The 112,721-nt window shown below is 73.1% G+C and carries 103 protein-coding genes and 7 pseudogenes (1 of these 110 only partly in view); 50 read left to right on the plus strand and 60 right to left on the minus strand.

The genetic code is table 11. The annotated features are described in order from the left end of the window. The first annotated feature begins 351 nt into the window (after positions 1–351). The gene (locus tag ACIPK4_RS14510; RefSeq protein ID WP_402312550.1) at positions 352–1,569 is read left to right on the plus strand and encodes a GDSL-type esterase/lipase family protein; all 1,218 of its coding nucleotides are present in this window, start codon (positions 352–354) and stop codon (positions 1,567–1,569) included. 110 nt (positions 1,570–1,679) lie between these two features. Here ACIPK4_RS14510 and ACIPK4_RS14515 read toward each other — a convergent pair whose 3' ends face one another. The 4 genes and pseudogenes from ACIPK4_RS14515 to ACIPK4_RS14530 form a co-directional block, all read right to left on the minus strand. Beyond that, a complete protein-coding gene (locus ACIPK4_RS14515) occupies positions 1,680–2,168 on the minus strand; it encodes a hypothetical protein (protein WP_402312964.1) in 489 nt (162 codons plus the stop codon). Positions 2,169–2,216: 48 nt separating this feature from the next. Next, a pseudogene (locus ACIPK4_RS14520) lies at positions 2,217–3,974 on the minus strand (immune inhibitor A domain-containing protein); the annotation flags it as partial. 171 nt (positions 3,975–4,145) lie between these two features. Further along, positions 4,146–6,008: a M1 family aminopeptidase gene (locus tag ACIPK4_RS14525; RefSeq protein WP_402312552.1), complete on the minus strand. Its 1,863-nt coding sequence runs from the start codon at positions 6,006–6,008 to the stop codon at positions 4,146–4,148. Between the two features lie 224 nt (positions 6,009–6,232). Beyond that, on the minus strand, positions 6,233–8,269 hold the full coding sequence (locus tag ACIPK4_RS14530; protein WP_402312555.1) for an NAD-binding lipoprotein: 2,037 nt from the start codon (positions 8,267–8,269) through the stop codon (positions 6,233–6,235). Between the two features lie 253 nt (positions 8,270–8,522). Between ACIPK4_RS14530 and ACIPK4_RS14535 the strand changes: the two genes are divergently transcribed. From ACIPK4_RS14535 to ACIPK4_RS14550, 4 genes are all read left to right on the plus strand, one after another. Then, entirely contained in the window at positions 8,523–9,092 is a 570-nt protein-coding gene (locus tag ACIPK4_RS14535; protein WP_402312557.1) for a PadR family transcriptional regulator, read from the plus strand. A 70-nt stretch (positions 9,093–9,162) separates the two neighbouring features. Continuing rightward, the gene (locus ACIPK4_RS14540; RefSeq protein WP_402312560.1) at positions 9,163–10,884 is read left to right on the plus strand and encodes an acyl-CoA dehydrogenase family protein; all 1,722 of its coding nucleotides are present in this window, start codon (positions 9,163–9,165) and stop codon (positions 10,882–10,884) included. Positions 10,885–11,041: 157 nt separating this feature from the next. Then, positions 11,042–11,218 carry a hypothetical protein gene (locus tag ACIPK4_RS14545; protein WP_159044085.1) on the plus strand — a complete coding sequence of 59 codons (177 nt, stop codon included), beginning with the start codon at positions 11,042–11,044 and terminating at the stop codon, positions 11,216–11,218. A 9-nt stretch (positions 11,219–11,227) separates the two neighbouring features. After that, positions 11,228–12,187, plus strand: a complete 960-nt coding sequence (locus ACIPK4_RS14550; RefSeq protein ID WP_402312563.1) for an aldo/keto reductase family oxidoreductase — start codon at positions 11,228–11,230, stop codon at positions 12,185–12,187. Between the two features lie 33 nt (positions 12,188–12,220). On the opposite strand, the gene ACIPK4_RS14555 is transcribed toward ACIPK4_RS14550, so the two are convergent. Together ACIPK4_RS14555 and ACIPK4_RS14560 are read right to left on the minus strand one after the other, a co-directional pair. Further along, the gene (locus ACIPK4_RS14555; RefSeq protein ID WP_402312566.1) at positions 12,221–12,568 is read right to left on the minus strand and encodes a hypothetical protein; all 348 of its coding nucleotides are present in this window, start codon (positions 12,566–12,568) and stop codon (positions 12,221–12,223) included. Beyond that, positions 12,565–12,741, minus strand: a complete 177-nt coding sequence (locus ACIPK4_RS14560) for a hypothetical protein (protein WP_376204094.1) — start codon at positions 12,739–12,741, stop codon at positions 12,565–12,567. The genes ACIPK4_RS14555 and ACIPK4_RS14560 overlap by 4 nt, the downstream gene beginning before the upstream one ends. A 94-nt stretch (positions 12,742–12,835) precedes the next feature. On the opposite strand from ACIPK4_RS14560, the gene ACIPK4_RS14565 reads away from it, so the two are divergent. Then, positions 12,836–13,474 carry a TetR family transcriptional regulator gene (locus tag ACIPK4_RS14565; RefSeq protein ID WP_376204097.1) on the plus strand — a complete coding sequence of 213 codons (639 nt, stop codon included), beginning with the start codon at positions 12,836–12,838 and terminating at the stop codon, positions 13,472–13,474. Between the two features lie 102 nt (positions 13,475–13,576). Then, positions 13,577–15,439 carry a protein kinase gene (locus ACIPK4_RS14570; protein WP_402312568.1) on the plus strand — a complete coding sequence of 621 codons (1,863 nt, stop codon included), beginning with the start codon at positions 13,577–13,579 and terminating at the stop codon, positions 15,437–15,439. 73 nt (positions 15,440–15,512) lie between these two features. Here ACIPK4_RS14570 and ACIPK4_RS14575 read toward each other — a convergent pair whose 3' ends face one another. From ACIPK4_RS14575 to ACIPK4_RS14585, 3 genes are all read right to left on the minus strand, one after another. Further along, the gene (locus ACIPK4_RS14575; protein ID WP_054223558.1) at positions 15,513–16,340 is read right to left on the minus strand and encodes a tyrosinase family protein; all 828 of its coding nucleotides are present in this window, start codon (positions 16,338–16,340) and stop codon (positions 15,513–15,515) included. Next, positions 16,337–16,765: a tyrosinase family oxidase copper chaperone gene (locus ACIPK4_RS14580; RefSeq protein WP_402312572.1), complete on the minus strand. Its 429-nt coding sequence runs from the start codon at positions 16,763–16,765 to the stop codon at positions 16,337–16,339. The genes ACIPK4_RS14575 and ACIPK4_RS14580 overlap by 4 nt, the downstream gene beginning before the upstream one ends. Before the next feature lie 128 nt (positions 16,766–16,893). Continuing rightward, on the minus strand, positions 16,894–17,487 hold the full coding sequence (locus ACIPK4_RS14585; protein WP_376193204.1) for a hypothetical protein: 594 nt from the start codon (positions 17,485–17,487) through the stop codon (positions 16,894–16,896). A gap of 374 nt (positions 17,488–17,861) precedes the next feature. On the opposite strand from ACIPK4_RS14585, the gene ACIPK4_RS14590 reads away from it, so the two are divergent. The 6 genes from ACIPK4_RS14590 (at position 17,862) to ACIPK4_RS14615 (ending at position 23,803) form a co-directional block, all read left to right on the plus strand. Next, complete coding sequence (locus ACIPK4_RS14590) at positions 17,862–19,169, plus strand: FAD-dependent monooxygenase (protein WP_402312574.1); 1,308 nt, start codon at positions 17,862–17,864, stop codon at positions 19,167–19,169. Next, positions 19,166–20,146 carry a hypothetical protein gene (locus tag ACIPK4_RS14595; RefSeq protein ID WP_402312576.1) on the plus strand — a complete coding sequence of 327 codons (981 nt, stop codon included), beginning with the start codon at positions 19,166–19,168 and terminating at the stop codon, positions 20,144–20,146. Before ACIPK4_RS14590 ends, ACIPK4_RS14595 begins: the two co-directional genes overlap by 4 nt. Positions 20,147–20,242: 96 nt before the next feature. Next, positions 20,243–21,259 carry a zinc-binding alcohol dehydrogenase family protein gene (locus ACIPK4_RS14600; protein WP_402312579.1) on the plus strand — a complete coding sequence of 339 codons (1,017 nt, stop codon included), beginning with the start codon at positions 20,243–20,245 and terminating at the stop codon, positions 21,257–21,259. A gap of 825 nt (positions 21,260–22,084) precedes the next feature. Next, a complete protein-coding gene (locus tag ACIPK4_RS14605; protein ID WP_402312581.1) occupies positions 22,085–22,609 on the plus strand; it encodes a DUF4232 domain-containing protein in 525 nt (174 codons plus the stop codon). Positions 22,610–22,711: 102 nt separating this feature from the next. Next, positions 22,712–23,272, plus strand: a complete 561-nt coding sequence (locus ACIPK4_RS14610) for a hypothetical protein (protein ID WP_402312584.1) — start codon at positions 22,712–22,714, stop codon at positions 23,270–23,272. A 258-nt stretch (positions 23,273–23,530) separates the two neighbouring features. Further along, positions 23,531–23,803, plus strand: coding sequence for a hypothetical protein (locus ACIPK4_RS14615; protein WP_402312586.1), 273 nt, complete (start codon positions 23,531–23,533; stop codon positions 23,801–23,803). An 80-nt stretch (positions 23,804–23,883) separates the two neighbouring features. Here the strand turns inward: ACIPK4_RS14615 and ACIPK4_RS14620 are convergent, their stop codons facing one another. The 3 genes from ACIPK4_RS14620 to ACIPK4_RS14630 all read right to left on the minus strand — a co-directional run bounded on the left by ACIPK4_RS14620 (position 23,884) and on the right by ACIPK4_RS14630 (position 26,286). Further along, entirely contained in the window at positions 23,884–24,366 is a 483-nt protein-coding gene (locus ACIPK4_RS14620; protein WP_402312588.1) for a hypothetical protein, read from the minus strand. A gap of 117 nt (positions 24,367–24,483) precedes the next feature. Next, a complete protein-coding gene (locus ACIPK4_RS14625) occupies positions 24,484–25,191 on the minus strand; it encodes a hypothetical protein (RefSeq protein WP_402312591.1) in 708 nt (235 codons plus the stop codon). Positions 25,192–25,293: 102 nt separating this feature from the next. Then, on the minus strand, positions 25,294–26,286 hold the full coding sequence (locus ACIPK4_RS14630) for a serine hydrolase domain-containing protein (RefSeq protein ID WP_402312593.1): 993 nt from the start codon (positions 26,284–26,286) through the stop codon (positions 25,294–25,296). Here ACIPK4_RS14630 and ACIPK4_RS14635 point away from each other — a divergent pair. Beyond that, positions 26,204–26,500: pseudogene (locus tag ACIPK4_RS14635) on the plus strand (barstar family protein); the annotation flags it as partial. The gene ACIPK4_RS14630 and the pseudogene ACIPK4_RS14635 overlap by 83 nt on opposite strands. Before the next feature lie 58 nt (positions 26,501–26,558). Here the strand turns inward: ACIPK4_RS14635 and nadE are convergent. Further along, positions 26,559–27,395: an ammonia-dependent NAD(+) synthetase gene (gene nadE / locus ACIPK4_RS14640; RefSeq protein WP_402312595.1), complete on the minus strand. Its 837-nt coding sequence runs from the start codon at positions 27,393–27,395 to the stop codon at positions 26,559–26,561. Positions 27,396–27,589: 194 nt separating this feature from the next. Between nadE and ACIPK4_RS14645 the strand changes: the two genes are divergently transcribed. After that, positions 27,590–28,081, plus strand: a complete 492-nt coding sequence (locus tag ACIPK4_RS14645) for a hypothetical protein (protein WP_402312598.1) — start codon at positions 27,590–27,592, stop codon at positions 28,079–28,081. 41 nt (positions 28,082–28,122) lie between these two features. Here the strand turns inward: ACIPK4_RS14645 and ACIPK4_RS14650 are convergent, their stop codons facing one another. Continuing rightward, positions 28,123–28,992: an alpha/beta hydrolase family protein gene (locus ACIPK4_RS14650; RefSeq protein ID WP_402312601.1), complete on the minus strand. Its 870-nt coding sequence runs from the start codon at positions 28,990–28,992 to the stop codon at positions 28,123–28,125. Positions 28,993–29,079: 87 nt separating this feature from the next. Continuing rightward, a complete protein-coding gene (locus ACIPK4_RS14655; protein ID WP_402312604.1) occupies positions 29,080–29,706 on the minus strand; it encodes a TetR/AcrR family transcriptional regulator in 627 nt (208 codons plus the stop codon). Positions 29,707–29,815: 109 nt separating this feature from the next. Here ACIPK4_RS14655 and ACIPK4_RS14660 point away from each other — a divergent pair, with 109 nt between their 5' ends. Together ACIPK4_RS14660 and ACIPK4_RS14665 are read left to right on the plus strand one after the other, a co-directional pair. Next, a complete protein-coding gene (locus ACIPK4_RS14660) occupies positions 29,816–32,032 on the plus strand; it encodes an MMPL family transporter (RefSeq protein WP_402312608.1) in 2,217 nt (738 codons plus the stop codon). Continuing rightward, positions 32,029–32,766, plus strand: coding sequence for a DUF2993 domain-containing protein (locus ACIPK4_RS14665; RefSeq protein ID WP_402312610.1), 738 nt, complete (start codon positions 32,029–32,031; stop codon positions 32,764–32,766). Before ACIPK4_RS14660 ends, ACIPK4_RS14665 begins: the two co-directional genes overlap by 4 nt. Before the next feature lie 41 nt (positions 32,767–32,807). Here ACIPK4_RS14665 and ACIPK4_RS14670 read toward each other — a convergent pair whose 3' ends face one another. Next, positions 32,808–33,599 carry an SDR family NAD(P)-dependent oxidoreductase gene (locus tag ACIPK4_RS14670; RefSeq protein ID WP_402312613.1) on the minus strand — a complete coding sequence of 264 codons (792 nt, stop codon included), beginning with the start codon at positions 33,597–33,599 and terminating at the stop codon, positions 32,808–32,810. A 100-nt stretch (positions 33,600–33,699) separates the two neighbouring features. Between ACIPK4_RS14670 and ACIPK4_RS14675 the strand changes: the two genes are divergently transcribed. From ACIPK4_RS14675 to ACIPK4_RS14695, 5 genes and pseudogenes are all read left to right on the plus strand, one after another. Next, on the plus strand, positions 33,700–34,263 hold the full coding sequence (locus ACIPK4_RS14675) for a TetR family transcriptional regulator (RefSeq protein WP_054221139.1): 564 nt from the start codon (positions 33,700–33,702) through the stop codon (positions 34,261–34,263). An 84-nt stretch (positions 34,264–34,347) separates the two neighbouring features. Then, positions 34,348–35,289, plus strand: coding sequence for an NAD-dependent epimerase/dehydratase family protein (locus ACIPK4_RS14680; protein ID WP_402312616.1), 942 nt, complete (start codon positions 34,348–34,350; stop codon positions 35,287–35,289). Further along, positions 35,259–35,513 (plus strand): hypothetical protein, encoded by a 255-nt coding sequence (locus tag ACIPK4_RS14685; protein ID WP_402312619.1) that lies wholly within the window; start codon positions 35,259–35,261, stop codon positions 35,511–35,513. Before ACIPK4_RS14680 ends, ACIPK4_RS14685 begins: the two co-directional genes overlap by 31 nt. 77 nt (positions 35,514–35,590) lie before the next feature. Then, positions 35,591–35,734: pseudogene (locus ACIPK4_RS14690) on the plus strand (hypothetical protein); the annotation flags it as partial. A gap of 82 nt (positions 35,735–35,816) precedes the next feature. Then, positions 35,817–36,197, plus strand: a complete 381-nt coding sequence (locus tag ACIPK4_RS14695; RefSeq protein WP_402312622.1) for a hypothetical protein — start codon at positions 35,817–35,819, stop codon at positions 36,195–36,197. 50 nt (positions 36,198–36,247) lie between these two features. Here the strand turns inward: ACIPK4_RS14695 and ACIPK4_RS14700 are convergent. The 5 genes and pseudogenes from ACIPK4_RS14700 to ACIPK4_RS14720 all read right to left on the minus strand — a co-directional run. Beyond that, positions 36,248–36,633 (minus strand): annotated as a pseudogene (locus ACIPK4_RS14700) (toxin); the annotation flags it as partial. Positions 36,634–36,635: 2 nt separating this feature from the next. Then, positions 36,636–37,094 (minus strand): helix-turn-helix domain-containing protein, encoded by a 459-nt coding sequence (locus ACIPK4_RS14705; protein WP_402312625.1) that lies wholly within the window; start codon positions 37,092–37,094, stop codon positions 36,636–36,638. Positions 37,095–37,305: 211 nt separating this feature from the next. Further along, a complete protein-coding gene (locus ACIPK4_RS14710) occupies positions 37,306–37,530 on the minus strand; it encodes a hypothetical protein (protein ID WP_402312628.1) in 225 nt (74 codons plus the stop codon). Positions 37,531–37,786: 256 nt separating this feature from the next. Beyond that, a complete protein-coding gene (locus ACIPK4_RS14715) occupies positions 37,787–38,002 on the minus strand; it encodes a hypothetical protein (RefSeq protein WP_402312630.1) in 216 nt (71 codons plus the stop codon). Further along, on the minus strand, positions 37,999–38,733 hold the full coding sequence (locus ACIPK4_RS14720) for a TetR-like C-terminal domain-containing protein (protein ID WP_402312633.1): 735 nt from the start codon (positions 38,731–38,733) through the stop codon (positions 37,999–38,001). The genes ACIPK4_RS14715 and ACIPK4_RS14720 overlap by 4 nt, the downstream gene beginning before the upstream one ends. Before the next feature lie 183 nt (positions 38,734–38,916). Here ACIPK4_RS14720 and argG point away from each other — a divergent pair, with 183 nt between their 5' ends. Both argG and ACIPK4_RS14730 read left to right on the plus strand, forming a co-directional pair. Continuing rightward, on the plus strand, positions 38,917–40,365 hold the full coding sequence (argG, locus tag ACIPK4_RS14725; protein WP_376193246.1) for an argininosuccinate synthase: 1,449 nt from the start codon (positions 38,917–38,919) through the stop codon (positions 40,363–40,365). A 317-nt stretch (positions 40,366–40,682) separates the two neighbouring features. Then, the gene (locus ACIPK4_RS14730; RefSeq protein WP_402312636.1) at positions 40,683–41,849 is read left to right on the plus strand and encodes an epoxide hydrolase family protein; all 1,167 of its coding nucleotides are present in this window, start codon (positions 40,683–40,685) and stop codon (positions 41,847–41,849) included. Between the two features lie 105 nt (positions 41,850–41,954). On the opposite strand, the gene ACIPK4_RS14735 is transcribed toward ACIPK4_RS14730, so the two are convergent. The 5 genes and pseudogenes from ACIPK4_RS14735 to ACIPK4_RS14755 all read right to left on the minus strand — a co-directional run bounded on the left by ACIPK4_RS14735 (position 41,955) and on the right by ACIPK4_RS14755 (position 51,616). After that, on the minus strand, positions 41,955–43,358 hold the full coding sequence (locus ACIPK4_RS14735) for a M1 family metallopeptidase (RefSeq protein WP_402312639.1): 1,404 nt from the start codon (positions 43,356–43,358) through the stop codon (positions 41,955–41,957). 39 nt (positions 43,359–43,397) lie between these two features. Beyond that, the gene (locus ACIPK4_RS14740) at positions 43,398–47,306 is read right to left on the minus strand and encodes a Pls/PosA family non-ribosomal peptide synthetase (protein ID WP_402312642.1); all 3,909 of its coding nucleotides are present in this window, start codon (positions 47,304–47,306) and stop codon (positions 43,398–43,400) included. 193 nt (positions 47,307–47,499) lie between these two features. Next, positions 47,500–48,930, minus strand: coding sequence for an FAD-dependent monooxygenase (locus tag ACIPK4_RS14745; protein WP_402312645.1), 1,431 nt, complete (start codon positions 48,928–48,930; stop codon positions 47,500–47,502). A gap of 97 nt (positions 48,931–49,027) precedes the next feature. Next, positions 49,028–49,114 (minus strand): annotated as a pseudogene (locus ACIPK4_RS14750) (hypothetical protein); the annotation flags it as partial. A 48-nt stretch (positions 49,115–49,162) separates the two neighbouring features. Then, positions 49,163–51,616: a helix-turn-helix domain-containing protein gene (locus ACIPK4_RS14755; protein ID WP_402312648.1), complete on the minus strand. Its 2,454-nt coding sequence runs from the start codon at positions 51,614–51,616 to the stop codon at positions 49,163–49,165. A gap of 197 nt (positions 51,617–51,813) precedes the next feature. On the opposite strand from ACIPK4_RS14755, the gene ACIPK4_RS14760 reads away from it, so the two are divergent. Further along, entirely contained in the window at positions 51,814–52,587 is a 774-nt protein-coding gene (locus tag ACIPK4_RS14760) for a PE-PPE domain-containing protein (RefSeq protein ID WP_402312651.1), read from the plus strand. A 238-nt stretch (positions 52,588–52,825) separates the two neighbouring features. Here ACIPK4_RS14760 and ACIPK4_RS14765 read toward each other — a convergent pair whose 3' ends face one another. Then, a complete protein-coding gene (locus ACIPK4_RS14765) occupies positions 52,826–53,275 on the minus strand; it encodes a C40 family peptidase (protein ID WP_402312966.1) in 450 nt (149 codons plus the stop codon). Between the two features lie 345 nt (positions 53,276–53,620). Beyond that, positions 53,621–54,229, minus strand: a complete 609-nt coding sequence (thpR, locus tag ACIPK4_RS14770) for an RNA 2',3'-cyclic phosphodiesterase (RefSeq protein ID WP_402312654.1) — start codon at positions 54,227–54,229, stop codon at positions 53,621–53,623. A 75-nt stretch (positions 54,230–54,304) separates the two neighbouring features. Between thpR and ACIPK4_RS14775 the strand changes: the two are divergent. From ACIPK4_RS14775 to ACIPK4_RS14795, 5 genes and pseudogenes are all read left to right on the plus strand, one after another. Then, positions 54,305–54,592, plus strand: a pseudogene (locus ACIPK4_RS14775) (SAM-dependent methyltransferase); the annotation flags it as partial. A gap of 160 nt (positions 54,593–54,752) precedes the next feature. Further along, a complete protein-coding gene (locus ACIPK4_RS14780; protein ID WP_402312657.1) occupies positions 54,753–55,088 on the plus strand; it encodes a hypothetical protein in 336 nt (111 codons plus the stop codon). 71 nt (positions 55,089–55,159) lie between these two features. Then, entirely contained in the window at positions 55,160–55,903 is a 744-nt protein-coding gene (locus ACIPK4_RS14785) for an SAM-dependent methyltransferase (protein ID WP_402312660.1), read from the plus strand. 100 nt (positions 55,904–56,003) lie between these two features. Beyond that, entirely contained in the window at positions 56,004–57,257 is a 1,254-nt protein-coding gene (locus ACIPK4_RS14790; RefSeq protein WP_402312663.1) for an FAD-dependent oxidoreductase, read from the plus strand. Continuing rightward, the gene (locus ACIPK4_RS14795) at positions 57,250–58,470 is read left to right on the plus strand and encodes a cytochrome P450 (protein WP_402312666.1); all 1,221 of its coding nucleotides are present in this window, start codon (positions 57,250–57,252) and stop codon (positions 58,468–58,470) included. The genes ACIPK4_RS14790 and ACIPK4_RS14795 overlap by 8 nt, the downstream gene beginning before the upstream one ends. 109 nt (positions 58,471–58,579) lie before the next feature. Here ACIPK4_RS14795 and ACIPK4_RS14800 read toward each other — a convergent pair whose 3' ends face one another. The 4 genes from ACIPK4_RS14800 to ACIPK4_RS14815 form a co-directional block, all read right to left on the minus strand. Next, a complete protein-coding gene (locus ACIPK4_RS14800) occupies positions 58,580–59,377 on the minus strand; it encodes a hypothetical protein (RefSeq protein ID WP_402312669.1) in 798 nt (265 codons plus the stop codon). 170 nt (positions 59,378–59,547) lie between these two features. Further along, the gene (locus ACIPK4_RS14805; protein WP_402312672.1) at positions 59,548–60,240 is read right to left on the minus strand and encodes a class F sortase; all 693 of its coding nucleotides are present in this window, start codon (positions 60,238–60,240) and stop codon (positions 59,548–59,550) included. Continuing rightward, the gene (locus ACIPK4_RS14810; RefSeq protein ID WP_402312675.1) at positions 60,237–61,076 is read right to left on the minus strand and encodes a hypothetical protein; all 840 of its coding nucleotides are present in this window, start codon (positions 61,074–61,076) and stop codon (positions 60,237–60,239) included. The genes ACIPK4_RS14805 and ACIPK4_RS14810 overlap by 4 nt, the downstream gene beginning before the upstream one ends. Before the next feature lie 122 nt (positions 61,077–61,198). Beyond that, the gene (locus ACIPK4_RS14815) at positions 61,199–61,813 is read right to left on the minus strand and encodes a hypothetical protein (RefSeq protein WP_402312678.1); all 615 of its coding nucleotides are present in this window, start codon (positions 61,811–61,813) and stop codon (positions 61,199–61,201) included. A gap of 235 nt (positions 61,814–62,048) precedes the next feature. On the opposite strand from ACIPK4_RS14815, the gene ACIPK4_RS14820 reads away from it, so the two are divergent. Further along, entirely contained in the window at positions 62,049–64,604 is a 2,556-nt protein-coding gene (locus tag ACIPK4_RS14820; RefSeq protein WP_402312681.1) for a discoidin domain-containing protein, read from the plus strand. A gap of 178 nt (positions 64,605–64,782) precedes the next feature. Next, positions 64,783–66,369 (plus strand): serine/threonine-protein kinase, encoded by a 1,587-nt coding sequence (locus tag ACIPK4_RS14825; RefSeq protein ID WP_402312684.1) that lies wholly within the window; start codon positions 64,783–64,785, stop codon positions 66,367–66,369. A 16-nt stretch (positions 66,370–66,385) separates the two neighbouring features. Here ACIPK4_RS14825 and ACIPK4_RS14830 read toward each other — a convergent pair whose 3' ends face one another. Genes ACIPK4_RS14830 through ACIPK4_RS14840 form a run of 3 tightly spaced genes read right to left on the minus strand, consistent with a single transcriptional unit; the run spans position 66,386 to position 68,922 of the window. Next, positions 66,386–67,261 carry an alpha/beta fold hydrolase gene (locus ACIPK4_RS14830; RefSeq protein ID WP_402312687.1) on the minus strand — a complete coding sequence of 292 codons (876 nt, stop codon included), beginning with the start codon at positions 67,259–67,261 and terminating at the stop codon, positions 66,386–66,388. Continuing rightward, the gene (locus ACIPK4_RS14835; protein WP_402312690.1) at positions 67,258–67,995 is read right to left on the minus strand and encodes a TetR/AcrR family transcriptional regulator; all 738 of its coding nucleotides are present in this window, start codon (positions 67,993–67,995) and stop codon (positions 67,258–67,260) included. Before ACIPK4_RS14835 ends, ACIPK4_RS14830 begins: the two co-directional genes overlap by 4 nt. Before the next feature lie 12 nt (positions 67,996–68,007). After that, the gene (locus ACIPK4_RS14840; protein WP_402312693.1) at positions 68,008–68,922 is read right to left on the minus strand and encodes a class II aldolase/adducin family protein; all 915 of its coding nucleotides are present in this window, start codon (positions 68,920–68,922) and stop codon (positions 68,008–68,010) included. A gap of 126 nt (positions 68,923–69,048) precedes the next feature. On the opposite strand from ACIPK4_RS14840, the gene ACIPK4_RS14845 reads away from it, so the two are divergent. Further along, the gene (locus ACIPK4_RS14845) at positions 69,049–69,666 is read left to right on the plus strand and encodes a GNAT family N-acetyltransferase (RefSeq protein ID WP_402312695.1); all 618 of its coding nucleotides are present in this window, start codon (positions 69,049–69,051) and stop codon (positions 69,664–69,666) included. 37 nt (positions 69,667–69,703) lie between these two features. On the opposite strand, the gene ACIPK4_RS14850 is transcribed toward ACIPK4_RS14845, so the two are convergent. Beyond that, complete coding sequence (locus ACIPK4_RS14850) at positions 69,704–70,585, minus strand: DASS family sodium-coupled anion symporter (RefSeq protein WP_402312968.1); 882 nt, start codon at positions 70,583–70,585, stop codon at positions 69,704–69,706. Continuing rightward, positions 70,574–70,864 (minus strand): annotated as a pseudogene (locus ACIPK4_RS14855) (SLC13 family permease); the annotation flags it as partial. The pseudogene ACIPK4_RS14855 and the gene ACIPK4_RS14850, both read right to left, overlap by 12 nt. Positions 70,865–71,361: 497 nt before the next feature. On the opposite strand from ACIPK4_RS14855, the gene ACIPK4_RS14860 reads away from it, so the two are divergent. Then, on the plus strand, positions 71,362–72,465 hold the full coding sequence (locus ACIPK4_RS14860; RefSeq protein WP_402312698.1) for a substrate-binding domain-containing protein: 1,104 nt from the start codon (positions 71,362–71,364) through the stop codon (positions 72,463–72,465). 78 nt (positions 72,466–72,543) lie between these two features. Here the strand turns inward: ACIPK4_RS14860 and ACIPK4_RS14865 are convergent, their stop codons facing one another. From ACIPK4_RS14865 to ACIPK4_RS14890, 6 genes are all read right to left on the minus strand, one after another. After that, a complete protein-coding gene (locus ACIPK4_RS14865) occupies positions 72,544–74,055 on the minus strand; it encodes a sensor histidine kinase (protein WP_402312700.1) in 1,512 nt (503 codons plus the stop codon). Position 74,056: 1 nt separating this feature from the next. Continuing rightward, complete coding sequence (locus ACIPK4_RS14870; protein WP_402312702.1) at positions 74,057–74,794, minus strand: response regulator transcription factor; 738 nt, start codon at positions 74,792–74,794, stop codon at positions 74,057–74,059. Positions 74,795–74,817: 23 nt separating this feature from the next. After that, the gene (locus ACIPK4_RS14875; protein WP_402312705.1) at positions 74,818–75,684 is read right to left on the minus strand and encodes a hypothetical protein; all 867 of its coding nucleotides are present in this window, start codon (positions 75,682–75,684) and stop codon (positions 74,818–74,820) included. A 32-nt stretch (positions 75,685–75,716) separates the two neighbouring features. Next, a complete protein-coding gene (locus tag ACIPK4_RS14880) occupies positions 75,717–76,934 on the minus strand; it encodes an ABC transporter permease (RefSeq protein WP_402312708.1) in 1,218 nt (405 codons plus the stop codon). Then, on the minus strand, positions 76,931–77,719 hold the full coding sequence (locus tag ACIPK4_RS14885; RefSeq protein ID WP_402312711.1) for an ABC transporter ATP-binding protein: 789 nt from the start codon (positions 77,717–77,719) through the stop codon (positions 76,931–76,933). Before ACIPK4_RS14885 ends, ACIPK4_RS14880 begins: the two co-directional genes overlap by 4 nt. A gap of 101 nt (positions 77,720–77,820) precedes the next feature. Next, a complete protein-coding gene (locus ACIPK4_RS14890) occupies positions 77,821–79,185 on the minus strand; it encodes an efflux RND transporter periplasmic adaptor subunit (protein ID WP_402312714.1) in 1,365 nt (454 codons plus the stop codon). 266 nt (positions 79,186–79,451) lie between these two features. Between ACIPK4_RS14890 and ACIPK4_RS14895 the strand changes: the two genes are divergently transcribed. Both ACIPK4_RS14895 and ACIPK4_RS14900 read left to right on the plus strand, forming a co-directional pair. Next, on the plus strand, positions 79,452–80,087 hold the full coding sequence (locus tag ACIPK4_RS14895) for a hypothetical protein (RefSeq protein ID WP_402312717.1): 636 nt from the start codon (positions 79,452–79,454) through the stop codon (positions 80,085–80,087). Positions 80,088–80,180: 93 nt separating this feature from the next. Next, entirely contained in the window at positions 80,181–81,065 is an 885-nt protein-coding gene (locus ACIPK4_RS14900) for a nuclease (RefSeq protein ID WP_402312719.1), read from the plus strand. Between the two features lie 162 nt (positions 81,066–81,227). Here the strand turns inward: ACIPK4_RS14900 and ACIPK4_RS14905 are convergent, their stop codons facing one another. Continuing rightward, positions 81,228–81,710: a lamin tail domain-containing protein gene (locus ACIPK4_RS14905; RefSeq protein ID WP_402312722.1), complete on the minus strand. Its 483-nt coding sequence runs from the start codon at positions 81,708–81,710 to the stop codon at positions 81,228–81,230. A 511-nt stretch (positions 81,711–82,221) separates the two neighbouring features. On the opposite strand from ACIPK4_RS14905, the gene ACIPK4_RS14910 reads away from it, so the two are divergent. The 3 genes from ACIPK4_RS14910 to ACIPK4_RS14920 all read left to right on the plus strand — a co-directional run bounded on the left by ACIPK4_RS14910 (position 82,222) and on the right by ACIPK4_RS14920 (position 84,553). After that, positions 82,222–82,521: a hypothetical protein gene (locus ACIPK4_RS14910; RefSeq protein WP_402312724.1), complete on the plus strand. Its 300-nt coding sequence runs from the start codon at positions 82,222–82,224 to the stop codon at positions 82,519–82,521. 326 nt (positions 82,522–82,847) lie between these two features. Beyond that, positions 82,848–83,645, plus strand: coding sequence for an ATP-grasp domain-containing protein (locus ACIPK4_RS14915; RefSeq protein ID WP_402312727.1), 798 nt, complete (start codon positions 82,848–82,850; stop codon positions 83,643–83,645). Next, positions 83,645–84,553 (plus strand): ADP-ribosylglycohydrolase family protein, encoded by a 909-nt coding sequence (locus ACIPK4_RS14920; protein ID WP_402312970.1) that lies wholly within the window; start codon positions 83,645–83,647, stop codon positions 84,551–84,553. Before ACIPK4_RS14915 ends, ACIPK4_RS14920 begins: the two co-directional genes overlap by 1 nt. Positions 84,554–84,581: 28 nt before the next feature. Here the strand turns inward: ACIPK4_RS14920 and ACIPK4_RS14925 are convergent, their stop codons facing one another. Continuing rightward, positions 84,582–85,736 (minus strand): hypothetical protein, encoded by a 1,155-nt coding sequence (locus ACIPK4_RS14925; protein WP_402312730.1) that lies wholly within the window; start codon positions 85,734–85,736, stop codon positions 84,582–84,584. A gap of 135 nt (positions 85,737–85,871) precedes the next feature. Here ACIPK4_RS14925 and ACIPK4_RS14930 point away from each other — a divergent pair, with 135 nt between their 5' ends. After that, a complete protein-coding gene (locus ACIPK4_RS14930; protein WP_402312733.1) occupies positions 85,872–86,408 on the plus strand; it encodes a putative immunity protein in 537 nt (178 codons plus the stop codon). Here ACIPK4_RS14930 and helR read toward each other — a convergent pair. The 8 genes from helR to ACIPK4_RS14970 form a co-directional block, all read right to left on the minus strand. Further along, the gene (gene helR / locus ACIPK4_RS14935; RefSeq protein WP_402312736.1) at positions 86,374–88,572 is read right to left on the minus strand and encodes an RNA polymerase recycling motor ATPase HelR; all 2,199 of its coding nucleotides are present in this window, start codon (positions 88,570–88,572) and stop codon (positions 86,374–86,376) included. The genes ACIPK4_RS14930 and helR overlap by 35 nt on opposite strands. A gap of 197 nt (positions 88,573–88,769) precedes the next feature. Then, entirely contained in the window at positions 88,770–90,119 is a 1,350-nt protein-coding gene (locus ACIPK4_RS14940; RefSeq protein ID WP_402312739.1) for a ricin-type beta-trefoil lectin domain protein, read from the minus strand. 190 nt (positions 90,120–90,309) lie between these two features. Then, positions 90,310–91,527 carry a serine hydrolase domain-containing protein gene (locus tag ACIPK4_RS14945; RefSeq protein ID WP_402312742.1) on the minus strand — a complete coding sequence of 406 codons (1,218 nt, stop codon included), beginning with the start codon at positions 91,525–91,527 and terminating at the stop codon, positions 90,310–90,312. A 172-nt stretch (positions 91,528–91,699) separates the two neighbouring features. Then, positions 91,700–92,563, minus strand: a complete 864-nt coding sequence (locus tag ACIPK4_RS14950; protein ID WP_376193324.1) for a carbohydrate ABC transporter permease — start codon at positions 92,561–92,563, stop codon at positions 91,700–91,702. Continuing rightward, positions 92,560–93,948, minus strand: coding sequence for an ABC transporter permease subunit (locus ACIPK4_RS14955; protein WP_402312746.1), 1,389 nt, complete (start codon positions 93,946–93,948; stop codon positions 92,560–92,562). The genes ACIPK4_RS14950 and ACIPK4_RS14955 overlap by 4 nt, the downstream gene beginning before the upstream one ends. Positions 93,949–93,959: 11 nt before the next feature. Continuing rightward, positions 93,960–95,309 (minus strand): ABC transporter substrate-binding protein, encoded by a 1,350-nt coding sequence (locus tag ACIPK4_RS14960; RefSeq protein ID WP_402312749.1) that lies wholly within the window; start codon positions 95,307–95,309, stop codon positions 93,960–93,962. A 77-nt stretch (positions 95,310–95,386) separates the two neighbouring features. Then, positions 95,387–97,069, minus strand: coding sequence for a glycoside hydrolase family 13 protein (locus ACIPK4_RS14965; protein ID WP_402312752.1), 1,683 nt, complete (start codon positions 97,067–97,069; stop codon positions 95,387–95,389). Positions 97,070–97,295: 226 nt separating this feature from the next. Beyond that, on the minus strand, positions 97,296–98,570 hold the full coding sequence (locus ACIPK4_RS14970; RefSeq protein ID WP_402312755.1) for an ABC transporter substrate-binding protein: 1,275 nt from the start codon (positions 98,568–98,570) through the stop codon (positions 97,296–97,298). Positions 98,571–98,750: 180 nt separating this feature from the next. Here ACIPK4_RS14970 and ACIPK4_RS14975 point away from each other — a divergent pair, with 180 nt between their 5' ends. From ACIPK4_RS14975 to ACIPK4_RS14995, 5 genes are all read left to right on the plus strand, one after another. After that, positions 98,751–99,257, plus strand: a complete 507-nt coding sequence (locus ACIPK4_RS14975; RefSeq protein ID WP_054224623.1) for a PadR family transcriptional regulator — start codon at positions 98,751–98,753, stop codon at positions 99,255–99,257. Further along, positions 99,254–100,048: an ABC transporter ATP-binding protein gene (locus ACIPK4_RS14980; protein WP_402312758.1), complete on the plus strand. Its 795-nt coding sequence runs from the start codon at positions 99,254–99,256 to the stop codon at positions 100,046–100,048. The genes ACIPK4_RS14975 and ACIPK4_RS14980 overlap by 4 nt, the downstream gene beginning before the upstream one ends. Before the next feature lie 2 nt (positions 100,049–100,050). Next, complete coding sequence (locus ACIPK4_RS14985) at positions 100,051–102,405, plus strand: FtsX-like permease family protein (RefSeq protein ID WP_402312761.1); 2,355 nt, start codon at positions 100,051–100,053, stop codon at positions 102,403–102,405. A 152-nt stretch (positions 102,406–102,557) separates the two neighbouring features. Further along, the gene (locus tag ACIPK4_RS14990) at positions 102,558–103,112 is read left to right on the plus strand and encodes an MBL fold metallo-hydrolase (RefSeq protein WP_402312763.1); all 555 of its coding nucleotides are present in this window, start codon (positions 102,558–102,560) and stop codon (positions 103,110–103,112) included. 30 nt (positions 103,113–103,142) lie between these two features. Beyond that, positions 103,143–103,529: a hypothetical protein gene (locus tag ACIPK4_RS14995; RefSeq protein ID WP_402312766.1), complete on the plus strand. Its 387-nt coding sequence runs from the start codon at positions 103,143–103,145 to the stop codon at positions 103,527–103,529. Between the two features lie 9 nt (positions 103,530–103,538). Here ACIPK4_RS14995 and ACIPK4_RS15000 read toward each other — a convergent pair whose 3' ends face one another. The 4 genes from ACIPK4_RS15000 to ACIPK4_RS15015 all read right to left on the minus strand — a co-directional run bounded on the left by ACIPK4_RS15000 (position 103,539) and on the right by ACIPK4_RS15015 (position 108,087). Then, positions 103,539–103,775, minus strand: coding sequence for a hypothetical protein (locus ACIPK4_RS15000; RefSeq protein ID WP_402312769.1), 237 nt, complete (start codon positions 103,773–103,775; stop codon positions 103,539–103,541). Between the two features lie 16 nt (positions 103,776–103,791). Continuing rightward, positions 103,792–105,096: a ferric reductase-like transmembrane domain-containing protein gene (locus ACIPK4_RS15005; protein ID WP_402312771.1), complete on the minus strand. Its 1,305-nt coding sequence runs from the start codon at positions 105,094–105,096 to the stop codon at positions 103,792–103,794. 260 nt (positions 105,097–105,356) lie between these two features. Next, positions 105,357–106,577: a hypothetical protein gene (locus tag ACIPK4_RS15010; protein ID WP_402312774.1), complete on the minus strand. Its 1,221-nt coding sequence runs from the start codon at positions 106,575–106,577 to the stop codon at positions 105,357–105,359. Between the two features lie 145 nt (positions 106,578–106,722). Then, positions 106,723–108,087 carry a pyridoxal phosphate-dependent decarboxylase family protein gene (locus ACIPK4_RS15015; protein ID WP_402312777.1) on the minus strand — a complete coding sequence of 455 codons (1,365 nt, stop codon included), beginning with the start codon at positions 108,085–108,087 and terminating at the stop codon, positions 106,723–106,725. A 456-nt stretch (positions 108,088–108,543) separates the two neighbouring features. On the opposite strand from ACIPK4_RS15015, the gene ACIPK4_RS15020 reads away from it, so the two are divergent. The 4 genes from ACIPK4_RS15020 (at position 108,544) to ACIPK4_RS15035 (ending at position 110,876) form a co-directional block, all read left to right on the plus strand. Beyond that, positions 108,544–108,780 (plus strand): hypothetical protein, encoded by a 237-nt coding sequence (locus ACIPK4_RS15020; RefSeq protein ID WP_402312780.1) that lies wholly within the window; start codon positions 108,544–108,546, stop codon positions 108,778–108,780. 184 nt (positions 108,781–108,964) lie between these two features. Then, entirely contained in the window at positions 108,965–109,666 is a 702-nt protein-coding gene (locus ACIPK4_RS15025; protein ID WP_054226236.1) for a ribonuclease H, read from the plus strand. A 112-nt stretch (positions 109,667–109,778) separates the two neighbouring features. Then, entirely contained in the window at positions 109,779–110,153 is a 375-nt protein-coding gene (locus tag ACIPK4_RS15030; RefSeq protein ID WP_402312783.1) for a PRC-barrel domain-containing protein, read from the plus strand. 426 nt (positions 110,154–110,579) lie between these two features. After that, positions 110,580–110,876 (plus strand): DUF5133 domain-containing protein, encoded by a 297-nt coding sequence (locus ACIPK4_RS15035; protein ID WP_402312786.1) that lies wholly within the window; start codon positions 110,580–110,582, stop codon positions 110,874–110,876. 138 nt (positions 110,877–111,014) lie between these two features. Here ACIPK4_RS15035 and ACIPK4_RS15040 read toward each other — a convergent pair whose 3' ends face one another. The 3 genes from ACIPK4_RS15040 to ACIPK4_RS15050 form a co-directional block, all read right to left on the minus strand. Then, entirely contained in the window at positions 111,015–111,281 is a 267-nt protein-coding gene (locus ACIPK4_RS15040) for a protealysin inhibitor emfourin (RefSeq protein WP_376193350.1), read from the minus strand. A 201-nt stretch (positions 111,282–111,482) separates the two neighbouring features. Continuing rightward, a complete protein-coding gene (locus tag ACIPK4_RS15045) occupies positions 111,483–111,884 on the minus strand; it encodes a TraR/DksA family transcriptional regulator (RefSeq protein ID WP_402312790.1) in 402 nt (133 codons plus the stop codon). 9 nt (positions 111,885–111,893) lie between these two features. Next, a complete protein-coding gene (locus ACIPK4_RS15050; RefSeq protein ID WP_376193354.1) occupies positions 111,894–112,133 on the minus strand; it encodes a DUF6213 family protein in 240 nt (79 codons plus the stop codon). A 230-nt stretch (positions 112,134–112,363) separates the two neighbouring features. Between ACIPK4_RS15050 and ACIPK4_RS15055 the strand changes: the two genes are divergently transcribed. Further along, positions 112,364–112,721: the start of a glutamate--cysteine ligase gene (locus ACIPK4_RS15055; RefSeq protein WP_402312794.1), read on the plus strand. It continues 791 nt past the right edge of the window; only the first 358 of its 1,149 coding nucleotides appear in the window; its start codon is at positions 112,364–112,366; its stop codon lies beyond the right edge, outside the window.

The following is a 112,721-nucleotide window of genomic DNA, read 5'->3' on the forward strand; positions in this document are numbered from 1 at the left end:
CCCATCCCCCGGTGTTAACAACTTCCCCCCCCCCTGGTTGTGGCCCCGCCGGCCCGGGGGGCCCCCCGGGGGGGGGGGGGCCCCCCCAACCCCCGGGGCGGGGGCCCCCCCCACCCGAGGGTGACGCCCGCGACGTGAGTCGCATTTCTTTTGTCATATGCCTGTCGCGCCCCTCGTATCCGTGCATATGGTGTTGCTCCGGACCATCCCGGGCGCACGGCCCTCCCGCACTCCCCACGGGAGGGCCGTAGCGCGCCACGCCGCCGGGGTGGGGGGCGCCGCCGACCGAAGGCGCGGGTCCCGCCCGTAAACCGGTGGGCGGATCCGGCGTGCGGTTGACAGGCTGGGAGCATGAACGACCCGCATGCATCCACACCCGGCCCGGCCGGCCCCGGCGCCGCAACCGTCACCACGCCCCTCACCGCGGACCTCCTGCGCGGCGCGCTCGACCTGGAGCGCACCGAGCACGGTGTGCTCCCGCACCGGCTGCCGGCGTGGGCCCGCGCGCAGAACACCGACGGGCAGCTGGCCATGGCGCAGTCCCAGCCCTCCGGCGTACGGCTGGCGTTGCGGACCCGGGCCACCGTCATCGAGCTCGACACGCTCCGCACGAAGATGGCGTACGTGGGCGCCCCGCCCCGACCCGACGGCGTGTACGACCTGATCGTCGACGGACGCCTCGCCGGCCAGGCCTCGGTGACCGGGGGCAACGTCCGCGAGGTCGACATGACCACCGGGTCCGTGGAGAACCGGCCCGGCCCGATCGGCACCGTACGGTTCGCGGGCCTGCCCGACCGCCCCAAGGACGTCGAGATCTGGCTGCCGCACAACGAGATCACCGAGCTCGTCGCCCTGCGCACCGACGCCCCCGCCGAACCCGCACCGCGGGGCGGCCGCCGGGTGTGGCTGCACCACGGCAGCTCCGTCAGCCACGGCTCCGACGCCGCCAGTCCCTCCACGACCTGGCCGGCGCTCGCCGCCTCCCTCGGCGGCGTGGACCTGGTCAACATGGGCTTCGGGGGCAGCGCCCTGCTCGACCCGTTCACCGCCCGGGCCATGCGCGACACCCCGGCCGACCTCGTCAGCGTCAAGATCGGCATCAACCTGGTCAACACCGACCTGATGCGGCTGCGCGCCTTCACCCCGGCCGTGCACGGCTTCCTCGACACCCTCCGCGAGGGGCACCCCACCACGCCCCTGCTCGTGGTGTCGTCCGTGCTGTGCCCCATCCACGAGGACACCCCCGGACCCAGCGCCCCGGACTTCAGCACCCTCAGCGCCGGGAAGCTCCAGTTCCGCGCCGCGGGCGACCCGGCGGAGCGCGCCGCCGGGAAGCTGACGCTGAACGTCATCCGGGACGAACTGTCCCGCATCGTGAAGCAGCGTGCGGCCGAGGACCCCCACCTGTACTACCTCGACGGCCGTGAACTCTACGGCGAGGCGGACTTCGCCGAACTGCCGCTCCCCGACCAGCTCCACCCGGACGCCGCCACCCACCGCCGCATCGCCGACCGCTTCGCCGCACTGGCCTTCGGCGCGAGCGGCCCCTTCGCGCCCGTCACTGCCTGAGGCCGTCCCGCAACCCCCGGCGTCGCGTGCCCGCCGGGGATCACGGGACGGCCCTTGGCCGCCCGGTCCTCCCGGCGCCGGGGCGGGCGCCGGGAGAACGGAGGCGGCGGTCAGGTGGACGGGCTGACCTGGACCGTGGTCAGGGCGCCACCGGAGGCCTCCTTCACCACCGTGATCCGGGTCCCGGTGTCCGGGACCTTCACGCCCACCTGCGGCAGGTCCGCGTTCCAGTACCCGCCCTTGTGGTCGTCGAAGACCGGGACGCCCGGCCGGGCCGGGACCAGCACCGGCACGCCGGCCCTGTGCAGCACGATCTCGTCGCTCGGACGCGTGGAGAACGTCGCGTCGAAGGTCTGCGCCCGGGCGTTGAGCGGGGAGCCGTCCGCGTACCGCAACGGCTCGGGCCGTGCGTCGACGGGCAGCAGCAGGCCCGCGCCCGGGTGCGCCTTGGTGGTGTTGTCGCTGTACGCCGTGTCCCAGAGCCAGATGAGCACGCCCTGCTGGTACGGGTAGAACTCCACCGTGTCGTTGCCCGCGCCGAAGTTGTACGGACCGGTCTTGAGGTAGGACCCGTAGCCGGTGTAACGCCGGTTCTCCACCAGGTAGGCCCGGGGGTGCTGGGCGCTCCCGGTCCGTCCGTCCGTCCGCGACCAGCGCTGCGCCGTCCAGCCGTGGTCGCCCTGCTCGGCGCCGTCGTGCAGCAGCTCGCGCCCGTCCGCCGTGATCCGGATGTCGTCGAACGTGACGCCCCTGCCGTGCGTGTTGCCGTCCGAGGTCACCCGCAGCCGCAGCTGGATCCCGCGCCCCGCGAACCCGTCCAGCGGCACGGAGAGTTCGGCCCAGCCGCCGGACGAGCCCGAGATCCCCCTCGCCGGGACGGCGACGCCGCCGACCGTGCCCGGCAGGGCCGACCAGGTGGTGCCGCCGTCCGTGGAGGCCTCCACGGTCAGGAAGTCGAAGTCCTTCTCGATGTCGTACCAGACGCGGGCGTCCAGCCGGGCCGCGGGCGCCCCGGTCAGATCGACCGCCCGCGTCAGGGTGTTGTCCATCAGGTCGCCGGTGCCGCTCCACCACTGGCTGCCGCCCTCGTACGGGTCGGTCAGGTCGGTACGGGTCACCGACGGCGGCAGGTGGACCAACAGGGCTTGTGGATCATCGGTGTTGTAGCCGGACACCCCCAGCACGGCGCGCGTCCTGCGCCCCGCGTCGGCCTCCGTGTACTCCAGCCAGCCCAGTTGCAGCTTGCTCCACGGATCGAGGTCGCCGGGGAAGTCACCGGTGGTGTTGCGCCCCTTGCCCAGGTAGGAGGCCGTGGACATCAGCGACCAGAAGTTGACGGCGTTGTCCCCGTCCGAGCTGTACAGGTCGGGCAGCCCCAGGTCGTGGCCGAACTCGTGGGCGAACAGCCCGACTCCGCTGTTCTCGCCGCCGGTCAGGTAGTCGCCGGCCCAGATGCCGGAATCGCCCACCGGTGTGCCGCCCGCCTTGTTGTCCCCGGGGCCGGCGCTGCCCGCCTGGTCCCAGTACGCGAACCAGCGGTGCGCCCACACGGCGTCCTTGCCCTGGTCGCCGCCGCCCCAGGTCTGGTCCTTGCCCGCGTGGACGATGACGAGGTGGTCCAGATAGCCGTCCGGCTCGTCGAAGTTGCCGTCGTGGTCGGCGTCGTACCGGTCCCACACGTCGTACTCGGCCAGCTGGGCCCTGATCTCCTCCGGGGTCCGGCCCTTGGCGCGCTCGGAGTGGTATCAGGCGTTGGTCGCGTCGCGCACGAGGTCCCAGTTGGTGCGGCACTGGCCGGCCTCGGAGCAGTTGTCCGTCCCGTAGCGGGCCTCGTTCCACGGCAGCCGCACCCAGTCGCTGACCTGGCCGTCCATGTCGTAGCGGCCGGAGGACTGCAGCCGGTAGTAGTTGCGCAGCGTGACGGCGCCGGGGTCGGTGCCGAAGAACTGCCGCTGGTAGTAGGCCTGGTCGAAGTCCTTGCGCCACAGGGTGTGGTTGTCGGTCCTGGCGGGCTTGGCGATGGTGTCGTGGCGGGGGCCCGGCGTGCCGCCGAAGCGGGGCTTGCCCTCGTACTCGGTGGTGGTGTCCACCTGGTCGCCGAACTCGGCCAGGATCACGAAGACCTTGTCCTTGCGCTCCTGCGCCAGTTCGACGTACCGCTTGCCGACCGTGGCCCGGCGCGGGAGCGTGCCGTCCGCCTCGGGCTGCGTGGTGCCCGCGGCGACGCCTTCGAGGGCCTGCCGGCGCAGGCTCTGGCGCTGGAGCTCCAGCGGCGCGGCCGGCGGCGCGGGGGAGAGCTCGGGGGCCTGCTGCGCCGCCGAGGGCGGCGGTGCGGGCGCGGCGAGCGCGGGGGTGGCGAGGAGGGCGAGCGATATCGCCGCTACCGCCGCGGAGAGTCTGCGCAACGTGACGCACCTTTCGGGGAGTTGGGTCGAAGCGCAGGTAATATTTCACATGTCACAGGTGACGGCTAGGGTGCGGAAGGCGGGGTGCGACTCGGGCCCGGACACGAGTTCGCCGCGGTGGACGCGGGGAGGCGTCCACCGCGGCGAAGCGGTGCCGGGTGGGAGCGGGGGTCAGCCGTCGATGCGGTGCTGCGTCCAGAACGAGCTCAGGTCCGTGGTCGTGGCGGCCTGGGCCGCCGCCTTGAACTCGGCCGTGGTGGAGACGCCGTACCAGTGCGAAGCGGCGTAGTCCTTCAGGAGTTTGGCCATGGCCGTGTCACCGAGAACGCGCCGCAGGTCGTGCAGGGCGCATTTGCCGTAGCCGTAGACGACGGTGGAATACCGGGACGAGTGGGCGTCCCAGTAGCCCATCGAGTTGGTGATCTTCTCGGCGGACGAGGACCACGAGACGCTGTTCCAGCAGTTCGCACCGGTCTTGTTCAGGGCCAGGTCGGTGGCGTAGTCGGTGAACGCCTCGTCGAGCCAGGGGCTCGCGTACTCGTCGTCGCCGACGATGCCGTACCACCACTGGTGGCCGATCTCGTGGGTGAGGGCGGTGGTGCTGACCAGGTCCAGGACGAACCCGGGGTACTCCATCCCGCCGAACCAGTAGTTGTTGTCGATCACGGCGTCGAGTTCGCCGTACGGGTAGGCGCCGAACCGGCCCGAGTGGGCGTCCACGGCGGACTTGGCGGTGGTGAGCATCGACTGCGCGTCCGCCGCACTGATGCCGGAGACGGAGTAGATGTTGATCGGGGTGCCGGCCGCGGAGGTGCCGGAGATCTTGCTGAACGGCCCCGCCGCCCAGGCGAAGTCCCGGACCGCGATGGCGGTGGCCGTGGTCACCGTACGCCCGCTGCTGCCGGGGGTGTCCACCGAGGCGCCGGTGGCCGGGACGAGCAGGCTGCTCGGGTGGTCGAGGGTCACGCGGAAGTCGGAGGCCAGCGAGTAGAAGGACTCCCCGTTGTTGGTGTACGGGTCCAGGTGCCAGCCCGCCCCGTCCCGGACCGCGAGGACCGGCAGGGCGTTGCCGAGCATGCTGAAGGCCCCGTCGTAGCCGAAGCGGTCGGCGCCGCTGGGAACGGTGATCCCGAGGTCGAAGCCGATCGTGGCGCTCTGGCCCTGGGACAGCGGCGTCGGGAGGTCGATCTTCAGGGCGGTGCAGCCGACGGACAGGGCGCCCGCGGTGCCGCCGGTGACGTTGGAAACCGTGATCGGCATGGCGGAGCAGGTGCCGTGGTAGTTGTCCCACAGCCGCAGGTACACCTCGGTGAGGGCGGTGGGCGAGGCGTTGGTGAAGGTCGCGCTCTCGTGGCCGGTCCAGCCCGTGCCGCTCGTGTTGCTGCTGAGGCTCACGGCGTACGAGGGTGCGGCCGGGGTGCGGGTGGAGTCCCCGGGCGGCGTGGTGCCGCCGGCGGTGTCGAGCGCGACGTCGTCGATGACGAAGCTCGTCTGGAGGCTGGAGTCCTCGGTCCCGGTGAACGCGACGGCGACCGTCTGGCCGGCGAAGGCCGACACGTCGAAGGACTTCTGGACGTAGCCGGTGTTCTTGTCGAGGTTCGAGTACGTGGCGAGCGTCGTGCTGCCGATCTTCGCCGTGAGCTTGTCGTACTTGGTCGACGAGGTCGTCTCGGCGGTGTCGACGTGCAGCCAGAAGGTGAGGGTGGCGCTGGAGCAGCCGGACGGGACCGTGACGCTCTGGGAGAGCGTGTCGGTGTGCGTACGGCCCACACCGTTCAGCCAGGCGAAGGCGGTGCCGCCGTGGGCGGCCTGGCCCGCGCGGCTGGTGATGAGTCCGCTCTGCGACTGGGTCCAGGGAGAAGTGCCGCTTTCGAAGCCGCCGTTGGCGACCACCTGGGCCGGGGTGCAGACGGCGGCCGGCGAGGACGCCCGGTGCGGGGTGGCCGCGGCCGGGGTGACGGACAGGGCGGCGGCGGCCAGCGCGGCGAGGGTGAATGTGCTTGCGGCGCGGACCTTGTGGGGGGTCGGTCTCACACGGAACTCCTTTGAGATGGCCGGGATTCCGGCCTGCTCGGTGGCCGCCCGGTCGGCTCGGGTGCGCCGGAGGGCAGCCGCGGGCTGTGCGCGCCGTCTGCACGGTGCGCAGGGTGAGATCTGCTGTGCCGCGTCCCCCTGGGGTCAGGGCGACGACTGCCGGAAGAGCCTGGCAGATTTGACCTGGGCATGCCATCAGCGGCGGGTAAAGTGTTCGTACTCCCTCACGGGGCTCCGGTCGTCTTCGAGTCACCGCCGGCCCTGCTGCCGGGTGGCGGCTCGGGCAGGGCCGCCGGCAGGGCCTCCGACAGGGAGGGGGCTGCGGAGGCAGCCCGGACCACAGGTTCGCGCGCGAGCACGATCACCGAGTCCTGCGCGCCGAACCGCACGCGTTCCCGCTTGTCCGGGTTGATGTGCACCCCGTACGCGGGGCCGTGCCGGGCGTCCCCGTACAGCCGGTACCCGAGGACGCTGTGGCCCTGCCGGCGGCCGGACTCCACGACGGTGGCGAAGGTGACCTCCCGCCCCGGCAGCACGTAGTGGGTCGCGGGCTTCAGGTGGAGCGAGTCGCCCTCGGCCGAGAACAGGGCGTCGAAGACGTCGGCGAGGTGGCGGTTCTCCGCGATCTGCGTCATCAGCAGGCTGATGAGCCGTCCGCCGACGACGAAGTCGCCGCCCTCCCGGGCCGGTGCGAGCAACCGGTTGCGGTCGTCCGCCATTTCGGTGACCACGGCCAGTTCCCGGCCCGAGGCCTCCTCCAGGGCGCGCAGGTGGAGCAGGGTCACCAGGGTCCGGTCGTCACCGGTCAGCGCGCCGGGGGCGGTGCGGTCCGCGTCGTCGTAGCCGAGGACGACGGCCCGGTCGAACGACGGCACGTCGAGGGCGTCGAGATCCCGCGGATCGGTGATGTCCCCGTCGTGCAGCGTGATCCGCATCCGGCCCGTACGCGACCTCGCGCACCGTCCGGCGTCCCGCAGCGCCTCCTCGCCGCTCGCCATGACCACGAGCTCCGACCCTTCGGGGACGCACGGTTCCAGCTGGTCGATGATCAGCGGAGCGCGGCGGTTCCAGCCGAGTACGAGGAAACGCTCGGCGGGCGGCGCGGACCCGCCCGGGGCCGTGATCGCCTCCTCGTCCACGGGCAGCGGCCCGTCCGCGAGCACCGCGGTGTCGTCGTCCCCGGTCACGAGGAGGATCCGGTCGTCGGCCCCCAGGATCCGGTCCTGCGCCGGGTTGAGCTCGACGCCGCCTCCCGCGGGCACGATGCCGACGACGGACGACGTGGCGTACGCGAGGAGCAGCCGGCCGAAGGCGCGGCCGGTCAGGGCGGGCTCGCGGACCGTGTAGAACTCGTCCCCCTCGAAGTCCAGCAGTTCCTGGTGGACGAGGGACAGGCCGGGCTGGCGCGAAGTCTGGGCGATGAGGCGGGCGGTGACGTCCTCGACGTTCAGCACCCGGCCCCGCGGACCGGCGGCGAGTTGCGCCGCCCGGTGGTGGCGCCCGTCGCGGACCGCGGCGACGACCTCGGGGCGGCCCCTCCGGCGGACCGCGGCCTCCAGGGCGAGCAGGGTCTTCACCACCTGCGCGTCACCGTCCTCGCCCCCGTGGGTGAGAACCAGGACCGCGCGCGCCGTCTCGGGACCGACGAGCGCGACCACGGCCGGGTCCGTCGTCACACCGCTGCGGCAGATCAGCCGGGTGCGGCCCAGCGGGCCGACGGCGAGGGCGATCTCGTCCTCCATCTCCGCCTTGTCCTTCGGGCCGAGGACGGCGACGACCGCCCTGCGCCGGTTGGAGTTGGCGACGACCAGCTCGGACACGATCGGGAAGACCTGCTCGGACCAGCCCAGCAGGACGGTGTGCCGCTCCTCCAGAACGGTGGACCGGCCGCGCCGCAGGGCCAGGACCTTGTCGTTGAGCCCACTGGTGATCAGGCCGACGAGGGTGGAGACGAACAGCAGCGCCACGAGGGCCAGCAGCACCGAGATCAGGATGTACAGCGGGCTGCCGACCGCGCCGCCGATCTTCAGGGTCTGCCCGACGGTGGCCCAGACGGCCGCGAGCCGCCCCGACCAGGTGCGCGGCACCCGGCGGTCGGCCCACACCAGCGCCATGCTGGCCGGCACCACCACGGCCAGGCAGACCAGGGTGAGCCAGCCGATCAGCACCGGGGTCCCGCGGGCGATGACGCTGTCGAACCAGTAGCGCGTGCGCGGCAGGGCGCGTCTGGGCGGTCCGTCCGTCGTCCTGCGACCTGTCAACCGTGGTTCCTCGGGCAGCTGTCGGGCCCGGCGGCGGGGCGGTGGCGTCCGCCCGGCACCGGCGGGTCGGTGTACGGGCCACGCTAGAGCGTGGGGGCCGGGCGGAGGGTGGTAGATCCCCTCGAGTCCGCTCATCGCGTGACAACTCGGACCCGCTTTCGGATGACCGCGTCTTCGCCGGGCCGGGGTGAGCCGCGTCTCAACCGGGCGCTGCGGCTTGTCTATGCAACGAGTTGCATAGAAAGATCGGGGTATGGCGCTCGAACACGCGATCCTCGTCTCGCTGCTGGAGCAGCCGGGTTCAGGCTATGAGCTCGCCCGGCGCTTCGACCGGTCCATCGGTTATTTCTGGACCGCCACCCATCAGCAGATCTACCGCGTCCTCAAGCGCATGGAGAGCGAGGGCATGCTCGCCGTCCGCGAGGTGGCACAGCAGGGCCGGCCGGACAAGAAGGAGTACTCCGTCGCCGACCCGGGCCGCGCCGCGCTCTCCCGGTGGCTGCACGAGCCGATCGAACCCGAGAGCCTGCGCCACGACCTCGCCGTCAAGATCCGCGGCGCGGCCTTCGACGACCCGGCCGCGCTGGTCCGCGAGGTCGAGCGGCACCGCCGGGTGCACAGCGACCGGCTCGCGCACTACCTCGCCGGTGAGCTGCGCGACTTCACCGGGCCCGGGGCCCCCGCACCGCTCGACGCCGGCCAGGAGTTGCAGCACGTCGTGCTCCGCGGCGGCATCGCGTACGAGCGGATGACCATCGCCTGGCTCGACGACGTCCTCGCCACCGTCCACCGACTCGGCGCGCCGCCCCGCCCGGCCGGCTGAGCCGCTCCCCCCACCCGCAGCAGCACCAGCGCTTCACCCCCCGACCCCCGACCCCGGAAGGCGAACCCCGATGGCCGACTCCCTCCTGTTCAACCCGCGCACCTACGACCCGCAGCACTTCGACCCCGAGACCCGCAGGCTGCTGCGCGCCACCGTCGACTGGTTCGAGGAGCGCGGCAAGCGCCGGCTGATCGAGGACTACCGCAGCCGCGCCTGGCTGGGCGACTTCCTCGCCTTCGCCGCCAAGGAAGGCCTGTTCGCCACCTTCCTCACCCCGGCCACGGCCGCCGACGGGCAGCCGGACAAGCGGTGGGACACCGCCCGGATCGCCGCCCTCAACGAGATCTTCGGGTTCTACGGCCTCGACTACTGGTACGCGTGGCAGGTGACCATCCTCGGACTCGGACCGGTCTGGCAGAGCGACAACGCCGCCGCCCGCGCCCGCGCGGCCGAACTCCTCTCCCAGGGCGAGGTGTTCGCGTTCGGCCTGTCCGAGAAGACGCACGGCGCCGACATCTACTCCACCGACATGCTGCTGGAGCCCGACGGCAACGGCGGCTTCCGGGCCACCGGCTCCAAGTACTACATCGGCAACGGCAACGCGGCCGGCCTCGTCTCCGTGTTCGGCCGCCGTACCGACATGGAGGGCCCGGACGCGTACGTGTTCTTCGCCGCCGACAGCCGCCACCCGGCGTACCACCTGGTGAAGAACGTCGTCGACTCCTCGAAGTACGTCAGCGAGTTCCGCCTGGAGGACTACCCGGTCGGTGCCGAGGACGTCCTGCACACCGGCCGCGCCGCCTTCGACGCCGCCCTGAACACCGTCAACGTCGGCAAGTTCAACCTCTGCACCGCCTCCATCGGCATCTGCGAGCACGCGATGTACGAGGCCGTCACCCACGCGCAGAACCGCATCCTCTACGGCCGCCCCGTCACCGCCTTCCCGCACGTGCGCCGCGAGCTGGCCGACGCGTACGTACGCCTCGTCGGCATGAAGCTGTTCAGCGACCGCGCCGTCGACTACTTCCGCACCGCCGGCCCCGACGACCGCCGCTACCTGCTCTTCAACCCGATGACGAAGATGAAGGTGACCACCGAGGGCGAGAAGGTCATCGACCTGATGTGGGACGTCATCGCGGCCAAGGGATTCGAGAAGGACAACTACTTCGCCCAGGCCGCCGTCGAGATCCGCGGGCTGCCCAAGCTGGAGGGCACCGTCCACGTCAACCTCGCCCTGATCCTCAAGTTCATGCGCAACCACCTGCTGGACCCGGTGGAGTACCCCGCCGTCCCGACCCGCCTCGACGCGGCCGACGACGACTTCCTCTTCCGGCAGGGCCCGGCCCGCGGCCTGGGCTCCGTCCGCTTCCACGACTGGCGCCCCGCCTTCGACACGTACGCGGCCGTGCCCAACGTCGCCCGGTTCCGCGAACAGGCCGACGCACTCTGCGAGTTCGTCACCACCGCCGCCCCCGACGAGGAGCAGAGCCGCGACCTCGACCTGCTGCTCGCCGTCGGCCAGCTCTTCGCGCTCGTCGTCCACGGCCAGCTCATCCTGGAGCAGGCGCGGCTGACCGGCCTCGACGAGGACGTGCTGGACGAGCTGTTCGCCGTCCTCGTACGGGACTTCTCCGCGCACGCCGTCGAGCTGCACGGAAAGGACTCCGCCACCGAGGAGCAGCAGGTCTGGGCGCTCGGCGCGGTCCGCCGTCCGGTCGTCGACGAAGCCCGCTCGGCCCGGGTCTGGGACCGTGTCGAGGCGCTGTCCGGAACGTACGAGATGGCGCCGTAACGACCGCGCGCGGCATCGCCCCCGGCCCACCACCGCCGCGCCGCCCGCGCGGTGGCGGTGGGTTCCCGCACTCCCGCGGCGGACGACGGACCCTGAGGGCGGACCCGGCGGGGCGGACCGGGGCCCCGGAGCGGCCCCGTACCCGTAGCGTGGTCGCATGACGACGATGCCGACCCGTGCGAGCGGACCGAAGGTGCCGCCCTCCTACCCGCCGAGGACGCCCCCGCCGCAGAAGAAGCCCGTGGAGGCTCCGCGCCCCCGGCCCGCCACGAAGCCGGCGGCCCGGACACCCCTGTCCGGAGCCCTGGTACGGGGGCGCGCCACGGCCTCGTAGGGTGGCCGCATGGCGATCACACCACCGGAGAAGGACGGCCCCCGGCTGCTGTACGGCTGCATGGCACTCGGCGGCAGCTGGGACACCGATGCGTACGGCCCCGCCGACATCGACGCGGCCGAGGCGGCGATCATGGCGGCGCTGGAGAGCGGCATCGACACCTTCGACCATGCCGACATCTACCGCCGCGGCAAGGCGGAGGCCGTCTTCGGGGAGGTCCTGGCCCGTACCCCGGGCCTGCGCGAGCGGATCGTGGTCCAGACGAAGTGCGGGATCCGGCTGCCCGACGGCGACCGGCCCGGCATCTACGACCTGCGGGGCACCACCATCGTGCGGCGGGTCGAGGAGAGCCTCGGCCGCCTGCGCACCGACGCCGTCGACGTCCTGCTCCTGCACCGGCCCGATCCGCTGGCCGACCCGCAGGACATCGCGGCGGCGCTGACCGCGCTGCGCGAGCAGGGGCTGGTCCGCCGGTTCGGCGTGTCGAACATGAACGCCGCCCAGATCACCCGTCTCCAGCGCCACCTCGACTTCCCGCTGGTCGCCAACCAGCTGGAGATGAGCCTGGACCGGCGGGACTGGCTGGAAGACGGCGTGCTCGTGAACACGGCCGCCGCGGCGGCGGGCGGTTTCCCGTCCGGGACCGTCGAGTACTGCCTGGACAACGGCGTCCGCCTCCAGGCCTGGGGCGCGCTGGCGCAGGGCCGTTTCACCGGGGCGCAGGAGAGTCCCGCCGAGCACGCTACGGCGCGCCTCGTCCGGGAACTGGCCGAGGCGAAGGGCACGACGCCCGAGACGGTCCTGCTGTGGTGGCTGCAGCGCCATCCGGCCCGGATCGACCCCGTCGTCGGGAGCGGGCGCCCCGAGCGCATCCGGGCCTGCCGCGACGCCGCGCTGCGCGAACCCGAGCTGACCCACGAGGAGTGGTACGACCTGTGGCTCACCGCCCGCGGAGCCCCGCTGCCGTAGCGGGGCGGGCGGGCGGGCCGGCGGGTCCGGCGGTCAGCCGATGCTCCACGACCAGGTCTGGTCCGCGCTGACCAGCCAGGCGAGGACGACGAGGTCCGCGACGCCCAGGGCGAGACCGAGCCGGGCGCGGCCGGGTCGCGTGGTACCGCGACGCAGTGCGAGGGAGGCGAGGACGATCGACGCCGGGCCGAGGAGCAGGTTCAGCGCGAGGAGGCCCACCAGGCCGAACACGAAGGAGGCCACCGCCATCCCGTCGGCCTGACGGACGGCGGGCGTGGATCGGAGCTTGCCGCCGGGCGCGGTCGGGGGCTCGGCCTCGGGCTTCGCCGCGGCCCTGGCCGCGCGGGCGCCGAGCGTGGTGTCGGGGGCGTTCACGGTCATCCCTCCCGTCGGCCGGCCGGCCGGTGGTGGCGGGCGCCGCGCTCGCGGACCGCGAAGACCAGCAGCCAGCAGGCGATCGCGGCGGTGGCGGCGATGGACACGGAGACGGGGACGTGGGCCACCGTTCCGAGGGCGATCCCCATCAGCATGAGGGCCGCTATCAGGAAGAGCATCGTGCTTCCTCCAAAACAGGAGACAGTTGTGCACTGACTGCTCAGTCTAAATGTAAGCGAGCGAATAAGGGGAATCGGGGGTTGACTTTTCGTCATGAGTGAGACCATCGGGGCACGCCAGGCCCAACGTCACAAAACCCGCAGGGCCTTGCTGGACGCAGCCCTGTCACTGCTGGAGGAGCAGAACCTGGGCAGCCTCGGACTGCGCGAGGTGACCCGGGTCGCCGGAGTCACCCCCACCGCCTTCTACCGGCACTTCCGCGACACCCAGGAACTGGGGATCGCGCTGGTCGACGAGGCGCTGCAGAGCCTGCACGCCGCCGTCCGCTCCACCCTCGCCGCCTCCGGCGAGGCGGCGCAGCGCATCGACACGACGGTGGACCTGATGGCCGAACTCGTACGGGACTACCCCGCGCACATCCGCTTCATCGTCCGCGAGCGGCACGGCGGCGTACGCAGGGTGCGCGAGGCGGTGGCGGGCCAGCTGGACGCGTTCGCCGTCGAGGTGGCCGAGCGCCTCGGCGCCGATCCGCTGAGCGCGGGCTGGAGCGAGGACGACCTGCTCATGCTGGCGCGGCTGTACGTCGACCACATGGTGATGACCGTGTCCGCGTACCTGGCCGCCGGTGCGGACGACGCGGAGCGGGCGGCGGTCACGCGCACCGCGCGCCGCCAGCTCAGGCTGATCCATGCGGGCCGGCTGAACTGGGCTGCCGCGCAGGACCGCCTCTAGACGCGCACCACGAGGGCCCCGAGGCAGGCCGGGGGTCCCCAAGTATCCTCTGCCAGACGGAATTTGGCTGACCACCGATATACCGGACGGCGAGGGGCAGTTATGTGGGGGCGGGGGACGGTCCTCGGGGACCGGTACGCACTGGCCGAGCGGATCGGCGGTGGCGGCATGGGCGAGGTCTGGCGGGCGGACGACGACGTGCTGCGGCGACAGGTCGCGGTGAAGGTGCTGCTGCCCGCGCTGCTCGACGACCTGTCGTTCGCGGCGCGGTTCCGCCGCGAGGCCACGGTCCTCGCCTCGCTCAGCCACCCGGGCATCGTCGACGTGCACGACTACGGCGAGAGCCGGATCGACTCCGGTGAGCAGGTCGCGTACATCGTCATGGAGCTCGTCGAGGGGCGGACGCTGAGCGAGGTCCGGGCGCAGAACGGCCCCCTCCCCGTCGAGCAGGCCCTCGACATCGCCGGGCAGGCCCTGGACGCGCTGCACGCCGCGCACCTCCAGGGGGTCACGCACCGCGACATCAAGCCGTCGAACCTGATGCTCGGCGACGACGGCCGGGTCACCGTCACCGATTTCGGCATCGCCCGCTCCAGCGCGGCCAGCACCGGCATCACCGACTCGCACGCCGTCCTGGGCACGGCGCTCTACATGGCCCCCGAGCAGGCGGAGGGGCTCGGCGCCGTCGCCGGGTCCGACCTGTACTCGATGGGGGTGGTCTGCTACGAACTGCTCACCGGAGAGCCGCCGTTCACCGGCGAATCGGTGGTGGAGATCGCCCTCAAGCACATCCGGGAGCCCGTGCCGGACCTCCCCGCCGAGTTCCCGGAACCGGTGCGCGCCTTCGTCGCCAGGGCGCTGGCCAAGCGGCCCGAGGAACGGTACGCCGACGCCTCGGTGATGGCCGCGGCGGCGCGGCGCGCGGCGGCCGGCCGGCCGCTCGGCGAGCTCGACGCGCCGGCCGGCCCGGTCCTCGCCCCGACCGGCCCGGATCCGGAGGCGGGCGCCGAGCTGCGGCGGACCTGGCGGGACCGGCTGCGCATCCCCGCACGGATCTCCGCGCCGCTCGCGATCGGCGTCACCGTCACGATCACGGTCTCGGTGGCGGTCACCGTCTTCGCCATCGACCCCGGAGCCCGGCGGACCGATGCGGGCGGCCCGGTCCGGCCGTCCGCCTCCGTGTCCACCCCGGTGTCCGGCGGCGCGGTCCAGAGCCCCGGGGCGGGTCCCCCGGCGAGCGCGGGGGCCGGGACGCCCGGTGCCGGGCCCCAGCAGCCCGGCGGGGATCCGGCCGCACAGGGAGGCGGGGCCGCGGGCGGCGGCGTCGGCGGCGCGGCACCGGTGCCGGACCCCGCGGCGGCCGCCGGGGGCGCCGGCAACGGCGGGACTCAGCCCGGTACGGGTCCGAGCGGCGGCGCCGGCGGTGTGACCAAGCCCGGAGGCGGGGGCTCGACCCCGGGGGGCGCGGGCAACGGCGGCTCGGGCAACGGTGGTTCGGGCAACGCGGGCTCGGGCAACGGCGGCTCGGGCAATGACGGCTCCACCCCGCCGAAGGGCTGCGGCGGAGCCGGCTGGGGCGCCATCACCAACGTCGGCGACGGGCTCAGGATCGGCCTGGGCAGCGCGGCCCCGCAGGGCGGCGCCAAGGTGGTCATGGGCGGCACCACGGCGTTCGGGTGGCTGCACGAGAAGAGCAGCTACGACAGCTTCAGGACCTGCGGTCCCTCCGGTATCGCGATGTCGCGGGCGCTGACGCAGTTCGGGGACACGGTGCGCGTCGAACTCGCCGGCCAGTTCGCCGGTGACGTGTGGTGGAACCTGGAGCCGGCCCCCTCGTCGGGCGCCTACTACATCAAGGACATCTCGTTCCAGGGCGGTTGCCTGACGGACAACGGCGTGGGGAACCAGCTGACGGTGGTCACCTGCGTCTCGGGGAGCAGGGCCCAGCAGTGGCGGCTCGGCTGAGGGCCGCCCCCTGGGGCTCCTGCCGCGGCGCGGCGCGGCGTGCCGGCCCTGACCGGCCGGCACGCCGCCGTGGTCAGCGCTCGGTGTCGAACGTGTAGAACCGGCGGTGGTCCAGCAGGTCGGCCGGCGTCACGTTGTTCCACGGCCGCATCGGCTTGTGCAGGTCGACGACGTCCCGCGTGGCCGCGGTGGGCAGGTAGCCGGACTTCGGGTTCCGGCGCTGCCACTCGGCCCACAGCAGGTCGATGAAGGCGTGGTGCATCCAGAACACCGGGTCGTTCGGCGAGGCCGCGCTGGCCATCTGGCCGCCGATCCACACGTGGACCCGGTTGTGCAGGTTGGCGCCGCGCCAGCCCTCCAGATGGTTGCGGAAGCCGTCCGAGGCGCTGTTCCAGGGAGCCGCGTCGTACACGGGCATGGCGAGCACGGCGTTCACCTCGGCCTTGGTCGGCAGCTGGGTGCCGCCCGCGCCCAGGGCGCGCCGCAGGTAGGTGCGCCTGTCCACTCCCACGGTGACGGCCCACTTGCCGCCCCCGTAGGCGAACGGGCCGTCGACGACCTGTCCGTCGCGCTCCCGGCCGGTACCGCCCATGAAGTCGGCGGCCCACAGCGAGGAGGCCGCGGTGCGGTCCTCGGTCCAGTCCCAGTACGGGAGCGAGACCCTCGGGTCCACCTTCTGCAGCTCGGCCTCGAAGTCCAGCAGGAAACGGCGGTGCCAGGGCAGGAAGGAGGGGGAGCGGTGGCCGACGCGGTCGCCGAAGTCGCTGTCGCCCATCAGGAAGGTGTTGTGGACGGCCGCGAAGCGGTCGTAGGTGCCGTTGCGCTTCAGTTCGAGCAGCGCACCCGTGAAGGCGCGCTTCTCGTCCGGGGTCAGCTTGGCCTGGTTCTTGCGGACGGTCACGACGTGCCTCCCGTGGGGCCGAACGGAGCGAGTGCGGCGCCCTGGAGGTCACGTACGGCGGCGCGGACGACCGCGACCGGGTCAGGGAACGTCTGGTAGTGGTTGACGACGCTGACCCAGCTGCCGTCTGCGTTGCGCATCACGTGCAGCTCGTTGCCGTCGATGCGGACGGTCGGCAGCCCGGGGGAGTGGTGGCCGCCCTGGTGCTCGCCGCCGCCGAACGAGATCTGGATGCGGCGGCCCTCGTAGACCTCGTCGATCGTACCGGTGGGTATGGGGCCGGGCGGCGAGGCCGTCGCCGCCCCCTTGGGGTCCCCGCCCGGCGAGGACGAGCCGGAGACCTTGATGACGGCCGCGGCCACTCCGGCCGCGGTGAGCGCGCCGGCAGCAGTACCCAAGGCCTGTCGGCGGGTGATCTTCTTCATGGCCTGAAGAGGTATCAGAGCGGCCGGAACGCGTGATCAGTGCCCCACCCATCCACTTCGCGCGAGGACTCCCCGCCGCGCCCGGAGACCGGGAGCGGGCGGGGAGTCCGGGTGCGGACCGCCGGTGGTCAGCCCTCGTGCACCGCCACCGGAACGGGCCGGCGGGCGGGCTGCACCGGGCCGCCGCCGTCCACGTGGTTCGCCTTGAGCGCCGCGTACGCGTTGTACAGGGCCTGCCTGCGGACCTGCCGCCGGTCGGCGCAGGCCGTCAGATCGCCCGCGCACTGGAGCTCCCACCGGGGGAAGCGCCGGCGGGACGTGGCCACCGCGGCACTGGGGGCGAAGTACAGCATCGTGGTGTTCTCGTGCGGGTTGTGCGCCGAGCCCTCGTAGACCATCCGGCCGCTGGTCTCCAGCCGGTCCGCCAGGCGCGTCAGGGCCCGCTCGTCGGGGCGGTCCATGAACAGCCCGACGTGGTTCTCGAAACCGTGGACGCGCTCCTGCGCACCCACGTCGTCCGTGTACCCGGGGCTGCACCGCGGGAAGAGGAAGACCTCGACCTCCGGCGCGAGACCGGAGGTGACCCGCAGCCGCGTCACCCGTATGTCCGCATCCTCCGGAAGCCAGTGACGCTCCACCAGACGGCGCTTGACCAGCACGCTCGGTATGGTGGCCGACGCGGGCCAGTCGTTTTCCTCGAAGTAGTCGAGAGCGGATTCCACTGTTTCCGGGAACAGTAGCGTTGCACAATGCGATACAACGCAGCCGCTCTTGATTTCCCGTTTGAGATCCCCCGGTATCCACGGTGGCAGGAGTGCGTCCAGTGGCTTTTTCGAGGCGTGGAGGGCGTAGTCAACAGCATGCTGGAGGCGCTGGACGTCGCAGGGTTCGAACGTCACTTGATGCATGTCGCAGCCTTTCTGTTGCCGACACCTGATTAAAGCCATGTCACCCATCAGGCGGCACTCGGCCATGGTCTGATCGAGTGAACGAACATGGCTGACCTGGGCATCTTGACCACAGGTGGCCGTGGTTGTACTCATCGGTGAAGTACCGCACGTTCAACGGAAGACGTCTTTCCCAGGAGGTAGAAGGCATGTCTCCGTACGGCCGGAAGAATGCTCCGCGCATCGTCATAGCCGGTGCCGGAATCGGCGGATTGACCACGGCCTTGAGTCTTCACGCGGCAGGGCTGGACGATGTGCTCATCGTGGAGGCGTGCCCCAATATGCGCGCAGTCGGTGCGGGCATCAATCTCCAGCCCGCCGCAGTGCGGGAGCTGACCGAACTCGGATTGGCGCAGGCCCTCGACGACGTCGCGGTGGCCACCGCCCGGCTGGAGTACCACCACCGCTACGGCGGTCTGATCTGGTCGGAACCGCGCGGCCGCGCCGCCGGCTACAACTGGCCGCAGTACTCCGTGCACCGGGCCGACCTCCAGGACATCCTCCTGTCGGCCGTACGGGACCGGCTCGGCCCGGAGGCGCTCGTCACCGGAGGCCGCCTCATACGCTACGAGCAGGACCGGGAACGTGACCGGGACCAGGGCCGGCCCACCGTCCGGGCGTACGTGGCGGACCGGCCGGGCCCCCTCTCCTGCGACCTGCTCATCGGCGCGGACGGCATCAACTCGGCCGTGCGCGCGACCATGTATCCGGACGAAGGCCCGCCGCTCGGCAACGGGATATGCATGTGGCGCGGGGTGACCGAGGGCCCTCCCTTCCTCGACGGACGCACGATGGTCATCATCGGCTGCAACGCCCGGGTGAAGGCCGTGGCCTATCCGGTCTCCCGGCCCGGCAAGGGCGGCCGCTGCCTGCTCAACTGGGTGGTCGAGAGCCGCACCGCCGACGGACTGGGCGAGGACGACGCGCGGACCGCCGACTGGGACCGCGCGGTCCCCCCGGAAGAGGTCCTCGCCCACCTCCACGGCTGGCGCAGCGAGTTCCTCGACCTCCACGGCATCATCGCCGCAGCGCCCCGCATCGGCCGGTACCCGATGATCGACCGTGATCCGCTGCCGGCCTGGACGGACGGCCGGGTCGTTCTCCTCGGCGACGCCGCGCACCCCTTGTACCCGACCGGGTCCAACGGCGCCTCGCAGGCCGTCGTGGACGCCCGCGTCCTGGCGTACGAACTGGCCCACCACGGCATCGACGAGGCGCTGGCCCGGTACGAGGCGGACCGCCGGCCGCAGACCACCCGGCTCCTGGACGCACACCGCCGCCTGGAGCCCGACCCGGTGCTCCGCCAGGTGGAAGCCCTGGCCCCGGACGGCTTCCTCGACATCCGCCACGTCCTGCCGGAGGACCGGCTGGACGGCATCAAGTCCTGTACGCGCCAGGTCACCGGCGTGGACGCCACCGCGCTCAATGCGCGTTCCTCCTGGAGCGTCGCCGTATGAACAGATCCCGCACCCGCTCCACCGCCTTCGCCGCGCTCGGCTCCGCCGCGTTGCTGGCGGCCCTCCTGTCCGCCTTCGGGCAGCCCGCGGCCCCGCCCCCGCCCTCCGGTCCCGCCGCGCGCACCCCCGCCTGCGGCACCCACACCGGCGGCGCGGCCTGCGCCGCCTACGGCCGGGCCGCGAAACTCGGCGGCGGCACCATCCGGACGTACAGCGAGTACCGGGGCGGGATCCCCAGGGCGCTGGGCATAGCCCTCACCGCCGCCGCCGTCACCGGGCTGCCCACGGCCGCCGCCACCGACGGAAAGCACTGCTACGACGCGGACGGCGACGGGCACCTCGACGGCGGCCACGAATGCGTCGGCGGCCACAGCATCGAACTCGCCCTCCCCGCGACACCCGCCGCCGCGGCCGCCCTGCCCTTCCAGTGGGCCCTGTTCAACTGGAACCCGCACGGCCACAACCCGCACGGCCGCTACGACGTCGCCCACTTCGACGTGCACTTCTACCTCGCGCCCCGCAAGGTCAGGGAAGCGATCAGGACCGGCGGCTGCGCCCTGCTCATCGCCTGCGACCAGCTGGCCGAAGCCGGCCGTCCCGTCCCGGCCGCGTACCTGCCGGCCGGCTATCCCGCGAGCAGCCCGCAGACCGCGGAAGGCGCCATGGGCGCCCACCTCGACAGCCGGCCCCCGTCCACGGGCACGCTCAGCGGCCAGACCTTCATCTACGGGGCGTACGGCGGCGACCTGATCTTCATGGAGCCCATGCTCACCAGGGACTTCCTCCTACGGCACCGCACCGCGCCCGCCCACCGCACCTGCGAGGCCATCCCCCAGCCGGCCGCCTGGCGGATCCCCGGCTGGTACCCCACGCAGTACTGCACCGCGTACCGCCCCGACCAGGGCGACTACACGGTCTCGCTGACGGAGTTCGTGCACTCCGGCGGCGCGCGCCGCCTGGCCACGGCGGTGCGCTGAAGCCGCGCCGCGTGGCGCAGCCGGCGTGCCCGCCGGGGAGCCGTCACAATCGGACTGCCCGTCATGTCGCCCATTCACCCATTTGGGGGCCAGTTCATGTACGCAGCCGTGGTCCACGCCCTGGGGCAGCCGCCTCGGTACGAGTCCGTACCCGAGCCCGTCCCCAGGTCCGGTGAGGTCGTCGTCGAGGTACTGGCGGCCGCGCTGTACCCGCTGGTGCGCTCGTTCGCCTCGGGCGGCCACTACACGGGCGGGGACGCGCTGCCGCTGGTCCCCGGCTTCGACGGGGTCGGCCGGACCACGGCCGGTGACCTGGTCTACATCCCGGGACTGGAGCCCCCGCACGGGACGATGGCCGAGCGCGTCGCCGTACCGGCCTCCGCCCTCATGCCCGTTCCGCGCGGGCTCGACCCGGTCGCCGTCGCCGCCGTCATGAACCCCGCCTCCTCGGCGTGGATCGCGCTGCGGGAGCGGGGCCGGCTGCGCGAAGGCGAGTCGGTCCTCGTCCTGGGCGCCACCGGCAATGCCGGGCGGGCCGCCGTCCACCTGGCCCTCGACCAGGGCGCGGGTGCGGTCGTGGCGGCCGGTCGCGACCCGCAGGCGCTGCGGGCCGCGACAGCGCTGGGCGCCCACCGCACGGTGGCGCTCACGGGCTCGGACGAGGAGATCGCGGCGGCGTTCGGCGCGGCCGCCGCGGACGTGGACGTCGTGCTCGACTACCTGTGGGACCGCCCCGCTGAACTCGCGCTCGACGGGATCCTCCGCCACCGCGCCGACCTCACCCGGACCCTGCGGTGGGTGCAGGTCGGTTCCGCCGCGGGGCCCGACATGACCGTGCCGTCCGCCTGGTTCCGCAAGGCGGACGTGAGCGTCTGCGGGAGCGGACTCGGCTCGATCTCGGGCGCGCGGCGCGCCGCCGCCCTGCGTGAACTGCTCGCCCGGCTCCCCTCACTGGCGCCGACCACCGAGGCGGTCGCCGTGCCGATGGCCGACGTCGAGTCCGTCTGGGAGTCCCCGGCGTCCTCCGGTTCCCGCTTCGTGTTCGTCCCCGCCGGCGGCGGTGAACGGGCCACCGGGGCCCGGGAGGCCGTCCAGGACCGGGAAACCGTCTGACCGGAGCCACCCCGGACGGCCCCCACCGTCCGGTGGCGGGCAGGCCCGGCCGAGCACCTGGTGCGCGGCGCTGACCTCACCACCGGCGCCGCCGGGCAGGACCGTCCCTGCGGCCACGGCGCGGCCGGGCCGTGACGGAACCGACGGCCGGTGTGCGGGGCGTCGGCCGTCCGGGCCGTCGCCCGCCCGCCGCCCGCCCCAGGACGGCGCCGCCACCGGCCGCACCGCCCCTCGGCGTTCGCACACCCCCGGCCGCCGTGCCGGCCGGCCGCTTCGCCCGGCCCGTCGTCCTCAGGGCGACCGGCCGGGCCGGCGGACATCGCGGCCCGGCACCGGCCGCCGCCCCGACGAAGGCCGACGTCCTGGCGCAGCTGCCCCACTGCGCGATCGCACATTTCGCCTGCCACGGCACCAGCGATCCCGCGGACCCCTCATGGAGCCGGCTGCTGCTGCACGACCACGCGGAGGACCCGCTCACCGTGCAGAGCCTCCACCGCCGATCCGGTCGACGAGGCCGTCCCCCTCGCCTCCCCGCTCCAGCTCGCCGGCTTCCCCCCACGTCGTGGGCACCTGTGGGAGACCGACGACCGGACCGCCGTCCGCATCGCCCGGTCGGGGCGTGAGTGCCCGGCCGCGCCGGGCCGATCGTGCGGGTTGGTGGGACGCTGGGAGGAGGCAGGCCCGAGCGCCGAGGTGTCGCCCCCCTCGTGACGCTCCCAGGGCAGCGCTCCGGCGCTCGCGCACGGCCGCGCACCGCGGGCCGCGCGGATCCGCGCCGCACACCGTGGAGGACAACCCATGACATGCGCAAGGCGAAGTGGCGCCATGAAGGCCTCGTCCGCACTGCTCGTGGCGGGTTTCGTGGCCGCGAGCCTGGCGGCGGGCGCCGGTTCCGGGGCCGCGGCCACCGGGGACGCCCTGCGGGCCCCCGCCCCCGCGTGCACGAGTAGACACGTCGCCGCCACCGATGTCCGGACGACCGGGTCCGGGGCGGTGGTCACAGTGATCAACAGCGGCCCGAGGGCCTGCGTACTGAACGGCTTCCCCAGCGTGGCGCTCGCGGGCCAGGGCTCGCCGGACAAGAACAAGCCCCTGCGCGTGCTCCGTCAGGGGCGGTCGGCGCCGGTGAAGCTGGCTCCCGGCGCCCGGGCCTCGGCACAGCTCTCCTTCGTGCCCGTGCTGGGCGAGGGGGAGGGCTACTGTGCCGCCGGCGGGGAACCCTTCGTCGCGCCGACGATGGTGGTGGGTGTCGCGGGCGGCCGCTACCAGCTGGCGCCCACGGACGGCAGCGAGTTCGCGCTCTGCGGCAACACGGTCCGCAGCACCGCCTTCCGCGCGGCCGGCTCCTGACACCGGCCCGGCCGGTACCGGCGATGCGGCCGGTGACGGTGGGTTGATATAGCGTGCGCACGTCAAACACCTCATTGCACACGCTCACGGGGGAATTCCCGCATGACCTATCCGCCACAGCCAGGCCCCGGCGGCCCCGGCCCGTACGGCCAGCCCGGCCCGTACGCCCAGCAGCCGCCGCAGGGATACCCGCCCCAGCCGGGATACGGGTACCCGCAGCAGCCGGGCCCCGGCCCCCAGCCCCAGCCCGGATACGGGCAGCCGCAGCAGCAGTACCCCTTCCCGCAGCAGCAGTTCGCGCCGCCCCCGCCGCCCGCCCGGAGCGGGGGCCTGGGCGTCATGAAGATCCTGAAGATCATCGCCGGCGTGGTCGCCGTCATCGTCTGTGTGGTGGGCTACTTCGCGAGCCAGGACGATGCCGACAAGGCTGAGGTCGGGGACTGCCTGACCAACCAGGGCACCACCGTGAGCCCCGACCTCCAGGTGGTGAAGTGCGGTGCCACCAACGCGACGTACAAGGTGGTCAAGGTGATCCCCGACACCCTCGACACGAGCAAGTGCCAGGGCACGTCGGACATCGGTTACCAGGAGCAGATGAGGGGCTCCCGGCGCAGCTCGGGCAAGCGGTTCGTGCTCTGCATCGACGAGCTCAAGAAGAGCTGAGCAGGCCGGTTCGCCCCGCGCCCGCGGCCGCGCGAGGCCGCGGCCCGGGGCGGGCGGCGCTGCGTCGGCAGCCGGGGGGCGAAACAGGGCTGGGGGATGCGCAGTTCGGTGACGGTGCACGCGGCGATCAGCGCGATGCAGCCCCGCCGGGTCGAGTCGGCGGACCTGCGGGCGGCGGACCGAGCTCCCGACCGGCCGTCCGATGAGCCGGCCGGGGGAGGGGGAGTCACGGTGCGGACGGCCCGTCGTTTCCCGGATATGACTGATCTCATGGTCCGGATCCCGGCGGACTGGCTGGTCCGGGTGTTCCTCTCGCTCCGCCGCGGTTCGTCGCAGGACGCCCAGGTTTCGGCGGCTGAGCTGCAGCCCTTCACCGAGAAGCCCGGCCAGCGGATCCCCGTGCCGCGGGCGACCGTTCTGCGCACCGAGCTGGCATTGCGGGGAGAGGTCGAACGGGCCCGGGAGGACGAGCGGCGGGCACGGCTGCTGGAGGAGGCCGACTACCTCATCCGGGCCCGCCTCGGCGGCTAGGCCCTGTCGTCAAACTGCCGCCGCCCTCCGGGCGACGACGGGAGTTTGACGACAGGGCCTAGCGCCGAGTCGGCTCCCGTTCAGTAGACGAGCTTGTACGTCACGTCCTTGGGGATCGGGTGCGGTGACGTGTCGGTGTAGAGGAGCCGGACCCTGGTGTACTGCTGGACGTCGGGGTGGTCCGGCCACGGCCGCGGGTGGCTGAGCGTCACCGTGACCGGGTACGGGCGGAACCGGCCCGCCGCACAGTACGGGGTGCAGTCGTTCACCATGTCGGTGCCGGTGGCCGTCGCGGTCCGCTGCCCCCAGGTGTCCCAGCGCAGCCCCACGAGGCGGTTGTTGCCGTCACCGCAGGCCAGCAGGTACTCCTCGGGCCGTACGCGGGCCTGGGAGAAGCAGTCGACGACCACGACCGGAGCCGGGTCCATGGGGGCGGTGCGGCTCTGTGCGGAGGCCGGTACGACACCTGCCACCAGGGCGGCGGCCGCGCACAGCAGGGTGGCCGTGCGCATCCTGGCTCTTCTGGGTGCGGGCGCGAGCCCGCCCTCTCCTGAAGCGTCCACGAAGCCCTCCTCGCGGCTCGGGTCCCGCCCTCATGGCTCCAGGCCCAGCTTCCCCCATCCGGGCGCACCCCGCACCCGCAGCGCCGGGGCCGGGGCAGTGGCCCCGGCGGAACCGGTTCAGGAGACGGCGTACCACTGGCTGGCCCAGCCGGTGTTGATGGTGCTGGTGGACTGCTCGGCGAGGTTCACGGTGGCGGGCAGGGACGTCTGGCCGGTCAGCACCGTGCTGTAGCGGAGGTTCGGCGGGGTCAGGCCCGCGTTGACCGAGATCCCGGCGCCCGTGGCCTTGAGGGTGAGCCCGTTGGTGGCCCAGGTGCCGTTGAGGAGGAGGGCGACGAAGTAGGTGCCGGGGGCTGCGGTGAAGGGCTTGGTGAGCGGCAGCGGCTTGGCGATCGCGTCGGTCATCAGCTGGGGCGAGATGTCCGCGGTGGACGCGCGCAGGGTGCCGCTCGCGTCGTAGACACCGAGGTAGCACTGCGAGAGCTGGGCGTTGGGGTCGATGCCGGCCAGCCCGATCCAGATGTTGGACCAGGTGATCTGCTCGCGCAGCACGATCCGCACCAGCGTGACGCGTCCCCCGACCCCGGCCGCGGACTGGGCGGTGACGTGGCCCGCGTCGCCCGGGTCGCCGGTCCAGGCGAGGAGGTTCTGGTCCTGCGGCCGGGGGCCGTCGTACCCGGAGCCGCCGCCCGGCGCGGCCGGAGCCGGGGCAGCCGCGCTGCCGCCGCCCCTCTCCTGCGGGCTGCCACCGGACGAGGTGCAGCCGGTCAGCACGAGCAGCGCGGCGGCGAGTACGGCGGAGAGGGCGGTGGTACGGGTGCGCATGGTCCCCCCATGAGGTGCGGATGTGCCGGAGGGGCCATGGTCACACGGGCCGTGTCCCCTTCTCGCGTGCGGCCCCCGCGATCGGAGGGGGCCGCCCGGCGACTACTTCGGCGGGGCGGCCACCGGCGCGGGCCTGAGGTGGTCGGGGGTCACGACGGAGGTGACCGCGTTCCCGATGAGACCGGACAGGTTCTTGCCCTCGTGGTCCACGTCGCTGTTGACGGACACGACCATGGTGGCCCTCTCGGCGGGGAGCTGGGCGGTGATGGTCTCGTAGCCCGGCAGCTCGCCGTTGTGCCCGAGCCAGCCGTTGAAGTCGAGGATCCCGAGCCCGTACGAGGCCCCCGGGACGACCCCGATCGGGAGCGTACGGAGCCGCTCCGCCTGCGTCTTCGCGGACAGCAGCCGTCCGTCCGCGAGCGCCGGGGCCCAGGCGTGCATGTCGTCCAGGTCGGAGACGATCCCACCGGCGGCCCAGGCCCAGGAGGGGTTCCACCCGGTGGCGTCGGCGACGGTGCCCTTCGGGGTGAAGTCCGTGTAGCCGTGGGCGTGCGGTTCGGGCATGGCGCTGTCGGAGGGCAGCGAGGTGTCGCCCAGCTTCAGCGGTGTGAACACGTGGTCGCGGAGGTAGTCGCCCAGGGGCCGGCCGCTGACCTTCTCGACCAGCATCCCGAGCAGGACCGTGTTGGTGTTGCTGTACTGCCATTTGGCGCCGGGATTGAAGTTGGGGGGATGGCGGAAGGCGACGTCGAGGAGCCGGCGCGGGGTGTAGGTGCGGTGCGGATCGGCGCGCAGCGCCGCCAGCCATCGCTGGTCCGTCGTGTAGTCGAAGAGGCCGCTGCGCATCTCGGCCAGCTGGCGCAGCGTGACGGCGTCGCCGCCAGGGACGCCGGAGACGTACCGGGAGATGGGGTCGTCGAGCCCGACCTTGCCCTGGTCGACCAGCTGGAGGACGCCGGTGACGGTGAAGGTCTTGGTGACGCTGCCGATGCGGGTGGCGAGGTCGGCCTTCATGGGCGCGCCGGTCTGCTGGTCCGCGACGCCGAAGGACTTCTCGTACGTGCCGCGGCCCGGCATCCAGAGGCCGACGTTCACGCCGGGGGAAAGCCACACCCTTCCGCCGCGACCCCCCCCGACGGCGCCGCCGGTGACCGCCGCGAACCCGCCGACCGCGCAGGCACACCGCTGTTCCCCTGACGGCCCGCCGGCGGTCGACGCCATCTTCCGGCAGTTCCGCGACGGCCTGCGGCTGCCCGACCACCCCGGCTGGAACCAGGACGCCCTCCACGACTGCCTGCGCGATCTCGACCCGCTGTCAGCGGACCAGGTCCTGCCCGCCCTGAGTCCTTCCAGGCCGGCCCCCGGGGTCAGTGGCCCGGGGCGATGGGGAGCTGACGCTTGTGTTCCGTCAGGCGGTAGCGGCGGACGATCGTGTCGAAGGCGCGCTCGTCGACCGGCTTGCCCTCCAGGAAGTCGTCGATGTCGTCGTACGTGACGCCCAGCGCGTCCTCGTCGGCCTTGCCCGGGGCCAGGGTCTCCAGGTCCGCCGTGGGAGTCTTCCAGACCAGCTCGGCGGGGGCGCCCAGGGCGTCGGCCACGGCGCGGACCCTGCGCTTGGTCAGGCCGGTCAGCGGGACCAGGTCCGCCGCGCCGTCGCCGAACTTGGTGAAGAAGCCGGAGACAGCCTCCGCCGCGTGGTCCGTGCCGACGACCAGGCCGTCGTGGGCGCCGGCCACCGCGTACTGGGCGATCATGCGCTGGCGGGCCTTGATGTTGCCCTGCACGAAGTCCTGGTGGTGGGCGTCCCGGAAGACGGTTCCGCCCGCGAGGGCGGCCTCCAGCGCGGCGTCGCTGGCCGGCCTGACGTCCACCGTCAGCACCCGGTCGGCCTGGATGAAGCCGAGCGCGAGCTGGGCGTCCTTCTCGTCGGCCTGGACGCCGTACGGCAGCCGCATCGCGTAGAACGTCGCCTCGTGCCCGGCCGTGCGGGCCCGCTCCACGGCGAGCTGGCAGAGCCGGCCGGCCGTGGTGGAGTCCACTCCGCCGCTGATGCCGAGCACCAGGGAGCGCAGGCCCGTCGAGGTGAGCGCCTCCGCGAGGAAGGCCACCCGGCGCTCGATCTCCCGGTGCGCGTCGAAGGACTCCGACACCTGGAGTTCCCGGGCGATCTCCTGCTGCACAACGGTGGACGCCGGCCGGCTCACGGCTGCTCCTCGTGGTCGATGGTGGTTCGTGGTCGCTGCGCTGCTGACCCTAGTCGAAGCCCGCTCCCGCCCCGAAAGCGGGCGCCCGAGGTCGGGGGACTTGACAGACGGCGGCCAACGTTATGACACTCGAAGTGCAAGATGTTGGATGCCGCATGTCCGTGCCGCATGTCCCAGGGGGTCAGGAGGCAGTCATGGCGGAGCGCCGAACCTACGCCCTCGCGGGAATCGCCATGGGCGCGGTCTGGATCATGGGCTCGGACACCAGCCCCCGGGACCACGCCCTGCGGCTCCTCGCCCTGGTCGCGTGCGCCGGAGCGGCGATGGCCCTGCTCCACCGGCGCCGGGCCCGCCTCGGACGGCCCGTGGACCGGCGGCTGCACTCGGGCCTGCTGCTGGGCAAGGTGCTGCTCGTCTTCGTGGCCCTGGCCCTCGACGGCCTGCTCGGCCTGAGGGTCTCCGAGCCGAGCCTGATCACGGCGGCCCTGCTGTGCCTGATCATCGCGTTCGGCGGCCCCTCCCTGCACCGGTGGCTCGCGCGCGACGGGGAGGGCCGTCACGAGGGCCGGCGACCCGCTCCGCCGGTGGGCGTCCGGCGTCCGCCCGAGGCCGAGGCCGAGATCGAGATCGGGGTCGGAGCCAGGGTCGACGCCGGCCGCGCCCTGGACCGGACGGGCTCCGCTTAGCTCGGGCAGAACCGGGGTCCCGGCGTGTGCACCGCGCGGGGTCAGCCAAGGTGCTGCAGGAAGAAGGCGGCCGCCTCCCTGCCCACCCGGATCCGGACGGTGGGGTCAGCAGGTTCCGGCGCGAAGAAGTCGTCGTGGCGAACGTCGGGGCCGGCCGATCGGCCACTCGCCGTGGGAATGTGCTCCAGGTACGGCCGGGTGTCGACTTCGTACGGGTTGACCGTGTCCGCCCCTCCCCAACGGATCTCCACCGGCACCTGCACGGTTGCCAGACTCTCCGGAGTCACGAAGCCGCCGGCTCCTGGGGCCACCTGGAAGACCGCTCGCACCCGCGAATCCAAGAGGTCTGCTCCAGCGCTGTCCAGCACCAGCAGCAACGACTCGTCTTCCGGATATTTCTTCCGCAGCGCTTCCAGCACGCCCGGGAATTCCGGGATGTCGGGCAAGGGCACCGCCCCCGTCAGCACGGCCCACACGATCTGCGGATCGATGCGAGCCCCGGCAAGCGCCGCCGCCGTATAGCCGCCGAGGGAGAAGCCTGCCACGCCGACCGGACCGAGGGGCTGTTCCCGAGCCAGCGCGTCGAGGGCGAAGGAGACGTCCCGGGGCCGTTCCCATACGTGGAGGAAGCCCTCGGGCTCGTAACCGTCGACGAAGTTGTTGCCGTGGTGGTCAAGGGCCATCACCCGGAATCCCGCCTCGTGCAGCGGACGCGTCAGCCACTCCATGTCGCCGCCCGAACCCCCGGTGCCATGCGAGATGACGACCAGCGGGGCGGGTGCCGCCGGCGGATGGTCCGGCTCCCACAGGTAGAGACGGACGGGACGCGGATGAGCCGGCTCCCGCAGGTCAGGGCGGGATTCGTCGTACAGAACACGTATCAGCGGCTGTTCCCGCCCAGAGATCGTCATGGCGGCATCGTAGAGAGAGGGCCAGCCCTGATACCGCTGGCCCACCCGGCCCCTGGTCTCGTTCACGTCCGCATATGAAGAACAAGCTCAGGGGCTGTTCGTGTCCGTGGCGGCGAGGAGGGCGTGCACGGCTGTTCCCATGGTGCGGGTGGCTGCTTCGGTGGTGAGGCCGCTGTTGCGCCAGTGGTACCAGGCGCCCCAGGTGGTGACGGCGTCGAGTCCGTGGAGTACTTCGGTCCTGCGTTCGGCGGGCAGTCGGCCGAGCTCCTCGGCGAAGATGTCGGCGAGCCGTGCGCGGGCGAAGTCGAGGACCTGGCGGGTGACCTCGCTGATCCGGTCGCCGGGCTTTTCGATGCGCAGGAGGGCCAGCTGTGCGGGTGTGATCCATTCCAGGATCCGGGAGCGCTGTTCGGTGAGGGCTGCGACGCGGACCTCCCTGGGGCCGTCCGTCGGCAGCGGTTTGATCTGTTCGATCAGCTGCTCCAGGCGCCGGGTGATGGCGGTTTCCACGAGCTGGGACATGTCGGCGTAGTGGTGGAAGACCAGGCGGCGGGAGACTCCGGCGCGTTCGGCGACGCGGTCCGCGGGGAAGTGGGACTCGCCTTCGTCGAGCAGGGACAGCACGGCGTCCGCGATCTTCACCCGGGACTGGCGGCTGCGCTCGGCGCGGCCGTCCGCGAGTCGTTCCTCTGGCTGCTGAGCCGACTGCTGCACGTTGACCCCTCCCGGCCTCACTCTCCGCCATTGTCGCAAACCGGGGCGCGGCGCCCGCCCGGCATCACCGGCGTTGAATAAATTGCATCGTGAGTGCAATGATGCGCGCATGTTTGTCACCCTGGGGCGCTGGTGCGCCCGCCGGCCGAAGCGGGTCGCCGCCGCCTGGCTCCTGTTGCTGGTCGGCCTGGCCGCCGCTGTGGGGGTTCTCGGCAGCGCCACCACCGAGACGGTCTCCATACCCGGCAGCGACAGCCAGGCCGCCCAGGACGCCGCCCGCGTCTTCGCCGACCCCGCCTCGGGCCGCCAGCCCCTCGTCCTGCACACGGCCGCGGACGCCGCGCCCCTCACCTCGGCCGGCGCCCGCGACGCCGTCGAAGCGGCGGCCCGCGCCCTCACGGCGCGCGACCACGTGGTCGCCGTGACCACCCCGTACGAACCGGCCGGCGCCGCGGCCCTCGCCCCCGACGGGCACACCGCCTACCTCTCCGTCGAACTGGACGTGGCGGGCCGCGACATCACCGCGGACATCGCCCATGACCTCGTGGACGCCGCCGAACCGGCCCATGCGGCCGGGATCGAGGTCACGCCCGGCGGGAACCTGGCCTCCGCGGCCGACAAGAAGTCCACCAAGCGAAGCGAGGCCATCGGGCTCGTCGCCGCTTTCGCCGTCCTCTTCCTCGGCTTCCGCAGGCCGATCGCCGCCGCCGTACCGCTGGCCGTCGCCGTCGTGGGCCTCGGCATCTCGCTCGCGGTGATCGGCCTGACCGGCCACCTGATGGACATGCCGTCCTCCGGCGCCACCATCGCGGCGATGATCGGGCTCGGCGTGGGCATCGACTACAGCCTCTTCTGTCTGACCCGGTTCCGTGAGCTGCTCGCCGGCGGGGCGGAGATCGAGGACGCCGCCGCCCTGACGACCGGCGCCTCGGGCAAGGCCGTGGCCTTCGCCGGCACCGCGGTCATCGCGGCACTCGCCAGCCTGGCCCTCGGCGGCCTGCCCCTGCTCCAGGCACTGGCCCTCGCGCCCGGCATCGCCGTCCTGGTCGCCATGGCGGCCACCCTCACCCTGCTCCCCGCGCTGCTCGCCCTGCTGGGACGGCGCGTGGCCCCCGCCCCCGCCCCCGACGCCGGCCCCGCTCCGGTCGCCCCCGACGCCGATGACCTGCCGGAAGCCGCCCGGGCGCCCGAGCGCGGCTGGGCGCGCATCGCCCGGCACGTCGCCGACCGGCCGTGGCGGTACCTGCTGGCGGGCCTGGCCTTCTTCGTCCTGCCGGCGCTCGCCGCGGCCCAGCTGTCCTTCGGCCAGCTCGACGGCGGCGACAAGTCCGCGGGTACGGCCGGACGTACGGCCTACGACCGGCTCGAAGCCGCGTTCGGCCCCGGCGTCAACGGCCCGCTCCAGGTCACCGACACGTTGCCGAAGCCGGCGTCCGGACCCGCGGACCCCGCCGTCACCGGCGTCGGCCGGGCGCTGAGGGACACCAGCGGCGTCGCCGCCGTCGGACCGGCGCAACTGAGCCGCGACGGCAGGACCGTTCGCTGGCAGGTCACGCCCACCACCGCGCCCGGCGATCCGGGCACCGCCGGTCTCGTCCGCCGCCTGCGCGAGCGCACCCTCCCGGCGGCCACGGCCGGCACCGGCCACGAAGCCCACGTCGGCGGCATCCCCGCGACCCAGCTGGACCTCAACGACCGGCTCGCGCAGCGCCTGCCCGCCGTCATCGGGGTCGTCCTCGCCATCGCCGCGCTGCTCCTGCTGCTGGCCTTCCGCTCACCGCTCGTCGCCGCCAAGGCGGCCGTGCTGAACCTCCTCTCGGTGGCCGCCGCCTACGGCGTGCTCACCGCGCTGTTCCAGTGGGGCTGGGGAGCGGCGCCGCTCGGCCTTCCGGGGCCCGTCCCGGTCCCCGGATACGTACCGCTGCTGATGTTCGCGGTCCTGTTCGGCCTCTCCATGGACTACGAGGTCTTCCTGCTCAGCGCCGTCCGCGAGGCATGGCTGGCCACCGGCGACAACCGGGGCTCGGTGATCGCGGGCCTCGGCAGGACGGGCAGGATCATCACCTCCGCCGCGCTCATCATGGTGTGCGTCTTCCTCGCCTACCTCCTGTGGGACGACCCCGTCGTCAAGATGTTCGGAGTCGGCCTCGCCACCGCGGTCGCGATCGACGCCACCGTCGTCCGCGGGCTCCTCGTCCCCACCACGATGGTCCTGCTCGGCAAGGCCAACTGGTGGATCCCCCGTCGGCTCGACCGCCTGCTGCCGCAGATGCACATCGAAGGCGGCCCGGAGACCTCCGTACCCGAACCCGTGAGGAACGCATGAACCACACCGCTCCGTCCGAAGCGCCCGCGCGCGCCGTCGGACACGGCACCGGCGCGAGGCGTCCCCGACGCACCCGGCGCCTGGTCCTGGCCGGCGCGTGCGCGCTGGTCGCCGGACTCGTACTGACCGACCGCGTCGCCGCCGGTGTCACCGAGGGCCGCATGGCCGACCGGATGGCCGCCCGGCAGAGCGCCCTTGTGGCGGCGCCGGACGTCTCCATCGACGGATTCCCGTTCCTGTGGCACGCCGCGGCCGGCCGCTACCCGCAGGTGGAGGTCGAGGGCCGGGCCGAGACACAGGACGGGCTGCCCGTCACCGCCGCCTTCGACCTGCAGGACGTGTCCAGGAAGCGGGGCGGGTACTCGGCCGCCGCGGCGCGGGCCGCGTTCAGCGTTCCGCTGGACGCGCTCGCGGCCAAGCGCGGCTCCGACGTCCGGCTGACCGGGCGCGACGGGAAGATGGAGATCACCCGGACCGTCATGGGGATGCCGCTCGTCGTGACCGCCGCACTCAAGCTCACCGGTGACACCGTCACACTCGAACCGACCGCGGCGTCCCTGGCCGGCCGCGCCCTCGACCCGGCCAACCCGCGGATCGTGGCCGCGCTCAATGCGGTGGAACGCAAGATTCCGGAGCTGCCGCTCGGCCTGTCCCCGTCGTCGGTCTCCGTCGACGGCAACGCCGTGACCGTGCACAGCGAGGCGAAGGACCTGGCCCTGCCCGCCCGGACGTGACCGCGCGGTGCCGGGCGGGGCGGCCGGGCCCCGCCCGGCGGTCACCGGCTCCTGCGCTGGGCCTCGACGATGCTGCGTACCGTACCGTCCACCCCGGCGCGGCTCTGCACCCGCTCCGAAAAGGCGGGGAACTGCCCGGCGATCGCCACCAGCGCCTTCAACTCGGCCGGTGCGACGTTGACTTCGCACAGGTTCCGCTCGACGGCGCGGACCACGCCGCGTGCCACCTGCCCGGGCGACACCGTCCGCGCGCCGGCGGGGGTCTTCGCACCGGTCGCGGCGAACATGCCGGCGTCCCGGACGTATCCGGGCTGGACGAGCGAGACCCCCACGCCCGTGCCGTGCAGGTCCTGACGGAACGCCAGCGCGAAGCCGCGCAGCCCGAACTTCGTCGCGTTGTACAGGGAGGACGACTTGGTGGCGGCCTTGCCGGAGATCGAGCCGATCAGCGCGATGTGCCCCTGGCCCGCGTCGACCATCCGGGGTGCCAGCAGGCGTGCCAGCATGATCGGCGCACGAAGGTTCACGGCGAGGGACCGGTCGATCTGCTCGGGGGTGTAGTCGAGCACGTCGCCGCTCGACGGGAGCGCGGCGTTGGCGATCAGGATGTCCGTCTCGGGGCACTCCTCGGCCAGCCGGGCGACATCGGACGCGTCCGCGAGGTCGGCGAGGACGGCCCGCGCCCCGAGCTCGTCGGCCACGGCCTTCAGGGCGTCCTCGCGGCGTCCGGTGACCACCAGTTCGGCGCCCTTGGCGGCGAGCGTGCGGGCCAGCGTGAGGCCGATGCCCCCGGTGACACCGGTGAGGAGAACGGTTGATCCGGTGATGCGCATCCCAGTACCCTCCCTGTTGTTCGTTCGAACGAACAGTAGTCACGGGTGAGTGTCGTGTCCATGCCCAGTGCTCGGCCGGGCGGATGTGAGAATGGCGGGCATGGAGAAGGCCGCCGACACCCGCCAGAGCATCATCGACGCCGTGCTGCGCATCATCGGGCAGGACGGGATCGCCGCGGTGAGCAACCGGCGGATCGCGAGGGAGGCCCGGGTCTCCCTGGGTTCGGTCACCTACCACTTCGCCACCCAGCACGAACTGCTGCGCGAGAGCCTGCTGTACTTCGTGGGCGAGGAGACCAGGCGCTTCACCGAGATGGCCGATGCCTGCACGGGCGACCGCCTCGACCTCCAGGGCGCCGCGGACGCCGTGGGGCTGGTGGCCGGCGGAACCGAGTTCGACAGCCGGCGCATCGCCCCCTTCGAGCTGTACATCCAGGCGGGCCGCGACGAACGCCTGCGGGCGGCGGCCGCCGAGTGCTTCGCGGCGTACGACCGGCTCGCCACCCGCATCCTCCGCGGGCTCGGCCTGCCCGACGCCGAACGGCTGGCGAGCACCGCGGTCGCCCTCGTCTTCGGGCAGCAGCTGCGCCGGCTCGCCACGGGATCGCCGGCGGAAGACCTGGTCGACACCCTGCTCGTCCTGACGCAGCCCGCACCCCGCTGAGCCGCGCCCGGGGGAGTCCCTTGGTACCGGACCGGCGGGACCGAAGCCCCCTGGGGGGACGGCCGCTCGCGCTAGTGTTCGCCCGTGAGCCTTCATGTCGTCATCGGATTCGGGCCCGCAGGGGCCGCCACCGCCCGGCTTCTGGCCGAACAGGGCCATACCGTACGGGTGGTGACCAGATCGGGACGCAGCGCCGAGCCCGGTGTCGAGCACCTCGCGCTCGACGCCACCGACGGCAGACGGCTCGCCGAGGCCGCCCGGGGGGCCACCGCCATCCACCAGTGCGCCGCCCCGCCCTACCACCGCTGGGCGGACGAGTGGCCGCCGCTGGTCTCGTCCGTCTGCGCGGCGGCGGAGGAGACGGGGGCCGTCCTGGTGCTCCTGGGCAACCTCTACGCGTACGGACCCGTCGAGGGCCCCCTCACCGAGGCGATGCCCCTGGCGGCGACCGGGACCAAGGGACGCGTCCGCGCCGCAGGCTGGGAGACGGCGCGCAGGCTGCACCGCGAGGGCCGCATCAAGGCCGTCGAGGTACGGGCCTCGGACTTCTTCGGACCCGGCGTGACCGACGGCGGACACCTGGCCGGGCGGGTCGTCCCGCCACTGCTGCGCGGCAAGCCGGTCTCCACCCTCGGGGACCCCGACGCCCCGCACAGCTGGACCTACCTCCCCGACGTGGCCAGGGCCCTGGCCGAGGTCGCGGGCGAGGAGCGGGCCTGGGGCCGGGCCTGGCACGTTCCGACCGGACCCGCGCTGTCCGTACGGGAGATGGCGGGCCTCCTCGCCGCGCAGGCGGGAACGGCGCCGGCCACGGTCCGCAGGCTGCCGCCCGCGCTGCTCGGCGCGGCCTCGCTCTTCTCCCCGCTGCTCCGTGAACTGAAGGAGGTCCGCTACCAGTTCGACCGTCCCTTTGTCGTCGATTCGAGCGCGTACGAGGCCGAGTTCGCCGTCCGCGCCACCCCCGTCGACGAACAGGTCAAGGCGACGGTGGACTGGTGGCGCGAACGACTGGCCACACCCCGGTGACGCCCCGGGCGGAGGACGGTGACACGGAGGACCCGGCCGCCGGAGCACGCCGCGACGACATCGCGATCGTGGGCATGGCCTGCCGGTTCCCGGGGGCGCCCGACCTCAACCGGTACCGGCTGATCGACCTCGCGCGGGAGGCCGTCCGGGACGCGGGCTGGGAGACCCGGGGCTTCGACCGCGAGGAGACCTCGGCGATCACCTCGCTCACCGTGAGCGGCTAACGCGAACTGAGCACCATGCGGATACGCATGCGCCAGTCGGCCGGCGGCGAGTTCGGGGCGCGGGCGGACGACCCCCGGTGGGCGGAGACGGTCCGCGCCGTGGACGGGCTGCACGGCACGTCCGTGGCCGGGCTCCTCCTCAACATGGGCCCAACAGCATCAGTTCGGTCTTCGACCTGCACGGCGAGGGCTACGCACTGGACTCGGCGTGTTCCGGCGGGCTCATCGCGGTGGCCAACGCCGTGTTGCCGGCTCGGCTCGGCGCGGACGGTGCGGTGGCTGCGGCACACGCTGCCCGGCTTCGTGTACAGCGTTGGCCCGACCCCCGCCAACGCGGCCGCGGCGCTGGCCGCCGCCGAGCTGATCGCCGCGGAACCGCAACGGGTGCGTACGCTCCGGCGGAACGCGGACCTGTTCCTCGGGCGGGCCGCCTCGGCCGGTCTGGCGACGGGCTCCAGTACCCGTACGCCGATCGTGCCGTGCCTGCTGGGGGGCTCCGCGCGGACCCTGCGCGTCGCGGACCGGCTGTTCGACCGTGGGATCATCGCCGGTCCGATCTTCCACCCCGCGGTGCAGGAGGGCCTCGCGCGGCTGCGGTTCTTCCTCATGAGCGAGCACACCGAGCGCGACGTCCGCCGCGCCGTGGCGGTCCTGGCCGAGGAGGTGGCGGCCACCGAGGGGTGACTCAGAACGGTTGACTCAGAACAGGGTGCGCTCTATGCAGTCGAGCGTGGCATGTCGCGTACGAGGTCGGGGTCGAGGTTGGGGAAGAGGATGCGGAGCTTGCCTCGTCCAGGAGGCCGGCCCCGCGGTGGCAGCAGGTGATGTGTCCCAGCTCGTGCAAGATGATGTGCTCCTCATGCGCGCTGGTGGTGTTGGCGTCGAAGAAGATCATGTCCTCGTCGCGTGCGGCGACCCACATGCCGCACGGCTGTGACGCGGGCATCGGCATGGGAACCAGCGTGATCGGCCGGTCGCGGACCTCGCCGAGGTAGCGGCAGAGCCGGCCATCGGCTCCCTCCGGCAGGTCCAGGGCGGCGAGCCGCCGCGCGCCGTCCTTGCGGAGCTTCTTGAGCCGGCTGCGGCGGTCCCGGCCGGCCGGCCGTCCCAGGCCGGGGATCCTCACTCCGGGGCCGAGGGGTCCACGGGGTCTGCCGGGTCCGTGACGGGAGGAAGGCCCTGCAGCTGCCGGTACTGGTCCATGATGGCCATGATGGCCTGGAGGTTCTCCTTCTTCATGCCGGCCGCGCGCATCGCCACCGAGCGGACGCCCGCCTGCCGCAGGGCCTCGATGGCGGCGACCTCGCCGAGCACCGACTCGGCGACCTTGTCGTCGAAGAAGTAGGCGACCGACACGCCGAAGAAACGGGCGAGGGCGGCCAGCAGGTCCGGTGAGGGGTTGGAGCGCTTGCCGGTCCGCAGCTGCGACAGGTACACGCCGCCGACCTTGAGGTCGGGGTTGGCCCGCTTGAGCTCCTCGGCCACCTCGGCGTTGGTCCAGTGCCTGCCCTTGGGGCGGACCGTCTTGAAGAGGTTGTCCAGACGCACTGCCAGCACGGGCCGGTCGTCACTCTCGGACACTGCGCATCTCCCTCCCGTCACCTCCTCGGAATTGCTCTCAGCTATTTTCCAGTTTTGCAGATTAGCGGTCAGTTGACAATCCGCCGTGAGTCCGCCACCGTGGAGCTCGTCGATAGCTGACAGCTAACTTTGCTCACGGGGGTAGCCAAGTGGGGCGTCAGTCGTGTCGGCGGCGCGGGCCGGCCCTCGGGGGATGGGGGCCGGCCCCCGCTCAACCGGTCTTCCGGTGGACGGAAGCGACCTGGGTGAGCCAGGCGTGCCGGTACTCGCTGCTCGTCCCGGGTACCTCGGTCCCGGGAGCGGGAGCGGGAGCGGCGGAGCGGTCGACGTACGGGCGCAGGTCCCGCCAGCCGACCGACAGCAGGCGCAGGGCCTGCCGCAGCGAGGCCTTGTCCGTCGTCCGGGCGTAGGGGCCGCACTGCCGGAAGATCGTCACGCACGGAACCGCCTGGGACACGATGAAGACCAGGAGGTACGTGAGGACCAGGGGCCGGCCGCTGCCCGTGTTGAAGTCCGACGCCGGCCGGCCCGGCCCGTCCCGGCGATGAAGGACAGCGCGATCAGGAGCACGCCGAGGACCACACCCGTCACCAGCCATGAGTGGACCCTGCGTACCGCTTCCTCGGTGTCCGTCGCCCAGCGCAGCAGGATGATCTGCGCGCTGACGCAGAACGCGACCGCCGACACGTGCATCACCAGGATTGCGAGGTTCCCGACGCCCAGGAGGCTCCCGCCCCCATGGCGACGGCGCCCATGGTGAAGGCGAGGCACTGGAGCAACAGGGTGACGACGAGGGCGCGGCAGGCGCTGTCCCGCCAGCTGCGCCCCACCTGGCAGAGCCGGTAGGCGAATGCGGCGTACGACGAGAGCGCCGCGATGGCGAAGCAGAGGGTTCTGGTGAGGATCACGGCTCGTTGCGGGGCTTCTCGTCCAGCGGAACCGTCAGTCCGATGCCCTCGGCCGCCACCGCGATGGCGAAGTCGAAGTAGGCGGACTCGTCCCGGACGCTGTCGTGGGTCCGGCTGAAGACCTGGAACACCAGCAGGCCGATCAGGCTGCTCCACAACGCGATGCCGCGCTCGATGAGGTCCGAGAACGGGGCTTCGGGCATACCGCCGAAGAGCGCCACCGCCTCCGGCAGGAGCAGCGGCGGTCCGGGCACCGCCCGCCGGGGCGGCGTGAGTTCGCCGTCCGCCAGTGCGGAGCGCACGATGCCGGCCAGCACCGCGGGTGTGCGGGCGGCGGCCGGGACCGTGTCCTGCGGGGCGTGGTAACCGGGCACGGGGGAGCCGTAGATCAGCGTGAACTCGGGGGAGTTGGCGAAGGACCACTCCCGCAGGGCGCGCGTCACCGCGAGGAGCCGCTCCCCGGCCGACGCGCCGGCGGCGCCGGCGGCCTGATCGGCGCGCTCCATCGCGGCGGCGGAGTCGTCGTAGGCGTCGATGACGAGCGCGGTCAACAGGTCGTCGCGGTGCGGGAAGACGCCCTCCACGTCGGCGACGGCGAGAGCGCCGGCTTCGGCGACGGCTTCCAGGGACAGCCCCGCGGCGCCGAGTTCCCCGAGCAGTCGGCGGGCGGTCGCCTTGACGGCTGCCGCTCGTGCGGCGTTCTCATCGGCGGCCCTTGCAGAAACATCCATGGCCAAACCGTACCGGTCCGTCACCGCGGCTCAGGGGCATTCACCGGACCAGCGCGGGGACCCGCCGTGATCCGGCCATGGACCGACTGGTTCCGGATCGCTGGCGGTGTGATCGCCCGCGTCACGAGCTGATCATTCGCGCCCGCGTTTGCATAGCCATGCGTTTAAGTGCATACTCTTCCCATGTCTAAGGTTCTCACCTCCCTTCCCGCCGGCGAGCGCGTCGGCATCGCCTTCTCGGGCGGCCTCGACACCTCTGTCGCGGTCGCGTGGATGCGCGACAAGGGTGCCGTCCCCTGCACCTACACCGCCGACATCGGCCAGTACGACGAGCCCGACATCGCGTCGGTGCCCGGCCGTGCCCAGACCTACGGTGCCGAGATCGCGCGCCTGGTCGACTGCCGGGCGGCGCTGGTCGAGGAGGGCCTGGCCGCACTCGCCTGCGGCGCGTTCCACATCCGCTCGGGCGGCCGTGCGTACTTCAACACCACCCCGCTCGGCCGCGCCGTCACCGGCACCCTGCTGGTCCGGGCGATGCTGGAGGACGACGTACAGATCTGGGGCGACGGCTCGACCTTCAAGGGCAACGACATCGAGCGGTTCTACCGCTACGGCCTGCTCGCCAACCCCCACCTGCGCATCTACAAGCCGTGGCTCGACGCCGACTTCGTCACCGAGCTGGGCGGGCGCAAGGAGATGTCCGAGTGGCTGGTCGCCCACGGCCTGCCCTACCGGGACAGCACCGAGAAGGCGTACTCCACCGACGCCAACATCTGGGGCGCCACCCACGAGGCCAAGACGCTGGAGCACCTCGACACCGGCGTGGAGACCGTGGAGCCGATCATGGGCGTGCGGTTCTGGGACCCGTCCGTCGAGATCGCCACCGAGGACGTCACGATCGGCTTCGACCAGGGCCGCCCCGTGACGATCAACGGCAAGGAGTTCCACTCCGCCGTCGACCTCGTGATGGAGGCGAACGCCATCGGCGGCCGCCACGGCATGGGCATGTCCGACCAGATCGAGAACCGCATCATCGAGGCGAAGAGCCGCGGCATCTACGAGGCGCCCGGCATGGCGCTGCTGCACGCCGCGTACGAGCGCCTCGTCAACGCGATCCACAACGAGGACACCCTCGCGCACTACCACAACGAGGGACGGCGCCTCGGCCGGCTGATGTACGAGGGCCGCTGGCTGGACCCGCAGGCCCTGATGGTCCGCGAGTCGCTCCAGCGCTGGGTCGGCTCGGCGGTCACCGGCGAGGTCACCCTGCGGCTGCGGCGCGGCGAGGACTACTCGATCCTCAACACCACCGGCCCGGCCTTCAGCTACCACCCGGACAAGCTGTCGATGGAGCGCACCGAGGACTCCGCGTTCGGCCCGGTCGACCGGATCGGCCAGCTCACCATGCGCAACCTCGACATCGCCGACTCGCGCGCCCGCCTCGAGCAGTACGCGGGCCTCGGCATCGTCGGCACCGCCCACCCCGAGCTGATCGGCGCCGCCCAGGCGGCGGCGACCGGCCTGATCGGCGCGATGCCGGAGGGCGGCGCCGAGGCCATCGCCTCCCGCGGCGAGGTCTCCGGCGACGACGAGCTGCTGGACCGCGCCGCGATGGAGTTCGGCACCGACTGACCGGTGGGCCACGGCCCCGGGCGGTTGGTTCGACACGACGACGGCGTGCGGACCTCCCGGGGTCGTTGTGCGCCCCCGGCCGTCCGGGGTCCGGCGGTCCGCCGACCGCGGGCCGGGCCCCGGGCTCTCCGGGAGGGGCCGCGGGCGCATCGTCGTCGCGGCGGCGGTGGCTGCCGGCGAAGCCGGACAAGGACGGTGGCAAGGCCGGCACGTCGCCCGGGCCCAAGCCGGCCCGGAGCGGTAGCCAAGGGCTGTCCCGTCCTCCCCGGCGTCGCGTGCCCGCCGGGGGTGACGGGCCAGCCCTTAGGATGCGTCCCATGCCGGACGCCTCTCCCCGCCCCGAGCCGTTCACCCCGCAGACCGCCCCCGCGGCCCTCGACGACCTGCGCACGAGGCTGCGGGCGACGCGGTGGCCGGACGCTCCCGAGGACGCCGGCTGGTCGCTCGGGACCGACCTCGGCTACCTGCGCGAGCTCGTCGCCTACTGGGCGGACGGGTTCGACTGGCCGGCGCAGGAGGCGGCGCTCGCCCGGCTGCCGCACTTCCGGGTGCCGCTCGGCGGCCTCGGCATCCACTTCGTGCACGCCCGCGCCGTCGCGCCGGCCGGGCCCGTCCTGCCCCTGGTCCTCAGCCACGGCTGGCCGGACTCGTTCTGGCGGTACGCGAAGGTCATCCCGCTGCTCACCGACCCCGGCGCGCACGGCGCCGATCCCGCCGACGCGTTCGACGTGGTCGTCCCCGACATGCCGGGCTACGGGTACTCCGACCACCCCACCGGTCCGCCCCTCGACGCCGTCGCCGTCGCCGGGCTGTGGGCCGAGCTCATGGGCGTCCTCGGCTACGAGCGGTTCGGCGCGGCGGGCGGGGACGTCGGCAGCCACGTCAGCCGCTACCTCGCGCTCGACCACCCCGACCGGGTCGTCGCCGTCCACCGCACCGACGCCGGCCTGCCCCGGTTCGCCGGCGACCCCGCGGACCTCGCCCCGGAGGAGCGCGCCTGGCTCGACGCAGCCGCCGCGTGGGGCGCGGCGGAGGGCGCCTACGCCGCCGTGCAGAGCACGAAGCCCCAGACGGCCGCCTTCGGCCTCACCGATTCGCCCGCGGGGCTCGCCGCGTGGATCGTCGAGAAGCTCCGGGCGTGGAGCGACTGCGACGGAGACGTCGAACGGCGGTTCACGAAGGACGAGATCCTCACGAACGTCACGCTGTACTGGCTCACGGCGACGATCGGCTCGTCGATGCGCATGTACCGGGCGAACGCCGCGATCCCGCCCGCCCAGCACGCCCGCCGCGTCGAGGTGCCGTCCGGCTTCTCCCTCTTCCGCGGAGACGTCGTCCGCCCGCCGCGCGCCTGGCTCGAACGCACGGCGAACGTCGTGCGCGTCAGCGAGCCCCCGCGCGGCGGCCACTTCGCGCCGTTCGAGGAGCCCGAGCTGTACGCGCAGGAGCTCCGTGCGTTCTTCCGCCCCTTCCGGCAGCTGTAGCGCGGGAGTGTCGTCAGAGCAGCGTCGGCCGCCCGAAGGGCGGGGCGGGCCCCGTCGGCCGGACGGGACTTCGACGACACGACCCGAGGCCCCGTCGGCCGGCCTTCAGGCGGAGGTGCGGCCGGCCGGGCGGCCGTTGGCCGGCGGGTATCCGGGCATCGCCGGCGCCGACGGCCGCGCGGGGGGCGCCGGGGGCAGCGGAGGCAGGGCCGGCTCGTACAGCCAGGCCGAGAACAGCTCGTCGACCGGTTCGGCCGCGTAGCGGGCCACGTGGGTGGTGAAGGCGGCGGTGGACACCACCCCGTGGCGGTGCACGGTGGCCCAGTCGCGCAGCATGCGGAAGAAGGCCTCCTCGCCCAGCGCGCAGCGCACCGCGTGCACGGCGAGTCCGCCGCGCTGGTACAGGCGGTCGTCGAACATCAGCTTGCGGCCCGGGTCGACCAGCCGCAGGTCCTGGGGCTGCGAGGCCAGCAGCCGGTGCGCCGCGGCGGCCTGCTCGTGCGCCGTGCGGCCGCCGGAGCGCTCGGACCACAGCCATTCGGCGTACTTCGCGAAGCCCTCGTTCAGCCAGATGTGCCGCCAGTCGGCGATGGTCACGCTGTTGCCGAACCACTGGTGGGCGAGCTCGTGCGCGATGAGGCGCTCCGAGCCGCGCGCGCCGTCGACGTGGTTGGCGCCGAACAGGGACAGGCCCTGGGCCTCCACCGGGACGTCGAGTTCCTCCTCGGTGACGACCACCGCGTACTCGCCGAACGGATAGGGCCCGAACAGTTCCTCGAACAGGCGCATCATGGCGGGCTGCCGGGCGAAGTCGCGGGAGAACCGCGCCAGCAGGTGCGCCGGCACGGAGGCGCTCTGCGGGACGCCGCCGAGCCCGGGGTCGCCGAGCAGCACCGTCTGGTACACGCCGATGGACAGGCCGACCAGGTAGCTGGACGTGGGCGCGGGCTGCTCGTACACCCACGTGGTCGTGCTGGCCTTGGTCGTGCGCGTCAGCAGCCGGCCGCCGGCCGCCACTGTGTAGGCGGACGGGGTGTTGACCGAGATCTGGTACGAGGCCTTGTCGGCGGGCCGGTCGTTGCACGGGTACCAGGAGGGCGCGCCGACCGGCTGGCTGGCCACCAGCGCGCCGTCGGCCAGCTCCTCCCAGCCGAGGCCGCCCCAGGGGCTGCGGACCGGCTTGGGATTGCCCGCCCAGTGCACCTCCACCGTGAAGGCGGCGCCGGCGGGCAGCGGCTTGGCCGGCCGGATGCGGAGCTTGCCGCCCCGGTGGGTGTAGTGCGGGGCGCGGCCGTTCACCATGACGCGGCCTATCTTGAACTCGGCCAGGTTCAGGTGGAACTCGGTGAGCGGAGCCCGGCCGGCGATGGCGCTCAGCCGGGCGGTGCCGGCCAGCCGGTTGGGGCCGGGCCGGTACTCCAGGGCGAGTTCGTACCGGTGCACGCGGTAACGGGAGTCGCCGTTGGCCGGAAAGTACGGGTCCGATACCGCTGTCTTCTGGCCGTTCATAGTGCCGCTTCCGCTCCCTGCGCTGGTGCTCGGGCCCTGTCAGGTCCGCCATGCCTCGATCGGGTTGCCCAGCCAACGGGTGTCGGCGGGGACGGATTCCCCGGCCATCACGAGAGAGGCGGGCCCCAGCGTGCTGTGGGATCCGACCGTACTCCCGGGCAGGACGATGCCGCCCGGGCCCAGGGTGGCGCCCTCGCGGAGAACCACAGTATCCGTCCTCAAGATCCGGTCGTGGAAGAGGTGTGTCTGCAACACGCAGCCGCGGTTCACGCTGACCGCGTCGCCCAGCACCACCAGGTCCGTCTCGGGCAGCCAGTAACTCTCGCACCACACGCCCCGGCCGATCCTGGCCCCGAGCCCGCGCAGCCACCACGTCAGCAGCGGCGTACCGGGTACGGATCCGGCCAGCCACGGCACGGCCAGGACCTCGACGAACGTGTCGGCCAGCTCGTTGCGCCACACGAAGCCGCTCCACAGCGGGTGCTCTCCCGCCCGGTGCCGGCCGACCAACAGCCACTTCGCGGCCACCGAGACCAGGCACGCGGCCGCGCCGGCGGCGAGCAGCACCGCGCCGGACAGCAGCGCCGTGCCCCAGAGCCCCGGACCGCCGCTGCTCGTGGCCAGCGCGCAGAGCGCCGCCACGGTCAGGACGGCCAGCGCGGCCGAGGAGAACACCGGGACGAGCCGGCACAGCTCCACCAGGCCCCGGGCCCACAGCAGCCGCGCGGGCGGGTCGTAGGTCCGGCTCTGGTCGGCGGACTCCGCTGACCTGGGCAGTCTCACTGGCGGCAGGCCCAGGTACGAGCTGCCCTTCTTGGCCTTCTTCGGGGTCGCCGAGAGCACGCCGACCAGCCCGCCGTCCGGCACCGTACGGCCCGGTGCGGTCATCCCGGAATTGCCGAGGAACGCCCGGCGGCCGATCTCGGAGTGGCCGATCCGCATCCAGCCGCCGCCCAGTTCGTAGGGCGCGGTCAGGGTGTCGTCGGCGAGGAACGCGCCTTCGCCCACCGTCGTGAGACTGGGCAGGGCGAGCACGGTGGACACCTCCGCACCGCGGCCGATCTTCATGCCGAGCAGCCGCAGCCACACCGGCGTGATCAGCCCTGCGTACAGCGGGAACAGCGTTTCCCGCGACAGGTCCATCAGCTGGGTGACCGTCCAGGCCTGCCAGCCGGTCCGGCTGTGCGTCGGATGGGTGCCGGTGCGCAGCCCGAGGCTGAGCAGGCGTACGGAGACCAGCAGCAGCAGCGCGTACGTGAACCCGTACGCGAGCGCCCCGGGCACCACGGCGAACAGGGCTCCGCGCAGCGCCTGCGCCAGTCCCGCGCCGGCGGGCACGAACCGGCTCACCACCAGCAGGGCGGGCAGCGTGGAGAGCACGGGCAGCGCCGTGAGGCCGAAGCCGGCCGCCCCGTAGGCGGCCCGCCAGGGAAGTCCGCGCGGCGGGCGTTCCCTGGGCCAGTTGTGCTTGGCCCTGCCGAGTTTGACGGCGGGCGCCCCGGCCCAGCGCTGGCCGGTCGGGACCTGCCCGGCCACGGCGGAGCCCGGGGCCACCTCGGCCCGCTTGCCGACCCGGGCCCCGGGGAAGAGCATGCTGCGCGTGCCGACGACCGCGCCCGCGCCGACCTTGACCAGGCCGATGACGAGCCGGTCGCCGTCCAGCCAGTGCCCGCACAGGTCGACTTCGGACTCCACGGCGCAGCCGCGGCCGAGCTTGAGCATGCCCGTCACCGGGGGCAGCGAGTGCAGGTCGACGTCGGGGCCGACCTTGGCGCCCAGGGCCCGGGCGTACCGCTCCAGCCAGGAACCGGTGAGCGAGGTCGCGCCGACGCACTCGGCCAGCCGTTCGGCGGTCCACAGCCGCAGGTGCACGCTTCCGCCGCGCGGGTGGCGGCCCGCCTTCACCCCGCGCAGCAGCAGGCGGGCACCGCCGGCCGCGATCGCGAGGCGCCCCGGCGGGCTGAAGAGCAGCACGGCGCCCGCGGCGACGGCCCACCACGAGGCGGTCGGAGCCCACGGGTAGGCCCCGAACCACTGCAGGGCGTTGCCCAGGGCCAGCAGCGCCACCGTCCACCGCAGTCCGACCAGGGTGAACAGCGGGAGCAGGAGGAGCAGCTGTGCCACCTTGGCCCGCCGCGGCACGGGCGCGACGGTCCGGGCCTCGTCGTCGTCCCGTACGGACTTCTCCAGGCGCCTGGCCAGCTTGCGCAGGGTGGGCTGCTGGTAGATGTCGAGGACGGCCGCCCTCGGGTAGCGGGTGCGCAGGCGCGTGGTGAGCTGCGCCGCGGCGAGGCTGTTGCCGCCGATCGCGAAGAAATCGTCGGCGGCGCTGGTCACGGCCACGCCGAGGGTCTCGCTCCACTGTTCGGCGAGCCAGGCCTCGGTGCCGTACAGCTGTTCGGTGGGGCCGGTGGTCTCCAGTTCGGGCAGCGGCCACGGCAGCGCGTCGCGGTCGACCTTGCCGGAGGTGCGGGTCGGCAGCTCGCCGACCGGCGCGAGCAGGGGCACCAGGGCCGCGGGGAGCTCGGCGCGCAGCCGTTCGACGGCCGACGCGTGGTCCCAGCCCTCCTGGGTGACCAGGTAGCCGACGAGCAGCTGGTTGCCGCTGCGCGCCGTGCGGACGGCCGCGGCCGCCCCGGCCACGCCGGGCAGCGCCTGGAGCGCCGCGTCGACTTCGCCCAGCTCGATCCGGCGGCCGCCGAGCTTGATCTGCTCGTCGCCGCGGCCGAGGAACACCAGCCCCTCGGGTTCCGCGCGGACGAGGTCGCCGCTGCGGTACGCGCGCTCCCAGCCGAGCGACTCCAGCGGGGCGTACTTCTCGGCGTCCTTCTCGGGGTCGAGGTAGCGGGCCAGACCGACGCCGCCGATCACGAGCTGGCCGCTGCCGCCCATCGGCACCGGCTCACCGGACTCGTCGACCACGGCCAGCTCCCAGCCGTTCAGCGGCAGGCCGATCCGGATCGGCTCCTCGCCGGTCAGCAGGGAGGCGCAGGCGACGACGGTGGCCTCGGTGGGGCCGTACGTGTTCCAGACCTCGCGGCCCTCGGTGACCAGGCGCTGGGTCAGCTCGGGCGGGCAGGCCTCGCCGCCGAAGATCAGCAGCCGGACCTCGTCGAGGGTCTCCGGCTCCCAGAGCGCGGCCAGCGTCGGAACCGTGGAGACCACGGTGATCTCCTGCTCCACCAGCCAGGGACCGAGATCGGCGCCGCTGCGCACCTGCGAGCGGGGGACGGGCACCAGGCAGGCGCCGTACCGCCAGGCCAGCCACATCTCCTCGCAGGAGGCGTCGAAGGCGACGGACAGCCCGGCCATCACCCGGTCGCCGGGGCCGATCGGCTCCTCGGCCAGGAACAGCGCGGCCTCGGCGTCGACGAACGCGGCGGCGCTGCGGTGACTGACGGCGACGCCCTTGGGCTTCCCCGTGGAGCCGGAGGTGAAGATGATCCACGCGTCGTGCTCGGGGCCGGGCCGCACGGCGGGCACCGGCACGTCCGCCGGGGCGGTGACGTCGATGCGCTGTCCGCCTCCCAGCACAGCCCGTACGCCCGCCTCGCCGAAGACCAGCTCGGCCCGCTCGTCGGGGTCCTCGGCGTCGACGGGCACGTAGGCCGCACCCGCGGCGAGTACGGCGAGGATGGCCACGTACAGCTCGTTGGTGCCGGACGGCACGCGGACGCCGACCCGGTCGCCGAGGCCCACCCCGGCGGCCTCCAGGGCGCGCCTGCGGCGTTCGACCTCGGCGGCCAGGGCGCGGTAGGTCAGCCGGGCGGCGCCGTCGTCCAGGGCGAGCTCGTCGGGGAACAGTCGCACGGACGTCTCGAAGACGTCGACGAGGGTCCGTGTCGGGGCCGCGGGCCCCGCGGAGAACCGGGCGGACTTCCCGGATTCCTCGCGGCCGTCCTCGTCGTCGAGCAGGGTGAGGTCACCGCCCTCAGGTGTGGCTGTCATCTGCCCTCGCGTCTCGCTCCCGGGATACGGCCGCGTCGCCGGGGGAGCCCGGGTCCGCCCGGGTCGTTCCGGTCCAGCGTCGAACAACCTGCCAGTCTAGTGCGGCATCAAGAATTTTCGTGCTGAAGCCTTCCCCCGTGGCGCATAAGCACCGGTGGCGGCCGGATCCGCCGAACCCGGACGCGCCCCGTGATCATGAGGGTTCCGCGCCGGTGGTGACGGTGACGGCGTGGTGCAGGGCGGTGCCACCGGGTGACCGGTCGGGCCAGCGGGCGCCGACGTATCCGTCGGGCCGGACCAGGAGTGCTCCGCGGGGGCCGAGGCCGCAGAACCCGGCGTGCTCCCCGGGCAGGGGCTCGGTGCGCACGGGCCACGACGCGGCGCTCTGCCGTGCCCAGTGGGCGGGGTCCGGGGTGAGCAGGGTGAACCATTCGCCGAACGCGTCGAGCGTGGAACGGCCGTCGGCCAGCCGCAGGTGCGGCATGCGATGACCCGGCTCCGCGGTGGGCACGTACTCCGTGCCCCCCTCGGACGGTTCCAATGCCTCGGGCGGTTCGGGCGGTTCGGGCTGGGAGCCGTCCGCGCAGAGGACGGCGGCGGAGCGGTAGGCGACGCCGAGCACGAGACCGAGTTGCGCGAAGTACCGCTCCGACCAGGGAAGTTCGACCCGGGACCGGGTCAGCGCGCCGGTCCGGAGCTGGTCGCGGCGCCGCTCCAGCACCTCGGCCATGAGCCGCGCGTTGGCGACCGCCTGGCGCAGGGTCCGGTGCGCGACGGGTTCCCGTTCCGTCGCGTACGTCTCCAGCAGGACCGGTGCGGCCCACCCGCGCAGGACGCCCGCCAGCTTCCAGCAGAGGTTGTGCACGTCGGCGATGCCCGTGTTCATGCCCAGGCCGCCGATCGGGGGGACCGCGTGCGCGGCGTCGCCGGCCAGCAGCACCCGGCCGTGCCGGAAGCGCTCGGCGACGAAGGCGCTCATCGCCCAGTGCTGCACCCGCACGACGTCGGCCCGTACGTCGCCTGCGGGGCCGAGGGCGCGCGAGACCAGGCCGGACCAGTCGGCGCGCGCGGCGTCCCCCGGCGTGGGACCGAACCAGAGCCAGCCGCCTTCCGGATGGACCGGGCCGAACGATCCGTGCGCGGTGAAGTAGACGCCGGCGGGCTGCTCCGCGCTCCAGCGCCGCAGGTCCGCGTCGAACACGACGGTCGTGAAATCGCCCATCGAGCCCGGACCGGTGGTGGCGATGCCCAGCCGCCGCCGGACGGTGGAATGCGCCCCGTCGGCGGCGACCACGTAGCGGGCCCGGACGCGGGTGCGCCCACCGCTGCGGCGGTCGACGACCTCGGCCATGACGCTCTCGGGCTCCTCGGCCAGCGCGACGAGCTCGGCCCCGAACCGCACGGGTGCGTCCGCAGCGGCGAGCAGGACGGGCTCCAGCCGGTCCTGCGAGGTGACCACGCCGCGCACGGGGCTTTCCGGCACCGGCGCGTGGACCCCGACCATCGCAGCCGTCGCGAAGTCGTCGTCGTACAGGGTGTCGCGGAAGCGGACCCGGCCGTACTCGGGTGCGAACGCGGCGGCCGAGATCTCGCCGGCCGTCCCCAACTGGCGGAAGATCTCCATCGAGCGCACGTTGACCAGCCGGGACCGGGGGAACGGCGACAGCCCGCCGCCCGCGGTGCTTCTCGACCAGCAGCGTCGGCACGCCCCAGCGTTCCAGCAGGGCGCGGGCGGTGAGCCCGACCGGCCCACCGCCGACGATCAGCACCGCGACCTCGTTGTCCGCCACGCGATCAATCTTCCCCACCCGGTGACCCGTCGCAATCCCCGGCCGTCGGCGTACCGCCGAACGGGGTCAGCCCGCGAGCCGGCCGCGCAGATGGCGCTGGAGCCGGGCGTGGCGGAACTGGTAGACGGCCCCCACCTGGCGCAGGACGCCCCGCCGGTAGGCGTCGTCGAGGAAGGCGGCCGTCGCCCAGGGCAGGCGGCCCGTCAGCGGCAGCCAGATCCGGCTGAGCAGCACCCACTGGCCCCAGGCGGTGAACGCCAGGGCGTACGAGAACGCTCCGGCCAGACCGCCGACGGCGCCGACCGCGAGCCCGTCGGCCATCGGCCAGACGAGAGGGCCGACGACCCCCTGGAGGAGTCCGGTGACCAGCCGGCCGCCGAAGGCGATCACCAGGGTCAGCACGGGTACGAGGAACAGGGCCTGGCGCACCACGATGCTGCGGTTGATCGCCAGCAGGTCCGTCGGGGTGGCCGCGGAGCCCACGTCGAGCGGCGTCTCCAGCGCGGCGGCCAGCCCGAGCACCAGGCCTCCGGCAAGGGCGAACGTCAGCCCGTAGGCCAGCGAGTTGGCGAGTGTCACCTTGATGACCAGCGCGTTCAGCGCCGTCCTGCCACCCGTCAGCTGCCGTCCCGCGGTGAAGGCGAGCCCGCAGCCGACCCCCGTCACGAACCCGCCCAGCAGCCCGGCCGAGCACAGGGCGGCGCACCTGCGGGCGGACCGGCCCACGGCCCGCCGACCGCGCCCCGCCAGCCGCATCCTGACGCGGGACGGTTCGAACACCCCGATCCGGAACACCGACACGAGCCCGTGGACCAGTCCGAAGGCGAGCCCGACCGCCGGGCCGAACAGCAGCGCGTCGAGCAGGCCCGTACCGAGCGCGAAGGTGGCGCTGCGCCCGGCGGCCAGGTTCCTGGCCGGGAAGACCAGCCAGTCGGCGAGGGCGGTGACCAGGGAACAGGCGAGGACGACGGCCAGGACGCGCGCGGACAGCGGCAGGGAGTCGCGCAGCTGCCACCACGCCAGGTCCTGGCGCCCGCACCGGCCGGGCCGGTCCAAGTGCCGGGCGAGGTGGCCCAGATAGCGCCGGGCGCGGTGCGGATCCCAGGAACGGCCCGGCCGGAGCCGCCTGCGGGCACCGGCCGCGGCCGGGGGGCGGCGCCGGTAGACGGTCGGCACGAAGCCGGCGAGCAGGTGCTCCTCGATGGACTCCGCGGTGGGGAAGCGCACGGCGTCCAGCAGCTGCGCCGGGTCCTGTGCCGGGGAGTCGCTGTAGACCGTACGGGCGAGCAGGACCATCAGCGGGGTGCTGAGCACGGCGGCGAGGCGGGCGGCTGCCGGGCAGTCGGGGTCGGTGCGCAGCCGGTCCAGCACCGGATCCCAGGCGGTGGTGGCCCGCCCGTCGGGGTCGGCGGGAGCGGTGGGGCGGGCGGTGCGGGGCAGGTAGTGGACCAGGTCCTCGGTGCTGAGGTCCACGAGTTCTATGCCGGCCGTCCTGCGGAGCACCTCGGAGGCGACGGCGTCGGCGAACTGCTCGGTCCGGCTGGTCAGCAGGAGCGGCAGGGAGCTCGCGTTGAGTTCCCGCAGGGCGAGGCCGAGGAGACCGGTGGCGATCTCGTCGAACCCGTCGAGCACCGGCAGGATCCACCCGGAGTCCACCAGGGCGGCGGCCAGGGACGAGCCGCCGGGTGCGGGGGCGCCGAGGTTCGGGTGGTCGCGCAGCAGGCGGCCGATCAGCCAGTCGCGCAGCGCGGTGGCGGTCGGGTCCCACGAGCCGATGCTGAAGACCACCGGCACGGGCTCGCCGTCGGCGCGCTTGCCGAGGAAGTCCACGACGAACCGCAGGATGAGTACGGTCTTGCCGGAGCCGGCCCGGCCGAGCACGACCAGGCGCCCGGACCGGATGCGCCGGTAGACGTCCGCGATGTCGGCGAGGGCGCCGTCCAGGGACAGCGGGTCGCAGACGGACCCCGGGGGAGTGCCGCGGACGTCGTCCCGGTGGTCCAGCAGGTCCTCGGGAGCCGGACGCCACCGCACGGGCAGCGGGAACGGATCGTGGATCCGGCGCTGTTCCTCCTCGCGGATGCAGCGGCTGTACACGTCGAGGGCCAGCGACTCGGCGACCTCGGTCAGGGCTCCACGGGCGGGTGGCAGCCTGCCGGACGGCTCGGGCGGCTCGGACAGCTCGGGCGGCCCGGACAGCTCGGGCGGCCCGGGCAGGCCGATGCGCTCGGGCCGTCCGGGTAAGGGTGCACGCTCCGCGGGGGGTTCCCCGCCGCCGGTGCCGGTGCCGCGGTGGGCCGCGAGCAGCTCCGCCCAGACCTCGTCGCGGTCGCGCCGCAACGCGTCGGCCAGGGCGTGCGCGACCTGTTTCACGGTTCCCATGCGGGCGTCGGTGGGTTTGCCGGTCTCCATCCGGTGAATGGTCCGCACTCCCAGCCGGGCCCGCTCGGCCAACTGCTCCTGCGTCATCCCCGCTTCGAGCCGTAACCCGCGCAGCAACGCGCCGAACTGGTTGGTCACTTGGACGCCCTTCGCCCCGGCCGCGGTCCTGCCGTCTGCGTCACGGTTCCTGTCGTTTCCCCGTACAAGCACTGTACCCGGGCGACCGGCCACATATGGCCGGTCCCTGGCATGGTGCGCTGACCTGCGCGAACCAGACGATGAGTGCCGGCCGCCGCACTGGCGCGGCGCTCATCCGACCAAGGGAGTTGACCGGTATGTCCACCAGGAAGCCCGGCAGGTTCGCCCGTCGTCTCAAGTCCGTCCTCGCGTCCACGGCCTTGGTGTTCGCCGGCGCGGCCGTCGTGCCGCCGGCCGCGCACGCCGACCCGGTGAACCACTACTACATCGAGATCGGCGGCACCGGAGCCGCGGCGGAAGCGCCCGACTGCACCACGAGCTTTGCGGCCGTGAACCGGCATCTGAAGGGCGGCATCGCCGTTCCGGTCTGTTACGCGGCCAGCGGCGGTCCGTTCGTCGGGAGCCACAACGAGATGCCGGCCCCGTTCGCGCCGAGCTTCGGTGACAGCGTGAACCAGGGCTACTGGAACGCCAAGGCGGCGCTGGAGAGCACGTACCGGGCCGACCCGACGGCCCACTTCACGATCACCGGGTACTCCCAGGGGGCCTGGGTCGGCGACCTGTTGCTCCGCACGATCGCCGACAACGGTACCGAGGTGCCCCGTTCGCAGGTCGACGGGATGCTCTACTCCGACCCGATGCAGCCCGGCACCGGCTTCTGGCACCTGGTTCCGCAGGGGGTCCTCGTCCCGTTCGTGGCCTATTCCCCCGGCACCGGGCCGGAGGAGTTCCCCGGCGTCCCGGTCAGGCGTTTCTGCATCCGGACCGATGGAGTCTGTGACGCGACGTCCCTGGACTCCTTCCCCGGTTTCCTGCAGCAGCACCCCCGCTACTTCCAGGAGGGCAACATCATCGACACCACCCTCACCGACCACGGCGGCTCCGGCACGGTCTGGTACCCGGCCGCCTGAGGGTGACCGGAGTCGGGCCCCGCCACGAGACGGCGGGGCCCGACGGCCGTTCACCCGGGGCGCGTCACCTTCCGGTGGCGCCGTCGATGCGTTCGTGGAGGGGGTCGGCGTGACCGTTGTGCCGGGCGTACCCCGCGCGGCCCTGCGGGGACGACGCCGCCGGCGTCACGGCATGTTCGGAGGATCGGCGTACCGGCCTCGACGGCGCCGGCCGGAGTGATCCGGCGGCGGGCTGAGGTCAAGTCGCCCGGGTGTAGCGCACGTTTCCGCTCCAGATGCGCTCCAGCCGTACGCGCGTGCCGGGCCGTGGGGCGTGCCAGATCTTGTCGTGACCGGCGTAGATTCCCACGTGCGCCATCGTCGAGCCGGCGGGAAAGAAGACCAGATCTCCCGGTACCCGCTGCACGCGCCGGATGTGGCGGGTGTGTTCGTACTGCTCGTCGGCGGTGCGGGGAAGTATCCGGCCCGCCTCTCGGAACGCGTAGAGCGTGAGGCCCGAACAGTCGAATTCCCGAGGCCCCGTCGCTCCGTACACGTATGGAGCACCCCGTTTGGATGCGGCGATTCTGACGGCCTTGGCGCCGTACGGGGAGGCCAGCGCCTCGGCCTGGACGGCTGGTCCGGTCAGGCCGGCGAGGGAGATTATCAGGGAGAACGTGAGAATGGTGGCGACACGGCGGCTCGCCAGGTGGTCGGTTGAACGTTTTCGGGTGTCCGATGTGTTGACGATCAATCGTGATACCTCCGCATTGCGTTGCTGAAACAGTACCGAATGAGGTTCTGCGTCCGTGACATTGCGTAATGGCTCTCGACGGCGGCAAGTTTTTCACTGACCGGCCCGATATTTCGGCCATCGGACACGACTTGAATCATCTCGGTTGAGTAAAATCGCCCGAGTTCATATGCATGGAATATCTTCCGCAACAATGGAAGCCCGATTACGCCGTTCGGCGGCCGGAAGTCGCGGGGGGAGTTGGGGGCGGGAACGACAATTCAACGAAAAGACAAGGCGGTTGGTGCGACGGTGGCGCCGTCAGTCGCGGCCGGTGAACTCCCAGGAACGGATGTCCCGGTAGTGGATCGGGCCGGGGCCGCGGCCTATGTTGCTGCCGACGAGGTGGAGGCGCCGGGCCTGCCAGGTGCGGCCCGAGAAGCCGGTGAGCGTATCGGCGATCTCCACCGCGCTGGAGGGGTCGCTGCGGCGGGAACGGGCCAGCGTCAGGTGGGGCCGCAGCGGCCGGTCCTCGAAGGCGATGCCGCAGCCCTTGACGGCGGCGCGCACGCGGGAGGTGAGCAGGTGCAGCCCGTGGACCTCCCCGCCGATCCCGCTCCAGAGCACCCGGTGGTCGAAGTGCCCGCTGCCGTGCAGGGCCAGCTCCAGGGGCCGGTGTGCCGCTGCGAGGGCGGCGAGCGGCGGTTGCAGGAGCGGAACCGCGGCCACGGGCAGTTCGCCGAGGAAGGCCAGCGTGATGTGCCAGTCCTCGATGCGGTTCCAGCGCATGCCCGGGTGGGCGCGGTAGGCGGGCCGCAGCTCCCGTGCCAGTTCCTCCTTGGCGTCGTCGGGCGGGGCGAGGGCGATGAAGACGCGGACGGTTCCGGACGCGGAGGTGGGAGCGGCTGCGGGCTGGATCTGATCGTTCACGAGGGACTTCGTACCGTACCCGCGCCCATCCGGTCACCTCCGGACCGCCCGCGTGCGGTGGCGGGCACGATGGGGACCATGCCCGATCCCGAGGCCGCGCTGCGCGCCTGGGTCGCCCGGCTCCGGCCCGGGGGCCGGCTGGTGCTCGTCGAGGGCCGGTGGCGGGAGGTCGGCCGGAGCGGCGCGCCGTACGTCGCCGACGCCGGGGCGCTGCCCTGGAACGGCGGCATCACCGTCGACGCGCTGGCCGCCGCCGTGCGTCCGCTCGCCGCCGGCCTGCACGTCGAACCGCTCGACGGCGAGCCGGCGCTGTGGGGCGGACCCGTCACCGACGAGAGGTACGCGCTGATCGCCCGCATTTGAGGCCCGGCCGACCGCGTCGACCGGCAGCTCCACCGCGGGTTCCGCCATCGGCTCGACGCCCCCGCGCTGCCCCAACCGATCATGCCCCTAGGCTGTGTCCGACCGGAGCGGAGCGGGCGCCGGACCCGTTCCTCACGCAGGAAGCGAAGGAGTGTCAGTCATGCGTGTGAGCAAGCTGCTTGGTGCGGCCGTGGTGTCCGCCGCCCTCGTCGGGACGACGCTGATCGCAGGGAGCCCCGCCATCGCCCAGACGAACGCCGCCGCGGCGGGCTGTACGGCCCTGGCCCTGGAGACCGTGGTGATACGTGACCGGACGAGCCTGAGCGGCACGGCGCTCGCCCAGCTCAACAAGGGGGAGACCGCCTCGTCCCCCTGCCAGATGTACTACGGCGGTTCCTACACCAAGTGCGGCATCACCAGCACCCGTTGGGTCAAGGTGACGAAGCACGGCGTCACCGGCTACGTGGTCGGCACCTGCGTGAAGCAGCCCGCCTGACCGGCGGGGCGGCCGGCGGGCGGAGCGGGAATTGAGGTGCTCCCTTCATACGGTGTTGACATGCTGCTCGGATGCACCGTGAACTCATTTCCGAGATCGCCCACACCGGGCATCCGATCAAGGCCCCGCTCGACGACGACTCCGTACGCAGGTTGCTGGAACGAGGGCTCCCGCGCGGCGACGAGCGCGTACTCGATCTCGGGTGCGGCAGCGGCGAGTGGCTGCTGCGCGCGCTGGCCGCACGCCCGCGGGTCCACGCCGAGGGCGTGGACATCTCGCAGGAGGCCCTGGAACAGGCCCGGCTGGCGGCGGACGACCGTGGCGTCGGGGAGCGGCTGACCCTCCACAGGACGGGTGCAGCGGACTTCGCCTCGCCGCACGCCTTCGACCTGGTGCTCAGCGTGGGAGCCACGCACGCCTTCGGGGGGCTGCTCCCCACCCTCGCGGCGGCGCGCGAGCACCTGGCCCCCGGCGGCCGCGTCGTCATCGGGGAAGGGTTCTGGGATCGCACGCCGTCCCCGCAAGCCGTCGAGATGCTCGGTGAGTACACCGACCTGGCGACCACCGTGGACCGGGTCGTCGCCGACGGCTGGACCCCCGTCGACGGGCACGTCAGCACGCGCCGCGAACTGGACGACTACGAATGGTCCTGCTGGGGGTCACTGGCCTCGTGGGCCCTGGACCACCCCGCCGATCCGGACAGCCCGTACGCCCTCGCCACGGCCGCCGCGCGCCGCTCCGAATGGCTGCACACCTACCGGGACTCCTTCGGCTTCGTCTCCCTCGTCCTGCGGCGGACCCCCGGCCCGGCCTGACCGTCCGGACAGGCCCCCGCGCCGCGTCACCGGCCCCCGGCGGCGCGGGTGGGGTATACGTCCTGTCTGGCCCCCGCTGCCGATGAAGGGAAGGGTCGCCGTGGAGCGAACGGACTGCTGTGTGGTCGGGGGAGGTCCCGCCGGCATGGTGCTCGCACTGCTGCTGGCCCGGGCCGGCGTGGAGGTCACCGTGCTGGAGAAACACGGCGACTTCCTGCGCGACTTCCGCGGCGACACCGTCCACCCGTCCACCCTGTCGCTGCTGGACGACATCGGCCTCGCCGAGCGGTTCGCCCGGCTGCCGCAGCGGCGCGTGACCTCCGTACAGCTGCCCATCGGACCGGACCGCTCCCTCGTCACCGTGGGGAACATCGGGGCGCTGCACGGCAAGTACAACTACATCGCGATGGTCCCGCAGTGGGACCTGCTCGACCTGCTCGCCGACGAGGCGAGCCGGGAGCCCTCCTTCCGCCTGCGCATGAACACCGGGGCGACGTCCTTCCTGATCGAACGCGGACGCGTCAACGGCGTGCGGTACCGCACCGCGGACGGCGGCACCGGCGAGCTCAGGGCCTCCCTGACGGTGGCGTGCGACGGCCGGGGCTCGCTGGCCAGGGCGCTGCCCGAACTCGGGCTGGAGGAGTTCCCGTGCCCCATGGACGCCTGGTGGTTCCGGCTGCCGCGCCACGAGGACGACCCCAGCGGGCTCGTCGGAGGGCTGGGGGAGAGGTTCTTCAGCGCGCTCATCGACCGCGGCGACTACTGGCAGTGCGCGGGACTCATCCCCAAGGGCACCGACGCCCAGCGCCGCGCCGAGGGCCTGGACCGCTTCATGGCCCAGTTCACCGAGGCCGTCCCCTGGCTGGCCGACCGGGCCCACACCGTCACCTCCTGGGACGAGGTCAGACTCCTCGACGTGCGGCTCGACCGGCTGCGCCGCTGGCACCGCCCCGGGCTGCTCTGCATCGGCGACGCCGCCCACGCCATGTCACCCGTCTTCGGCATCGGCATCAACCTCGCCGTGCAGGACGCGGTGGCCGCGGCCCGCCACCTGGTGCGCCCGCTGCGGGAGGGCACGGTGGGACTGCGCGACGTACGCCGCGTGCAGCGCCGCCGCATGCCCACCACCGTGGCGACCCAGGGCCTCCAGCGCCTGGCCCACGCCCAGGTCATCGAGCCGCTGCTGGCCGGCCGCGTCGCGTTCGGCGATCCCGGGCGGGCGAAACGGCTGACCGAGCTGGTCACCGACTCGCGGTGGCTGAACCGGGTGCCGGCCTATTTCATCGGTTACGGGGCCCTGCGCGAGCGGCCCCCGAAGGAATCGCTGTACGACACCGGGAGGCGTCATGGCTGAGGTGCCCGTCCTGCTGCCGTACGCCGATCCGTCCTTCGTCGCGGACCCCTTCCCGCTGTACCGGCAACTGCGCGAGGACGGCCCCGTGCGCCGCGCCGTCATCGCGGGCGGCCTCGAAGCCTGGATCGTCACCCGCTACGAGGACGGCCTCGCCGCCCTGTCCGACGCCCGTCTCAGCAGCGACGTGCGCGACGCCTCGGACACCCGGCTCCTGCAACAGCTGCCCGAGACGGAACGCGAGTCGATGCTGAGCAACATGCTCCGCAGCGACCCGCCCGACCACACCCGCCTGCGCCGTCTGGTCTCCCAGGCGTTCACCGCCCGGCGGGTCGCCGGGATGCGGCCGCGGATCCAGGCCGTCGCCGACCGGCTCCTCGACGCGGTCGTCCCGGCGGGCCGGGCCGACCTCGTCGCGGACTTCGCGCTGCCGCTTCCCGTCACGGTGATCAGCGAACTGCTCGGCGTACCGGTGGACGACCGACACGACTTCCAGCACTGGACCGACCGGATGATCAGGCGGGGTGCGGAGCCGCCCGACCCCGCCGTGGTGAACGAGGCCTGGCGGCACATGCGCGCCTACGTGACCGAGCTCATCCGGGACAAGCGCGCACGGCCCGGAGACGACCTGCTCAGCGGCCTCATCACCGCCCGCGACGAGGAACAGCGCCTGACCGAGGACGAACTGGTCGCCATGGTGTTCCTGCTGCTGGTCGCCGGCTACATCACCACGGTCAACCTCATCGGCGGCGGCATCGCCGCACTGCTCGCCCACCCCGGACAGCTCGACCTGCTGCGCTCCGACCCCGGACTGCTGCCCAGCGCGATCGAGGAGTTCCTGCGCTACGACGGCCCGGTCAACCCCGGCATCGCCCGGTTCGCCCGCGAGGACGCCGAGATCGCGGGGGTGCGCATTCCGCGCGGCGCGACCGTGCTGATCGGCTCCGCCCTCGCCGACCGCGACCCGGCGCGCTTCCCGGACCCCGACCGTCTGGACATCACCCGGCAGGACAACGCCCACCTCGCGTTCGGGCACGGCATCCACTACTGCCTGGGTGCGCCGCTGGCCCGGCTGGAGGGGCAGATCGCCATCGGTACCGCCCTGCGCCGGCTCCCCGGGCTCGCCCTCGCCGTCGCGCCGGACGCGATCCCCCGCCGTCCGGGCGGACTCCGCGGGCCCGCCGGCCTGCCGGTGACGTTCACCCCGGGCGGCTGAGCCGCGCGGGGCCGTCATCGGCCCGTACGGCCCTCCGGCCGGACCCTCCCCGACCGTACGGACCCCCGGCGGACCGGCCCCCGGCCGTTCGGCCCCCGGCCGGGGGCGGTCAGGCGTGTGCGGTCAAGGTCTTGGTGAGGAGGCTTCCGCCCACGATCAGCGCCACGCCCAGCCACCACACGTTGTCGTCGAAGATCAGGACGGCGATCCCGATCGGCACCAGCAGCCCGGCCAGGGGCAGGAACATCCCCGCGAGGTGCGGGGGCTCCGGTCCGGGCAGCCCGGCCCTGCGCAGCGCCCGGGCGCGCGCGACGTCGGGGTACCAGGCGGTGAAGCGCAGGGCGGCCACGATGGCCAGGATCTGGATGATCCATCCGGTCCAGATGTTGTTCGGATTGTGCAGCACCAGGTCGCCGTACGCCCCCGCGAGGGCGGCGACCAGGAACGCCAGGCCCCACACTCCGGTGATGAGGTAGTTCGTGCGCAGGAACGTGGGAGTGTTCCAGATCGCCGGATCGACCTGCTCGCGCGCGTACTGGAGGGTGAAGGGCCTGCGGATCGCCATGGACCCGAAGGCGATCACGACGAGGGCGATGTTGGAGACCTCCCCGGCGTACGTCTCCAGCCAACGGCGGGTGCTGTCGCTCGCGAGGAGGCCGACGACGGCGAGGGCCGCGAAGAAGAACAGGTCGGCGAGTTCCAGCAGCTTCCACGAGCTGCCCCGGTGGACGATCCGCCCGGCCGCGACCAGTACGACCGTCGACGCCAGGGCGAGCACGACGGCGATCTCGAACCTGCCCGGTCCGACCAGCAGCGAGAAGATGATCCACGGCGCCATGCCGACGACCGGGTTCTCCAGGAAACCGGCGACGGCACCGCGGGCCGTGGTGGGCGCCTCGGTCTTCACCCCTCCAGGGTGCGCGCGGCCGTCCCGTCGGGCCATTCGGAGGACCCCGCCGGGCGGCTCGCGGCATCGGGATGACCCGGGGCCTGCCGTCCTTCGCGACGTAGGCCAGGCGGGTCATGTCGCGGGCCGGATCCCCGGTACCGCCCCAGCCCGGGAGAGAGGGGACGCCCTCACGCGGCGCCCGTCATCTTGGCGAACACCACCACGTTGCTGTCGTAGTAGTGCTTCTGCGGGTCGAAGTCGCCGCCGCAGGTGACCAGGCGCAGACCCGCGTAGTCGAGGTTCTTGTAGACCTCCAGCGTGGGGAACTCGGCCTTCGGGTACTCGGCGACCCGCTCCACCGTGAACGTGGCGGTCTTGTTGTCCTTCCGGGTCACCTGGATGGTGTCCCCGGCCTTCATCGTCTTGAGCTTCTGGAACACCGCCGCCGCGCCGTTCCAGGTGACATGACCGGCGATCACCGCCGGTCCCTGGGAGCCGGGGGTCGGCCCCGGCTCGTACCAGCCCGCCAGAGCGGGGTCCTTCGGCGTCTGCATGGTCCCGTCGGCGTTCTGCCGCAGGGTCTCCAGGGAACTGGAGAGGCCGAGCGAGGCGATGGTGATCTTCTGCGGTTCCGAACGGGCGAGGACGGGCCCGCTGGGGGCCGCGCCGGGCTTGGGCGAGGCGTGGTGGCCGCCGGCGGGCGCCGATCCGGACGGCGCGGCCTCGGCGCCCGCGTTCGCGGGGGACTCCGACTGTCCCTGGCCCGAACACCCGGCGAGGAGGAGGGTGGCGAACGTGAGGGAGGCGGCCAGGAGGCCGGTGGTCCGGCGGCGGGGCCGGGCGGCCGAGCGGGCCGGTGCGCAGACGCGTACGGGGTTCACGCGGCGCCCCCGGTGGTCTGCGCGGCCTGGGTGCGGGTGGCGGCGGAGACGGCCCGCCTGCGCGCGAACACCACGGCCCCGGCCGTCACCGCGGCGGCGGCGAGCGCGCCGCCTGCCGCCGTCACCGGGGTCACCGTCGCGGACTGCGGGGAGCCGGAGCCGCCGCCCGTCTCGATGCCGCCGACCGGCAGGGAGCCCACGGACGCGCCCATCACCATGCCGCAGTTGGTCGGAGCCGTGGCCTCCTGGGGCAGCTTCGGGTCGAGTTCGCTCTTGCCGGCGCCCTCGAAGTCGTACTTGCCGTTCTTGTTGCGGTCGATGCCGTGCTGCACGATGTGCAGGTCCTGGATGTGGTCGGCCACGTCCTGCGAGACGGTGATGGTCCGCTTGTAGGAGAGCTTGCCCTGCTTGTTCGCGACGGGCATGCGGTCCACGGCGAGGCCGCTGGTCGCCTTGGTGTCCCCGGACGTGGTGAGCGAGATGTTGATGTTGCCGTAGTCGACGGTGGCCTCGGTGTTGCTGAGGATCCCGTCGCGGTTGGTGTCGTCGGTGGCGTCCGGGCACTGGAAGTCGTGCCCGTTGGTGGACCCGTGCAGGTGCTGGGCCGAGGGCGATCCGGGCACCATGCCCTCGGACTCTATCTGCACGGTCAGCTGGTTGCCCTTGAGGCTCAGCATGGCCGTGCCCCGGGAACCGGAGTCGTTGAGCTGCGCCAGGTCGATCTGGTACGCCTTCCCGCTCTGGGCGAGAGCCGGCCCGGAGAGGCCGAGGGCCAGGAACACGGCGGCGGGCACGGCGGCGGCCGCCACGAGACGACCAGTGCGCTTGACCATCACATTCGCTCCTCTTCCGCGGGTTCCCGGCGTGGGAACCGCAGATCGGTCGGGGGTGAAGCGAGCCCCCGGGAGGGGGTCTCGCTGCCTCTTCGGAGCGTCGGGGTCCGCGGATTGGTGGTTTCTCAGAAAGTTTTGCGGGACCCCGGCGAGCGGGGCGGCGCGGCGTGCAGGGCGGCGGCGAGGGCGGGCGGGGAGTCCGCCGAGGCGTACACGGTCGTCGCGTCCACCACCCCGGCCGGGCCCAGGTCGAAGCGGACCGGCGGGTCCAGGCGCAGGGCCACGTTCAGCGAGTCACCGACCGAACAGGCCACCGCCTGCGGCTCGTCCGGCACGGGTCGCGGCCCCCGGCCCGGGACCGTGCGGACCACCGCCGCCGCGGAACGGACCGCTGCACGGGGCAGCGCCAACTCCCCGAGGAATCCGGTCCGCAGGAGGACCCGTTCGGCATCGACCTCGTGCGGATTCCTGACCAGCGCCGACACCAGGCCCGACCCGGCCAGGACCACCAGTACTTCCAGCGCCGCATGAGCCGGCCGGATCCACGGCGGCAGCATCGACGAGACCGGGAGGGCCGCGACGGCCTCGGACGCCATGAGGACCAGCACCAGGTGTCGCGTCGCGGCCGAGTGCCGCAGCCCCGGCGCCGCCTGCCGCCGCAGCAGCACCGCTGCCAGGGAGCGGGCCCACACCCGCGCGACGCCCGCCTTGGCGGGCCCGGCCGTCACGCTCCCCGTCATGCACTCCCTCGCCGTCACGGACATCCGCCCCCGTCTCGTCCTTCCCTCACCTCCCCTCAGCATCGAGCGGGGCCGGGGGAGCGGACAGTGACGAATGTCAGGGAAACATCGGGAACCCGTCATCCCGCGCGGGTGACTGTGCCCTTCACGCCAACTCTCCTTCGTTCCAGGTGAGTCACGGCGGTGTGGGCCTATGTTCCATGGGGTGTGCGCCGGTTCGCCCCAGGAGGTCAGATTGCACTACAGGCGACGCTTCCTCGCCTTGCCCCGCGCGTTACGCCGTTCCCACCTGCTCATCGCCCTGGGCCTCGGTTCGCTGCTGCTCGGCCTGATGCCGTGGTTCGCGGTGGCGGGTCCGGCCGCGGCCGGCCGCGGCCCCACCCCGCGGCCCGCGCCCGTACCCTTCGACCAGCAGACCGCGCAGCAGTCACCGCACCACGGCATCGCCCCGGCGAACGCCATGGAACCCACGGCCCCCGTCCTCGACCGGACCGGCTGGACCGCGTCGGCGACCGACGAGGAGACCGGCGCCGAGAACGGCCGCGCGGCCAACGTCCTCGACGGTAACCCCGGCACCATCTGGCACAGCACATGGGCCGGCACCCCCACCCCCCTGCCGCACGGCATCACCCTCGACATGCACCGCACGGCCGTCGTCTCCGCCCTCGTCTACCTCCCCCGCTCCAACGGCGCCAACGGGCGCGTCGGCGAGTACACGATCAGCCTCAGCACCGACGGACAGAACTGGGCGACCCCCGTCGCCTCCGGCACCCTGGCCGACGACGCCAGCGCCAAGACCCTCGGGTTCGCCCCGCAGGGCGCCCGCTTCGTCCGGCTGACCGCGCTCACGGAGGCCGGCGGCCGCGGCCCCTGGACATCCGCCGCCGAGATCAACCTGCTGGGCGACCCCGGCACCCCCGCAGCCACCGTCGACCTGCCCCGGACCGGCTGGACGGCCACGGCCGGCGACGAGGAGACCGGCGCCGGGGACGGCCGCGCGGCCAACGTCCTCGACGGCAACGACGCCACCATCTGGCACAGCAAGTGGACCGGCACCCCGGCCCCCCTGCCGCACAGCATCACCATCGACATGCACCGCACGAACGCCGTCTCCGCCCTCGTCTACCATCCCCGCCTCGACGGCGGCAACGGCCGGGCCGGCGCGTACACGGTCACCACCAGCAACGACGGCACGGCCTTCGGCGCCCCCGTCGCCGTCGGCACCTGGCGCGACGACGACACCGTCAAGACCGCCACCTTCCTGCACACCGAGACCGCACGGTACGTACGACTGACCGTGACCACGGAAGCCGGCGGCCGCGGCCCGTGGACCTCGGCCGCCGAAATACGTCTGAGCGGACCGGCCGACCCGGCCGTCCACGGAGCCTGGGACAAGATCACCGGCTTCCCCCTCGTGCCCGTGGCCACCGCCGTCCTGCCCGGGGACAAGCTGCTCGCCTGGTCCGCGTACGCGGTCGACCGGTTCGGCGGCAGCAACGGCTACACGCAGACCGCGATCCTGGACCTGAAGACCGGCAAGGTCACACAGCGCCGCATCGACAACACCGGTCACGACATGTTCTGTCCGGGCATAGCGATGCTGGCCGACGGCCGCGTCCTGGTCACCGGCGGAAGCAACGCCGAAAAGGCGAGCATCTACGACCCGGCCGCCGACACCTGGTCCGCGACCGCCGCCATGAACACCGCCCGCGGGTACCAGGCCATGACGCTGCTCTCCACCGGCGAGGCCTTCGTCCTGGGCGGATCCTGGAGCGGCCCCGCGGGCGACAAGGCCGGCGAGGCCTGGTCACCGGAGACCCGCACCTGGCGCGCACTCCCCGGCGTCCCGGCCACCCCCGCCCTGACGGGCGACCCCGCAGGACCGTACCGGGCCGACAACCACATGTGGCTGCACGCCACTTCGGGCGGCAAAGTGCTGCAACTGGGCCCGAGCAAGCAGATGAACTGGATCTCGACCAGCGGCCGGGGCGGCATCACCCCCGCCGGCACCCGGGCCGACAGCCAGGACGCCATGACCGGCAACGCCGTCTCCTACGACATCGGCAAACTGCTCACGCTCGGCGGAGCCCCCGCCTACGAGAAGACGCCGGCGACCCGCCGCGCGTACACCGTGGGCATCTCGGGCGACCGGGTCCAGGCCGCCCGCACCGGCGACATGGAGCACGCCCGCGCCTTCGGCAACAGCGTCGTCCTGCCCGACGGCAAGGTGGCCGTCTTCGGCGGGCAGGCCTACCCGGTGCCCTTCAGCGACGCGACCTCCGTCCTGGCCCCCGAACTGTGGGACCCGGCGACCGGCCGCTTCACCCCGCTGGCCACCATGGCCATCCCGCGCAACTACCACAGCGTGGCCAACCTGCTGCCGGACGGGCGCATCTTCTCCGGCGGCGGAGGCCTGTGCGGCGACTGCGCGACCAACCACGCGGACGGGGCCGTCTTCACCCCGCCGTACCTGCTCAACGCCGACGGATCGCCGAAGCCGCGTCCCGCCATCACCGGGGGCGTGCCCCCCAGGGCGGCTCCCGGCAGCTCGCTCACGGTGAGCACGCAGGCCCCCGTGGAGTCCTTCGTCCTGATGCGCACCGCTGCCGCCACCCACTCCACCGACAACGACCAGCGACGGGTCCCCCTCGCCTCCACGGCCACCGGAACCGGCACGTACACGGTGTCCCTGCCGGCCGACACCGGGGTGGTCCTGCCCGGGACCTACATGCTCTTCGCCCTCGACGCCCACGGCGTGCCGAGCACCGCGAAGTTCATCACCGTCTCCTGAACACGCGCCCGGTGTCCGGCCCTCGGACCGGCCGGACACCGGGCCCCGGACACTGAGCACCGGGCCCCGGACACCGGGCGCCGGCACGACGCCGTCCGCGAAGCCCGTCGGATAGGTTGACCCCCCGGACGGTCCGCGCACCGCGGGCCGGCGCACGGCCATGGGGACGGGGGAGTCGGTGGAGTCTTTGCGGCCCGGTGACCTGCCGGAGATCGGCGGTTACCGCCTGCTGGCACGGCTCGGCGAGGGAGGGATGGGCGAGGTGTTCCTGGCCCGGACGCCCTCCGGCCGGCCGCTCGCCCTGAAGACCGTGCACCGCGAACTGAGCCTGGACCCGGACTTCGCCGAGCGGTTCACCCGGGAGATACGCACCAACGACCGGGTGCGCAGCGCCTGGACGGTCTCCGTGGTGGACTTCAGCCCGCCGGGCGCGCTGCCCCAGTGGCTGGCCACGGAGTACGTCGCCGCGCCCTCGCTGGCCGACTGGGTACGCGGGCACGGGCCGCTGCCGGAGCCGGCCCTGCACTGCCTGGCCAGGGAGCTGTCGGCCGCGCTCGTCACCGTACGCGCCGCGGGCGTCGTCCACCGCGACATCAAGCCGGCGAACGTGCTGCTCGGTCCGGAGCGCCCGTTCCTCATCGATTTCGGGATCGCCCGCGCCGTGCGCGACCCGCGCCACACACAGACGGGTGCGGTCATCGGCACGCCCGGCTACCTCGCGCCGGAGCAGGCCGTCGGCGCCGTGGCCGCGGCGCCCGCCGACGTGTTCTCCCTCGCCGCGGTCCTCGTGTACGCGGCGACGGGCCGCGGTCCCTTCCTGGCGGGCGGCGAGGAACTGTCCCTGCCGGCCCTCCTGTACCGGATCGTGCACGACGAACCCCTGCTCGACGGCATGCCGGAGTCCCTGCTTCCGCTGGTGCGGGACTGCCTGGCCAAGGACCCCGACCGGAGACCGGCCGCCGAGGAGGTACGGGCCCGGCTCGGCGCGGCGGAGGAAGGCGACTGGAGCGCCGCGGTGCCACCGGCCCTGATCGCGGAGGCCGGCCGCCGGGAGGCCGAACTGCGGCGGCTCCTGACCGCCTCGCAGCCGTCGGCCGCCCCCGCGGCGCCGCCGCCGGTGCTGCCCCCGGCCCCCGGTACCGCGCCGTCCGCCGCGTTCACCGCGGAGCCTCCGCGAGGGTCGTCCTCGCGGCGGCCCCTGGTGATCGGCGCGGCCGCCGGAGGGATCCTCGCCGTCGCCGTCACCCTCGCGGTCACCCTGCCCGGGCACGGCGGCGACAAGGCCGGACCCCCGGCCGGTTCGCCCCCGGCGTCCGGGTCGTCGTCCGGGTCGCCGTCGCCGTCGCCGTCCGCATCGTCCGTGGGTGCGCTGCCCGCGTCATGGGTCGGCACCTGGTCCGGCGTGGGCCCCGGAACACCGGACGCGGACGGCATCACCCGCGCCAGGACGGGTGAGTTCACGGTCGCCGTCACCCTCACCGCGGGGAACGCGGGCGAGATCGTGGGCCGTCAGGTCAGCAACGTCAAGGAGGTCTCCAGCGGGCGTGACCTCGGCTGCACGGAAGCCCTCGAACTGCGGCAGATCAAGGGGAACACCGCGGTCCTCGCGGCGGCGACCAGCCATCCGACCGACCGCGCGGCCTCCTTCGACTGCCCCAGGGGCAACCTGTACGTGCTGACCCTGGAGGCGCCGGACCGGCTGACGCTCGCCTCGGAGGGCGCGCAGTCCGCCGGAGCCCCGGCGGCCCTGACCCGCGGCCGCTGAACCCGCGGGCCCGGTCTCAGGGGGCCAGGAACCCGGTGAGCGCGGCCGCCACCGCCGCGGGATCCTCCACCTGCGGGTAGTGCCCGACGGCCGGCGGCCCCGCCAGTTCCACGATCCGGGCGTGCGGCATGCGCGCCCGGATCCGGACCAGCACGTGGGCCCCGCTGATCGGGTCCGCGGGCCCCCACACGAACAGCACCGGTCCGGGGTAGCCCTCCAGGGCCGGGACCCAGCGCCCGGAGTGCAGGCGGCGTTCGTCGATGTAGCGCAGCAGCCGCGGGGCGAGGCGGTGTCCGCCGGCCCGGGACACGGCCGCCCACAGGTCCCGCAGGTCCTCCTCGGACACGGACCGCCCCAGCACCCCGCGCAGGGACGCGGTGAACCTCCGCTCCGTGGTGAGGGGCGCCAGCAGCGGGCCCAGGGGCCCGTGCAACAGCCGCTGGATCGGCACGGGCCGGTGCAGATCGGGGTACAGACCGCCGTTGAGCCAGGCCATGCGGGTGATCCGGGCCGGGTCGCGGGCCAGCAGCTCCTGTCCGACGCTCACCCCGTAGTCGTGCGCGACCAGGGCGGTGGCGCCGATCCCGTACCGGCGCCACACCTCCTCGACGAGCGAGGCCTGGTCGAGCACCGAGTAGCGGTGGCGCCGGGGCTTGTCGCTCTCCCCGAACCCGAGCAGGTCCAGGGTGGTGACCCGCAGTCCGGCCGCGACGAGCGGCGGGACGACGGCCGCCCAGTCGTGGGAGGAGGTCGGGAACCCGTGGACGAGGGTGACGGGCGGGCCGTGCGGCGGCCCGTCCTGGCGCACGAAGACGCGGTGCCCGCCGATCGGGGACGCGGCGCCGCCCGCGGTCCAGCGGTCCAGCGGTGGCAGGACGCGTGCGCCGCTCATGCGCGGGCCTCCTCGGCGTGCCGGCGCTCCAGCCCGTACAGCAGGGTCCGCAGGCCGAACTCGAACTCGGCCTCGGAGTCGAGGGAGTTGAGCAGTCCCGCATGGCGGTGGACGGCCGGGTGAGTGAGCGGGGAGAGGGAGGTGAACAGCTCGGCCATCGCGGCGCGCTGTCCGGCGGTACGGGCGGCGCCACCGGAGTCGAGCACGGCGGCGCCGATCACGAAGTGGGTGACCGTGAGGTAGACGTGGACGGCCGACCGCGGCCCCCACCCGTGTGCGAGGAGCTGCCCCAGGGCGTGCTCGCGGGCCCGCAGGGCGTTGGGACCCAGCAGCTGCCCGGCGGTCAGCAGGGGGACGACCGCGGGGTGCGCCGAAAGGACCCGGCGGAACTCCCGGGCCCCCCGCTCCAGCCCGGCCCGCCAGTCCCCCCGGAGTTCGGGCAGCCGGATCTCGCCGAGCATGTGGTCGACGGTCTCGATCAGGAGCTCCTCCCGGCTCGAGACGTGCCGGTACAGGGAGGTGTGGCGGACCTGGAGGTGCTCGCCGAGCCGGCGCATCGTGAGCGCCTCCAGGCCCTCGCGGTCGGCCAGTTCGAGCGCGCCGGCCGTGATTCGGTCGAGCGTCAGTCCGCCCTGGCGGGGCCTGCGCCGGTCACGTTCGGCGTACCGGGCCTGCCACCAGGCGGGCGAGCCGGGTTCCGTAGGGGCCGGCTCGGTCGCGTGCGGGAGCGTCATGGGTGGCGGAGCCTACTCGAAGAGGTCGGGATCCGTGCGGACGATCTCGTCCCACAGCGGCTGGAAGGAGAACCATCCCGCGAGCGGGAACCCGGTCTGGTCCCGGGTGTGCCGGGCGGCCTCGGGGTCGATCAGGTGCGGGGTGCCCGCAGCCTCCGCCATCAGTTGCGCCTGAGCGCTGCGCTCCATGGAGATGAACCACCAGGCCGCCTCGTCGACCGATTCGCCGACGGTGAAGACGCCGTGGTTCTGGTGGATGACGGCCTTGTGCCGCCCCAGCCCCGCGGCGAGCTGCCGGCCGGCCTCCTCCTCGACCACCACGGCACCGGCGCCGTCGCGGTGCACGGTGTGCTGTTCGTACACGGCGCACGCGTCCTGGGTGATCGGGTCCAGCAGGCGCCCGAGGCTGGAGAAGGCCTTCCCGTGGACGGCGTGGGCGTGACAGGCGGCGACCACGTCGGGGCGGGCGGCGTGGATCGCGGAGTGGATCACGAATCCCGCCCGGTTGACGGGGCGCCTGCCGTGGCGGACCTGTCCCTCGTGGTCGACGAGGATCAGGTCGCTGACGCGGACGTGCCGGAAGGACATGCCGAACGGGTTCACCCAGAACATGTCCGGGTAGTCCGGGTCCCGGACGGTGATGTGCCCCGCGACGCCTTCGGAGAAGCCGAGGCGGCCGAAGACGCGGCAGGCGCCGGCGAGCCGCTGCTTGCGGTGCTCGCGTTCCTGGGCGGAGTCGGTGAACACGGGCGGCAGGTTCAGTTCGAGGTTCTCCTGCCGGGGCACGAAGGCGCTGCCGCTCAACCCGGTGCGGGTGCCTCCGGGACCGGCCTTGGGGTCGGTCGTCGCATCGGTCGTCGGCCCGGTCCTCGGATCGGTCCTCGGGTCCGTCTCCTGGTGTCCGTCAGCGTGTGTCGTCCGGTCCATGGCCCGCCCCACTCCGTTGTGCGTCCGTTGGACGCATATCTTGCGTCCAGTGGACGCAACATGCAAGACCGGGAGCGGTGTCCGTGAGGCACCCCGGCGCGGGCATCCAAGATCATCACAGGCAGAATGACCCGTATGTCGATGACGAACACTCCGAAAACGGCAACGATCGACGACGCGGCAACGATCGGCCGTACCCTGGCCCGTGCCTTCGGCGACGACCCGATGATGCGCTGGTTCTTCCCCGGCGACGCCTCGCGCGAGGCGGGGCTGGGCCGCTACTTCACCACCCTCTTCACCCGGCAGTACCTCCGGCACGGAGTCTGCGAGTACACCGAGTCGGCGGCCGCGTTCTGGGTTCCGCCGGGCGCGCAGGACAAGGCCGTCCCCGACGCCGAGACCGTCCGGGAGCTCTCGGGGATCCTGGGCGACCGGGCCCCGCTCTTCCGGCAGGCCGCCGAGGAGGCCGCCGGGTCCGGACCCCAGGAGCCGCACTGGTACCTCGCCGTGGTCGGTGCGGATCCGGCTGCGCAGGGACAGGGCCACGGCGCCGCCCTGCTCCGCTCGGGCCTCGCCAGGGCCGACGCGGCGGGCCTGCCCGTCTACCTGGAATCCTCCAAGCCGGCCAACCTCCCCTTCTACGAGCACTTCGGCTTCGCGGTGCTCGGGGAGGTCCGGCTCCCGGGCGGCGGACCGGCCCTGTGGCCGATGCGGCGCGCGCCGCGCCACCCGGCCGACGCCTGACGGACCGCTCCGCGGAAGGCGCCGGCGGCCCGGCGGCTCACCAGTGGCCGAGGAGTTTGAGCCACACTCCGCCGATTCCCATCCAGATGGCGATGTTGGCCACGGCGGCGAGGAGGCCGGTGCGCCACCATTCGGGGAGGGTGGCGTAGCCGGCGCCGAAGTGGACGGGCGCGGGGCCGGACGCGTAGTGGGTCAGGCCGCCGTACAGGGAGCTGACGAATCCGAGGACGAGCGCGGCCGTCACCGGCGGTGCGCCGGTGGCGACGGCGGCCGTCAGGAAGGGGGCGTACATCGCGGCCACCTGCGCGGTGTTGGTCGCAAAGAGGTAGTGGGAGAAGAAGTAGACCAGTGTCAGGACCAGGAACGCCGGCTGCCAGCCGAGCCCGGACACGGTATGGGTGATGGTGCGGCTGAACCAGTCGGTCACGCCGAGCTCCTGCAGCTGGCCGGCCATCATCACCAGGACCGAGAACCACACCAGGGTGGTCCACGCCTCCTTCTCCGCGACCAGGTCACCCCAGGTCAGCACGCCGGTCGCCAGCAGCAGCGAAACGCCGGTGAGGGCGCTGGCCACGGCGGACAGGCCCCACGCCTGGTCGCCCACCGACCACAGCAGGAGCAGCAGGACGAAGACGACCGCCAGGGTCCGCTCCCGGCGGGACATCGGTCCCAGCTCGGCGAGTTCCGCGCGGGCCTGATCCGGTGCCTGCGGAGTGCGGCGGACAGTCGGCGGGAAGACGCAGTACAGCAGCGCGGGCAGCACCAGCAGCGCGACCAGGCCGGGGACGGACGCGGCCAGCGCCCAGGAGGTCCAGGTCAGGTGGGTGCCCTGGTCGGCGGCGAGCTTCTGCACCAGCGGGTTGGCGGCCATGGCGGTCAGGAACATGGCGCTGGACAGGAGCGCGATCCGGCGGCCCAGGCCGGTCGTGGTGAAGCCGAGGGAGATGAAGAAGGCTGCTGTGATCAGCCAGATCGTGGGCTCGGAGAAGCCGCTCAGGGCCACCTCCGGTGCCAGGGTCCCGCTGATCATGGTCACCGTCAGGCCGATCAGGGCGACGGCGCCGAGCGGCAGGGGCTGGAGGATCAGACCGACCACGGTGCCCGTGAAGACGGCCAGGACGGTCCACCCGCCGGTTTTGATCCCGTCGGGCTGCGGCAGCAGATGGACCGTCAGCCCGACCGCCACGGGGACGATCCACTTCCATGCCTTCCACGCCGTGGCCGGCCGTGGTCGGGGCGGTGCCGTCCGACGGCTTCCCCGGGGGCGACGGTCTGGTGCCGCGAGACGGGCTCATCGCTGCCGTTCCACGCGCGGGCCCGGTCCGGTCGGCCGGGACGGAAGTGTGCCTGCGCATTCACGGTAAGCGGCACGGGCGCGGTTCCGCGTGAGGCGACCGGGCCCGGTCGTGGCGCTGCGGCGTCGGTGGGACGGCTCGTGCCCGCAGAGTCCGGACGGTGGTGAAACGCAATGTATTCGGCGGTACTTGGGCTTCACCGCCTCTTCATAAGTTGAAATTGAGTCAAGGGGTAAATCGTGGAGAAAGGCCCGTCTATTGACTGAATTGCGTGGATGCGGAGCGTGATGGCAACGTTGCCATCTCGTTAATAATTCACTTCTTGACGACAGTCGTAACGCCGAGTTGACTGCGTTTACCTCGGCCGGACGGACACGGCCTGTTCAGGGAGGTTTACGTCGTGAACACACATCTCGGTCGGGCCGTCGTCGTTGCCGCTGCATCCGCCATGACCCTGTCGCTCGCCGCCTGCGGAAGCTCGGACGGCACGGACGGAAAATCGGGCGGCTCCGGCAAGGAGGCGATCAAGGTCGGCCTCCTGCTTCCGGAGAACCAGACCGCGCGCTACGAGAAGTTCGACAAGCCGCTGATCGAGAAGCAGGTCGCCAAATTCACCCGCGGTAAGGGCGAAGTGGTCTACGCCAATGCCAAGCAGGACGCGGCCGCCCAGAACGCCCAGGTCGAAGCGATGATCTCCCGCAAAGTGGATGTCCTGATCATCGACGCGGTCGACGCCAAGGCCATCGCCGGAGCGGTCAAGAAGGCCAAGGACGCCAAAATCCCCGTGGTCGCCTACGACCGTCTGGCCGAAGGCCCGATCGACGCGTACACGTCCTTCGACAACGAGGACGTCGGCAAGGTCCAGGGCAAGGCCCTGCTGGACGCGCTGGGCGACAAGGCCGGCTCCGGCCAGATCGTCATGATGAACGGCTCGGTCACCGACCCGAACGCCAAGCAGTTCAAATCCGGCGCGCACTCCGTCCTCGACGGCAAGGTGACCGTCGGCAAGGAGTACGACACCCTCGACTGGAAGCCGGAGAACGCCAACGCGAATATGGCCGCCGCCATCGCGGCCCTCGGCAAGGGCAAGATCGCCGGCGTCTACTCCGCCAACGACGGCATGGCCGGTGGCATCATCGCCGCCCTCAAGGCCGCCGGGGTCTCCCCGCTGCCCCCGGTCACCGGCCAGGACGCCGAACTCGCCGGCGTGCAGCGCGTCGTGTCGGGCGAGCAGTACATGAGCGTCTACAAGCAGTACGCCCCCGAGGCCGCGGCCGCGGCGGAGATGGCCGTCGCCCTGGCCCAGGGCGAGAAGATCGACAGCCTCATCAACCAGATCGTGGACAGCCCGAGCACCAAGGGCGTGCCCTCGGTGCTCGTCCCGGGCATCGCGCTCACCAGGAACAACATCAAGACCACGGTGGTCGAGGACGGCGTGTGGAGCGTCGCCGAGATCTGCACCGAAAGGTACCGGGCCGCGTGCGAGGAGATCGGCCTGAGGTGACGCCGACGCGGCTGCCGCCGGGCCGGGGCCGCCGGACCGGGCCGCCGAACCGGCACCCCGTCAGCCCCGTCAGCCCCGTCAGTGCCCTGCCGACCGCAGGCGGACCCGGAACAGCGCTCCGCCGCCCGGCGTGGTCTCCAGCTCCAGTTCGCCGCCGTGTGCCCGGACGAGCGCGGAGGCGATCGCCAGGCCCAGCCCCGCCCCGCCGCCCGCCTGCCGGCTGCGCGAGGCGTCCACCCGGTAGAACCTCTCGAAGACCCGGGCCGCCTGCTCCGCAGTGAGACCCGGCCCGGAGTCGGCGACCTCGATCACGCCGATGCCGTCCGCGCCGCCCACCCCGATCCGCACCGGGGAACCCGCGGGCGTGTGCGCGACGGCGTTGCCGACCAGGTTGGCGACCACCTGGCGCAGCCGTGCCTCGTCCCCGTTCACCGGCGCGGGGCCGGGCGGGCCGACGCCGCCGGGGCCGGTCAGCGCCACGTCCCGCGCCGGGTCCAGCGCCCGGGTGTCGTGCAGGGCGTCGACAGCGAGCGTGCGCAGGTCCATCGGCGCGAGTTCCAGCGGACGCTGCTCGTCCATGCGGACCAGGGTCAGCAGGTCCTCCACGAGACCGCTGAGCCGCACCGCCTCGCTCTCGATCCGGCCCATGGTCCGCCGTACGTCCGCCTCGTCGGCGAGGGCGCCCATCCGGTACAGCTCGGCGAAGCCGCGGATGCCGGCCAGCGGCGTCCGCAGTTCGTGACTCGCGTCGGCGACGAAGCGGCGCATCTGCTCCTCCGACGCGGCGCGGACCGCGAACGCCGACTCGATCTGCGCGAGCATTCCGTTCAGCGCGCTGCTCAGCCGCCCCGTCTCGGTGCGCGGCGAGGCGTCCGGCATGCGGTGCGACAGCGGGCGCCCGGCGGAGATCTCCGCCGCGGTCTCCTCGATCCGCCTCAGCGGCCGCAGGCCCGCCCGTACCGCGAACCAGCCGGCCGCGGCGAGCAGCAGCGACACCACGACGCCGATGAGTTCGAAGGCGGTGGCCAGACTGTCGAGGGTGGACGTCACGTCGGCCAGCGGCGCCGCGACGAGCACGCCCGTGGGCAACCGGGGGTCGTCGCTGCCCACCGGAACGATCAGCACCCACCAGGTGCCGGCCCCGTGGTCGCTCGGCACCTCGAACGCCCGGCCGAACCTGGAGCGCAGCTGCGCCGTGTCCATCGTCGGCCACGACGGGCCCGGATCCTCGGCCACGACGGGCTGGCGGAACTGGTCCGACACCTTCCCGTCGGCGTCGGCGAACGCCACCACGTACTGGCTCGGCAGCCAGGCCCGCCCGCCGCCCACCCGGCCGAGGTGCGTCTGCGGGGTGCCCTCGGCCCGGACCCGGTAGGCCACGGAGTCCCCGAACCGTTCGAGCTGCTGGTCCACCCGCCCCACCAGCCGGGCGCGCACCGAGCCGAGGACGACGGTGTCGCTGACGGTCAGCCCGAGGGCGACCAGCGCCATCGAGAGCAGCACGAGCCGCGAGCGCAGGGACAGGCCGGTGAACCGGTGCGCGAACCGGTGCGCGAACCGGCGGGCGAACCGCCTCGTCCGTCCCGCCATGTCAGGTCTGCGGGCGGCGCAGGACGTACCCGATGCCGCGCACGGTGTGGATGAGCTTGGTGGAGCCGTCCGCGCCCGAGTCCACCTTGCGGCGCACGTACGAGATGTACGACTCGACGATGCTGAGGTCGCCGCCGAAGTCGTACGCCCACACGTGTTCGAGGATCTGCATCTTGGAGACGACGCGGTCGGCGTGGGTCATCAGGTACGCCAGCAGCTTGAACTCGGTGGGGGACAGGGACACGGGCCGGCCGCCGCGCAGCACCTGGTGGCCCACCGGGTCGAGTTCGAGGTCGCCCGCGATCAGGCGGCCCTCGCCCGTCGGAGCGCCGGTGCGGCGCAGGATCGCGCGGATCCGGGCGATCAGCTCCTCCAGGCTGAACGGCTTGGTGACGTAGTCGTCGCCACCCGCCGTCAGCCCGCTGATCTTGTCGTCGACCCCGTCCTTCGCGGTGAGGAACAGCACCGGGAGGTGGTCGGCCCCGGCCCCGCCGCCGACCACCTCGCGCAGCCGCCGTACGACGGCGAACCCGCTGATGTCGGGCAGCATCACATCGAGCACCACCAGGTCGGGCCGCTCCGTGGCGACCGCCGCCAGCGCGTCGGCGCCGCTCGCCGCCGAGGTGACCCGGAAGCCGACGAACCGCAGCGAGGCGGACAGCAGTTCCCGGATGTTCGGCTCGTCGTCGACGACGAGCAGGCTCGCCTCGGGCGTGGCCCTGTCCCTGTCCCTGTCCAAAGGGGCTTCCCTCCCGCTCGCGCTCAGCCCCGGCCGCCGCCCGCGAATCCTCCCGCGCCGCCCTGCGCGACGGTCGTCGCGGCGACGTCGCCGGAGTCGTTCCGGCTGCCCCGCACGGTCACGGTCTGCCCCGGCTGGAGATCGGCGACCGTGCCGGCCTTGGCCTGGGTGATCTGGGTGCTGCCGTCCGTGGTCACCTTGACGACGTTGCCCTGGGTGTCGGTGACGTAGAGGGTGGTGCCGTCGACGAGCTTCACCGTACCGGTGGTGACGCCGCCCCCGGCGGCCGGGCCGCCCGTCCCGCCCCCGAAGCCCTGCCACTGGCCGTTCTGTCCGCCCCCGGTGCGGCCCTGACCGGCGGCTCCCTGGGCCTGACCGGAGCCGGTACGCCCTTGGCCGCCACCCGCCCCGGCGGCGAAGTTCCGGCCCGCGGCGCCGTTGCCGAACGCGGCTCCAGCGGACCCCTGGAGGTGGCTCTTCTCGACCAGGGCGCCCCCGGTGAACGCGAGGCCGGCCACCACGCCGCCCGAGAGCAGCAGGGTCAGCCAGGGCAGTCGAGGCCGCGGCGCAGCGGCGAGTTCGGCTGATATGTCCCGGGTGTCCGGAGGTTCGGAAAGGATCCTCTCGGGATCGGCCGCGGGATCCGTCCCGGGTCCCGCCTCCGCGCGGTGTGGCCCGGTGGAGTCCGCGCCGGAATCCGCGCCGGAATCCGCGCCGGAATCCGCGCCGGAATCCGCGCCGGAATCCGCGCCGGAATCCGCGCCGGAATCCGCGCCGGAATCCGCGGTGGGGTCCGCGGCGGCCGAGGCGGTGAACACCTCGGCGAACGGAGCGAACCGGTCCCCGCCCGCCTCGGGCTGCTGCTCCAGTTCGGTGCGGCGTCGTGCCATGTCAGCTTCTCCCTGTTCCTGCGTGTGCCGGCTCACTCGTGCCGCAGCGCTTCGATGGGCCGCAGGCTCGCGGCCCGGTTGGCCGGGTAGCCGCCGAAGAACAGCCCGATCACCACCGCGATGGCGAAGGCGCCGACGACCGACTCCGGAATGACCACCGGCTTGATGCCGGCGATGGTGAAGTGCGCGCCGATCAGCCCGGCCGCGACCCCGAGCCCGCCGCCGATCAGCGAGAGCAGCGTCGACTCGGCGAGGAACTGGCCCAGGATGACGCCCCGGGGCGCCCCGATCGCCTTGCGGATGCCGATCTCACGGGTCCGCTCGGTCACCGTGACCAGCATGATGTTGGTGATCCCGATCCCCCCGACCAGCAGGGAGATCGCGGCGACCGCGCCCAGCAGCACCGTGAACGTCCTGTTCGTCGACTCCTGCGTGGTCAGCAGGGACGCCTGGCTCGACACCCGGAAGTCGAGCGCGGCCGGGTCCTTGATGCCGTGCCGCCCCATCAGCACCGTGGTGATCTCGTTCTGGGCTTCGGCCGTCGCCCCCGCGGACTTGGCCTCGACGAGGATCTGGCCGACCGAGCCGAAGCCGGTGAAGGCGTTCTGCACGGTGGGCAGCGGGGCGACCACCACGTCGTCGGGGTCCTGGAACCCGGTGCCGCCCTTCGCCGCGAGGACGCCGACCACGGTGAGCGGCGTACCGCCGAGGACCACCTTCCTGCCGACGGGGTCGGCCGTGCCGAACAGGCCGGCGGCGGTGGTCGAGCCGATGACGGCGACCTTCCGGGACGCCAGTACGTCGTCCGCGCTGAAGTAGTCGCCCTTGGCCACCTTGCTGTTGGACGCCTTGAAGTACGCCGGATACGTGCCGACGACCTGGCCGACGGTGTGCGAGGTGCCCTCGTACAGCGCGGTCTGCGAGGTGGTGACCTCGGGGGCCACCGACTCGATGTGGGGCGCCGCCGCAGGGTCGGCGAGCGCCCGTGCGTCCTCGACGGTCAGCGGCTTCGTCCCGGTGGCGGAGCCGGAGCGGCCGCCGCCGAACCCGCTGCCGGAGGAGACGGTCAGGGCGTTGGTGCCGAGCTTCTCGATGGAGTCCCTCACCGCCTGCGAGGAGCCGTTGCCGACGGCGAGCAGCAGGATCACCGCCGCGACGCCGATCAGCACGCCCAGCATGGTCAGCGCGGAACGCACCTTGTTCGCCGCGAGTCCGCCGAAGGCGAAGCGCAGCGTCTGGAACGGGTTCACCGCTGACCTCCGGCCATGGCGTGCGTCCCGGCGGGAGCGGGCGCCGCGGCCATCGCGGGCGGCGGACCGGCGACGGGCGCCTGCCGTAGGTCCTCGACGATCTGCCCGTCCACCAGGCGCAGGACCCGCTTGGCGTGCCGGGCCACCTCGTCCTCGTGGGTGATCAGGACGACGGTGCGTCCGGACGCGTTGAGCCGGTCCACGAGGGACAGGACCTCCTCGGTGCTGTGGCTGTCCAGGTTTCCGGTCGGCTCGTCGGCGAGCAGCATCGCGGGCGCGGTGACCAGCGCTCGGGCCACCGCGACGCGCTGCTGCTGGCCGCCGGAGAGTTCGTTGGGCCGGTGCTCCAGGCGTTCGGCCAGGCCGACCAGGGTGAGCGCGGCCACCGCCCGGCGGCGTCGCTCGGCCGCCTTCACCCCGGCGTACGCGAGCGGCAGTTCCACCTGCGCGACGGCGCTGGTGCGCGGCACCAGGTTGAACGACTGGAAGACGAAGCCGATCTTGCGGTTGCGCACGAGCGAGAGCTGGTGCTCGTCCAGGCCGCCCACATCGATCCCGTCGAGCAGGTAGCGGCCCGAGGTGGGGACGTCCAGGCAGCCGAGGATGTTCATCAGGGTCGACTTGCCCGAGCCCGAGCTGCCCATGACCGCGACGAAGTCACCCTGTTCCACGACGAGTTCGACGCCCGGCCGAAGTCCGGTGACCGGATCGAACGGTCCGCCGAGAGCGCGCACGGCGGCGTCGCCGTGCCCGTAGGTCTTCAACAGCCCGCGTACTTCGATCACCGGCGGTGTGGGCTGCCGCGCTGCGTCCTCCTCCGGCTGCACGGCCGCAGTCGCGGGCGGCGTCCCGCGCGCCGCGCGGCGGGGCCACGGCGGCGGCGCCATCAGCGGCCACCCCCGCCCGCGCCGGTGCGGAAGCCGCCGGCCCCGCCGGCGCTCCCCCCGGCTCCGCCGCGGCCCCGGGTGCCACCGGTCCCGGCCCCGCCGGGGAAGGCGCCGCCCGGGAAGCCGCTGTTGCCGGCCGAGGACACCGCGGTCAGCTGCACCTGCTCGCCCTCGGTCAGCCCGCTGAGGATCTGGTCGGTGCTGTCGCCTTCGAGGCCGACGGTGACCGGAGTGCGCACCGTGGTGCCGTCCGTCTTGACGACGGTGACGGTACGGTTCGCGCCGGTCCCGGACACGGCCGCGGTCGGGACCGACAGGGCGCCCGACGCCTCGCCGACGACGACCTGGATGGCGGCGCTGAGGCCGCTGCGCAGGTCGTCGGTGGGGCTGGTGATGGTGAGGGTCGCCGCGTACTGCACGGCGCTCCCGCCTCCCGCGTTGCCGCCGCCGGAGGACGATCCGCTGCCGGTGGGCAGCGAACTGACCGACAGAACCTGGGCGTTGAGGACCTTGCCGGACATGGCGTTGAGCGTGACCGTGGCGGGCTGGCCGGGCTTCAGCTTGAGGGCGTCGGCCTCCGAGAAGTTCGCCGTCACCTGCATTCCGGACGGGTTGGTGAGGACGACGAAGCCCGACAGCGAGGACGAGGAGCCGGAGCTCGTGGACCCGGAGCCGCCGCCCGAGCCGCCGCTGCCACCCGCGGTACCGCCATTGCCGCCGCCGCTGCCCGTGCCGTTCGTACCCGGAACGGTGTCGCCCGTCTTCGCCGACACGGACGCGACCGTCCCGGCGGCCGGAGCCTTCAGCACGGTCCCGTCCACGGCGCGCTGCGCGGCGTCCACGGCGTTCTGTGCCTGGGTGAGCTGGGAGCGGGCCTGGGCCACCTGCGCCGCGTCCACGGTCGGCGTCGGCGTCGGGGCCGGCGCGGAACCGCTGCGGGACGCCGAGGAGCTGCCGCCCGAGGCCGAACCCACCTGACCCGCCTCGGCCTTGGTGAGGTTCGCCTGGGCCGCCGCCAGTGCGGCCCGGGCCTGGGTCAGCGTCTCCGACGCGGCGGTCGCATCGACCTTCCCGAGCTGCTGGCCCTTGGTGACCTTGTCACCCGGCTTGACGTCGACCTCGGTGAGCCGGCCGCCGGTGGTGAAGTTCACGCCGGCATCGCTCGGCGAGCTCAGGGATCCCGAGCCGGACACGGTGGCGAGGACGGTGGCCTTCGTGACCGCCACGGTCCGCGCGCCGCCGCGCGCCGGACCGTCGCCGCCACCGGTCACCGCCGCGTACGCGCCGCCGGCGCCCGCGAGGACCGCCACTCCGAGCGCCGAGTTGATCAGGACGGCCCTGCGCCGCCGTGGGAACACCTTCATGGGGCGGGATCCTGGCCGCCCGCACTTTGCAGTCTCTGGGAGATTCCTGGGAGTTTCCTGGGAGCCGAACGCTCCGCCGAACCGCGCATGTCTGCGGATAGGGGGCGTACCGCACGCATACCCGGCATCGACGGTGCGCCGGGGTCCGCACGCTGTCAGGGAATTCCCAGCCGACGCCCGGGTCGCCCCCATCTGCGTGCGGTTCAGTCCTCGTCGCCGACGCGCCCACGCCGCCGGCCGCCCGACGCCCCGAGGAGACAACGGACATGCCCTGGACCACGACCCGGCCGGCCACCCCGCGCACTGACCTCGCGTCCCGGGCGGCCCTGTGCGCCCTGGTCCTTTCGGCGTGCGGGCTGGTGCTCGCGGGGTGCTCCTCCGGTTCCGGCGGTTCCGGCGCGGTGAACACGGCGGCCGGTGCCTCCGCCTCGGCGTCGGCCTCACCGGACGCGAAGGCGATGGATGCGTACCGCCAGTGCCTGGCCCGGCACGGCGTCACGATGGCGCCACGCCCGAGCGGCAGCGGTCGCCCGTCGGGAGGCACGCGCGGTCCCGGCGCCGGGGGCGGTCCCGGCGGCTGGGGCGGCGGCCGCGGGGCGTCGGCGGACCCGCAGCGCAGCCAGGCCGCGCAGGCGTGTGCGGATCTGCGCCCGCAGTTCAACGGGCGCGGCGGCGGCCCCGGCGGTGACGGCGGTGCCATGAAGGCGTTCGCCGGCTGTCTCAAGGACCACGGCGTGGTGCTGCCGTCGGCCTCCCCGAACGCGCCGGGCACGGGCACGGGCATGCGGACCATCCCCACCTCGGATCCGCAGTCGGCGCAGGCGTACGAGACCTGCAAGGCCCTGCTGCCGCAGCGGGGTGACCAGGGCGGCCCTCGGCCGGGTGCGAGCCCGAGCGCCTGACACGGCGGCGCGCTGCGCGAGGGCCACCGCATCCGCCTGTGTACTGTACGTGATCATCGAACACGTACGGTGATGACTGCGGTGGGAGTCGACATGTCGATGCTGCTGATCAGAGGCTCGTTCACGGTGCCGGCGAAGAGCAAGCCGGACGGCGACACCGTCCCCTTCGTCCCGGACGACGTAGCCGAATGGAAACTCGTCCCGGGCTGCCGGCCGATCCTTCCCGAGGCGGACGGACGCGCCGCCATCCGCCTGGAGGGCATCGACGCGCTGGAGACCCACTACGGCCAGGGCGCATCCGTACAGCACCAGCCGATCAAGCTCGCCCACGAGGCGGCGGACGAACTGCTGAAGTGGCTCGGCTTCACGAGCGTCGAACGCCACGACGACGAGACCGTCACCACCACCCCCTCCCGGGTCCCCGGCTACATCCTCACCCGCGGCTCCGACGCCTTCGGCCGGTGCGTGGCCTTCGTCGGCCGCCACACCCCGCCGGCGTACAGCGGGTACGAGATCGGTGTCAGCGACGACCTGCTCAGGCGGACCGGGAACTACCACCTGCTCTCGCTGGGTCTGGCCTACCCGACCTTCTACGAGGGGCTGCCCGGCTACCTGCGCGACGTGCTCGGCGCAGCCGCACTCGCGGCGAGGGCCGCCAAGAGCGGGGTGTGGGCCGACGGGGTCGACGTGACCACCAAGGGCGCCAAGATCACCGGGATGTCCTCCCTCACGGCCGAGGACGGCGCGGTCATCCTGCCCAAGCTGTTCCGCAGGCTCAAGGACTACCTGGAACTCAACCCCGCGGACCCGTCGGTGAGCTGTTTCCCCGCCTTCCTCGGCGGCGCCGCGGACGAGTTCCGCCTCCAGTCGGACCCGTCCAAGCTCATCACCGGCCTGCAGCACATCGTCGAGGTCACCAACGGGCACACCGTGCGGATGACCCGCCAGCCGGAAGAGATCGTCTTCAAGGAGAAGTGAGCCGGGCCGGACACCGGCGCGCGGTACGGAGCGGGCGCGGAGACACGAGAGCGGCGTGCCGCGGCCCCCTCGCCGTGACACGCCGCTCGGTGGGCCGGCGGCTCACGCTCTCGTCCGCGTGACCACCGGCCGGGTCAGCCCCTCGGGGCCGGCCGGTCCGGGTCAGTGGTTGTGGTGGTGGCGGCGGCCGTCCCACGAGTCGGAGTCGACGACGTTGCCGCGGTTGTCGCGCAGCGTGGCGCTGTCGCGCTCGTCCCACACCTGGTCGCGGCGGTCCTGGTAGACGTCGTGGCGGGTGTCGCGGCCCTTGCCGGTGTGGACCTTGACGCTGGAACGGCCGTCCAGACGGAAGTCGTTGAAGCGGTAGCGGTTGCCCTGGCGGTCGGTGAGGGTGTAGCCGCGCAGGTTGACGGCGTGACGGCCGGTGTTCTTCACCTCGACCCACTCCCCGTTCAGGGCGCGGGCGGAGCGGTCGTTGCGGCCGGGGCTGTCGTACTGGACCTCGCCGATGACGATCGAGGACTGCCGTGCCCGGTGGTCACGCTGGTGGCCGTCCGCGGCGGCCGGCAGGGCGGCGGCGCCGACCAGGGCACCTGCGGCCAGGAACGCGGAGAGCACCCGGCGGGTGGCGAGAGAAGCAGACATGGAGATGACCCCTTCGACAGACAGCAGCCCTACCCGGCCCGTGTCCGGGTGGGCTTCGAACAGTTCCCGGCGTCCTGCCGAGGAGGCACACTCTGGCCCGCCGCCACCACCGAAAGCCACTCATTCCGTGCGTGTTCCCTCGTGTTGCCCAATGCGGACATAGCCGTGACTCTCGCTTGTACCGGACACGTGTCAAGGCGGAGCCGAGGCATACGGCGGCGGCGAGCGCAGCGGCCCTTGGGAGGGCTGGGAACAGAGGTCCTCCGGTATGGGAGCCGGCCGCGGACGGCTGCCTTCCGCCTTGCTCCGAACGGGTGGGGGCTCCTGTAACAACTCCCCGCGCCGCTTGTTCGGACGTATGGGCGACACAGGTCTGCGTGTTCCCTCCGCAGTCCCTGAACAGGGCGCCCACACGACCTCCCGGGAGCAGGACCTAACCTCGACCGGGCGGGGCAGACGAGCGTCGGACGCCATCGCAGTCGAAGCAACCGAGGGAAAGCAGAGGTACGTCATGGCCGACGAGCCCACCGCACGGGAGCGCGCGGAGCGCGACCGCATACGCGGCGAAGCCACCGGTATGAGCCACCATGAGGCGGCCGAGGCCCTCGAAGCGGCCGAGGACGCCCTCGCCGCCGGGCCCGAGGACGAGGAGGCGGCCCGGGCCGCGGTGGCGGAATGGGAGCGCATCACCGAGCTGCTCGCCGACCACAGCGGTCCGTACGCCCCGGAGTCCGACCCCTTCGTCCAGGGCCAGCTCACCGCCCGCGAGAACCTCCACGCCGCCGACGCCTCGCGGGCCGCCGCGGGCTGAACCGGGCCCGCGGCGGACGGTGCCGACCGGGCGCGCCTCGCCGCGGCCCTCCACCGGGCCGCGGCCGAGATCCCGGGCGTGGTGGTCGTCCGGCACTCCCGGGACGGTGCCGGACGCGAGGGCGTCGCCCTTACCCGCATCGACCAACGGCGTGGCGCGCGCTCGGTCTTCGACCGCACCGCGTAGGCCGGCCCCGGCAGTCGCGGCGTGCAGACCGGGCAGCAGGACGAGACCGAGCCCGCAACGGTGGTCGAGCGGACGGACGTCCGAGCCCGCCGCCGCAAACGGGTGGGCTCCCGGGGGCCGCCTCTTGTAGCGTCCGCGTCATGGAAGACCGCACCGCACCCGTCCTGCTGCTGAACCCGCCCCGCACCAGCACCGCGGAACTCCTCGCGCAGGCGGCGGCCCGGCGCGGCTACGAGGTGCTCGCCCACGCGGGCCGGGCCGAGGGCCGCCGCACGCACTGGTACGGCGGCCCGCTCGCCGCCGACGTACTGGCCGGGCGGCTCGGAGTCGGGCTCCTCGAACCCGCCGACGACTGGCTGACGAGGCTGCCCGCCCCCCTTCTCCGGCGTACCGTGCGGCTCACGACGCTCGCCGAAGCCCGCTCGCTGCGCGAACGCGCCTTCGTGAAACCGCCCTCCGCGAAGATCGGCCTGCTGCCCGCCGCGGTGTACGAGGACGGGGGCGCACTGCCGGCCGGACTCGACGGCCGCACGCCGGTGCTCGTCAGCGGTGTGGTGGAGTTCGCCGCCGAGTACCGGCTGTTCGTACGCGACGGGGAGGTCGCGGCCGGCAGCCGCTACGCCGTCCACGGACGCCCCGACCCCGCACCGCTGGACAGGGACGCGCATGCGTTCGCCCGCGAGGTGCTCCGTGTCGCGGCCGACGGGCTGCCGAGCGCCGTGTGCGTCGACGTCGGCCGGCTCCTCGACGGCGGCTGGGCGGTCGTGGAGGCCAACATGCCGTGGTTCGCACACTGTTACGCGGCCGAGCCCGACCGCGTCCTCGACGTCGTCATCCGTGCCGCGGGCCCCCTCGCCGACGTGGGCGAACGCGACCTGCCGTTCCTCCGCAACGCTCCCGTGCAGGAGCCCCGTCGCGCTGCCATAGTGCCCCTGTGATCGACATACCCACCAGCGCGCTCGACTCGTTGTACGGGCTCGCCTTCGGCGACGCCTTCGGTGACCGTTGGTTCGGCATCCTGCGCCGGGACGGTGAGGCGGCCCTGGAGGCGCGGACGCCGCCACCGGAACCGCTGTGGCAGTGGAGCGACGACACCGCCCAGGCGCTCGTTCTCGTCCGGGAACTCACCGAGGGCGGCGGCACCGTCGACCAGGACCGCCTCGCCCTGCGCTTCGCGGCGGCCTACGCCGACGACACGCACCGCGGCTACGGAGCCTCGATGCACGACGTGCTCCGCCGCATCGGCGAGGGCGAGCCGTGGCGGGAGGTGGTCGCCGGACAGTTCGGCGGGCAGGGCTCCTGGGGCAACGGCGCGGCCATGCGCGCCGCTCCGCTCGGCGCCTGGCACGCCGCGGACCTCGACGCGGCCGCTGAGCAGGCCGCCCGCCAGAGCGCGGTCTCGCACCACCACCCGGAGGCGGTCGCCGGAGCCGTGGCGGTCGCCCTGGCCGCGGCGCTGGCCACCCGCAGCCGGAGCGGGCCGGCCCCCGCCCGGCCGGAGTTCCTCGGGGCGGTCGCCGAACGGCTCCCCGCCGGCGACGTCCGGTCCGGGCTGCGGATCGCGGCCCGGATGCCGGAGCGGACCTCCGTGCGGCACGCCGCGGAAGTGCTGGGCTCCGGCTACCGGATGTCCGGGCCCGACACCGTCCCGTACGCCCTGTGGTGCGCGGCAGGGCACCTCGACGACCTGCACGAGGGCCTGTGGGTGACGGTCGCCGGGCGTGGCGACATCGACACCACCTGCGCCATCGCGGGCGGGGTGATCGCCGCGCGCACGGGCGTCGCCGCCCTGCCCGCCGCCTGGCACGCGGCACGTGAACCGCTGCCCCCGGTGGTACCGGGGTAGGGGCCCCACCCTTCGACGGGTGGAACCCTCAGGCGCCGGTCGGAGCGTCGGGCCCGGCGGACGGAGCGTCGGGCCCGGCGGCGGGCCGGCCCGCCGCGAGCTCGGCGAGGATCGCATCGGCGAGCCCCTCGCGCCGTATCCGCTGGTCGACGTAGACGATGCCGCTGACCAGCTGGGTGAACCCGATCTGGAACATCTGACCAACGGTGGTGCCGAGGACCATGGCGAGCAGGGCGAAGACCAGGGCGGTGATCAGGCCGCCCGTGGGGGCGCTCCCCTCGGGCTGGTCCGCCAGCGCGGGGACCACCGCGAACATGCCGATGACGTTGAACGGCATCTGGACGAGCCATGAGACCGCACCAGCGATGATCCCGCCCACCACGGTGTAGCCGAAGATCCGCCACCAGTCGCCCCGGACCAGCTTGGCCGAGCGGCGCAGTGCGGTGACCGGGCTCGCGCCCTCCAGGACCACGGCGGCCGGGGCCAGTCCGAGCCGGGTGGTGAGCCACACGGTCAGCGGGAGGGCGGCCAGCAGGAGCACGGGCAGGACCCCGAGGAGAGCCGGGGAGCCGTTCCCGGAGGCCACGGTGATCACCAGCGGCACCCACACGGCCAGCACGGCGAACACCGGGGCGCCCGCGATCACCATGGTGAGCAGCATCGCGCCGGCCACCGCGGGGGCCCGCCGGACGGCGGCGCGCCGCATGGCCCGGGAGGTGGTGGGGCGGCCCATGACCGCCTCCTTGAGCACCGCCTGACACAGCGACACCAGGACCGCCATGCCCAGCATCCCCACGACGAGGAGCAGGACGAACACCAGGCTCCCGGCGACGGCCACCGGCACCACGTCCTCGGCCCCGGGAGTGCGCCCGTACGGCGGATCGAAGACCGGCTCGACATGCTCGTGCACGACGGCCACGGCGATGCCCACCACGAGGGCCATCACCGGCAGGACGACGGCCTGCACGGCCAGCATGACCCCCGCCAGCTGCTTCCAGTGGTTGCGGAGGACCGTGAACGCTCCGCGGAGCATGTCCCCCAGCGCCAGCGGCCGCAGGGGTATCGCCCCCGGCTGCGGCGCCGGCGGCGGCCATCCGCCCCAGGGCGGGACACCGCCCCATCCGCCGCCGTGCCCTCCCGGCCCGGGGGCTCCCATGGGTCCCCACCCTGTGTTCTGCGTCATGCACATGCTCCGTAGATCGTCCCCCGAACGGAGCCACAACGTATCCCACCTGCTGCGCCGCCCGACCGCCGGTGTGCTCCGGGCCGACGAGCCGAACCCGGGGCCCGGCCCGGAGGGTTGCGGCAGAATCACGTCATGCCCACCGAGTCGCAGAAGATCGAGCTGAGCGAACACGAGCTGCGCGAGATCGCGGGGTACGCCGCCGACTGTGCGCGCAGGACGCTGGCGCTCTTCGCACAGCACCGTCCTGCCGATGCGCGCCCCCGCGACGCCATCGAGGCGGCGTACGCCTTCGCCGGGGGCGGACGGCGCACGGCTGCCCTGCGGCAGAGCGCGTGGGCGGCCTACCGTGCGGCACAGGAAGCCGGTGCACCCGCGGCGGTCGACGCGGCGCGCGCGGCGAGCCACGCCGCAGGCGCCGCGTACCTCCACCCCCTGGCCGACGCGCACCAGGTGAAACACATCCTCGGCGCGGCAGCACACGCGGCGCGGGCAGAGGAACTGGCCTCCGCGCAGGACGGGGCGCCCGCCGCCGGCGGGACCCTCGTGTGGGCCCGCCGTCACGCACCCCCGGCGGTCACCGCGGTCCTCGGCCGGCTGCCCGCCGCTCCTGCCGGCGGAGGCCGCGTGGGAGAGCTCATGCGTGGTCTCGACGCGGCTCTCCGGGCGTGAGGATCACGAGCTGCCGCGTCGCACGGGTCATCGCGACGTAGCGGTCGACCGCCCCTTCGACGCCCTCGCCGAACGAGTCCGGGTCGACGAGGACGACCAGGTCGAATTCGAGCCCCTTCGACAGGCCCGGGGTCAGCGAGCGTACGCGGGACGTCTCCCGGAACGTTCCGGCTCCGTGGCCGGGAGCGCCGATGACGCAGGCGACCCCCTCGGCGTGCGCGGCGAGCCAGTCGTCGAGGACCCTGTCCAGGTCCGCGACGGATCCGTGGACGACGGGGATGCCGCTGCTGCGCACGGAACCCGGCACGTTGGCGTCGGGGAGGGCGGCCCGGATGACCGGCTCGGCCTCCGCCATGACCTCCTGCGGCGTCCGGTAGTTGACGGTCAGGGAGGCCACCGTGATCCGGTCGAGCCCGATCCGCTCCAGCCTCTCCCGCCACGACTCCGTGAACCCGTTCCTGGCCTGGGCGCGGTCCCCGACGATGGTGAAGCTGCGGGACGGGCAGCGCAGCAGCAGCATCTGCCACTCGGCGTCGGTCAGTTCCTGGGCCTCGTCCACGACGATGTGCGCGAACGGGCCGGCCAGCCGGTCCGGGTCGGCGGCGGCCAGGACGGACTCGTCGATCAGGCTGCTCCGGAGGTCCTTCCCCCGCAGCATCGTCACCGCACCCTCACCGTCGTCGTCGGCGGCGAGGATGTCGTCGATGACGCCGGCCATCCGCTCGCGCTCGGCGGCGAGCACGGCCTCGTGCCGGCGCTTGCGGCGGGCCGCCTCCGGGTCGCCGAGCCGCTGCCGCGCCGCGTCCAGGAGCGGCAGGTCGGACAGCGTCCAGGCCCCGGCCTCCTCGCGCTGCAGCGTGCGCACCTCCTCGCGGCTCAGCCAGGGAGCGCACATCCGCAGGTAGGCGGGGACGGTCCACAGGTCGCCGACGAGGTCGGTCGCTTCGAGCAGCGGCCACGCGCGGTGGAGGGCCGCCGTGAGCTCCCGGTCGGCCAGCACCGACCGCCGGAACAGGGCGGCCGGAACCTCGTCCTCCTCGTCGGCGTCGCCGTCGTGCTTGTCCTTCAGGATCGTGAGCAGCTCCTCCAGGATCAGTTCGCGCGCCTCGTTGTGCGGGGTGCCGGCCGCCGCCCGGAACGCCTCGGCCCAGTCGTCGGCGCTCAGCGGGATGTCGGACCAGGCGGTCGTGACCGTCATCCCCGTGGTGGGCGGCTCCTCGTAGATCCCGACCGCCTTCTCGACGGCCTTCACCATGTCCGCGGACGACTTCAGGAGCGCCACGTCCGGGTCGGTCTCGGCCGCCGCCGCGGCTCCCTCCGCGACGAGGTCCCGCACGGTGCAGGTCTGTACGCCCTCCTCCCCGAGGCTGGGCAGGACGTCGGAGACGTAGGCCAGGTAGGGCTGGTGCGGACCGACGAACAGCACGCCGCCGCGGCGGTGGCCGAGGCGGGGGTCGGAGTAGAGGAGGTGCGCGGCGCGGTGCAGGGCGACGACGGTCTTGCCCGTGCCCGGACCGCCGTCCACGACGAGGGCGCCGCGGGAGCCCGCGCGGATGACGGCGTCCTGGTCGGCCTGGATGGTGCCGAGGACGTCACGCATCCGGGGCGACCGGTTGCCGCCCAGGCCGGCGATGAAGGCGGACTGGTCGTCGAGCGCCGCGTGCCCCTCGAACCCGTCCGCTGTGAACACCTCGTCCCAGTAGTCGCTGATCCTGCCGCGGGTCCAGCGGTACCTGCGGCGGCTCGCCAGCCCCATCGGATTCGCGTGGGTCGCGGCGAAGAACGGCTCGGCGGCGGGGGACCGCCAGTCGATCAGCAGTCGGCGCCCGGCGCCGTCGGTGAGGCCGAGCCGCCCGATGTACACGGGCTCGGCGCCGTCGGCGCCGACGACGCGTCCGAGGCACAGGTCCAGGCCGAAGCGCCGCAGCGCGCGCAGGCGGGCGGTCACCCGGTGGATCTCGTTGTCGCGGTCCATCGCCTCCCGGCCCACACCGCCGGGCGCCCTGCGCAATCCGTCGAGACGGCCGGACAGTTCGGCGATCGACTGATCCAGGCTCTCGGCGAGGGCCGCGAAATGCCGTTCGTCGTCGGCGATCAGGGCCGGGTCGGCCTTGGCGGAGAGATTTCCGGGAAGGTCGAAGGCGTGGATGGTCTTGGTTCGCACGTGGTGGATCCCCGTTTCCGCAGCTACTGGGCTTGAGGAGGGATTCTGCGGCACCACCGGGGCCTTGCCGCAAGGCCCCCTGTGCGTTATAACTTGAGAGTGGAAAGGAGTGTCAACTCCTCCTTCCCGACCTCTCCGCACCCGATGAGCGCACGGCCCGCGCTCCCGTGCCGGGAACACGAGCCGTGCGTCGTCCGCTACTTGGGAGCGACCCAGACCTGCCGCTTGTTGGTGTTCGCCGCGTACAGCTGGACCGTCGTGCCGTTGGCGGTCGCGCCCCCGGTGACGTCGAGGACCTTGCCGGAGGCGGTGTGCACGATCTGGCCCTTGGCGTTGACCGACCACTTCTGGGCTGCGGTGCCGTTGCAGTCCCAGAGCTCGATCTTGTTGCCGTTGGCGTTCAGGTTGCGGGAGTTGTCGAGGCACTTGCCGAGTGCCCGGAACGTGCCGTCCTTGCCCAGGATCCAGGACTGCGCAACGCTGCCGTTGCACGTGTAGAGCTGGATCTGCGTGCCGTTGACCGCCTTGCCGCCCTTGACGTCAAGGCACTTGCCGCCCAGGCCGGTCACCTTGCCCTGGGGGGACAGCGTCGCGCCGGCACCGGCCGCGAGAAGGCGCAGCCCCTGTACGTCGAACTGCTGGACGTACGTCCCCGCCCGCTTGTCCTGGTAGGCGTACGTGGGCGAGCACATGACGGGGAACTCGCCCGAGTCGGTGCCCTTGACGCAGTCGCTCTTGGTCAGGCTGCGGTTGGCGTGGGTCAGGCCCAGGGCGTGCCCGATCTCGTGGCTGACGTGGTTGCGCATGTACGTCTCGCCCATCGCCGCCGTGGGCTTGCCGGCCGCGGTGAAGAACTCGTCGTCGATGTAGGCGTGCCCGCTGGTCACCGTGTCCGCTATGGAGGAACTGGTGAAGCCGCAGCTCAGGTTCGCGCTGCCGGTTCCGTCCCGGACCACCTTCCACCCGGTGCTGCCCATGCTGCCCTCACCCGCCGGAGGCACGCAGGGCCGGTGCAGCACCCCCATGACCACTTCGCCCTTGGGGCGGGCGTAGTCCCAGCCCACGGGCCGCGTGTCCACCGTGACCGGCAGGTTCGTGATGCGCTGGAGGTCCGCGGCCGTCGCCTTGGCGTACGGGGCGAGCCAGTCCGCGGACTTCTGGTCGTAGAACCTGATCGTGTAGCCGGTCGCCAGCCACTTGGTGGCGCCCGCGAGCTTCCAGCCCTCGCCCTGCGGGGGAGTGGCGGCCGCCGCCGCCCGGGGAGCCGCCGCGGCCGCGCGGCTGCCGCCGAGGGCCATGACGCCGTTGCTGAACGCAGTGTTGTCACTGCCGGAGACAGCGGAATCCGCCGCGTGGGCGTCGGGCGCCTCTCCGGCGGGCGCGTCCTCCCCGGCCGGATCGGCCGGTGCCGGGGTGGCGGCCGCCGCCGGTCCGGCGCCTGTGTCCTCGGTGCCGAACGCGGGGGACAGCTCCAGACCGGTCACCGCGGCCGCGACGACGCACGCCGCGACCAGAGGTATGCGATATTTCTTCGCCGTGAATGCCAAGTCCTGTTGCCTTTCATCGTGTTCACTCCCGGCGCCCCGCGGTGACACCGCGGGGGGACCGGGAATGAACCGATGATAGGAAGCGCATCAAGGGCGCGTGCGGCCGGGGGAGTTGGGCGCGGTGCCGGTCCGGGCCAGTGCCCCGCGAACGGCAACGCCTCGGCCTCGACGCATCCGCAGCCGCATCCGACTACGACACCGGTTTGTGGCCGGGGTACACGTGGGCCGGGCTCACGATGCTCGTGACCGCCTGGCCGAACAGGGTGCTGGGCTCCTGGCCCTTGTACTCCGAGTCGGTGTTCAGCAGGATCACCATGGTCGCCCCGGCCTGCGGCAGGTAGACGGGCAGGACCTCGTAGCCCGGGATCGAGCCGTTGTGGCCGATCCAGCCCTGCACGTCGAAGATGCCGAGCCCGTAGCCGTCGCCCTGGATGTTCATCGGGGTGGTCTTCAGGCGCTCCGCCTGGGTCGCGGGTGTCAGCAGCGTGCCTGTGGCCAGGGTGCGGGCCCAGCTGCGCAGGTCCTGGAGGTCGGAGACCATCTCTCCGGCGGCCCAGGCCCACGAGGGGTTCCAGCCGGTCGCGTTCTCGGTCCTGCCCGAGGCCGTCTGGTTCGTGTAGCCCTGCGCGTACGGGCTCGGCAGGGCCGGGCTCGTGGGGAAGACGGTGCTGTGCAGCCCGGCAGGCTGCACGACGTCCTTGTCGATGACGTCGTGCAGCGGCCGGCCGGTGACCTTCTCGATCACCAGGCCGAGCAGGATCAGGTTGGTGTTGGAGTAGTCGAACTCCGCGCCCGGCTGGAACTGCACGGGGTGTCGGAAGGAGTAGTCCAGCAACTGCCGCGGCGTCGTGGGGGCTTTCGGATCGGCCTGGAGCCTCTTGATGAAGCCCTCGTCCAGGCTGTAGTTGAAGAGCCCGCTGCGCATGCCCGCCAGCTGGCGCAGGGTGATGCGGTCCCCGTTCGGCACGCCGGTGACGTACGTGCCGATGGGGTCGTCCAGAGCGACCTTCCCGCGGTCGACCAGCTGGAGGAGCGCGGTGACCGTGAATGTCTTGGTCTCGCTCCCGATGCGTACGTGGAGCGGGGCCGTCATGGGTGCACCGGTCGCCTTGTCCGCCACGCCGAAGCTCTTGACGTAGCTGCCCTTGCCGGGGGCCCACAGCCCCACGGTCACGCCCGGCACCTGGGTCTCGCGCATGACCCGGCGCACGGCCGCGTCCAGCCGGGCCGCGACCGCCGGGGTGAGCCGTACGAAGTCGGGGGACGGGGCCGGGGACGGGGAGGGGACGGTGGAGCGCGCCGGAGCGGCAGCCGCGTACGCGGAGGCGGTGACGGCCGGCGTGATCAGCAAGCCCGCTGCGGCAGCGGCCGCGCAGGCCCGGCGGAGCCGGAGGTGGTGTGGCTTCATGGCACGGTCTCCCGCCGTCCGAGGGCCCCGGGCAACGAATCAAGCCTAGGTCTGCGCACCCCCGGCCGCGAGGTGAGCCGATTGCGCGGTGGCGGGCGTGCGCAAACGGCATCCCCACGGTGTGTCCGGCCGACGGCGCCGGTATCGAGGCCGGTGCGGCCCTGGCCGGACCTCACTTCACCGAACCCGCCATCACCCCCTGGACGAAGTGCCGCTGGAAGGCGAAGAAGACGACGAGCGGGACCACCAGGGACAGGAACGCCCCCGGTGCGAGGACGCCGATGTTGCTGCCGAACTGCCGCATCTGGGACTGGAGCGCGACCGTCAGGGGCTGGGAGCCGCTGTCCGCGAACAGCAGCGCCACGAGCATGTCGTTCCAGACCCAGAGGAACTGGAAGATGGCCAGACTCGCGAGGGCCGGCCGGCCGAGCGGCAGTACGAGCCGGAAGAAGATCCGCCACTCGCTGCCGCCGTCCATCCGGGCCGCTTCCAGCATCTCGCGCGGGATCTCGGCGAAGTAGTTGCGCAGCAGGAACACCGCGAACGGCAGCCCGTAGGCGACGTGGAACAGGACGACACCGGCGATCGAGCCGAACAGACCCACGGCCCCGAAGAGTTTGGCCACGGGCAGCAGCCCGATCTGTACGGGGACCACCAGCAGCCCGACGACCACCAGGAAGATGCCGTCCCGGCCGGGGAAGTCCAGCCAGGCGAAGGCGTATCCGGCGAGGGCCGCGATGGCGACGACCAGGACGGTGGTGGGGACCGAGATCAGGATGGTGTTCCCGAAGGCCTGTGCGATGCCCGAGTCCTTCAGCAGGGCGCCGTAGTTGTCCAGGGACAGCTGCGAGGGATCGGTCAGCGCGGTCCACCAGCCGTCGGAGGCGTTGTCGCGCTCGGAGCGCAGCGAGGAGAGGAACAGGCCCGCGAGCGGGGTGATCCATACGAGGGCGACCAGGACCAGCAGGCCCTGGACGACCGAACTGCCCAGCAGGCGGGACGGGCGTCGTCGTTCGACGGCGCTGTGGCTGCTCATGCTCCGCTCCTTCGGAATCGCCGGATGTTGAACACCATCGCCGGGACGACGAGCAGCAGGAGCACCACGCTCAGCGCGCTGCCGAGCCCCTGGTCGTTGCCGCCGCCGAAGGAGACCAGCCACATCCGCGTGGCCAGTACGTTCGCTTCCTCCTGCACCGGCCCCGGCGCGATGATGTAGACGAGGTCGAAGACCTTCATCACGTTGATCACCAGGGTCACGAACACCACCGTGAGCACCGGCGCGAGCAGGGGGACGGTGATCCTGCGGAAGATCTGGCCCTCACTGGCACCGTCCATCCGCGCGGCCTCCAGCGCGTCGCGGGGGATCGCCGAGAGCCCGGCGCCGATCAGGACCATCGCGAAGCCGGTCCACACCCACAGGTAGGCGCCGATGATGGCGGGCGTCACCAGCGCCGGGCCGAGCCAGTTCACGCCCTGGTAGGGGGCCGCGAAATTGGCCGCGGGCAGCCGTACGGTGTACTCGCCGTCGGCCAGCCCGGTGAAGCGGAACGAACCGTCGTCGGAGGCGGTCGCGGTCGCGGCGACCCGCCCGTCCCGTACGGCCTCGACCCTCATGCCGGGCAGCCCCTTCTCGCCGGGGTCGACCCGGCCCGGCGTGCCGGCGCCGCCGGGGGCGAAGTCGAGGTAGACCACGCCCCCGATCCCGTCCGTGCCGGGCGCCGTGGGGGCGGCGGCCTTCGCGCCGCCCGGTATCGCGTCGGGTGCCACGCCGACGAGGCCGAGAACGACCGAGCCGCCGGTCCGCACGGTCTTCTCGGTGCTGTACGGGCCGCCCGCCCGGCCGGTCAGGCCCTGGCCCTCCCGGATGCGGGCCGTCGGATAGGCGGCGGCGTCGTCGAAGGTGTCGTGGACGCCGACGACGACCGCGTTGAGCACGCCCCGGTGGGGGTCCTGCTCGTAGGCGAGGCGGAAGACGATGCCCGCGGCGAGGAAGGACACGGCCATCGGCAGGAACAGCACCAGCTTGAACGCGGTCGCCCAGCGCACCTTCTCGGTGAGGACGGCCAGCATCAGCCCGAGGCCGGTGAGCAGGACGGGGGCGACGACGACCCAGATGGCGCTGTTGCGGATTGCCTTGAGGGTGGCCCGGTCGTGGACGATCGCCGCGTAGTTGCCGACGCCGACGAACCGGTCGCCGTCGGCGTCGAAGAGGCTGCGGCCGACGGAGAAGACGACCGGGTAGACGACGAGCGCTCCGAGCAGGAGCAGGGCCGGCAGTACGAACGCGATCGCGAGGCGGCGTTTCCTGCGCTGGGCGCGCCGCCGCGGGTCCGCCGCGGTGCGGGTGTCGCGGGGGGTGCGGGGGCCGGCGGGCGGCGTCCCGGCGGTGGTACCGCTGTCGGCGGTCAGGGTGTCAGCCATGCGGGGCCGCCTCAGTTCCCGTACGCCTTGGCGGCCTCGGCTTCGAGCTTCCCGGCCGTGCCCTGCGGGTCCGACGGGTCGCGCAGGAAGTCCTGGAGGAGCTTCCACTCACCGGCGCCCTTGGTTCCGCCGAACGCGGCCGGGGCCTGGTCCGACATGTCGAAGCGGACCGAATCGCCCGCCGCCGTCAGGGACTTGGCGGTGTTGCGCGTGGTGTCGTCTCCGTACGCCGCGAGGTCGACCTTGGTGTTGGGGGACAGGAAGCCGCCGGCGCCGGCCCACACCTCGGCCGCCTCGGGGCCGGCCAGGAATTCGAGCAGCTTCATGCCGGCCTTGCCGTTCTTGCCGTTCTTGAGGACGACGGCCGCGTCACCGCCGCTGACGACCGGCGCCGTACCGCCGTCGACCGCGGGGAACGGGAAGAACTTGGCGTCCTCGCCGGGCTTCTTGCCGAACTGGTCCTTGGCGACCCCGCCCACGAAGTCGCCCTCGTAGACCATGCCCGCCTTGGGCTCGGGGCCGAACACCTGCTCCACCGAGGAGGGGAAGTCGGTGCCGAGCGCGGTCTGGGCGCCGCCGGCGACGAGCTGCTTGTCCTTGAACAGTTCACCGAGCGTGGTCAGAGCCTTCACGACGCTGTCGTCGGTCCACTTGAGCTCGTGCCGGGCCAGCTGGTCGTACTTCTGCGGTCCGGCCTGCGAGAGGTAGACGTTCTCGAACCAGTCGGTGAGGGTCCAGCCGTCCTCGCCCGCCACGGCGAAGGCGGGGCGACCCGAGTCGGCGAGGGTGCGGCCCGTCTTCAGCAGGTCCGCCCAGCTCTTGGGCTCGGAGACGCCGGCCTGGGTGAAGGCCTGCGGGGCGTACCAGACGGTCGACTTGTGGGCGGCCTTGAAGTAGAGGCCGTAGTACGTGCCGTCGACGCTGCCGTAGTCCCTCCACACCGGGGCGAGGGAGGAGCCGGCCGTCTTGGCGGCCTCCTCGGACAGCGGCTGCAGCCAGCCCTCCTTGGCGAACTGCCGGAGCACGCCCACCTGGGGGACCATCACCACGTCGGGTGCGTTGCCGCCCTCGATCTTGCTGCCGACGAAAGTGGAGACGTTGTCGCCGGAGGGGACGAAGACGGTCTTGGCGCCGGTCTTCGCCGTGAAGGCGTCCAGGACCTTCTTGAAGTTCTTCTGCTCGCTGCCGGTCCAGACACCGGCCACGGTGACGGTCTGGCCGCTGAGCTCGCCGCCGCTCGCGGGTCCGGTGGTGCCGCCGCCGCACGCGGTGGCGCCGAGGGCGAGGGCGAGGGCCGCCGATGCGGTGGCCGCGGTGCGCCGGGTCGTCCTGCCGGAGGTCGTCTTGCCGGGTCGTCGCATGATGAGGTCCTTTGCGCTTTGGGATCGGGGGAGGAGGGGAGGCTGCGGGAGCGGTCCGGTGTGCCGGGGGCCGCGGTTCACGGCGTCGGGCACTCGGCCGTCCACCACGCGGCGGTCGACGCGGGGAGCACGCCCTCGGGGCAGGGTCCGCTGGCGAGCAGCGGGGCACCGGCGACGGGGGAGGGCACCGGCTCGGTGCCGAAGTTGACGGCGCAGACCAGGCCGTCGCCGCGGGCCATCGCGAGGACCTGCGCGGGCGCGTCCAGCCAGCGCAGGGTGCCCTCGCCGAGCTGCGGCAGGCTCCGCCTCAGCTGGAGGCCCTCGCGGTAGAGGTGCCAGAAGGATCGGGTGTCGGCCAGGGCCCGGTCCGTGGAGTGCTCGGCGAACCACTCGGGCTGCGGCAGCCACGGTCTGGCACCGGGCACACCCTGGCTGAAGCCGAACGGGGAGGCGTGCCCCGACCAGGGCAGCGGCACCCGGCAGCCGTCCCGGATGTGCTTGCGGCTGCCGGTGCGGCGGAAGATCGGGTCGGTGAGGACCTCGTCCGGCAGGTCGAGGACCTCGGGCAGTCTGAGCTCCTCGCCCTGGTAGACGTAGGCCGCGCCGGGCAGCGCGAGCATCAGCAGGGCGGCGGCGCGGGCGCGGGCGGTTCCCAGTCCGCTGCCCTCCACCCCGGGTTCGCCCGCGTAGCGGGTGACGGTACGGACCTGGTCGTGGTTGTTGAGCACCCAGGTGACCGTGGAGCCGGTGCCGGCGATGTCGCGTATCGCCTCGGTGATCGTCGCGCGGAAGGCGCCGGCGTCCCAGGGCGCGCTGAGCAGGTCGAAGAAGAAGGCCTGGTGCAGTTCGTCGGGGCGGACGTACGCGGCGTGCTCGCGCGCCGTCGGCACGGACACCTCGCCGACCAGCAGCCGCTCCCGGCCGTCCCGGGCCGCGTACTCCTCGCACACCGCGCGCCAGCGGCGCCACACGCCGTGCACCTCGGGCCGGTTCCAGGCCAGCTGGTTGACGGCGTCCCGGGCGCGCTCGTCGGCTCCGGGGTCGTCCGAGTCGGGTAGTTCGGGGTGCTTGAACAGTCCGGCGGCGACGTCGATGCGGAAGCCGTCCACGCCGCGGTCCAGCCAGAAGCGCAGCACCCGCTCGAACTCGTCGCCCACGGCCGGGTCGCGCCAGTTCAGATCGGGCTGCTCGGGGGTGAACAGGTGCAGGTACCACTCTCCGGGGGTGCCGTCGGGTTCCCGGACGCGGCTCCAGGCGGGACCGCCGAACATCGCGCGCCAGTTGTTGGGCGGCTCGGCTCCGGAGGGGCCGCGGCCGGGGGCGAAGTGGAAACGGGAGCGCTGCTCACTGCCGGGGGCCGCGGCGAGCGCTTCACGGAACCACGGGTGCTCGCTCGAACAGTGGTTGGGGACGATGTCGAGCAGCAGCTTGAGCCCGAGGCGGTGGGCGTCGGCCACCAGCCGGTCGAACTCGGCGAGGTCGCCGTACACGGGGTCGACACCGCAGTAGTCGGCGACGTCGTAGCCGTGGTCGTGCTGCGGCGAGGGGTAGAACGGGCTGAGCCAGATGCCGTCGACGCCGAGCTTGCGCAGGTAGGGGAGCCCGGCCCGGACGCCGGCCAGGTCACCGATCCCGTCCCCGGTGCTGTCGAGGAAGCTGCGGACGTAGACCTGGTAGATCACCGCGTCGCGCCACCAGGGGGCCGGTGCGGAGGCGGTGCGTGAGGGGTGGCCGGTGCCGGCCGGAAGGGTGCTGAGCATCTCGCGTCGACCTGTTCTGCTGAATGCGAGAGCGCCCCAGAGCGGGTGCGCTGTTATGCATGCATGTTAAGTAGCAGCGACTGGAAGGTGTCAACGATGTGTCCAGAAACAGCGAAAAGCTGGGGTGGTTTGTACCCAAAGATGCGCATGCAAGACGAAGGGCCTCTACTTAACATGTAAGTAGAGGCCCTGGCGGAGCGCCGACGAGGAAGGGAAGCGGGCGGGGTCAGCGCCCGGAGGAGAGGGGGCGGAGCTCGCGCGCGAGCCGCGCCGTCGCCTGCTCCGGCGTCTGGCGCAGCGCCAGCACGTCCTGGGCCACGGCCTGCACGGCGAGGCTCACCTGGTCGTAGCGCGGGCTCTTCGGGCGCGGCACCGCCGACAGCACGCTCTGGCGCAGCGTCGGCAGGTACGGGTACGCGCGGATCAGCTCCGGGTCCTCGTACAGTGACGCGCGCACCGGCGGCAGCGAGCCCCGGGTGAGCACCTGCCGCTGGACTCGTTCGCTGGTCAGGTAAGAGATGAGATCGGCCGCGGAGGCGGGATGCCGCGCATGGCTGCTCACGGCGAGGTTGGAGCCCCCGAGCACGCTGGTGCCGGGTCCGTCGGGGCCGGGCAGCGGCACGGCGCCGAACCTGCCGGCGACCTTCGACCCGCTCGCACCGGCGTCCGCGTACACGTACGGCCAGTTCCGCAGGAAGAGCAGCCGGCCGTCCTGGAACGCCTGCCGCGACTCCTCCTCCTTGTAGCCGAGCGCGGCACGGGGGATCCAGCCGTCGCGCACGCCGTCCGCGAGGAACCGCAGCCCGGTGCGCGCCGCATCGGAGTCCACCGTCACCCGGGCGCCGTCGTCGCGCAGGATCGAACCGCCCGCCGACTGCACGGCCTCCGTGACGTTGACGGTGAGCCCCTCGTACGGCAGGAACTGTCCGGCGTACCCGTCCAATCCGTACTTCGGGGCGATCGTGCGCGCCTGGCGGGCCAGCTCGGCCCAGGTGTGCGGCGGCTGCTCGCCCTCCCGGTCCAGGACGTCCTTGCGGTAGTACAGCAGTCCCGCGTTCGTGACGTACGGGACGGCGTACAGGCGGCCGTCGAACGTCGCCGTGTCGACGACCGGCCGCAGGAAGGCGTCCAGGGGGAAGCGCCCGCGCTCCAGCGGGGAGATCCAGCCGGCCGCCGCGAACTCCGACGTCCAGGCGACGTCGATGTTCAGCACGTCGAACCGGTTGCGGCCCGACCGCAGTTCGCTGATCATCTGCGCCCGGGTCTCGTCGGCCGAGTCGGGCAGTTCGACGAGCCTGACGCGTTCGCCCGGGTGGGCGTCGTTCCAGTCGTCGAGGAGCGGGGAGAGGTAGTCGGTCAGATCGCCCGCCGTCACGAGCGTCAGCGGACCGCGGCCCGCGGAGGCCGCGCCCGCGTCGGAGCGCACGCCGAGACCCGCGTATCCCGCCAGCACCACCGCGGCCACCAGGAGAGCCCTACCCGCGGCATGTGTCCACCGCATAGATTCCTCCCAGCGCACGACGCGGTGCCCGATCCAGCTGCGCCGCCGACCACCGTGGCCTATATATACCCGTTAGGCATGGGCGATACTAGACGTCCAGGCAGACGAGCCGGAGGACGGCGCCACCCGGCCCGTGGCCGAGTGAACCGTTGACTACGGAGCGGGAAGGAGGGGGAGCGAGTGCGGCTGGCGCTCCTTGCGCTCCTCACCCGTAGCCCTGCGCACGGTTACGAGCTGAAGCAGGACCTTGAGAAGCTCCTGGGCGCCGCGTACCCTCAGCCCAACGTCGGGCAGATCTACGTCACCCTCGGCCGGCTGGAGAAGAGCGGCCTGATCGAGGGCGAGGACGTCGAGCAGTCGGGCCGGCCCAACAAGCGGACGTACAGACTGACGGACGCGGGGCGCGAGGCCGTGCTGGCCTGGTTCGAGGAAACCGCCGAGGAACCCCGCGTACGGGACGAGTTCTTCATGAAGCTGGCCCTCGCACCGCAGTCCGGCCTGGCCGATCCGATCGCCCTGATCAACAGGCAGCGGCGGCAGTACCTCAACACCATGCGGGACCTGTCCAAGCTGGCCGCGGCAGAGGACCGCGACAACAAGATCTCCCAACTGCTGATCGAGGGCGCCATGCTGCATCTGCAGGCCGACCTCGACTGGCTGGAGCGCTGTCAGGAGGAGCTGGAGTGAGCGACGACGCCACCACGGGCCCCGCCGTGCCCGCCGACGCGGCCGCCGCCCCCCTCGTCCGCGCCGAGGGCCTGACCAAGACGCACCACGGCGAAGGCGTGCCGGTGCACGCCGTGCGCGGGGTGGACCTGTCCGTCCGGCCGGGCGAGTTCGTCGCGGTCACCGGACCCTCCGGAGCGGGCAAGTCCACGCTGCTGCACCTGATCGGCGGACTCCAGCGGCCCGACAGCGGGAAACTGTGGATCGGCGGGGAACGCGTCGACGAGTACCGCGAGGCCCGCTGGGCGGTCCTGCGGCGCCGCAGCATCGGCGTCGTCTTCCAGTTCTTCAACCTGGTCTCCAACCTCACCGTCGCCGACAACGTCGAACTTCCCGCCCTGCTCGCCGGCGCCTCCCCGAAGGCCGCCCGCGCGTCCCGCGCCGAACTGCTCGCCGAACTCGGCCTCGAAGGCCGCGAGCGGTCGATGCCCGGCGAGCTGTCCGGCGGCGAGCAGCAGCGCGTCGCGCTCGCCCGCGCACTCGTCAACCACCCCGCACTCCTGCTCGCCGACGAACCGGCCGGCAGCCTCGACAGCAAGGGCACACGCGAGGTACTGCGGCTGCTCACCCGGTTCCACCAGCGCGGCCAGACGATCATGATGGTCACCCACGACGCCCGCATGGCCAGCGCCGCCGACCGTGTGATCAGCTTCTTCGACGGCCGCATAGCCGACGACGCCCACCTCGACGGCGGGCGCCGCGGTCCGGTCCGCGGCGTCTCCGGGGTCCTGGACCTGGAACTGAAGGAGTGACCGTGCGGGCCACCGTGCGCTGGGCGCACGCCGACTTCCGCGCACACCGGGGCGAAGCCCTCTTCGTCGTACTGGCCAGCGCCGGGATCATCGCCTCGCTCCTGCTGGCCGGCGCCCTGTTCAGCTACGCAGCCAACCCCTGGCAGCGGATCTTCAACCAGTCCCACGGCGCGCACATCTGGCTGCACACCCGCGCGGGGGCGGACACGGACGCCCTGGCCGGCCTCGACGGCGTCGCGGAACTCGCCGGGCCCTACCGCACGACGGCGACGACCGTCGAGTCGCACGGCGCGCGCGCCGGGGTCACGCTGCGCGCGGCCGCGGTGGATCCCCCGGAGACGGCCCGGCCGCTCGTCACCGCGGGCGGCTGGCTCACCCGGCCGGACACCGGCACCGGCACCGGCACCCGTACCGGCGCGGACTCCGCGGCCGGCTCCGTCGTACTGGAGGCCTCGGTCGCGCGGGCCCTCTGGGCCGAGCCGGGCGACACCGTACGGCTCACCGGACCGGACGGCGCCCCGCACGCGCTGCGGGTGAGCGGCATCGCCGAGGCGGCCGAACCCCGCTACCACCCGGGCGGCGGCCCGGGCATCGGCTGGGTGCTCGACGCCACCCTCGACGAGATCGCCCACGGCGACACCGGACAGAGCGTGGGCCTGCGCCTGGCGGACCCCGACGACACCGACTTCACCGTCCAGCGCGCCGTGACCGTCCTCGGCGCCGACCGGGTGGCCCGGGTCACCAAGTGGCAGCAGGCACGCGCCGAGGCGGGCGGCGACGACCGGCTCCTCGGCCAGGTGTTCGCCGTCTTCGGGCTCGGGGCACTGGTCGCGGCGGCGCTCGCCGCGGCCGGGGCCATCGGCGCCCGGGTCCGCGGCCAGCTGCGGGACATCGCGATCCTCAAGGCCGTCGGCTTCACCCCGGGGCAGGTGACCCGCGGATTCCTCGTACAGCACCTCGCCTTCGCGCTCCTCGGCGTGACCCTCGGGACGGCCGCGATCGCGCTCCTCGGCGCTCGCATACCGGGGCGGATCGGCGAGGCCGCGGCGGTGTGGCAGGACCTGCCCGGGCACACCGGGCTCATGATCGGCGTGCCCTGCGGCGCGCTGCTGCTGATCGCGGCCGCCACCTCGCTCTCGGCCTGGCGGGCCGGACGGGTGCCACCCGTGCCGGTGGCCCGTGCGGCGCTGCCGTCGGCAGCACCGATGACCGCGCTGGGCAGGCGGGCCCTGGGCCTGCGGGTGCCCCCGGCGCTGGTGCTGGGGTGGCGGGCGGCGTTCCCGCGCCGCGGCCGCACGCTCGCGTCGGTGGCCAGGCTCGCCCTGCCGCTGGCGCTGATCACCGTCGCGCTCGTCGCCTGGTCGACGCTGGACCAGTTCCGCGACAGCCCCGCACGGATGGGACTGCCCGCGGCACTGACCGTACGCGCCGAACAGCCCGGGGGAGCCTCCGACGCGGACCTGGAGAGGACCCTCGCGGCGGTCCCGGACGTCGCCGCCGTCCATCCCGGCGCCGAGGTGGCGGCCCTCGTACCGGGCCAGACCGGCACCATCACGCTCCGCGGGCTGGGCACGGCCGGGTCCCCGTACCCCTCCGAGGTGGTGGAGGGGCGTGCGGTCGAGGGCCCGGACGAGGCGGTGGCGGGGCAGGGGCTGCTCGACCTCCTCGGGGTGCGCGTCGGCGCATGGGTGCGGATGACCGTCGAGGGGCGGCCGCAGATCCTGCACCTCGTCGGCCGCACCATCGAAACCGAATCCGGCGGCCGGGTGATCACCACGACCCTGGACGCCCTGCGCGAGCGCGACCCCGGGCTGCGGCCCGACTTCCACGCCCTGGTGCTGCGCAAGGGCGCGGACCCCCGGGCGGTGAGCGCCGCGCTCGCCACGGCGGCGGGCGCAGCGCTGGAGATCCGCGAGACCCCCGACCCGGCCGACCGGCTGGAGCCGGCCCGCGCGGTGATCGCCGCCCTGATCGGCGTGCTGGCGCTGATCGGGCTGACGGAACTGCTGACGCTGATCAGCACGGGCGTACGCGACCGGGGCCGCGACCTGCTCGCGCTGCGGGCGATCGGGCTGACGCCCCGGCAGATCGGCGCGATGATCGTGACGGCCGCCGGACTGACCGCGCTGGCCTCCGCCGGCCTGGGGATGGTACTGGGTGCGCTGACCGGCAGCCGGCTCGTGGACGCGCAGGGTGCGTCGAGCGGGATCGGCGCGGGCATCGCCCGGATTCCCCCGGTACCGGTGCTGTCGGTGGTGGTCGCCGCGGCGGTGCTCGGAGCGGTGCTGGCGGCGCTCGTGCCGGCGACCCGGACCGCCCGGCGACGGCCGGCGGACTCGCTGAGCGAAACGCTCTGACCGCCACACCGCCACCGCAAGACGGCAACAGGGCAACACCGCGACGAGAGCGGCACCGGATGACACGGGCGCCGGAAAACCACGGGCCGGCCGGGGAAGCGGCCCGCTACGATCGGCCCTCACCCGATCACGGCGGTCCGACGGAGGCACCGATGACACAGGCCCCCGCGCGGCCCCCCGCCCACCCGGATCGGCTGGAGCAGGGCCACCCGTTCCGGCAGTGGAAGACCTGGCGCATACCCGGCACCGGTTTCACCCTCACCGGGTACTCGCGGGCCAACGACAAGACGTTCTTCCACGTCCCCGAACTGCGCTGCGCGCTCGACGCGGGACTGGTGGAGGGGCGCCGGCCCGAGACCGTCTTCCTCACCCACACCCACCACGACCACTCCAAGGACCTCGACCACCTCGCCGCCCGGCCCGACGGCGTCGACATCCACCTGCCCGCCCCGGCGGTGCCCTACGTGCAGGCCTACCTGCGGGCCTCGGCCGAGCTGAACCACGGCACGGCCTACGATCCGGCGCTCGCCGCGAACTGCCGGCTGCACGGGGTGCGCGGCGGCGACGAGTTCACCTTCGGGCGCGGCGGGCACCACGTACGGGTGGTGGAGTGCGCCCACAAGGTGCCGTGCGTGGGATACGCGTTCTCCGAACGCCGCAGGGTCCTGCTGCCCGCGTACGAGGAACTGCGGCGCTCCCTCGCCTGACAGGGCCGGGGCGCGGAGTTCGGCCGCATCGTGGCGCAGCGCCGCAAGGAGGGCGCCGAGGTCGAACACGAGGTGCGCAGGCCGCTGTTCGCGTTCCTCGGCGACACCCACGTCAGCGTCTTCGACGACAATCCGTGGCTCTTCTCGTACCCGGTGATCATCACCGAGTGCACCTATCTCGACGACGCCGAACGGGAGCGGGCCGACCGTGTCGGGCACACCGTGTGGAGCCGGCTGAGGCCCGTCGTCGAGGCCCACCCGCAGACCCTCTTCGTCCTCACCCACTTCAGCCTGCGCCACTCGGACCAGGACGTCCTCGACTTCTTCGGTGACGAGCGGCCCGACAACGTACTGCTGTGGGTCCACCCGGACAGCCGCCTGCCCGAGCAGCACCAGCACGGCGGCGGGCGGGGTTGAAGCCGTCGCTCAGCGGGCGGGCTGCGCGCTGGGGGTGGTGTCCGGAGCCGGTGCGGCGGGGTCGACGGTCACCGTGATGAGCGTCGCGGCCACCACGCTGGCCAGGGCGAGCCCGGCGGCGAGCCGGCGGGAGGGCGTGGACCTGCGGTGCCGGGCGGCCGCCCGGCGCGCCCGCGGCCGCGGCTCGGCAGCCGGCACGGGCGGCGGGAGGCGGTCGGGCGGTCGGGGTGCGGAGTACTGGTTCATCGGGGAGTCGGGGTCCTCAGTAGGTGAAGCACTCTGAGTGGATGCGCGCGGACGGGACGCCCGCCCGGAGCAGTGACGCGGTCGTGGCGTCGGCCATGCCGGGGGGCCCGCAGAGGTAGACGTCGCGGTCGGACAGGTCGGGGACGAGAGCGCGCAGGGCCTGGGGAGCGAGCGGGTCGTACGCGGCGTCGGAGCGGCCCACCAGGTAGTGCAGTGCGGCCTTGCGGGACGCTGCGATCGCTTCCAGCTCGTCGCGCAGTACCAGTTGGTCGGCGTCGCCCGCGCGGTAGAGCAGCGTGAGGTCGCCGGGGCTCGCGGGCAGGGACTCGAAGAGGGCGCGCATCGGTGTGATGCCGATGCCGCCGGCGATCAGCAGGACCTTGGGGCGGGTACGGCGCCGCTCGGTGAGCGCGCCGAACGGGCCGGTCGCCAGGACCCGGGTGCCGGGCCGCAGCCCGCGGACCCTGCGGGAGTGCCCGCCGAGGGCCTTCACGGTGATGCGCAGGCGGTCGTCGCGGGCGGGCGCGGAGAGCGAGAACGGCAGGGCGGTGTGCCACAGGCCGCCCCGCAGGAACCGCCAGCGGAAGAACTGACCCGGCTCGGCCTGCAGCTCGCGGAGCCTGTCCCCCTGGATGGTGACGGAGACCACGCCGGGCCCCTCGTGCTCGACGGCGGCGACGCGCAGTCCGTGCCGCAGAGCCTGGCGCACCGGGACGATCCCGCGGTACCAGGCGATCAGCACGCCGACGACGGTGTGCAGCAGGGCCCAGAACCAGGCGGTGAAGGAGGTGACGGCAACGTCGGGGCCGGCCAGCTGGTGGACGAAGCCCAGTGCGGCGGCGAGGTACGTCAGCAGGTGGATGCCGCGCCACGCCTCGTGCGAGACCCGGCGGCGCACGGCCCGGGCGGAGAACAGGCCCGCACCCGCCAGCAGGGCGCCGCCCGCGAACGCGGCGACGAGGGCCGGGTAGCGGAACATGGCCCCGGTGGCGGTCAGCAGGTCGGTCCCGGTGCGCAGGGCGTACACGACGAGGGCGAACAGCCCGTGGGCGCCGCACAGGACCAGCACCCAGCGGCCGCCGAAGGCGTGCCAGCGGGCGAGGCGGTCGGCGCCGACCCCGTGTTCGACGGCCGGTACGCGCGCCATCAGGAAGAGCATGACGAGGATGCCGTAGCCGGCGAGGAGCCCGCTGAGGTGTGCGGCGGCTCCGATCAGCTCGTCGGGCCGGGCGGAGGGGTGCACCTGGGCGGCCCACAACACGGTGACGGCGACCGCACCGGCGGCCAGCCCGGCGCGCAGCCGCTCGGACGCGGTCCTCATCTGCGCCGCCCCGGGCCGGGAGCGCATGGCGGAGTGGGCGGGAAGGTCATGCCGGGGTCCGTTTCGCTCGGTGCTGCTGGGGCATAGCACCGGCAACTATGCGCAAACGCAATCGGGGCGAGCAATGGCCATGCACACAGAATGAGCTCCGTCACGCAAAGAAATTTGCGCACTATGTCCGCATATCTACGACATATCCACCCAGTGGAAGGGGGTTCGTGGCGTCCCCGCGATCCCGGCTTGGAAAAGTCTTTGCACTTTCACACCAGCACCCCGGCGAAGAACATCGACGCCAGGAGGGCGTACTGGACCGAGCAGAGCAGCAGCAGGGGTACCTGGATCCACGGGGACATGCGCCGGACGAGGACGAGTCCCACGAACATCTGCGCATGGTTGCGGTACCACGACATCTCCGCGCCGGCGAAGAACGGCAGCAGGAAGATCGTCACCGTGAGGATCAGAGCGGCCCACTCCTCGACGTCGAGCCGGTGGTTGCGGACGAGCAGAACCGTGGCCGTCGCCACGACGAGCACGATGAACAGGACGTCGAGCCAGAGCTGGGTCCTGTGCGCGGTGAGGGCGTGCTCCACCAGCCACGGCAGGTGGCCCTCGGGCGTGTACCAGTCCTTGAACGGGAAATCGTAGGCCTTCGTCATTTCGGCGAAGGGCTGGCGCAGTCCGCCCTGCCCGTAACTGGACGCCTGGATGATCTCGTACGCGTCCCAGCGGCCCGTGGCCCGCCACATCAGCCATTTCGCCCAGAGCACGCCGCACGCGGCGAGGGCCGCGGACGACCCCGCCTTGGCGAAGCGGACCGGCCAGGTGTCCGCCCGCCACGCGAAGAACGCGCTGAGCAGCAGCATTCCGGCGGCGGCGGCACCCACGAGATGGCAGGAGGCCGCGACGAAACCACCGGCGGCGGCGACGGCCCAGGAACCGCGCTTCACCCCGACGACGCACACGAGCAGGGCCAGCGTGCCGAGGGCGATCGGGAAGACCGCGTGGAAGTAGACGCCGCCCGGGAAGACGCAGGCGACGGCGAGGGTGAGGCAGGAGGCCCGGGTGAGTCGGGCGCCGAGCAGCCACCACAGCACCGCGAACATCCCGAACAGGGACGCCTCCGAGATGACGACGGCCGCCGTCTCGTAGGAGAGCCCGGTGGCGGAAAGCGCCCGGACCCCCATGGGATACCCGGGAAACCAGGCGACGTTTCCGCACACGACATCGGGAAAGTCCGGGTAGCGCTCCCGGCACCGGAACATCTCGTACCCGGTCCGGGCGATGGACAGGTAGTGCTCGGAGTCCCAGCGCCGGCGGCTGTCCGTGGACCAGTACTGCACGGCGGACCCGTCACCGGCGACGGAAGCCGTCGCGACCAGCCAGGTGACGAGGTTCGTGACCAGCCAGGCGACGAACGGAGGCAGCAGGGCCCGGTACCGGCCGCGGCGGGACGGTCCGGCGGGTTCCGTCGTGGCGGTCATCCCGATCAGTCTGGCCAACGCCCCGCCGGGTCGCCGCCAGGAAACCCCGACGGCGCACGGCGGGTCCCCCGTGTGGCCCGTCGGCCGCGGGCTTCCCCGCGAACCCGCCGGCCCCCCCGGACCCTGTCGGACCCGGGCCGCGCGCTCAGCCGGCCGCCGCGCGCCGGACCGCGGTGAGGGTGCGGGCCACGTCCTCGTCCGTCGTCGACCAGTTGCTCACCGAGATCCGCATGACGCGACGGCCGCGCCACGTCGAGCCGCTGATCCACGCCGTGCCGTCGGCGAGCAGCCGGGCGAGCACCCGCTCGGTGCGCTCGTCGCCGCCGAACTCGGCGCACACCTGCGTGAACACCACCTCGTTGAGGACCGTCGCGCCGTCGATCGCGTCGATGCCCGAGGCGAACGCGGAGGCGTGCCGGCACAGCCGCTCGACGAGGTCGGCCACCCCCGACCGGCCGAAGGACCTGAGCGCGGCCCACACGGTGAAGGCCCGGCCGCGCCGGGAGAGTTCGGGGACCTTGTCGCTGGGGTCGCCGTGCTCGTGCCGGATCAGGTAGTCCCCGTGTACCCCCATCGCGGCCCGCAGCGCGGTCGGGTCGCGCACGATCGCCAGCCCGCAGTCGTAGGGCACGTTCAGGGTCTTGTGGGCGTCCGTCGCCCAGGAGTCGGCGTCCGAGCAGCCCGCCGTCAGGTGCGCGTACCGCGGGGAAGCGGCGGCCCACAGCCCGAACGCGCCGTCCACGTGCACCCACGCCCCGGACGCGCGGGCGGCGCGGACCGCCTCGCCGAAGGGGTCGAACGCGCCGGAATGGATGTCCCCGGCCTGCAGGACGACGATCGTCGGCCCCGGCCCGCCGGCCGCCAGCGCGCTCCGCAGGGCCTCCGGCACGATACGCCCCTGGTCGTCCGCCGCCACCGGCTCCGGGCTGCCGAGCCCGAGGTGGCGCAGCGCCAGGTCGACGGTGACGTGACGGTCCTCGCCGACGAGGACGCGCACCGCCGGCCCGCCGGCGAGACCGTCGCGGGCGACGTCCCGGCCCGCACGGCGCAACACGGCGTCGCGCCCGGCGGCGAGGCACGTGAAGTTCGCCATCGCGGCGCCCGTGGTGAACCCGACGGCGCTGTCACCGGGCAGCCCGAGCAGATCGAGCAGCCATCCGCCGGCCACGTCCTCCACCGCCGCGTAAGCGGGCGAGACGGCGCGCATCACACAGTTCTGGTCCCACGCGCTGACGAGCCAGTCCGCGGCCAGTGAGGCCGGCTCGGTGCCGCCGATCACGAACCCGTAGAAGCGCCCGCCGGGGAACGCGGTGAGGCCCGGTTCGCAGGCAGTGGCCAGCAGGTCGACGACATCGGCCGGCGGGCTCGGACCGTCCGGCAGCCCGGCACCCAGCGCCCGCACGATCTCGTCGACCGAAGCGCGGGCGGGAACCGGGCGGTCGTCCAGGCTCGCCAGCCACCGGGCGGCATGCGCGTACGCCCGTCGGAGCGCCTCGTCACGCGCGTCCATACCTCGGACTATGCAACCGTCGCCGCCGCCCCGCAATCGGCGCGGCCCGGAGCCGGCAGCCCGCAGCCCGCTACAGTGCGTCGCCGGCGGCCCGGTCCAGGAACGTCTGCAACGCGGCCGGCTGCTGATCCACCGCCCCGGTGAACGCGGCAGCGGTCTCGTGAGCGTCGACGCCCTCGGGGGCCCCGGCCCACCCGGGCCGTCGCCAGCGGTCCTGGCCGGGTCCAGACTCGTCTTCAGCAGCTGGGTGGCCTGCTGTACGAACCGGTTCGTGCTCGCCGAGAGTTCGACGTAGGCCGCCCGCCGACCCCGTCACCCGCCTTGTCCCGCTTCTGCGCCATGACCTACCCGTACCGCGGCAGGAGGAGCCCGGCACCTGCGACCACCTGTTGGCACGAACGCGATGCGGGCGTGTCGCCGCGCCTCTGACCGGCCCCGGCGTGGAACCGTCTGCCCATGACCGAAGGCTCGGCACCTCACATCTCCCCGGCGCGGATCACCGTGCTGGGCGTTCAACCGGGCACCCCGCCCTTTCGCATCGTGGAGGTCGACGGAGAGTTCACCGGCAGGGCGACGTCGATGACGGACGTGCTGCTGATCGCCGCGGAGGCCGGGATCCCGATCCACGACCTCGACGACCTGGACGTCGTGCGGTGGGTCGGCGGCGGCAAGTTCACCTGGACTCCGCACTAGAACACCGCTGTGGTGGCCCGGCTCGCCGCCGTCGGGGCGGGCGGCGCGCCGGGCGGGCACCCGGCCTGCCGACCGGTGGCCGGCACCCCCTCGGATCGATGTCCGATTTCGCGCGGACCAGGCGGTATGCGCCGCCGCTCGGAGACGAATTCGCTCCGGCGTGGCTGTGGTGCATGATCGGGGGATGTCTGATCGCATCATTGCCGCCTGCGACGGCGCGGCGAAGGGGAACCCCGGACCGGCAGCCTGGGCGTGGGTCATCGCCGACTCGCAGGGCCGCCCCGAGCGCTGGGAGGCCGGCCCGCTGGGCCGGGCCACCAACAACGTCGGCGAGCTCACCGCCCTCCAGCGGCTGCTGGAGTCGCTGGACCCCGGGACGGCCGTCGAGGTCCGGATGGACTCCCAGTACGCCATGAAGGCGGTGACCCAGTGGCTGCCGGCCTGGAAGCGCAACGGGTGGAGGACCGCGGCCGGCAAACCCGTCGCCAACCGGGAGCTGGTGGAGCAGATCGACGCACTGCTGGCCGACCGGGACGTCGAATTCCGCTACGTTCCGGCCCACCGTGAGGACGGCGACCTGCTGAACGCCATCGCCGACCAGGCCGCCAGCGACGCCGCCGTCAGCCAGGAGGCGGCCGGCACGGCCCTCGGCGCCGCGTCGCTCCCTGTTCCCGCACCCGCCCGCGCCTCCGCGCCCCGTACCAAACCCGCAACCGCCGCCGGAGCCAGGAGGCCCGCGCGCAGCCGGGGCTCCATCAAGGCGAAGTTCCCCGGTAGCTGCCCCTGCGGGAGGTCGTACGCGGCAGGTGACCAGATCAGCAAGCTCGGCGCCCGCTGGGGTCACCCGGGCTGCGCCGACACCGTGGCGAGCGACGCTCCCGCGTAACGGCGGGTGGCAGCTGGCGGACGGGGGTGGCGGACGGGGGGGTGTGAGACCGCATCCGAGGGGCAGGCGCGCCGTCACGAGAATCCGACCCAACCACGTGGAGGGCATTTTCATGACGGACGACGTGTGGGGCTACCGCGAGACCTCGGGCCGCCCGGAGGGCATCGACCTGACGGGATTCAAGGTCGAGGCCGCCGACGGAGCCATCGGCAAGGTGGACAAGCACTCCGACGAGGCCGGCTCCGCGTACATCGTGGTGGACACCGGACCGTGGATCTTCGGCAAGGAGGTCCTCCTCCCGGCCGGGACCGTCTCCCGCATCGACGTGGAGGACGAGAGGATCTACGTCGACCGGACGAAGGAGCAGATCAAGAACGCTCCGGAGTTCCACCGCGAGAAGCACCTCCAGGACCCCGGATACCGCGGCGACATCGGTACGTACTACGGCTACGGCGTCGGCGGACCGTTCGGCGCAGGCCCCGTCTGATCCGGCGGGCGCCGAAGCCCGGCGCCGGTCAGGCGGGCGGTGCGGCTCCCGGGACCGACCTGGCGGCGGTCCCCGGAGTCGCCCGTCCGGGTCCGGGGGCGGCGGTACATGGACGCTGGCCTGCGGGTGGGGACGGACGTCGAATGCGAAAAGCCCGGCTCCGACATGGGCGACCGGCGAAGTGGACTCCTGCGTACCGGGCGGGACTTGCCCAGGCCGGGGCGGCCGCCGAACGGCTGCGCCCCGTCCGGCGGCCCGCACCGGAGGGCGTCCCGGCCGAGCCGGATGCGACGTCGGTTTCCACCTCAACCACCGCACACTGTCGGCCAGTACGACGCGTGGGGCGCATGGGAGGCCCGGGGCGGGGCACACGAGGCGCAGGTGACGTCCCGGCCCCGTGAAGGCCATGTGTGAAGGAGCGAGATCGTGCTGATGGCTCACCCTGCGGTGCTGGCGCGTCTGGTGGAGGAGTACGAGACCGTGGCACGGCTCCGGGCCGGAGAGCGCCGGGACGCGGTGCGGCAGCGGCTGGAGGACGTGGTCTACACGCTGTGCGTGTCGACCGGGACCCGTGACATCGACGCCGCGCTGGTTTCGGCCCGCGAACGGATGAGCGCCGCCCGGCCGGGCGCGGAAGCGGACGGCGTCCACGCGGAAGGCCTCCATGTGGGCGCCGTCCGGGCCGACGGCGTCGACGCGGAAGGCGCGCCGACGGCGGCCTGACGGCCCGGCCGGGCACCGGCCCACCAGGTTCTCGGCGTCGGCGCTGGCGCCGACGCCTTACCGGGCCCGTCCGGGCCCGGTAAGGCATCCCGCGGAGGCCGGCCCCTACGCCGGGTCACGGCGGGTTGGGCGCGACGGTCAGGCGCCCTCGCCCAGGACGGCGGTGATCAGCCGCCGCTGGTCGTCGGTGAGGTACGGATCCCGTAACTCCACGAGCTTGCCGTCGACATGAACGACGTACTGGAAGCCGTCCGGCACGGGTTCCCGGTCCGCGGGGCACTCGCCGCTCAGGGCCCGCTCGGCCAGCCGCTCCAGTTCGGGGCCGTCGCTGCGGTACTCCGTGTCGAGGGAAGCGGTCCGTTCCCTGCCCGCGAACCCGCCGGTGCGGGTGACGGTGATCAGCATCGCGAAACCTCCTTGGATGGCGCCGCCTGCGGCCGGCCGGTCCGGCCGTCCGGTGGCGTCCGGTGGCGCCCGGGATGGGCACCCTCTCGTCTGCCCCCGAAATCCGCGCCTGCGCCCCTGCGCACGCCCTCGGCGCGCGGATGTCCGAAAGCTGCTCCTGGAGGCTGCGAAAGCCGTCGAAGGGCGACCGGTTGCCGATGGCTACCGCGTGCCCCCGGGGCCGTGACGGTGGCCTGCGCCGGCGTCGGCGCAGCGCACGCACGTCGTCGCTTCGGGCCGTACCTCCAAGCGGGCCGGTGCAATGCGTTCACCGCAGCCCTCGCACCACCCGTACGCGCCGCGCTCCAGGCGGTCCACAGCCCGGTCGAGTTCCTCCAGGCGCTCGGCCGCCCGCTCCAGCAGGGCCGCGACGTGGGCGCGCTCGAACGCGGTGCTCGACCCTTCCGGATCGTGCTCGTCGTCGACCGCCACCAGGGCGTTCGCCTCGACGATGCCGTCGAAATCGCGCTTCAGGGCCGCGATCTGCGCGGTCGTGGAGGCACGCGAGGCCTCCAGCCGCTCGCGCGCGGATGAGGACCCGCCGGACGCCGGAACGCCGCTCACCTGCGCGCCTCAGGGCCCCTGGTCCGGCCGCGACGCGCAGGCGATGCACTCCGCGTCGATCTGGTCGGCGAGCTGGGTGAGGGCCTCGGTCATGGCCCGGACCGTCTCGGCGTCGGCCTCGGGGGAGCCGTCCTCCACCGCGGCCGCCCAGTCATCGGCCACTCCCCGCAGGAGGGCCGTCACCTGTTCGGCCGGGATGAGCAGCCCGCCCTCCTCCGTGGGGATCAGCGGCAGCGCGAACGAATGCATGGACCGCTCCTCCTCTTCCTTCGGTGCGGGTCGCCTTCTGGAACGGCTACCCGGTCGTTGCGGCTTCAACCGGCGAGGCCGGGTGAGAATCCCTACCCCACCTTCTCGGCTCGCCGGGGCCGCGGCCGCCGACGGCAGCAGTGGGGCATCCGGATGAGACCGCGGGTGGCCGTTGCGCAAGCGGGCATACGCCGGGGGTAACAGCACGGAGAGCAAGCGAAAGGGCCCATATGCGCAGCGTCGGCGTCGAGGAAGAACTGCTGCTGGTCGATCCGCGCACCGGGCAGCCGGCGGCCTCCGCCGGCGCGGTGCTGGCATCGGCCCTGCGGTCCGGAGGCCGGGCGGCGGGCGCCGGCGGGGAGATCCCGCTGGAGAGGGAACTGCACAGGGAACAGGTCGAGTGCGCGACCCGCCCGCTGACCCGGATGGACGAACTCCACCAGGAGATCCGCCGGTGGCGCGCCGAGGCCGCGCGGCACGCGGAGGCCGCCGGTGTCCTGGTGGCGGCCCTGGCCACCTGCCCGCTGCCGGTGGAGCCCACGCTGAGCGTCGGCGAGCGGTACCGGTGGATCGCCCGGCAGTTCGGCC

The organism is Streptomyces sp. NPDC086989, assembly GCF_044745505.1.
In the GTDB taxonomy this organism is placed as follows: Bacteria; Actinomycetota; Actinomycetes; order Streptomycetales; family Streptomycetaceae; genus Streptomyces.

Bases quoted from the DNA above. Each gene is read 5' to 3' on its own strand.
- ACIPK4_RS14510 (WP_402312550.1), top strand. From the start codon at position 352: ATGAACGACCCGCATGCATCCACACCCGGCCCGGCCGGCCCCGGCGCC.
- ACIPK4_RS14535 (WP_402312557.1), top strand. From the start codon at position 8,523: ATGGCGCTCGAACACGCGATCCTCGTCTCGCTGCTGGAGCAGCCGGGT.
- ACIPK4_RS14540 (WP_402312560.1), top strand. From the start codon at position 9,163: ATGGCCGACTCCCTCCTGTTCAACCCGCGCACCTACGACCCGCAGCAC.
- ACIPK4_RS14545 (WP_159044085.1), top strand. From the start codon at position 11,042: ATGACGACGATGCCGACCCGTGCGAGCGGACCGAAGGTGCCGCCCTCC.
- ACIPK4_RS14550 (WP_402312563.1), top strand. From the start codon at position 11,228: ATGGCGATCACACCACCGGAGAAGGACGGCCCCCGGCTGCTGTACGGC.
- ACIPK4_RS14555 (WP_402312566.1), bottom strand. From the start codon at position 12,568: ATGACCGTGAACGCCCCCGACACCACGCTCGGCGCCCGCGCGGCCAGG.
- ACIPK4_RS14560 (WP_376204094.1), bottom strand. From the start codon at position 12,741: ATGCTCTTCCTGATAGCGGCCCTCATGCTGATGGGGATCGCCCTCGGA.
- ACIPK4_RS14565 (WP_376204097.1), top strand. From the start codon at position 12,836: ATGAGTGAGACCATCGGGGCACGCCAGGCCCAACGTCACAAAACCCGC.
- ACIPK4_RS14570 (WP_402312568.1), top strand. From the start codon at position 13,577: ATGTGGGGGCGGGGGACGGTCCTCGGGGACCGGTACGCACTGGCCGAG.
- ACIPK4_RS14580 (WP_402312572.1), bottom strand. From the start codon at position 16,765: ATGAAGAAGATCACCCGCCGACAGGCCTTGGGTACTGCTGCCGGCGCG.
- ACIPK4_RS14590 (WP_402312574.1), top strand. From the start codon at position 17,862: ATGTCTCCGTACGGCCGGAAGAATGCTCCGCGCATCGTCATAGCCGGT.
- ACIPK4_RS14595 (WP_402312576.1), top strand. From the start codon at position 19,166: ATGAACAGATCCCGCACCCGCTCCACCGCCTTCGCCGCGCTCGGCTCC.
- ACIPK4_RS14600 (WP_402312579.1), top strand. From the start codon at position 20,243: ATGTACGCAGCCGTGGTCCACGCCCTGGGGCAGCCGCCTCGGTACGAG.
- ACIPK4_RS14605 (WP_402312581.1), top strand. From the start codon at position 22,085: ATGAAGGCCTCGTCCGCACTGCTCGTGGCGGGTTTCGTGGCCGCGAGC.
- ACIPK4_RS14610 (WP_402312584.1), top strand. From the start codon at position 22,712: ATGACCTATCCGCCACAGCCAGGCCCCGGCGGCCCCGGCCCGTACGGC.
- ACIPK4_RS14615 (WP_402312586.1), top strand. From the start codon at position 23,531: ATGACTGATCTCATGGTCCGGATCCCGGCGGACTGGCTGGTCCGGGTG.
- ACIPK4_RS14625 (WP_402312591.1), bottom strand. From the start codon at position 25,191: ATGCGCACCCGTACCACCGCCCTCTCCGCCGTACTCGCCGCCGCGCTG.
- ACIPK4_RS14645 (WP_402312598.1), top strand. From the start codon at position 27,590: ATGGCGGAGCGCCGAACCTACGCCCTCGCGGGAATCGCCATGGGCGCG.
- ACIPK4_RS14650 (WP_402312601.1), bottom strand. From the start codon at position 28,992: ATGACGATCTCTGGGCGGGAACAGCCGCTGATACGTGTTCTGTACGAC.
- ACIPK4_RS14660 (WP_402312608.1), top strand. From the start codon at position 29,816: ATGTTTGTCACCCTGGGGCGCTGGTGCGCCCGCCGGCCGAAGCGGGTC.
- ACIPK4_RS14665 (WP_402312610.1), top strand. From the start codon at position 32,029: ATGAACCACACCGCTCCGTCCGAAGCGCCCGCGCGCGCCGTCGGACAC.
- ACIPK4_RS14670 (WP_402312613.1), bottom strand. From the start codon at position 33,599: ATGCGCATCACCGGATCAACCGTTCTCCTCACCGGTGTCACCGGGGGC.
- ACIPK4_RS14675 (WP_054221139.1), top strand. From the start codon at position 33,700: ATGGAGAAGGCCGCCGACACCCGCCAGAGCATCATCGACGCCGTGCTG.
- ACIPK4_RS14720 (WP_402312633.1), bottom strand. From the start codon at position 38,733: ATGGATGTTTCTGCAAGGGCCGCCGATGAGAACGCCGCACGAGCGGCA.
- argG (WP_376193246.1), top strand. From the start codon at position 38,917: ATGTCTAAGGTTCTCACCTCCCTTCCCGCCGGCGAGCGCGTCGGCATC.
- ACIPK4_RS14730 (WP_402312636.1), top strand. From the start codon at position 40,683: ATGCCGGACGCCTCTCCCCGCCCCGAGCCGTTCACCCCGCAGACCGCC.
- ACIPK4_RS14735 (WP_402312639.1), bottom strand. From the start codon at position 43,358: ATGAACGGCCAGAAGACAGCGGTATCGGACCCGTACTTTCCGGCCAAC.
- ACIPK4_RS14740 (WP_402312642.1), bottom strand. From the start codon at position 47,306: ATGACAGCCACACCTGAGGGCGGTGACCTCACCCTGCTCGACGACGAG.
- ACIPK4_RS14745 (WP_402312645.1), bottom strand. From the start codon at position 48,930: ATGGAGATCTTCCGCCAGTTGGGGACGGCCGGCGAGATCTCGGCCGCC.
- ACIPK4_RS14760 (WP_402312651.1), top strand. From the start codon at position 51,814: ATGTCCACCAGGAAGCCCGGCAGGTTCGCCCGTCGTCTCAAGTCCGTC.
- ACIPK4_RS14780 (WP_402312657.1), top strand. From the start codon at position 54,753: ATGCGTGTGAGCAAGCTGCTTGGTGCGGCCGTGGTGTCCGCCGCCCTC.
- ACIPK4_RS14785 (WP_402312660.1), top strand. From the start codon at position 55,160: ATGCACCGTGAACTCATTTCCGAGATCGCCCACACCGGGCATCCGATC.
- ACIPK4_RS14795 (WP_402312666.1), top strand. From the start codon at position 57,250: ATGGCTGAGGTGCCCGTCCTGCTGCCGTACGCCGATCCGTCCTTCGTC.
- ACIPK4_RS14815 (WP_402312678.1), bottom strand. From the start codon at position 61,813: ATGACGGGGAGCGTGACGGCCGGGCCCGCCAAGGCGGGCGTCGCGCGG.
- ACIPK4_RS14830 (WP_402312687.1), bottom strand. From the start codon at position 67,261: ATGAGCGGCGCACGCGTCCTGCCACCGCTGGACCGCTGGACCGCGGGC.
- ACIPK4_RS14835 (WP_402312690.1), bottom strand. From the start codon at position 67,995: ATGACGCTCCCGCACGCGACCGAGCCGGCCCCTACGGAACCCGGCTCG.
- ACIPK4_RS14840 (WP_402312693.1), bottom strand. From the start codon at position 68,922: ATGGACCGGACGACACACGCTGACGGACACCAGGAGACGGACCCGAGG.
- ACIPK4_RS14845 (WP_402312695.1), top strand. From the start codon at position 69,049: ATGACCCGTATGTCGATGACGAACACTCCGAAAACGGCAACGATCGAC.
- ACIPK4_RS14865 (WP_402312700.1), bottom strand. From the start codon at position 74,055: ATGGCGGGACGGACGAGGCGGTTCGCCCGCCGGTTCGCGCACCGGTTC.
- ACIPK4_RS14875 (WP_402312705.1), bottom strand. From the start codon at position 75,684: ATGGCACGACGCCGCACCGAACTGGAGCAGCAGCCCGAGGCGGGCGGG.
- ACIPK4_RS14890 (WP_402312714.1), bottom strand. From the start codon at position 79,185: ATGAAGGTGTTCCCACGGCGGCGCAGGGCCGTCCTGATCAACTCGGCG.
- ACIPK4_RS14895 (WP_402312717.1), top strand. From the start codon at position 79,452: ATGCCCTGGACCACGACCCGGCCGGCCACCCCGCGCACTGACCTCGCG.
- ACIPK4_RS14900 (WP_402312719.1), top strand. From the start codon at position 80,181: ATGTCGATGCTGCTGATCAGAGGCTCGTTCACGGTGCCGGCGAAGAGC.
- ACIPK4_RS14905 (WP_402312722.1), bottom strand. From the start codon at position 81,710: ATGTCTGCTTCTCTCGCCACCCGCCGGGTGCTCTCCGCGTTCCTGGCC.
- ACIPK4_RS14910 (WP_402312724.1), top strand. From the start codon at position 82,222: ATGGCCGACGAGCCCACCGCACGGGAGCGCGCGGAGCGCGACCGCATA.
- ACIPK4_RS14915 (WP_402312727.1), top strand. From the start codon at position 82,848: ATGGAAGACCGCACCGCACCCGTCCTGCTGCTGAACCCGCCCCGCACC.
- ACIPK4_RS14925 (WP_402312730.1), bottom strand. From the start codon at position 85,736: ATGACGCAGAACACAGGGTGGGGACCCATGGGAGCCCCCGGGCCGGGA.
- ACIPK4_RS14930 (WP_402312733.1), top strand. From the start codon at position 85,872: ATGCCCACCGAGTCGCAGAAGATCGAGCTGAGCGAACACGAGCTGCGC.
- ACIPK4_RS14945 (WP_402312742.1), bottom strand. From the start codon at position 91,527: ATGAAGCCACACCACCTCCGGCTCCGCCGGGCCTGCGCGGCCGCTGCC.
- ACIPK4_RS14950 (WP_376193324.1), bottom strand. From the start codon at position 92,563: ATGAGCAGCCACAGCGCCGTCGAACGACGACGCCCGTCCCGCCTGCTG.
- ACIPK4_RS14955 (WP_402312746.1), bottom strand. From the start codon at position 93,948: ATGGCTGACACCCTGACCGCCGACAGCGGTACCACCGCCGGGACGCCG.
- ACIPK4_RS14960 (WP_402312749.1), bottom strand. From the start codon at position 95,309: ATGCGACGACCCGGCAAGACGACCTCCGGCAGGACGACCCGGCGCACC.
- ACIPK4_RS14965 (WP_402312752.1), bottom strand. From the start codon at position 97,069: ATGCTCAGCACCCTTCCGGCCGGCACCGGCCACCCCTCACGCACCGCC.
- ACIPK4_RS14970 (WP_402312755.1), bottom strand. From the start codon at position 98,570: ATGCGGTGGACACATGCCGCGGGTAGGGCTCTCCTGGTGGCCGCGGTG.
- ACIPK4_RS14990 (WP_402312763.1), top strand. From the start codon at position 102,558: ATGACACAGGCCCCCGCGCGGCCCCCCGCCCACCCGGATCGGCTGGAG.
- ACIPK4_RS15000 (WP_402312769.1), bottom strand. From the start codon at position 103,775: ATGAACCAGTACTCCGCACCCCGACCGCCCGACCGCCTCCCGCCGCCC.
- ACIPK4_RS15005 (WP_402312771.1), bottom strand. From the start codon at position 105,096: ATGAGGACCGCGTCCGAGCGGCTGCGCGCCGGGCTGGCCGCCGGTGCG.
- ACIPK4_RS15010 (WP_402312774.1), bottom strand. From the start codon at position 106,577: ATGACCGCCACGACGGAACCCGCCGGACCGTCCCGCCGCGGCCGGTAC.
- ACIPK4_RS15015 (WP_402312777.1), bottom strand. From the start codon at position 108,087: ATGGACGCGCGTGACGAGGCGCTCCGACGGGCGTACGCGCATGCCGCC.
- ACIPK4_RS15020 (WP_402312780.1), top strand. From the start codon at position 108,544: ATGACCGAAGGCTCGGCACCTCACATCTCCCCGGCGCGGATCACCGTG.
- ACIPK4_RS15025 (WP_054226236.1), top strand. From the start codon at position 108,965: ATGTCTGATCGCATCATTGCCGCCTGCGACGGCGCGGCGAAGGGGAAC.
- ACIPK4_RS15030 (WP_402312783.1), top strand. From the start codon at position 109,779: ATGACGGACGACGTGTGGGGCTACCGCGAGACCTCGGGCCGCCCGGAG.
- ACIPK4_RS15040 (WP_376193350.1), bottom strand. From the start codon at position 111,281: ATGCTGATCACCGTCACCCGCACCGGCGGGTTCGCGGGCAGGGAACGG.
- ACIPK4_RS15050 (WP_376193354.1), bottom strand. From the start codon at position 112,133: ATGCATTCGTTCGCGCTGCCGCTGATCCCCACGGAGGAGGGCGGGCTG.